Annotated in this window: 107 protein-coding genes (1 of these 107 cut by a window edge); 31 read left to right on the forward strand and 76 right to left on the reverse strand. The window is 32.6% G+C overall.

Annotated features, from left to right (window positions below; translation table 11 throughout):
* Positions 1-881, reverse strand: the 5' portion of a protein-coding gene (locus BUA98_RS05925) for a helix-turn-helix domain-containing protein (RefSeq protein WP_072970718.1). 1 nt of this gene lie to the left of the window's left edge; only the first 881 of its 882 coding nucleotides appear in the window; it begins with the start codon at positions 879-881; the stop codon is cut by the window's left edge — 2 of its three bases fall inside, at positions 1-2.
* A gap of 468 nt (positions 882-1349) precedes the next feature.
* On the opposite strand from BUA98_RS05925, the gene BUA98_RS05930 reads away from it, so the two are divergent.
* Positions 1350-2654 carry a M20/M25/M40 family metallo-hydrolase gene (locus tag BUA98_RS05930; protein WP_072970719.1) on the forward strand — a complete coding sequence of 435 codons (1305 nt, stop codon included), beginning with the start codon at positions 1350-1352 and terminating at the stop codon, positions 2652-2654.
* 307 nt (positions 2655-2961) lie between these two features.
* Here the strand turns inward: BUA98_RS05930 and BUA98_RS05935 are convergent, their stop codons facing one another.
* The 4 genes from BUA98_RS05935 to BUA98_RS05950 all read right to left on the reverse strand — a co-directional run bounded on the left by BUA98_RS05935 (position 2962) and on the right by BUA98_RS05950 (position 8152).
* Positions 2962-3891 (reverse strand): DUF2268 domain-containing putative Zn-dependent protease, encoded by a 930-nt coding sequence (locus BUA98_RS05935; RefSeq protein WP_072970720.1) that lies wholly within the window; start codon positions 3889-3891, stop codon positions 2962-2964.
* Between the two features lie 84 nt (positions 3892-3975).
* On the reverse strand, positions 3976-5172 hold the full coding sequence (locus BUA98_RS05940) for a hypothetical protein (RefSeq protein ID WP_072971745.1): 1197 nt from the start codon (positions 5170-5172) through the stop codon (positions 3976-3978).
* A 242-nt stretch (positions 5173-5414) separates the two neighbouring features.
* Complete coding sequence (locus tag BUA98_RS22150) at positions 5415-6206, reverse strand: TlpA family protein disulfide reductase (RefSeq protein WP_086065185.1); 792 nt, start codon at positions 6204-6206, stop codon at positions 5415-5417.
* A 209-nt stretch (positions 6207-6415) separates the two neighbouring features.
* On the reverse strand, positions 6416-8152 hold the full coding sequence (locus BUA98_RS05950; RefSeq protein WP_072970721.1) for an amidohydrolase family protein: 1737 nt from the start codon (positions 8150-8152) through the stop codon (positions 6416-6418).
* Positions 8153-8694: 542 nt separating this feature from the next.
* Between BUA98_RS05950 and BUA98_RS05955 the strand changes: the two genes are divergently transcribed.
* Together BUA98_RS05955 and BUA98_RS05960 are read left to right on the forward strand one after the other, a co-directional pair.
* Positions 8695-9678 (forward strand): type I glyceraldehyde-3-phosphate dehydrogenase, encoded by a 984-nt coding sequence (locus BUA98_RS05955; RefSeq protein ID WP_072970722.1) that lies wholly within the window; start codon positions 8695-8697, stop codon positions 9676-9678.
* Between the two features lie 38 nt (positions 9679-9716).
* On the forward strand, positions 9717-10331 hold the full coding sequence (locus tag BUA98_RS05960; protein ID WP_072970723.1) for a pyridoxamine 5'-phosphate oxidase family protein: 615 nt from the start codon (positions 9717-9719) through the stop codon (positions 10329-10331).
* Between the two features lie 184 nt (positions 10332-10515).
* On the opposite strand, the gene BUA98_RS05970 is transcribed toward BUA98_RS05960, so the two are convergent.
* Together BUA98_RS05970 and BUA98_RS05975 are read right to left on the reverse strand one after the other, a co-directional pair.
* On the reverse strand, positions 10516-10977 hold the full coding sequence (locus BUA98_RS05970) for an SRPBCC family protein (RefSeq protein ID WP_072970724.1): 462 nt from the start codon (positions 10975-10977) through the stop codon (positions 10516-10518).
* Positions 10978-10996: 19 nt separating this feature from the next.
* A complete protein-coding gene (locus BUA98_RS05975; protein WP_072970725.1) occupies positions 10997-11455 on the reverse strand; it encodes a GNAT family N-acetyltransferase in 459 nt (152 codons plus the stop codon).
* 142 nt (positions 11456-11597) lie between these two features.
* Between BUA98_RS05975 and BUA98_RS05980 the strand changes: the two genes are divergently transcribed.
* Together BUA98_RS05980 and BUA98_RS05985 are read left to right on the forward strand one after the other, a co-directional pair.
* Positions 11598-12041 (forward strand): PepSY-like domain-containing protein, encoded by a 444-nt coding sequence (locus BUA98_RS05980; RefSeq protein WP_072970726.1) that lies wholly within the window; start codon positions 11598-11600, stop codon positions 12039-12041.
* A gap of 284 nt (positions 12042-12325) precedes the next feature.
* Positions 12326-13774: a glycosyltransferase family 2 protein gene (locus BUA98_RS05985; RefSeq protein ID WP_072970727.1), complete on the forward strand. Its 1449-nt coding sequence runs from the start codon at positions 12326-12328 to the stop codon at positions 13772-13774.
* 58 nt (positions 13775-13832) lie between these two features.
* Here the strand turns inward: BUA98_RS05985 and BUA98_RS05990 are convergent, their stop codons facing one another.
* The 10 genes from BUA98_RS05990 to BUA98_RS06035 all read right to left on the reverse strand — a co-directional run bounded on the left by BUA98_RS05990 (position 13833) and on the right by BUA98_RS06035 (position 20574).
* A complete protein-coding gene (locus BUA98_RS05990; protein WP_072970728.1) occupies positions 13833-14264 on the reverse strand; it encodes a GNAT family N-acetyltransferase in 432 nt (143 codons plus the stop codon).
* Positions 14265-14411: 147 nt separating this feature from the next.
* Positions 14412-14783: a hypothetical protein gene (locus BUA98_RS05995; RefSeq protein ID WP_072970729.1), complete on the reverse strand. Its 372-nt coding sequence runs from the start codon at positions 14781-14783 to the stop codon at positions 14412-14414.
* Positions 14784-14920: 137 nt separating this feature from the next.
* Entirely contained in the window at positions 14921-15853 is a 933-nt protein-coding gene (locus BUA98_RS06000; RefSeq protein ID WP_072970730.1) for a transglutaminase-like domain-containing protein, read from the reverse strand.
* An 18-nt stretch (positions 15854-15871) separates the two neighbouring features.
* Positions 15872-16723, reverse strand: a complete 852-nt coding sequence (locus BUA98_RS06005; RefSeq protein ID WP_072970731.1) for a substrate-binding domain-containing protein — start codon at positions 16721-16723, stop codon at positions 15872-15874.
* A gap of 48 nt (positions 16724-16771) precedes the next feature.
* Positions 16772-17245: a DUF4265 domain-containing protein gene (locus BUA98_RS06010; protein ID WP_072970732.1), complete on the reverse strand. Its 474-nt coding sequence runs from the start codon at positions 17243-17245 to the stop codon at positions 16772-16774.
* A 102-nt stretch (positions 17246-17347) separates the two neighbouring features.
* Positions 17348-17740, reverse strand: coding sequence for a VOC family protein (locus BUA98_RS06015; protein ID WP_072970733.1), 393 nt, complete (start codon positions 17738-17740; stop codon positions 17348-17350).
* Between the two features lie 3 nt (positions 17741-17743).
* A complete protein-coding gene (locus BUA98_RS06020) occupies positions 17744-18184 on the reverse strand; it encodes a DinB family protein (protein WP_072970734.1) in 441 nt (146 codons plus the stop codon).
* 35 nt (positions 18185-18219) lie between these two features.
* Positions 18220-19089 carry a nucleoside phosphorylase gene (locus BUA98_RS06025; RefSeq protein WP_072970735.1) on the reverse strand — a complete coding sequence of 290 codons (870 nt, stop codon included), beginning with the start codon at positions 19087-19089 and terminating at the stop codon, positions 18220-18222.
* A 90-nt stretch (positions 19090-19179) separates the two neighbouring features.
* On the reverse strand, positions 19180-19512 hold the full coding sequence (locus BUA98_RS06030) for a translation initiation factor (RefSeq protein WP_056191272.1): 333 nt from the start codon (positions 19510-19512) through the stop codon (positions 19180-19182).
* Positions 19513-19623: 111 nt separating this feature from the next.
* On the reverse strand, positions 19624-20574 hold the full coding sequence (locus BUA98_RS06035) for an isopenicillin N synthase family dioxygenase (RefSeq protein ID WP_072970736.1): 951 nt from the start codon (positions 20572-20574) through the stop codon (positions 19624-19626).
* Between the two features lie 175 nt (positions 20575-20749).
* Here BUA98_RS06035 and BUA98_RS06040 point away from each other — a divergent pair, with 175 nt between their 5' ends.
* Positions 20750-22726, forward strand: coding sequence for an alpha-ketoacid dehydrogenase subunit alpha/beta (locus BUA98_RS06040; RefSeq protein ID WP_072970737.1), 1977 nt, complete (start codon positions 20750-20752; stop codon positions 22724-22726).
* 67 nt (positions 22727-22793) lie between these two features.
* Complete coding sequence (locus BUA98_RS06045; RefSeq protein ID WP_072970738.1) at positions 22794-24536, forward strand: DUF885 domain-containing protein; 1743 nt, start codon at positions 22794-22796, stop codon at positions 24534-24536.
* A 103-nt stretch (positions 24537-24639) separates the two neighbouring features.
* Here the strand turns inward: BUA98_RS06045 and BUA98_RS06050 are convergent, their stop codons facing one another.
* On the reverse strand, positions 24640-25122 hold the full coding sequence (locus BUA98_RS06050; RefSeq protein ID WP_072970739.1) for a hypothetical protein: 483 nt from the start codon (positions 25120-25122) through the stop codon (positions 24640-24642).
* A gap of 21 nt (positions 25123-25143) precedes the next feature.
* The gene (locus tag BUA98_RS06055; RefSeq protein WP_026985104.1) at positions 25144-25551 is read right to left on the reverse strand and encodes a hypothetical protein; all 408 of its coding nucleotides are present in this window, start codon (positions 25549-25551) and stop codon (positions 25144-25146) included.
* Positions 25552-25619: 68 nt separating this feature from the next.
* Here BUA98_RS06055 and BUA98_RS06060 point away from each other — a divergent pair, with 68 nt between their 5' ends.
* Both BUA98_RS06060 and BUA98_RS06065 read left to right on the forward strand, forming a co-directional pair.
* Entirely contained in the window at positions 25620-26003 is a 384-nt protein-coding gene (locus BUA98_RS06060) for an acyl-CoA thioesterase (RefSeq protein ID WP_072970740.1), read from the forward strand.
* Positions 26004-26058: 55 nt separating this feature from the next.
* The gene (locus BUA98_RS06065; RefSeq protein ID WP_072970741.1) at positions 26059-26487 is read left to right on the forward strand and encodes a hypothetical protein; all 429 of its coding nucleotides are present in this window, start codon (positions 26059-26061) and stop codon (positions 26485-26487) included.
* A gap of 187 nt (positions 26488-26674) precedes the next feature.
* On the opposite strand, the gene BUA98_RS06070 is transcribed toward BUA98_RS06065, so the two are convergent.
* Both BUA98_RS06070 and BUA98_RS06075 read right to left on the reverse strand, forming a co-directional pair.
* Positions 26675-27931 carry a mechanosensitive ion channel family protein gene (locus BUA98_RS06070; RefSeq protein WP_072970742.1) on the reverse strand — a complete coding sequence of 419 codons (1257 nt, stop codon included), beginning with the start codon at positions 27929-27931 and terminating at the stop codon, positions 26675-26677.
* Positions 27924-28211, reverse strand: coding sequence for a DUF3817 domain-containing protein (locus BUA98_RS06075; protein WP_072970743.1), 288 nt, complete (start codon positions 28209-28211; stop codon positions 27924-27926). Before BUA98_RS06075 ends, BUA98_RS06070 begins: the two co-directional genes overlap by 8 nt.
* 103 nt (positions 28212-28314) lie before the next feature.
* On the opposite strand from BUA98_RS06075, the gene BUA98_RS06080 reads away from it, so the two are divergent.
* The 5 genes from BUA98_RS06080 to BUA98_RS06100 all read left to right on the forward strand — a co-directional run bounded on the left by BUA98_RS06080 (position 28315) and on the right by BUA98_RS06100 (position 33929).
* Entirely contained in the window at positions 28315-28848 is a 534-nt protein-coding gene (locus BUA98_RS06080; protein ID WP_072970744.1) for a DUF6155 family protein, read from the forward strand.
* A gap of 108 nt (positions 28849-28956) precedes the next feature.
* Complete coding sequence (locus BUA98_RS06085) at positions 28957-30495, forward strand: DEAD/DEAH box helicase (protein WP_072970745.1); 1539 nt, start codon at positions 28957-28959, stop codon at positions 30493-30495.
* A 107-nt stretch (positions 30496-30602) separates the two neighbouring features.
* Positions 30603-31937: a DEAD/DEAH box helicase gene (locus BUA98_RS06090; RefSeq protein ID WP_072970746.1), complete on the forward strand. Its 1335-nt coding sequence runs from the start codon at positions 30603-30605 to the stop codon at positions 31935-31937.
* Positions 31938-32012: 75 nt separating this feature from the next.
* Positions 32013-32537 carry a GNAT family N-acetyltransferase gene (locus BUA98_RS06095; RefSeq protein ID WP_072970747.1) on the forward strand — a complete coding sequence of 175 codons (525 nt, stop codon included), beginning with the start codon at positions 32013-32015 and terminating at the stop codon, positions 32535-32537.
* A gap of 123 nt (positions 32538-32660) precedes the next feature.
* Positions 32661-33929, forward strand: a complete 1269-nt coding sequence (locus tag BUA98_RS06100; RefSeq protein WP_072970748.1) for an NAD(P)/FAD-dependent oxidoreductase — start codon at positions 32661-32663, stop codon at positions 33927-33929.
* A 111-nt stretch (positions 33930-34040) separates the two neighbouring features.
* Here BUA98_RS06100 and BUA98_RS06105 read toward each other — a convergent pair whose 3' ends face one another.
* A complete protein-coding gene (locus BUA98_RS06105) occupies positions 34041-35270 on the reverse strand; it encodes a multidrug effflux MFS transporter (RefSeq protein WP_072970749.1) in 1230 nt (409 codons plus the stop codon).
* A gap of 141 nt (positions 35271-35411) precedes the next feature.
* Here BUA98_RS06105 and BUA98_RS06110 point away from each other — a divergent pair, with 141 nt between their 5' ends.
* Positions 35412-35828: a hypothetical protein gene (locus tag BUA98_RS06110; protein WP_072970750.1), complete on the forward strand. Its 417-nt coding sequence runs from the start codon at positions 35412-35414 to the stop codon at positions 35826-35828.
* A gap of 94 nt (positions 35829-35922) precedes the next feature.
* Positions 35923-36300 carry a hypothetical protein gene (locus BUA98_RS06115; RefSeq protein WP_072970751.1) on the forward strand — a complete coding sequence of 126 codons (378 nt, stop codon included), beginning with the start codon at positions 35923-35925 and terminating at the stop codon, positions 36298-36300.
* A 729-nt stretch (positions 36301-37029) separates the two neighbouring features.
* On the opposite strand, the gene BUA98_RS06125 is transcribed toward BUA98_RS06115, so the two are convergent.
* The 10 genes from BUA98_RS06125 to BUA98_RS06165 all read right to left on the reverse strand — a co-directional run bounded on the left by BUA98_RS06125 (position 37030) and on the right by BUA98_RS06165 (position 42518).
* On the reverse strand, positions 37030-37524 hold the full coding sequence (locus BUA98_RS06125) for a hypothetical protein (RefSeq protein ID WP_072970753.1): 495 nt from the start codon (positions 37522-37524) through the stop codon (positions 37030-37032).
* A 16-nt stretch (positions 37525-37540) separates the two neighbouring features.
* Positions 37541-38083 (reverse strand): hypothetical protein, encoded by a 543-nt coding sequence (locus BUA98_RS06130; protein ID WP_139256993.1) that lies wholly within the window; start codon positions 38081-38083, stop codon positions 37541-37543.
* Between the two features lie 146 nt (positions 38084-38229).
* Positions 38230-38787: a hypothetical protein gene (locus tag BUA98_RS06135; RefSeq protein WP_072970755.1), complete on the reverse strand. Its 558-nt coding sequence runs from the start codon at positions 38785-38787 to the stop codon at positions 38230-38232.
* Entirely contained in the window at positions 38759-38938 is a 180-nt protein-coding gene (locus tag BUA98_RS06140) for a hypothetical protein (protein WP_072970756.1), read from the reverse strand. Before BUA98_RS06140 ends, BUA98_RS06135 begins: the two co-directional genes overlap by 29 nt.
* A gap of 124 nt (positions 38939-39062) precedes the next feature.
* Positions 39063-39281 carry a hypothetical protein gene (locus BUA98_RS06145; RefSeq protein ID WP_072970757.1) on the reverse strand — a complete coding sequence of 73 codons (219 nt, stop codon included), beginning with the start codon at positions 39279-39281 and terminating at the stop codon, positions 39063-39065.
* Positions 39282-39406: 125 nt separating this feature from the next.
* Positions 39407-39910, reverse strand: a complete 504-nt coding sequence (locus BUA98_RS06150; RefSeq protein WP_072970758.1) for a hypothetical protein — start codon at positions 39908-39910, stop codon at positions 39407-39409.
* Positions 39911-39913: 3 nt separating this feature from the next.
* Positions 39914-40636 (reverse strand): hypothetical protein, encoded by a 723-nt coding sequence (locus BUA98_RS06155; RefSeq protein WP_072970759.1) that lies wholly within the window; start codon positions 40634-40636, stop codon positions 39914-39916.
* A 120-nt stretch (positions 40637-40756) separates the two neighbouring features.
* Positions 40757-40921 carry a hypothetical protein gene (locus BUA98_RS22330; RefSeq protein WP_159433453.1) on the reverse strand — a complete coding sequence of 55 codons (165 nt, stop codon included), beginning with the start codon at positions 40919-40921 and terminating at the stop codon, positions 40757-40759.
* A gap of 128 nt (positions 40922-41049) precedes the next feature.
* The gene (locus tag BUA98_RS06160; RefSeq protein WP_072970760.1) at positions 41050-41391 is read right to left on the reverse strand and encodes a hypothetical protein; all 342 of its coding nucleotides are present in this window, start codon (positions 41389-41391) and stop codon (positions 41050-41052) included.
* On the reverse strand, positions 41379-42518 hold the full coding sequence (locus tag BUA98_RS06165) for a protein rep (protein ID WP_072970761.1): 1140 nt from the start codon (positions 42516-42518) through the stop codon (positions 41379-41381). Before BUA98_RS06165 ends, BUA98_RS06160 begins: the two co-directional genes overlap by 13 nt.
* Positions 42519-43021: 503 nt before the next feature.
* Between BUA98_RS06165 and BUA98_RS06170 the strand changes: the two genes are divergently transcribed.
* Both BUA98_RS06170 and BUA98_RS06175 read left to right on the forward strand, forming a co-directional pair.
* Positions 43022-44938, forward strand: a complete 1917-nt coding sequence (locus BUA98_RS06170; RefSeq protein ID WP_072970762.1) for a DUF294 nucleotidyltransferase-like domain-containing protein — start codon at positions 43022-43024, stop codon at positions 44936-44938.
* A 3-nt stretch (positions 44939-44941) separates the two neighbouring features.
* Positions 44942-45538, forward strand: a complete 597-nt coding sequence (locus BUA98_RS06175; protein WP_072970763.1) for a 3'-5' exonuclease — start codon at positions 44942-44944, stop codon at positions 45536-45538.
* A 63-nt stretch (positions 45539-45601) separates the two neighbouring features.
* Here the strand turns inward: BUA98_RS06175 and acs are convergent, their stop codons facing one another.
* The 7 genes from acs to BUA98_RS06210 form a co-directional block, all read right to left on the reverse strand.
* Entirely contained in the window at positions 45602-47512 is a 1911-nt protein-coding gene (gene acs / locus BUA98_RS06180; RefSeq protein WP_072971751.1) for an acetate--CoA ligase, read from the reverse strand.
* 499 nt (positions 47513-48011) lie between these two features.
* Positions 48012-49481 carry a ketol-acid reductoisomerase gene (gene ilvC / locus BUA98_RS06185; protein WP_072970764.1) on the reverse strand — a complete coding sequence of 490 codons (1470 nt, stop codon included), beginning with the start codon at positions 49479-49481 and terminating at the stop codon, positions 48012-48014.
* 42 nt (positions 49482-49523) lie between these two features.
* Positions 49524-50045, reverse strand: a complete 522-nt coding sequence (ilvN, locus tag BUA98_RS06190; protein WP_072970765.1) for an acetolactate synthase small subunit — start codon at positions 50043-50045, stop codon at positions 49524-49526.
* An 85-nt stretch (positions 50046-50130) separates the two neighbouring features.
* On the reverse strand, positions 50131-51819 hold the full coding sequence (gene ilvB, locus BUA98_RS06195) for a biosynthetic-type acetolactate synthase large subunit (protein WP_072971754.1): 1689 nt from the start codon (positions 51817-51819) through the stop codon (positions 50131-50133).
* Positions 51820-51991: 172 nt separating this feature from the next.
* On the reverse strand, positions 51992-53665 hold the full coding sequence (gene ilvD / locus BUA98_RS06200) for a dihydroxy-acid dehydratase (protein ID WP_072970766.1): 1674 nt from the start codon (positions 53663-53665) through the stop codon (positions 51992-51994).
* A gap of 269 nt (positions 53666-53934) precedes the next feature.
* Positions 53935-55053 (reverse strand): 3-isopropylmalate dehydrogenase, encoded by a 1119-nt coding sequence (gene leuB / locus BUA98_RS06205; RefSeq protein ID WP_072970767.1) that lies wholly within the window; start codon positions 55051-55053, stop codon positions 53935-53937.
* A gap of 67 nt (positions 55054-55120) precedes the next feature.
* Positions 55121-56296, reverse strand: coding sequence for a 2-isopropylmalate synthase (locus BUA98_RS06210; protein WP_072971757.1), 1176 nt, complete (start codon positions 56294-56296; stop codon positions 55121-55123).
* A 155-nt stretch (positions 56297-56451) separates the two neighbouring features.
* On the opposite strand from BUA98_RS06210, the gene BUA98_RS06215 reads away from it, so the two are divergent.
* Positions 56452-57996 carry a hypothetical protein gene (locus tag BUA98_RS06215; protein ID WP_072970768.1) on the forward strand — a complete coding sequence of 515 codons (1545 nt, stop codon included), beginning with the start codon at positions 56452-56454 and terminating at the stop codon, positions 57994-57996.
* A gap of 256 nt (positions 57997-58252) precedes the next feature.
* Here BUA98_RS06215 and BUA98_RS06220 read toward each other — a convergent pair whose 3' ends face one another.
* On the reverse strand, positions 58253-59908 hold the full coding sequence (locus BUA98_RS06220) for a M1 family metallopeptidase (protein WP_072970769.1): 1656 nt from the start codon (positions 59906-59908) through the stop codon (positions 58253-58255).
* A 167-nt stretch (positions 59909-60075) separates the two neighbouring features.
* Between BUA98_RS06220 and BUA98_RS06225 the strand changes: the two genes are divergently transcribed.
* Positions 60076-60774, forward strand: a complete 699-nt coding sequence (locus tag BUA98_RS06225; protein WP_072970770.1) for a carbohydrate-binding family 9-like protein — start codon at positions 60076-60078, stop codon at positions 60772-60774.
* An 80-nt stretch (positions 60775-60854) separates the two neighbouring features.
* Here BUA98_RS06225 and hisIE read toward each other — a convergent pair whose 3' ends face one another.
* From hisIE to BUA98_RS06275, 10 genes are all read right to left on the reverse strand, one after another.
* Positions 60855-61451, reverse strand: coding sequence for a bifunctional phosphoribosyl-AMP cyclohydrolase/phosphoribosyl-ATP diphosphatase HisIE (hisIE, locus tag BUA98_RS06230; RefSeq protein WP_072970771.1), 597 nt, complete (start codon positions 61449-61451; stop codon positions 60855-60857).
* 44 nt (positions 61452-61495) lie between these two features.
* Positions 61496-62251: an imidazole glycerol phosphate synthase subunit HisF gene (hisF, locus tag BUA98_RS06235; protein ID WP_072970772.1), complete on the reverse strand. Its 756-nt coding sequence runs from the start codon at positions 62249-62251 to the stop codon at positions 61496-61498.
* A gap of 115 nt (positions 62252-62366) precedes the next feature.
* Positions 62367-63092, reverse strand: coding sequence for a 1-(5-phosphoribosyl)-5-[(5-phosphoribosylamino)methylideneamino]imidazole-4-carboxamide isomerase (gene hisA, locus BUA98_RS06240; protein WP_072970773.1), 726 nt, complete (start codon positions 63090-63092; stop codon positions 62367-62369).
* Positions 63093-63147: 55 nt separating this feature from the next.
* Positions 63148-63729 carry an imidazole glycerol phosphate synthase subunit HisH gene (gene hisH, locus BUA98_RS06245; protein WP_072970774.1) on the reverse strand — a complete coding sequence of 194 codons (582 nt, stop codon included), beginning with the start codon at positions 63727-63729 and terminating at the stop codon, positions 63148-63150.
* A 102-nt stretch (positions 63730-63831) separates the two neighbouring features.
* Positions 63832-64968 (reverse strand): bifunctional histidinol-phosphatase/imidazoleglycerol-phosphate dehydratase HisB, encoded by a 1137-nt coding sequence (gene hisB / locus BUA98_RS06250; protein WP_072970775.1) that lies wholly within the window; start codon positions 64966-64968, stop codon positions 63832-63834.
* Between the two features lie 110 nt (positions 64969-65078).
* Positions 65079-66125, reverse strand: coding sequence for a histidinol-phosphate transaminase (gene hisC / locus BUA98_RS06255; RefSeq protein ID WP_208857975.1), 1047 nt, complete (start codon positions 66123-66125; stop codon positions 65079-65081).
* Positions 66126-66262: 137 nt separating this feature from the next.
* Positions 66263-67546, reverse strand: coding sequence for a histidinol dehydrogenase (gene hisD / locus BUA98_RS06260; RefSeq protein ID WP_072970777.1), 1284 nt, complete (start codon positions 67544-67546; stop codon positions 66263-66265).
* A gap of 217 nt (positions 67547-67763) precedes the next feature.
* The gene (hisG, locus tag BUA98_RS06265; protein WP_065450122.1) at positions 67764-68621 is read right to left on the reverse strand and encodes an ATP phosphoribosyltransferase; all 858 of its coding nucleotides are present in this window, start codon (positions 68619-68621) and stop codon (positions 67764-67766) included.
* A 330-nt stretch (positions 68622-68951) separates the two neighbouring features.
* Positions 68952-70331, reverse strand: coding sequence for a sensor histidine kinase (locus BUA98_RS06270; protein ID WP_072970778.1), 1380 nt, complete (start codon positions 70329-70331; stop codon positions 68952-68954).
* Positions 70332-70997 (reverse strand): response regulator transcription factor, encoded by a 666-nt coding sequence (locus BUA98_RS06275; protein ID WP_072970779.1) that lies wholly within the window; start codon positions 70995-70997, stop codon positions 70332-70334.
* A 209-nt stretch (positions 70998-71206) separates the two neighbouring features.
* Between BUA98_RS06275 and BUA98_RS06280 the strand changes: the two genes are divergently transcribed.
* Positions 71207-73297, forward strand: a complete 2091-nt coding sequence (locus BUA98_RS06280; RefSeq protein ID WP_072970780.1) for an alkaline phosphatase family protein — start codon at positions 71207-71209, stop codon at positions 73295-73297.
* 193 nt (positions 73298-73490) lie between these two features.
* Here the strand turns inward: BUA98_RS06280 and BUA98_RS06285 are convergent, their stop codons facing one another.
* The 20 genes from BUA98_RS06285 to BUA98_RS06380 all read right to left on the reverse strand — a co-directional run bounded on the left by BUA98_RS06285 (position 73491) and on the right by BUA98_RS06380 (position 98107).
* Positions 73491-74489, reverse strand: coding sequence for a zinc dependent phospholipase C family protein (locus BUA98_RS06285; RefSeq protein WP_072970781.1), 999 nt, complete (start codon positions 74487-74489; stop codon positions 73491-73493).
* Between the two features lie 151 nt (positions 74490-74640).
* Positions 74641-75618, reverse strand: coding sequence for a YeiH family protein (locus BUA98_RS06290; RefSeq protein WP_072970782.1), 978 nt, complete (start codon positions 75616-75618; stop codon positions 74641-74643).
* A 74-nt stretch (positions 75619-75692) separates the two neighbouring features.
* A complete protein-coding gene (locus BUA98_RS06295; protein WP_072971760.1) occupies positions 75693-76589 on the reverse strand; it encodes a LysR family transcriptional regulator in 897 nt (298 codons plus the stop codon).
* Positions 76590-76713: 124 nt separating this feature from the next.
* Positions 76714-78741: a hypothetical protein gene (locus BUA98_RS06300; RefSeq protein WP_072970783.1), complete on the reverse strand. Its 2028-nt coding sequence runs from the start codon at positions 78739-78741 to the stop codon at positions 76714-76716.
* 145 nt (positions 78742-78886) lie between these two features.
* A complete protein-coding gene (fabG, locus tag BUA98_RS06305; protein ID WP_072970784.1) occupies positions 78887-79633 on the reverse strand; it encodes a 3-oxoacyl-[acyl-carrier-protein] reductase in 747 nt (248 codons plus the stop codon).
* A 478-nt stretch (positions 79634-80111) separates the two neighbouring features.
* Positions 80112-81458 carry a DUF4302 domain-containing protein gene (locus BUA98_RS06310; protein ID WP_072970785.1) on the reverse strand — a complete coding sequence of 449 codons (1347 nt, stop codon included), beginning with the start codon at positions 81456-81458 and terminating at the stop codon, positions 80112-80114.
* Positions 81459-81468: 10 nt separating this feature from the next.
* Positions 81469-82329 carry a substrate import-associated zinc metallohydrolase lipoprotein gene (locus BUA98_RS06315; protein WP_072970786.1) on the reverse strand — a complete coding sequence of 287 codons (861 nt, stop codon included), beginning with the start codon at positions 82327-82329 and terminating at the stop codon, positions 81469-81471.
* Between the two features lie 17 nt (positions 82330-82346).
* Entirely contained in the window at positions 82347-83825 is a 1479-nt protein-coding gene (locus BUA98_RS06320; RefSeq protein WP_072970787.1) for a RagB/SusD family nutrient uptake outer membrane protein, read from the reverse strand.
* Positions 83826-83836: 11 nt separating this feature from the next.
* Positions 83837-87562, reverse strand: a complete 3726-nt coding sequence (locus BUA98_RS06325; RefSeq protein WP_072970788.1) for a SusC/RagA family TonB-linked outer membrane protein — start codon at positions 87560-87562, stop codon at positions 83837-83839.
* A 237-nt stretch (positions 87563-87799) separates the two neighbouring features.
* Positions 87800-88912, reverse strand: coding sequence for a FecR family protein (locus tag BUA98_RS06330; RefSeq protein ID WP_072970789.1), 1113 nt, complete (start codon positions 88910-88912; stop codon positions 87800-87802).
* Between the two features lie 89 nt (positions 88913-89001).
* Complete coding sequence (locus BUA98_RS06335) at positions 89002-89613, reverse strand: RNA polymerase sigma factor (RefSeq protein ID WP_072970790.1); 612 nt, start codon at positions 89611-89613, stop codon at positions 89002-89004.
* Positions 89614-89891: 278 nt separating this feature from the next.
* Positions 89892-90320 (reverse strand): hypothetical protein, encoded by a 429-nt coding sequence (locus BUA98_RS06340; protein WP_072970791.1) that lies wholly within the window; start codon positions 90318-90320, stop codon positions 89892-89894.
* Between the two features lie 142 nt (positions 90321-90462).
* Entirely contained in the window at positions 90463-91335 is an 873-nt protein-coding gene (gene sucD / locus BUA98_RS06345) for a succinate--CoA ligase subunit alpha (RefSeq protein ID WP_007808093.1), read from the reverse strand.
* Between the two features lie 84 nt (positions 91336-91419).
* Positions 91420-91782, reverse strand: coding sequence for a nuclear transport factor 2 family protein (locus BUA98_RS06350; RefSeq protein WP_072970792.1), 363 nt, complete (start codon positions 91780-91782; stop codon positions 91420-91422).
* 1 nt (position 91783) lies between these two features.
* Positions 91784-92713 (reverse strand): UDP-3-O-(3-hydroxymyristoyl)glucosamine N-acyltransferase, encoded by a 930-nt coding sequence (locus BUA98_RS06355; protein WP_072970793.1) that lies wholly within the window; start codon positions 92711-92713, stop codon positions 91784-91786.
* 136 nt (positions 92714-92849) lie between these two features.
* Positions 92850-93416 (reverse strand): elongation factor P, encoded by a 567-nt coding sequence (efp, locus tag BUA98_RS06360; RefSeq protein ID WP_072970794.1) that lies wholly within the window; start codon positions 93414-93416, stop codon positions 92850-92852.
* Positions 93417-93553: 137 nt separating this feature from the next.
* Positions 93554-94339, reverse strand: coding sequence for an acyl-ACP--UDP-N-acetylglucosamine O-acyltransferase (gene lpxA / locus BUA98_RS06365; protein ID WP_029270176.1), 786 nt, complete (start codon positions 94337-94339; stop codon positions 93554-93556).
* A 74-nt stretch (positions 94340-94413) separates the two neighbouring features.
* Positions 94414-95802 (reverse strand): bifunctional UDP-3-O-[3-hydroxymyristoyl] N-acetylglucosamine deacetylase/3-hydroxyacyl-ACP dehydratase, encoded by a 1389-nt coding sequence (locus BUA98_RS06370; RefSeq protein ID WP_072971763.1) that lies wholly within the window; start codon positions 95800-95802, stop codon positions 94414-94416.
* On the reverse strand, positions 95795-96838 hold the full coding sequence (lpxD, locus tag BUA98_RS06375) for a UDP-3-O-(3-hydroxymyristoyl)glucosamine N-acyltransferase (protein WP_072970795.1): 1044 nt from the start codon (positions 96836-96838) through the stop codon (positions 95795-95797). Before lpxD ends, BUA98_RS06370 begins: the two co-directional genes overlap by 8 nt.
* A gap of 39 nt (positions 96839-96877) precedes the next feature.
* Positions 96878-98107: an HD domain-containing protein gene (locus BUA98_RS06380; RefSeq protein WP_072970796.1), complete on the reverse strand. Its 1230-nt coding sequence runs from the start codon at positions 98105-98107 to the stop codon at positions 96878-96880.
* Between the two features lie 223 nt (positions 98108-98330).
* On the opposite strand from BUA98_RS06380, the gene porX reads away from it, so the two are divergent.
* The 5 genes from porX (at position 98331) to BUA98_RS06405 (ending at position 102654) form a co-directional block, all read left to right on the forward strand.
* Entirely contained in the window at positions 98331-99884 is a 1554-nt protein-coding gene (gene porX / locus BUA98_RS06385; RefSeq protein WP_072970797.1) for a T9SS response regulator signal transducer PorX, read from the forward strand.
* A gap of 80 nt (positions 99885-99964) precedes the next feature.
* Complete coding sequence (gene tsaE / locus BUA98_RS06390) at positions 99965-100372, forward strand: tRNA (adenosine(37)-N6)-threonylcarbamoyltransferase complex ATPase subunit type 1 TsaE (RefSeq protein ID WP_072970798.1); 408 nt, start codon at positions 99965-99967, stop codon at positions 100370-100372.
* A gap of 101 nt (positions 100373-100473) precedes the next feature.
* The gene (locus BUA98_RS06395) at positions 100474-100947 is read left to right on the forward strand and encodes a GNAT family N-acetyltransferase (RefSeq protein WP_072970799.1); all 474 of its coding nucleotides are present in this window, start codon (positions 100474-100476) and stop codon (positions 100945-100947) included.
* A gap of 84 nt (positions 100948-101031) precedes the next feature.
* The gene (locus BUA98_RS06400; protein WP_072970800.1) at positions 101032-102231 is read left to right on the forward strand and encodes an alanine dehydrogenase; all 1200 of its coding nucleotides are present in this window, start codon (positions 101032-101034) and stop codon (positions 102229-102231) included.
* Between the two features lie 36 nt (positions 102232-102267).
* Positions 102268-102654 carry a DUF4258 domain-containing protein gene (locus BUA98_RS06405; protein WP_072970801.1) on the forward strand — a complete coding sequence of 129 codons (387 nt, stop codon included), beginning with the start codon at positions 102268-102270 and terminating at the stop codon, positions 102652-102654.
* 119 nt (positions 102655-102773) lie between these two features.
* On the opposite strand, the gene ung is transcribed toward BUA98_RS06405, so the two are convergent.
* Entirely contained in the window at positions 102774-103442 is a 669-nt protein-coding gene (ung, locus tag BUA98_RS06410) for a uracil-DNA glycosylase (protein ID WP_072970802.1), read from the reverse strand.
* A 111-nt stretch (positions 103443-103553) separates the two neighbouring features.
* Here ung and BUA98_RS06415 point away from each other — a divergent pair, with 111 nt between their 5' ends.
* Positions 103554-105719, forward strand: coding sequence for an endonuclease MutS2 (locus tag BUA98_RS06415; protein WP_072970803.1), 2166 nt, complete (start codon positions 103554-103556; stop codon positions 105717-105719).
* A 224-nt stretch (positions 105720-105943) separates the two neighbouring features.
* Positions 105944-106357 (forward strand): thiol-disulfide oxidoreductase DCC family protein, encoded by a 414-nt coding sequence (locus BUA98_RS06420; protein ID WP_072971766.1) that lies wholly within the window; start codon positions 105944-105946, stop codon positions 106355-106357.
* 190 nt (positions 106358-106547) lie between these two features.
* Here the strand turns inward: BUA98_RS06420 and ettA are convergent, their stop codons facing one another.
* The 3 genes from ettA to holA all read right to left on the reverse strand — a co-directional run bounded on the left by ettA (position 106548) and on the right by holA (position 109551).
* A complete protein-coding gene (gene ettA, locus BUA98_RS06425) occupies positions 106548-108239 on the reverse strand; it encodes an energy-dependent translational throttle protein EttA (RefSeq protein WP_072970804.1) in 1692 nt (563 codons plus the stop codon).
* A gap of 57 nt (positions 108240-108296) precedes the next feature.
* Positions 108297-108479, reverse strand: a complete 183-nt coding sequence (locus tag BUA98_RS06430) for a CAL67264 family membrane protein (RefSeq protein WP_072970805.1) — start codon at positions 108477-108479, stop codon at positions 108297-108299.
* Positions 108480-108546: 67 nt separating this feature from the next.
* A complete protein-coding gene (gene holA, locus BUA98_RS06435) occupies positions 108547-109551 on the reverse strand; it encodes a DNA polymerase III subunit delta (protein ID WP_072970806.1) in 1005 nt (334 codons plus the stop codon).
* A 95-nt stretch (positions 109552-109646) separates the two neighbouring features.
* Here holA and BUA98_RS06440 point away from each other — a divergent pair, with 95 nt between their 5' ends.
* The 3 genes from BUA98_RS06440 to BUA98_RS06450 are packed head-to-tail and all read left to right on the forward strand — an operon-like array spanning position 109647 to position 112005.
* Positions 109647-110099 (forward strand): type I restriction enzyme HsdR N-terminal domain-containing protein, encoded by a 453-nt coding sequence (locus tag BUA98_RS06440; RefSeq protein WP_072970807.1) that lies wholly within the window; start codon positions 109647-109649, stop codon positions 110097-110099.
* Positions 110100-110117: 18 nt separating this feature from the next.
* Positions 110118-111137, forward strand: a complete 1020-nt coding sequence (locus tag BUA98_RS06445) for a glycosyltransferase family 2 protein (protein WP_072970808.1) — start codon at positions 110118-110120, stop codon at positions 111135-111137.
* A gap of 34 nt (positions 111138-111171) precedes the next feature.
* A complete protein-coding gene (locus BUA98_RS06450; protein ID WP_072970809.1) occupies positions 111172-112005 on the forward strand; it encodes an OmpA/MotB family protein in 834 nt (277 codons plus the stop codon).
* 189 nt (positions 112006-112194) lie between these two features.
* Here BUA98_RS06450 and BUA98_RS06455 read toward each other — a convergent pair whose 3' ends face one another.
* Positions 112195-112815, reverse strand: a complete 621-nt coding sequence (locus BUA98_RS06455; RefSeq protein ID WP_072970810.1) for an L-threonylcarbamoyladenylate synthase — start codon at positions 112813-112815, stop codon at positions 112195-112197.
* 139 nt (positions 112816-112954) lie between these two features.
* Positions 112955-115291 (reverse strand): ATP-dependent helicase, encoded by a 2337-nt coding sequence (locus tag BUA98_RS06460; RefSeq protein ID WP_072970811.1) that lies wholly within the window; start codon positions 115289-115291, stop codon positions 112955-112957.
* Between the last annotated feature and the right edge of the window lie 52 nt (positions 115292-115343).

Below are 115343 nucleotides of genomic sequence, written 5' to 3' on the forward strand. Positions count from 1 at the left end.
TACGAGGGCGTTTTATTATTGATTTGGACAAGTTGTAATCGGTATTCTTTTGGTGTGAGATTAACTTGTTTTTTGAAAAACTTTGAAAAATAATTGGGGTATTCAAAACCTAATTCATAAGCTACTTCTGCAGTTTTCATTTGAGGATTTTGTTCCAAAAGCTCTTTCGCTTTCCTGATAACAAATTCATGAATAGTTTCAAGTGTAGATTTTTTAGTAAAATGTTTTACAATATCACCCAAATAATTAGCGGTTAGTCCTAATTTATCAGCAAAATATTGAACATTCGGAATTTGAGAGACAGGTTGATTGTAATAATCAATTAAACTTTGTTGAAATTCGGATATGATGCGATTATATTGTTTTGGATCTGTTGAAAACTGTCTTTTGTAAAATGCTTCAACTAATGAAACCAAAACATTAACATAGGAAAGTAGAACGGCAAAATGTTTTTTATCGCTTTCGTAATATTTTATCATTAATTTAAAAACCAGATTAATCTCTTGTATTTCTTCTTCTGTCAAATATAATGCCTCGTGTTGTCCATAGTCCAAATAGGTTTTGAATAAAAAACGGTTTTCCTCAATTATTTTTTTGGAAAGCTGTAAATACATTCCAGTATATGTTGGTTCAACATCCCAGCCTGTAGTCAAAATTAACTCAGGACTATTGAAAAATACAGCATTAATTGGTTTCTCTGTAGGTGTAATTTTATTCTTAAAATTTATTTTGATTGAAATTCTGTAAAAATCAACCATTACAGCTTCTGATTTCAAAAGCATGTTTGGCGGGTCGTAGTATCCAACGTAAATGTCGTTGTCCAATGGTTTATTCAAACCAATGTAATCATTGTACGATTTGAAGTCTCTAAAAAATTTCATTAGTAGTGTGTTTTTTGATTCTGTGGAAAACTTCAGATCAATTGTTTGTAGACATTAAAATTGCAGTAATGAAAACAATTATTATGTCTTTATGCCAGAAATTAGATTCTGATTAGGCTAATATAAGAAATATCTTTGCGATAACTAGCTTATGGTCTCAAGGTAAGTACATGCTTAAATAAATTATTTTATCGAAATTTTATTCAAATCAGGCAAAAAATGATTCGTAAACAGGTTCTTAAGGACCACCAAAAAACTCCTTAACAAATTAAGGTGTTTTTTTTATGTCTGATTTTCTTAAGTTTTGCTAGCAAGAGCGGAACGCTTGTGCTAGCAGGGAACGTAATTATAATTTTTAATTTAGTAATGTCGTCAGTTTTTTTAATTAAAAACTTTTACTAGCGCTAAGTTTTGCAAGTAATTAATGTACTTTTGGTTTAACCAAAATGTTATTTATAAAAGTAAAATATGAAAAAAATTATTGTAAGTATGTTTGTTCTAAGTCAATGTTTTAATGTACATGGACAATCGATTGATAAAATTATTACGAACAAGGAAGTAACTCGTATAGAGAAAATACTTTCGGCTGATGATATGCAGGGTAGGAGAACTTTTACTCCCGGTATTGACAAAGCATCAGCCTTTATAGAATCAGAATTTGCAGCAATTGGTCTGCAAACTTTTAATGCGGCAACGAATTACAGACAAGAATTTTCGATGACTGCCTCTAGCGCCCTTTCTTCAAAAATTACTATTGATGGCAAAGAAATAAATAATAATCAAGTTGTAACATTCTCTTACCTTCCTCAAGTTTCTTTAACTGAAAAAAGCGATATTTCTATTGTAAAAATCAATAAAGGAGATAACATTGGCCAGAAATTTAATGAATATTATAAAAGTCCGAAAAATCTTTTGGTACTAGTTGATCCATCATTTGATAATGTTTTACCGAATATTCAACATATTGATCGTGTAAATGCTAATCCTGGAAACAATACAATTATGTTTGTTTTTGGTACTGTAGAAGCGACCGCTTTTTCTGTTGAACTAACGAATATAATTACCAAAAAAACATTGAATAATGTTGTTGGAATATTACCCGGAAAAACTAAGCCAAATGAATATGTGATTTTTTCAGGACATTATGATCATTTAGGAGTAGGCTCTCCTGAAGAAGGTGCTCCACATCCTGCAACAGATTCTATTTATAATGGTGCTAATGATGATGCCGCCGGAACAACAGCAGTAATTATGCTTGCGAAATATTTTAAAAAACAAAACAACAATGAGCGTACTATTATTTTTACCGCGTTTGTAGCTGAAGAAATAGGTGGTTATGGAGCCAAATATTTTTCTAAACAGCTTGCGCCAGAACAAGTAATTGCGATGTTTAATATTGAAATGATAGGAACAGAATCCAAATGGGGTAAAAACTCTGCTTACATTACAGGCTACGAAAAGTCGAATATGGGCCCCATTTTGCAAACTAATTTAACAGGAACAAATTTTACATTTTATTCAGATCCTTATCCCGACCAACAATTATTTTACCGCTCAGACAACGCTACGTTAGCCAAGCTTGGAGTTCCTGCTCATACCATTTCTACTTCAAAAATGGATAGTGAGCCAACGTACCACACAGCCGATGATGAATTTGAAACGTTAGATATTGATAACATGACCCAAATAATAAAATCAATTGCATTAAGTTCTTCTTCGATTATTAGTGGAAAAGATACACCAACAAGAGTAAATACTACTCAACTGAAATAATATAAGTAAATTAAAAAGATTCGAAAAAGCACTGAAAATGATTGGTTTTCAGTGCTTTTTTGTTTCTTGTCTTCATCTGATATTGGTTGACTATTTTCGTTTTATCTATATCAAAAATATTTAATTGCAGACCCAATATCAATCAGTTCAGAATATCAATCAGTTCAGAATATCAATCAGTTCAGAATATTTTAAGGCGCTTTTTAGAGTTTTCACATTGTAATTTTCTTCAAATCCTGTGAAAATTGGTTTGTAAATAGACTCGTAAGAACTACCAAGAAACTCCTTGAGAAATTAATGTGTGTTTTTATTTAAAAAATTCATCAAAACTTTCTTTTTTTGATTTTTGATACTTTTCAATATAGGCGTCTAAAAAACCGCTTTGCTTTAAAAATTGCATTGGATCTTTTATATTGATTATTTCGTCAATTGCTTTTTGTTTGTCTTTTTGTCTATTGAAATAAGCTTCTGTTATTTTATAACCCATCCAATATCCTAAATCATTTGGTCTGTCATCTTTTTTAGAAGTACCGTATAGCCAATCCTGGTAATCAGGATTTTTTAATCTCATTACAAATTCCTGACATAATTTGTCTTTGTTTTGTTCTCCATATTGATAAGAAAGCTGATTTATTGCATCTCCTGAAATAAGTTCTCCAATAAAGTCTGCACCTCCTTCAAGTAAACACCATTTTAATAACACATCTTTACCTTCTATCTTTTGCTGATAGTGGATAAGTTCATGTGCAATTAAACCTGAAATTCCATCTAAATTTGTAAGCTTTTCGGTTCCAATAATAATTCCTTCGGGGGCCGAAGTTCCGCCTGAATTAAATCTCCCATAAACAAAATAAATTGGAGGAAATTTTGCATTTGGATACCAATATTTTAAGGCACTATAAATAGCTCTGACTCTCTTTTCCTTAGAAGAAATATTGTCTAAAACATTTCTTGAAAGCTCATAATCTGCTTTTCTTTTCTTCACAACAGCAAAAAGAGAGTCGGCATTGATTATTCTGTTTTCAGTAAATCCTTTAATACCTGGAGAACCTTTTTGCATATATTCAACAAACGGATTTTGTTTTGATTTATCCATTTTGTCAAATGCATCCCAAAAATTCTTTGAATCTTTCGTTTCAAAAATGGCATCTAAGGGATTGTTTGAGAAATTACTTTGTCCAAGAATAAAATTAGAAAAAATAACAAAAAGTGTTGTAAAAACAAGGTTTAACTTCATGTTTTATAATTTATGCGTCAATACTATTTAGATGCAATTTAGTTTTTTTCAAATTATAATTGGGTTAAAATCAGTTTTTAGATATTAATTTTTGAAGCGTTTCGCATTTACAGCATTAAAAGAATAAGATATCATTAGATAACTCCATAATGCTAACTTATTTTCATCTTGTATTTTAGGTAAGTACTTCATTGAGTCTGTTGATTTATAAAATGAAAAGGCATAATTTATTTCTAATTGCTTAATTGGTATGTATTTTATTGAAAAATCATTTTCAAATCCGAGGAAATTTGACGCTGGTTCACCGAGATTGTTGATCAGGGGATATTGATTATAAAAAAGATGAAAGTCAGAACGTAACGATAATTTAGTATTTATTGGTATTGTAGTAAACAAATAAGGATTCACTAAGCCTTTTCCGCCAACATCAGTAGGGAAGCGTGTAAATACATTCATATTTCCATTAAATTTCCAGGTCACACCATATAAAACATCAAAATCTCCAGATTCGTTTGTAGCTAGTGAAGAACGGCTTCCACTAATTATTTCAGCACCCAGTCGCCAGATTGATTTTTGAAGCGTTAATCGAATTTCGGGCTGAAGATAGTAAGCAAACAATTTTTGACCTTTCGGATTTTTACCGAATTGTAAATAGGAATTAAGTGTATAATACCATTGCTTTCTTTTAAACTCAATCCTTCCGCCAGTAGTTGCACGGGTATACATTTCGTCTGAAGTTGTACTTTTTAAAAAATCAACAATATTCATTGAATTAAAAGAAAAATACTTATCAGAATTATAATGAAAATTATTCATTAACAAGTATTTGTAACGATTTGAAGCAACTGGAGAATAAAAAGTTTCAAATTCGTCATTATAATTGCGAGTAAACAAAAAGAAAAAATCATTGGAGATATGATTCGAATATTTCATAAACCTTATTCCTTCGTGTGATCTGCCTTGTTGCGCCCATGGTGCATCAGAGAAGAGTCTGCCATTATCCAATAAAATACTTTGCCTTCCTAATCTGAAGTTGAACGATTTAAATTTCGTTTCAAAAAACAACTGATAAAAATTAATGCTTCCTACTTTAGAAGCTTTATTATTTTGATCCCAAAGATGAATTTCCTGCAAATCAGATTTAATCAACCAATTTTCTCTTGCATAATGCATTGAAATCCTGTTTCTCTGTGTAATATAGAAATAAGGATCAATCGAATCATTTGGTGCAAGTATATAATTTGAAGTGAATTCGGCTCTGGGTCTAATTTCTATATCCATTAAGAACTGCCTTGATAAACTATCTTTCTGTTGAGCATTAAGTTGAAGTATAACAAAAAAAAGCAATAGATGATTTATTTTTATTAGCGTTTTTATTGCCATAATTCTTTTATTCTATAGATTTAGTATATAAATACAATATTAGTCAAATTTATTTCTTTTACTATTTGTGATCCAAAAAAAACTCCAATTAAAAATTGGAGTTTTTTGTATTTAGATTTCAAAATATTAGCTTAAGATATTTATTTAGCCAGCAATTTTCTTATTTCAGCTGCTATATTATCCAAATTACCCGGAGCATTCCCGGTTGCTACAAATTTAATAACTCCATTTTTATCAATTAAAAAGTTTTTAGGAATAGAAGCTTTTGCATAGTCATTCCATATTTTTCTATCTGTATCAACGCCATAATTAAAATCAATTCCGTCTTTTCTTAATTTAGTAACTTTATTCAATACTTTTTCTTGCGTTTCTCCACTAGAGATTGCTAAAAACACAAAATTATCATTTTTAAATGGCTCGATAATTTTTGATGGAATATCGTAAAATTCCATTAAGCAAGGTGCACACCAAGTTGCCCAGAAATTCACCAAAACAACTTTTCCCTTTAAATCAGAAAGTTTAATTTCTTTACCATCTACCAGTTTTAAGGTAAAATCTTTTGCATTATCATTTACGTTTAATATATATTCTTTATCTTCCGTTTTAACTACGGTTTTATTCTCTACAGGTTGGGAACTCATTTTTTTCTCATTTTCTGTTTTTTCCTGTTCCGTATACATTCCAATAAGAATTATGAATTCTTTTTCTCCAATTTTATCTCCAAACTTACTGGCTAACTCATTTCTTTTCTCTTCTGAAACTCCTTTGGTCATTGATTTAACATAACCATCTGCGCCATATTTTTCAACTGTTTCCATTGAAACAATCTCATTATTTGCTATAATTACATATTCAGGTTTTTTGACATCTTTATTTTGCCCGTAAAAGGACTGAGAAATTATTATAAGAGCCAAAAGAAATAGTTTTTTCATGTTTAGTTGGTTTTGAGATAGTTGTTTTTATTATGATAGCTTTACTTTTTGGTGAATATAGGAATTATCTTTATTAAAAATATCCTAAAAATTTCCCAATAAATGGGTTTCTTACGAATAAAAAAACTCCATTATTTCTAATGAAGTTTTACTAACCAAATATTATTTTACAATTTCTCTGTTTTATTTTAAGGATGCCCCCATTTATATTAATCAACGAAATAAACCTTTTTAATCTTATTGTTTTCAATATGATAAATAGCAACCGCTTCTACGATTTCTTTTCCAAATTGTACACGTTCTTTGTCTATTACAATATTACCCTGAACAATTCGGCCCAATAATTCGCAATGTAAATTAGGAACCTTTTCAAACATTGCTGCGTAATTTTTTCGCATTTGAGCTTTTCCTTTACCCGTTAATTTATCAGGATAAGTGTAAATTTCAACATCTTCTGCATAAGGTTCTAAAAAAGCTTCTATATTTCTCAAATTGTAAGCATTTAACTGTCTTTGCACCAATGCAAGCGGAGTTTCTTCGATAATAGATTCTGGGTTAAAAACGACTCCATTATTAATAACACGATCTATTTTAGATAAGTTTTCAATAGTATCGACAGGATTGGCATCCAGTAATATCAAGTTTGCTTTTTTTCCAACAGAGACGGTTCCAAATTCGTTTTCTTTGTTTAAAATTTTTGCACCGTTAATGGTTGAAGCCTGAATGATTTTCCAATTACTCATACCGCTTTTTTGCATCGCTATCACTTCGTTTAAATAAGAAGATGCATGCAAAGTACCAATGTTTCCGGCATCTGTCCCCGTAGCAATTAAAACTCCGGCATCAGATAGTTTTTTAAGATTCTCTGAACTGATTGTATTAACTTTTGTCATTCTTGCTACTTCTTTTTCAGAATTCATATGCGCTTTGTACTTATTAACAAGTACAGTATCTGATAAATGTCTAAGATCTAAAAGTGTCCCTAACTGAAAAGGATCTGCAGTTTGTAATTCATGATCACTTATTTTTAATTTTTGGCCTAAAGTATTTTCGTAGCCATTAAAAACTTCCAAAGTAGGGCAGAGTATCGTTTTATTCTTTTTTAGTAATTGTACAAAATCGTCTTTTACAATTTCATCATCTACGCTATGTACGAGAAAATCACAACCATTTTCTACAGCTAATTGTGCCGTAATTCTTTCTGTGGCATGGACAGCTACTTTTAAATTGTTTCTGTGAGCTTCGTCAATAATAGATTTAATAATAGGCAAATTTTTTCTGGCACTCGCTTCAGTTTCTAAACCATCTGCACCTACAATGTACCAAATTTTAATAAAATCAGGGTGATAAGGCAATTGTTCCTGAACCATTTTTATTCCATCATCAACAGTTTTTACTAAGCTAAACGGTGCTTCATCTTTGAGATTTTCATATGCTTTAGGCTCATAGGTTGTCAATAATGGCCCTGTCATATAGATACTCGGTACATTATCCTTATTTTTGAATGCTTCTCTCTGCTTTAAATAACTGTATGATGCGCCAACATCAATTACATTAGTAATACCATTTTGAAGATATCTTTTTAGCTTATCTTCCATGGTCTGATGTGCCAATTTCATTTCTTTTTCGTAGGGAACTTCGCTTCTTAGATTTATCACATCTGGGCGTGTGTATAGACCGCCATTCTGGAAAAAATGTACGTGAGCATCAGTTAATCCCGGAAGCAAATATTTGCCTTTTCCGTCAATTACTACCGCATCCTCAGGAATTTTTACTTTCCCCGATTGAATTTTAGAAATTAAATCCCTAGTAATCAACACTGTTTGGTTAGGGACTAGTTTCTGTTTTTCAACATCAGCTATCGTTACATTGGTTATGTAGGTCTGAGCAAAAAGGGGATAAGCGAAAACTAAAAATAGGACGGTAAAAAGTAATTTGTTTCTCATGATGGCCTTTGTTAATTATTCTATTGATTATTTATCTGATTCAAATACAACCAATTTAAACTGATATTGTGACTATTAGACGTAACGAATATAAGAAATATCTTTATTATTAATAATTAATTCAATTGTGCCATATTAATCTATAAATTGGCTAAATTTTTCTCTGAACTAATCTGGAGAAATCCCTTATTTCGCCACAAATACCAGATTTTTATTTCCAGTATTGATTTCTCTTAATAATAAAAATTGATGTGATATTCCTTTATAAATCACGTCCTAATCTGTAGTAGTTATGAGATGTAAGCATAATTATTAAGCTGCCTTTTTCAATTTGCAGAATTTAATTATTTCATAATAAAAACTCACTACTTTATTGATTATTAATGTTGTATATTTATTAATTCCCATTTAGGATTAAAAAGAGTTGATATTTTTTTTCATGCTTAAGGAAAAATAGCCAACTCTTCGGGAAAATCTGTCTAACCCCAGCGACAGAAATAAATGGAACTTTGTAATATCTTATATAATTAAAATCAAACAACATGAAAAAAATAGCAATTAATGGTTTTGGCAGAATTGGAAGATCATCACTAAAAATAATTTTGGATACGCCAGATTTAGAAGTGGTAGGAATTAATGATTTAATGACAATTGAAAATGCAGTTTACTTATTAAAGTACGATAGCATCTACGGCAAGTACAATAAGAAAGTAAGTTTTGAAGGCGATTTTATATTGATAGATGATCACAAAATAAGATATACAGCAATAAAAGATCCTGCAGAACTACCATGGAAAGAGTTGCAAGTAGATGTTGTAATAGAAAGTACAGGATTCTTTACCAATAAGGCAGATGCTGAAAAACATTTAACTGCAGGATCTAAATTTGTTGTCATATCAGGGCCAACGAAAGATACACCAACAGTTGTTCATGGCGTAAATACCGAAGATGGCAAAGTGGCTGTGTTTTCATGTGCCAGCTGTACCACGAATAATATCAGTCCAATTATTGAAATTTTAGGACGTAGAATAGGCATTAAAAAAGCAATTTTAAATACCACTCATGCTTATACAGCATCTCAAACATTGGTTGATGCTCCGTCTAAAAGAGAGCCAAGAATGGGGAGAACAGCAGGAATCAACTTAGCGCCAGCTGCAACTGGTGCTGCAATAGCAACAACAAAAGCTTTACCTCAATACTTGGGTAAATTTGATGGTGTTGCTGTAAGAGTTCCTGTTCCTGTTGGTTCAATATCTGACATCACTTTTGTAACAGAGAAACCAACTACAGTCGAAGAAATTAATTCCGTTTTAATCGAAGAATCAAAAACGGATCGCTATCATAAAGTAGTTGCTGTAACTGATGAACCGCTGGTTTCTACAGATATTATCAAAAGTCCTTTTGCTGCCACTGTCGATTTAGAAATGACAAGAGTAGTAGATGGCGATTTAGTGAAAGTAATGGCCTGGTATGATAATGAATGGGGCTTTACCAACCAAATGATTAGACAGATTCAGGAATTATAATATTCTAAAGTAAAGTAGAAAAATCTAAAGCATTCGTTATGAACTACGCACAATTAGCCTTTACAGATAATATTAAAAAAATTCAGGAAGAAGCAGGAAGCAGAAATTCTTATGACCGAATGGAGAAAATGTCGGTTGTAGATGGATTGACAGATAATGAGATTAGATTCATTGGTGATAGGGATAGCTTTTATATGGCCAGCTTTGGAGAAAATGAATATCCGTATATTCAGCATCGCGGCGGACCAGCCGGGTTTATTAAAGTCATTGACAACAAAACAATTGGTATTGTTGATTTTGCCGGCAACAGACAATATATATCGACAGGGAATATTTCTAAAAATGAAAACGTAGCACTTATTATGGTTTCATATCCACAAAGAGCCCGTCTAAAACTTTATGCACATGCAAAAATTGTTGAATTAAAAGATAATGAATCCTTATACAATTCTTTAAAACCGGAAGATTATAAGTTCCGTCCTGAAAGAATGATGATTTTTGAAATTCAGGCTTATGACTGGAATTGTCCTCAGCATATCACGCCACGTTATTCAACAGAAGAAATTGAAGAAGCATTATTACCTCAAAAAAAATACATTAGTGATCTGGAAAACAAGGTAAAAGAACTTGAATTGAAATTATTAGATAAATAAAAAACAAAAAAAATATTCGTCTTTTAGAAGAATTTTCTCTGTTGCTCTTTTTGAAATTAAATCAAGTTGCTGCTGGTTTAAGTTCCCAAATTGCAGTATATATTCTATAAACTGTTTCATACTGCAAGTTAGTCAGAGTTGTTTTTTTTATTTTTTGCCATTTGGCAAAAAATGAAGGATGATTTTATAATATCATTTTACTCAATTCGACTTCAAGGCGATCAAAATTTTCTTCATTTTTGTCTACAACATATGGTCTTAGTTTGGCACATTCTTCAGCGGTTTCAAAAACCATTCTGAAAACGATTTTTGTTTTCTCGTTAGCTACTTTTTCAAATGTTGCTACTATATTGAACAAAGGTTTAGAAATTCGAATCCATGCGATTTCTGTAGGTTTTTCAATTTTTACAAACTCACATTCATTTTGAAAATTTCCTTGCTCAGGAGCATGCATTACAAATTTCCATCTGCCGCCTGGTCTAAGGTCAAATTCTTCAAATGTGTTGGTAAATCCTTTTGGTCCCCACCATTTTTTTAAATGATCTGGATTTGTCCAGGCTTCAAAAACAAGTTCCTGAGAAAAGTTTACAATTCTGGAACTTATAATTTCGCAGTCGGGGGTTGTTGGAAAAGTTACGGTTGCCATTTTTGTTTCCTTTAAATTATTATTCCGATTTAATATTTAATTCCATTATAGGCATAAATCTGTCTTTAATAGAAGTTTCAATTTGTCCCGTCTTTACAAAACCTAGTTTAGCATAAAATAGTTCTGCGTTGGGTTCGGAATTAAGGATTATTTTATTAACGCTTGTTTTATTCATTTCTAATAAAAAGTGTCTCATTAAAATTTTTCCAAGCCCTTTGCCAATATATTCCGGTAATACAAATAAATTATCGAGTTTCACCGTTTTTTCATCCTCAAAAAGAAAAGAGTAATAGCCTGCAAGTTTGTTTTCCAGAGTCAATTTATAAACGGCATTTGCATCAATATAAGCCGGAGTTACGGTTAAAAATTGTGTCCAATTTTCAATCTGTTCTTCAGAATATCCCCAATAAGCCTTTGATTTTTTGGTGATTTCTGTTAAAATTTGATGATCGTCGCTTATTGCTTTTTCTATAGTCATTCTATCTTTTGAAGTTGTTATTTAAAGGAATAAAAATAGATAAAAATGAGCTTCTTAAAAAATTAAAGCTTTCTTAAATTAATTTGAATGTATTTTTAGTTGTTGTAAATTAGCTATATACGATAAATAAAATATAGAAATCATGAAGACGAAAATCATAATAGCCGTTTTATTACTAGGTTTTGTAATATCGGCGAAAGCGCAGAAAAAAATTGAAACAACTGAATTGCCTAAACCGGCACAGGAATTTCTTGAAAAACATTTCAGTTATACTACTGTAGAAGTTGCTAAAAAAGATGCTGAACACGGAGAAAAAGGATATGAAGTCAAACTAAAAGATGGTACTGAAGTTGAATTCTGGAAAGACGGATCATATCGTGAAGTCGATGGTGATGATAAACCAATTCCAACCGAATTTATTCCGGCTTCTGTCAAAGATTATGTGGCAAAAAATTATCCAAATGAAAAAATAACACATATTGATTATGGACACAAAGATCTCGATGTTGATTTAACCAATGACATTGACCTTGAATTTACCAAAGAAGGTAAAATTCTAAAAGATAAAAATAATAACGTCCAGTAATTCTTTTTTTAAAATACGAAGCCTCCAAAATCAAGAGATTTGGAGGCTTTTTTTTTGAATCTTTAGTATAAACTTTTCACAAGTGTGTAATCTTTACACAACGCAATTCTAGCTTAATTTTCCTAAAACACTCATTGTCAATTTAAAATGATAATGGCATAAGGCTTGTAAAATGGGATATAGTCAATTCTTTGAATAAATAGATTTTATCATTTTTTGACACTAAATAACATTCAAAAGGAATGCCAATTTATAAAAGCCATTAAGAAACAGCAATTGCCATTATGAAAAGCGAAACAATTATTCAGGAACAATTTTACACTTCAAGCAAAAGTGAACTACCATTAAACAGCTCAATCTTTAATATAAACAATCAATATTCTCATAAAGATTTTAAGAAAAACGTAAATCCATTAAGTTTTATTGTACTACTGGGCACATTTGCATTAATGCTTGCGGGCTCTTTTATAGTTTATAAATTACAATCAGACTTTGATCAATTTCATATTGACAGAATAAATTCTGCCTGGGGTCTGCCTTTTTTAATTTTAACAGGAGCCTTGTTTTTCTTTCAGACAGGTTCATTTCTATATAATTTATACCTATATTTTAAATACAAACCAATTGAATCCGTTACTGATGAATTGTTGCCAACCTGTACTGTAATTGTACCGGCATATAACGAAGGAAAATTAGTATGGGACACTTTATTAAGTCTTGCAAATAGTGATTTTCCAGAACAAAAACTACAGTTGTTAGCCATCGATGATGGAAGTAAAGATGATACCTGGTACTGGATGCAACAAGCCAAATTAAAATTAGGAGATCGTTTGGAGATTTACCAACAGCCGGAAAACAAAGGAAAACGCCATGCTTTATACCGTGGATTTGAACTTGGTACAGGAGAAATTTTTGTAACTGTTGACAGTGATTCAATTGTTAAGAAAGATACTTTAAGAAATCTTGTTAGTCCATTTGTTGTTGATAAAAAATGTGGTGCAGTTGCAGGAAATGTTCACGTTCTAAACAATAAAAAAGCTTTATTGCCAAAAATGCTAAATGTGAGTTTTGTAATGAGTTTCGAGTTCATGCGTTCTGCAGAGAGTATGTTAGGTTCAGTGCTTTGTACTCCCGGTGCAGCAGCAGCTTATAGACGTGATGCAGTTCTTAATTGTCTACCGGAATGGATTGATCAGACTTTTATGGGACAGCCATCAGACATTGGTGAAGACCGCGCTATGACCAATATGATTTTAAAACAAGGATTGCACGTTTTATTCCAAAGAAATGCAGTTGTACTTACGAATGTTCCTGAAGAATATGTTGGTTTGTACAAAATGTTTATCAGATGGGGAAGAAGCAATGTACGTGAGAATATCATGATGGCTCAATATGTTTTCAAGGATTTTAGAAAAGAATCTAAATTTGGTGCCCGTCTTTTATTTTTAAATCAATCATTAAAGATTGTTATGGCTTATCCGTTCCTATTATTTATGTTATTTTTTATTGCAATACACCCAATATTATTCTTTAGCTCTACACTTTTAAGTATTTTGATAGTTTCGAGTTTCTCGGTATTATTCTATGCAAAAAGATATAGTTTATCTGAAGCTTTCTGGGCGTATTCATACAGCATTTTCTATACTTTCAGTTTGTTCTGGATTACGCCGTATGCTATTGCAACAGCCAACAAGAGAGGCTGGTTGACCCGAGGTTTATCTGAAGTAAAATAAACTCAATAATAAAATTTAAAAAGCCCTAAGAACTCAAATAGTTCTTAGGGCTTTTCTTTTAGTCTTTTTCATGAAGCGTAAACAGAAAATAATCGCCATGATCAGAAATACCTTTCTCTGTCACAACAAAGCCTTTCTTTTTATAAAATTCAACGGCCCTGGTATTCTTTTCAAGACATTTTAATGTAATTGGATTTTTCATTACCAGGATCGCTTCTTCAAGCAATTTGGATCCAATTTTATGTTGCTGATATTCTTCGTCAATATAAAAATGATGAATAAAATTTCCCGGAAGCCATAACGAAATAAATCCGACTACCTTACTGTCAAAAAGAGCAACTAGAACAAACTCAGCTTGAGTTTCATGATCAAAATCAGTAAGATTATAATTTTGAGTATCCAGCCAATAAAATGTTTTTTGGCGTACTTCCAGAAATATTCTTTGTAAATCAGCAATGTGATTTTTATTTTTTTCTACAATCTGAAGCATCTTTTTGTTTAAAAGGGAAAACTCAAATTTAAGATAAAATGTCTGGTTTTTAAACAAAAAAACTCCCAATAACTAGTTTATTAGGAGTTGTTGTATTTTGTGGTATGTTATTCTTTTATTTTAAATTGCTGAAAAATGAATTCGTACTTAAATTTTCTTAAGTGTAATTTTTACTTCTTTTAATTTTAATATCAGCTCATCATCAGTAATAGTGCTTTCGCTTGGAAACGGTGTACCAGTTTCGTCTTTAATAATTAAACTTTTCCCTTTTTTTGTTAAGGCATAGGTACCATTTGTAATTGGCTGTAATAAGAATCCCGTTACATGCCCGTCTTCTGTGAAAGTTAGATTTCCAGAGGTTAAAATAACATGTTTTGCTGAATCCGTAAGTGCTACGTGATTACTTTCAACAGCTGTTATTTTCCAGGAATTTACCAATTTATTTCTTTTGTTGTGGCATGAAATCATTAATAAGGTCAACAATGTAATTCCGAGGATAAATAATTTAGATTTTTTCATGGTTTTGAGATTAAAAATTAAACATGAAAAGTTACAAAAAAAATATATTCGTTTTATATTTTTCTAGGAAAATATCTAATAATTAGACTTTTACTACTCTAAGATGTACTTTTTAAATTTCTTTTTAAGGCTAAAAACTAGTTCAATGTAAGAGCCCCTAAAATCTCTTCATATAAAAATGGCCCACCGGGATAAGTAGCGGTATAGTCGAGATTCATCCATACCTGACCACGATCATCAATATGATAATGAATTCTTTTGCCATAACTTTCTTTTACAAAAAGCACGTTTTTGATAAGATAATTGACTTTTTCCAAATCAATTAAAGAACCAATCAAAATTTCAGGATAAATGTGTCCTTTTGTGTGTATAAGTCTAGGCGTTCCTCCAATAGAACGCACTGCAGCGGCCATTAAGATAGAATGGTCGTCGCAATCTCCTGAAAAATATTCCAACGATTCACTGGCAGTCGCAATATAATCCCCTTCCTTTGGGTCATTTACATAATTCCAACGACTATTGATCTCTTTAAAGACAGCAAAACACTGAACTATGGTTCTGTAGTCTGAATATCCTTTAACGTTTTTAAAATGCTTAGTTGTAGCCATGATAGCAAAATTTCGAACTTTCGGATTTTGATATTCTATGGCATTTATAATTTTCGATTTATTTGGAAAAGGAAGCAGTTTTGCCGCAATAATATCTTGTGGAAATGGATTATCAGACATGGTATAAATCATCGAATTGTAGTCTTCAGAAATTTCATTGAAACCATAATTTCCAATAACAGTCCCGTAAAACAAAACCAACAAATACAAAGCAATACATAGAATAATAATCGTTCGCAGCAACATTAAAGAAAAAAATATAGCCGCGAAAACGATTATAAAAATAAAAACACGATCTAAATTGAATGCCCATTTCAGATCGATTAAATTTTGATGCAGAATGATGAAAACCGGAATGGTAATTAAAAGACTCAACAGCATAATAATAATCCTATCCCAGGGTGATTTCACCTGTAATTTGGATTTTAATAGCGGAAAGTCGATTTTAGGGAATTTCATCATAAGAATTAAAAGCAGTTTTTACAGCGCTTTTACCGTTTCAACAAAAGTACTTTTTTTATCAATAATTCCCAGATCAAATAATTGATTTTGAATTTTATCAAATGCTTTTTCGCTTAAATGTTTTTGAGACCATTTTGTCAGTTTTAACCATTCCTGAATATCTTCAACTTTTTGATTGAAGAGATCAGCCAGAGTTTTGTCAATATCCGGAATCTGTGCAAAATCGTGCGTTGTTTTATTGATTATTTCAAGAATTTTCTCCACGATTTTTGGATTCTTTTTCAAAAACTCATCGCGAACAGTAATCACAAATGATGGCCATGGAGTAGGGCAGTCGCCAACACGTCTAAAAATTCCCTGATCAACAAGTGGTTTCGTCATAAAACGTTCCCACATAAAATAATCGGCAGTACCGTTTGTCAAAGCTTCAACAGCGCCATCAATGGTGTTTATAATTTCAAATTGCAGATCATCTGATTCCCAGCCTTGGTCATGTGCATTAACGTAAGCCATTAATTGCGAACCTGAGCCTAATCTCGAAATTGCTACTTTTTTATCTTTAAGGTCTTTAACCGATTGAAAATCTGATTTTGCAGCAACGTGAATTCCCCAAATTAGAGGAGATTGTACATAAATCTGAACAATTTTACTTGGATTTCCTGCAACAATATCTTTTACAATTCCTTCTGTTAAAATAACGGCAATATCCGCTTCACCATCACGCAACATCTGACACATTTTACCTGTACCTTCAGGGATATTCTTCCATTGTAAATCAATATTTTCTGCTTCAAATTCGCCATTTTCAATGCATAGTTGCCATGGCAAATTGAAGTGTTCGGGAACACCTACAATTTTTACAGTTTTCATTAGTTTAAGTTTAAGTTAAGTTGTTTGGTATGCGTATTTTAAGTTTGTTTAGTTTTTTAGTAAGTCTGCTCTGTGTTTTTCTGAAATGTAAGGCTCCGCAAATTCTATAATTTCCTGCGCTTCGTATTCTTTTAGGATATTTTTCACAATCAAATAGTCAATATCTCTTGCTATTTCGACAGCCATAAAGGTATCGTTCAGGCTTTCTGATAAACAATTAATAACCTTTAATTTTTCTCTGATAACTTCTTTATCAAAGTCCTTTTCTAAAATTAAAATCTGAACAATTGAATTTCCTGAATGTTCAATGGTTTCCAGATAAATGTAATTCTTTTCATTTTCATCGTATTCAGCATAAAAAAGATCTGCTGTTGCGATTGAGGCACCAAAAAACGGAATATTATCTAATCTGAAAAATCCCTTCTCCAAATTAATAATTTCCGCCCACATGGTTTCCGAAACTGTTTCTCCTAAAAAATCGCTGTAATATTTAAATAAAATTTTTTTATGTGTGTCTGCCATTATGTTAGTTATACTTTTTTTAAGCTCATCTCTCTAAATATTTTCGAGTGATGTTTATAATTATCTAATTTTCAAATTGACTAATTATCTAATTAATTTTGTCTAATTAATTTCATCAATAATTGCCTTCAACGGTGAGATAACAATTCGATATCCGTCAGGATCCTGAAACATTTTGCCATTTTCATTCCAAAACGGGTTAATTGCAGCTATTATTGAAATAGAATTGCGTATAAGCTTATTTTCTAATTCATTATAATCTAAAATTGTTTTCGGATAAAGCACAATTACATCTTCTTCATCAAAAGTATGTTTTGCTTTTGAGTTAGATTGTGTAAATTCAAAATGCCAGTCCAAACCCGATTTTCCAATAAAAACACCATCGTAATTATTGTGATTCTGAAAACCTCCTAATCGTTCAAAACCGAGAATATCAACATAAAATTTTTCAATTCTCTCTAAATCATTCGTATGTCGGGCAACTCTTAAAAACATAATTTAGGATCTAATTTGATTAATATGATGTTCCAAATGTGCTACGTAATCTGTCATTAGAAATCTTAAATCAATAACAGATTCATCGCTTAGGATAATTTTATAATCTAAAGCTTCTTCATCAACAGATTTCATAATTCTGATGATTTGCTTGTTTAACGAAAGCCACAATTCGTTTAATTCGTTAATATCTTTTGTCTGATACTGATTTATATTGACTAAATCGATCTGATTGTAAGGTCTGTGACGATAAGGTTTTGCCGCATAATTTATTTCTGTAAAACGAACTAAATTATGAACTGCAGAATCAATTAAATGCCCCAAAACTTCTTTCTTAGACCACTTTCCAGGTTTTCTTTCTTCTAATATAACGGAATCAATTGTTGGGAAATATTCTGAATTTTCACTCAACAATTGATCAAATTTAAGAATAGCGTTTTGCATTAATTATCTAATTTTCTAATTGACCAATTTTCTAATTACTTCTGAGCCAACTTATTCAATGTATACGCAATAAGCGCATCTACAGCTTTGTATGGATCTTCGCTAAAAGTTCCGGAAGCACGATTGGCAATAATAGCATTTAAAGATAGTGCATTATGACCTAAAAGTGCAGAAAGTCCGTAAATAGCAGCTGTTTCCATTTCTAAATTGGTAATTCTTTGATCGTCAAAATTAAAATTATCCATTTTATTGTTCAATTCCTCATCCTGAATATTTAAACGCAATACGCGGCCTTGGGGACCATAAAATCCACCGGCAGTCGCTGTAATTCCTTTAAACATTTTATCTGATTCAATAATTTTTTCTAATGCTTCAGAACATGGAATAGCATAAGGTCTTCCTTTGCGGATATCCCAATTGGTATGCATAATAAAAGCATCTTCCAATGCATCTTGCGAAACATCATCAATTAAATAGGAGCGAAGCATATTATCTAGCCCAAGTCCGAATTTTGACATTACAAAACTATCTACAGGAATATCAGCGTGTAAAGAACCTGAAGTTCCAATTCTGATGATATTCAAAGAAGTCAAGTTCTCTTTTGGCTGACGTGTTTCTAAATCGATGTTCACTAAAGCATCTAATTCATTCAAAACAATATCAATATTGTCAGGACCAATTCCAGTAGACATTACAGAAATTCGTTTTCCTTTATAAGTTCCGGTTTGAGTTTTAAACTCTCTTTTTTGTGTTGAAAATTCAATGGTATCAAAAAACTGAGTAATTTTTTCAACTCTATTTTGATCTCCCACAAAAATTATATCGTTTGCAATATGCTCAGGACGAAGGTTTAAGTGGTAAACACTTCCGTCTGGATTTAGTATTAATTCTGATTGTTTTATCATTTTTTTTGAGGTGCTAAGATTCTGAGTGGCTAAGGTTCTAAGGTTTTCTAACTTCACGAACAACTTGAAACTTGAAACTAAAAAACATTTTTACCCTCCAACTCTTTTTGTTTTAAAGCCTTTTTCTTTTAATATGGCCATGATTTTGTCACGATAATCTCCCTGAATGATGATGGAATCATCTTTAAAAGTTCCGCCAACACTTAGTTTGGTTTTAATTTCTTTCGCCAGAATCTTAAAATCTTCATCAGATCCTTCGTAACCTTCAATTATTGTGGTTGCTTTTCCTTTTCTCTTTTCAAATTTGCAGATCATAGGTTCTTTCTGAACATACAGCACATGCTCTTGTTCCTGGATTTCTTCAGGCTCATTTGATTCGACGTGATCAGGAAATAAATTTTTTAATTGATCTTGTAAGTCCATAAATTTTTTATTCTAAAAAAATAAATTCCAATAAATATAGTTCATAAAAATCAAATTCCAAACTCCAAGTTGAATTGGAATTTGGAATTTTAATATTGAAATTTAATAAGTTTATTTTTTAATTAAACCTAAATCTACTAAACGTTCGTATAAATAATCTCCCGCTGTTATATCTTCAAATTTCTTTGGGTTTTCTGCACCAATACAATTTTCTAAACAATCTAAACGCATATCACTTACAGGATGCATAAAAAACGGTACAGAAAAACGAGATGTTCCCCATAATTCTCTCGGTGGATTTACAACCTGGTGAATCGTTGATTTTAGTTTGTTATTGGTATGTCTTGATAACATATCTCCAACATTAATTACTAATTCGTCATCTGCTGCGATCGCGTCAATCCATTCTCCATCATGGTTTTGTACCTGAAGTCCTTTCCCCTGCGCACCCATTAAAAGTGTAATCAGGTTAATATCACCGTGAGCAGCTGCGCGAATCGCATTTTCTGGTTCAGAAGTGATTGGAGGATAATGAATTGGTCTTAAAATTGAGTTTCCATCTTTAGCATATTGATCAAAATAAAACTCGTCTAAACCTAAATGCAACGCTAAAGCTCTCAATACGTAAACACCTGTTTTTTCAAGCATTTGGTACGCATCTTTACCAACAACATTAAAACGTGGTAATTCTTTTACTTCAACATTTTCAGGGTATTCTGAAGCATATTTTGAATCTTTGTCAACATACTGACCAAAATGCCAAAATTCTTTCAAATCTCCCTCTTTGCGGCCTTTAGCATGCTCTTTTCCAAAAGATACATAACCTCTTTGTCCGCCAATACCGGGAATTTCATAATTATGCTTAGTTTCTACTGGCAAAGCGAAAAATTTTCTAATTTCGCTATAAAGCTCGTCTACTAACTGGTCGTCAAGAAAATGACCTTTTAGGGCTACGAAGCCAATGTTTTCAAATGCACTGCCGATTTCATTTACAAATTTTTGTTTACGTTTCGGGTCGTCCGAAAGGAAATCACGTAAGTCTACACTAGGAATGTTTTGCATACTTTACATTTTTATTTTAAGAAGAAAGGTGTCATAAAACCTTTCAATAACAAAGGTAGAGAATATTTTAGAATTGAATTTTAAAAGTTATATTAAAATAAAAAATATATAACAAAAACAAATAAAATTGTTATATATTTCTATATTTGAAAGACTAAAAAAACGAACCCAAATTATGATCTTTTACAGACAAGACCTTACCGACGCAAAATTATTGGAATTATATAAAAAGCTTCTTAAACCCCGTTTGATCGAAGAAAAGATGTTAATCCTTATTCGCCAGGGAAAAGTGTCTAAATGGTTTTCCGGAATAGGACAGGAAGCAATTGCGGTGGGAGTGACGTCTGTTTTGGATGAGTCCGAATATGTTTTACCAATGCACCGGAATTTAGGCGTTTTCACTACACGAGATATTCCTTTAAACCGCTTATTTTCTCAATGGCAGGGTAAGGCAGATGGTTTTACAAAAGGAAGGGATCGCAGTTTTCACTTTGGAACTCAGGAATATAAAATCATAGGAATGATTTCGCATTTGGGTCCGCAATTAGGAGTCGCAGACGGGATTGCATTAGCCAATAAACTTCAAAACAATAAAAAAATAACTGCCGTCTTTACAGGTGAAGGCGCTACGAGTGAAGGAGATTTTCACGAAGCGCTAAATATTGCTGCAGTATGGAAATTACCAGTTATGTTTATTATAGAAAATAATGGTTACGGGCTTTCAACACCAACAAACGAACAATATCAATGCACAAACCTTGCTGATAAAGGAATTGGCTATGGCATGGAGAGTCATATTATTGATGGAAATAATATTCTGGAAGTCTATAACAAACTTTCAGAATTAAAAGAACAAATGCAAAATGATCCGCATCCGGTTTTATTAGAATTTAAAACTTTTAGAATGCGTGGACACGAAGAAGCAAGCGGTACCAAATATGTTCCTCAGGACTTGATGGACGAATGGGCTGTAAAAGATCCGGTGACAAATTACCGCGATTATTTGACTAAAATTGGTGTTTTAACAGCTGAGTTTGATGAGCAGCTTCATGAGGAAATCAAAAAGGAAATTGATGAAAATTTAGCCATTTCAAATGCTGAACCCGAAATTATCCCAACTTATAGCGGAGAATTAGATGATGTTTATAAATCCTTTATTTATGAGGAAGTTAATCCATCTTCAGAAATCAAAAATATTCGGTTTATTGACGCAATACGAAATAGTTTGGAGCAATCCATGCAAAAGCACAAGAACCTGATTATTATGGGTCAGGATATTGCCGAATATGGTGGTGCTTTTAAAATTACAGATGGCTTTGTTGAGTTTTTTGGAAAAGACAGAGTTCGCAATACGCCAATTTGTGAAAGTGCCATAGTTTCTGCGGGAATGGGATTATCAATTAATGGTTACAAAGCAATAGTAGAAATGCAGTTTGCTGATTTTGTTTCAACAGGATTTAATCCGATCGTGAATTTACTGGCAAAATCACATTACCGTTGGGGCGAAAAAGCCGACGTTGTGGTTCGTATGCCATGTGGAGGCGGTACTCAGGCGGGACCTTTTCATTCTCAGACAAACGAAGCCTGGTTCACCAAAACTCCAGGTTTGAAGGTAGTTTATCCGGCTTTTCCTTACGATGCAAAAGGTTTGTTGAATAGTTCAATAAATGATCCTAATCCGGTTTTATTTTTTGAACATAAGCAATTATACAGAAGCGTGTATCAAGATGTTCCAACAGATTATTACACCATTCCATTAGGAAAAGCAGCAGTTTTAAAAGAAGGAAATAACGTAACTATCATTGCTTTTGGAGCTCCTGTTCACTGGGCGTTAGAAACTTTAGAAAAAAATCCTGAAATCGATGCTGATTTAATAGACTTAAGAACACTTCAGCCTTTAGATACCGAAACTATTTATGCCTCAGTAAGAAAGACCGGAAAAGTTATTATTTATCAGGAAGACACTATGTTTGGTGGAATTGCCAGCGATATTTCAGCTCTAATTATGGAGGAATGCTTTGAATATCTGGATGCTCCGGTAAAAAGAGTCGCCAGTTTAGATTCTCCAATTCCGTTTACAAAAGCACTAGAAGATCAATTCTTACCTAAAAACCGTTTTGAAGCCGTTTTATTCGATTTATTGAAATATTAAGTACAAAAAGTATATTGCGGAAGGATGAACTTTTTTTCTATCTTTAAAGCACAAAATAAATTAACTTATGAAAAAACTGTTTGTTTCAATTTTTGCCATTTCATTACTTTTTTCCTGTAATAAAAGCACTAAAATCACTACAGATAAAGCTTTAGACCAAAAATTTGATAAGTACAAAGATAGATTTGTTCTCGATTTATGGAAAATAAATCCCGGTTGGGCTTCGGGCGTTGGTTATCATAAATTAGACAGCGTTTTGGTTGTTCCTGATGCCAATGAAACAAAAGTACAACTCGATTTTGCCAATGCCCAGTTGGACTCCTTAAAAAAATACGATATTGAAAGTTTGTCTGACAACAATAAAACTGACTTTCAAATGATTAAAAATCAACTAGAGGCTTCAATCTTTAGTATTAAAGAATTAAAATCATCTGAGTGGAATCCTTCTGAATACAATGTTTGTGGCGCTTTCGCAGAAATTTTAAACGGAAACTATGATTCATTAGAAGTTCGTTTGCGTGCTTTTAATATTAAAATGAATGCTATTCCGGCTTATTACGAAGCTGCCAAAAAAAATATTAAAAACCCAACAATTGAACATACAGAACTTGCCATTGCACAAAACATTGGAGGTTCTACAGTTTTTGAAGCTGATTTAAACGATGCGCTTGCAAAAAGCAAATTGAGTGCTGCTGAGAAAAAAGAAATGCAGGAAAAGGCAAAAGTTTCAATAAAAGCGATTAAAGATTATGCAGAATGGCTGCAAAATCTACCAAATAAGACACCTCGTTCTTTTAGATTGGGTTCTGATTTGTATGCTAAAAAATTCAATTTTGACATTCAGTCTAGTTATACTGCTGACGAAATTTATAAAATTGCTGTTGATCATAAAAATGACTTGCACGATAAAATGTTTGTTTTGGCTGATAAACTTTGGGGGAAATATAAAGGAAACGCGCCAAAACCAGCTGACAAACTGGATTTAATCAAACAGGTAATTGATAAAATTTCGTTGCAACATACAAGTCCTGAGAAATTTCAATCAGAAATTGAAAAGCAGATTCCAGAATTAACAGCATACGTTAAAGCCAAAGATTTATTATACATAGATCCATCAAAACCGTTGGTTGTTCGTAAAGAACCAGCTTATATGGCAGGTGTTGCCGGTGCTTCAATTTCGGCGCCAGGACCTTATGATAAAAATGCCAATACCTATTACAACGTAGGAAGCATGTCGGGTTGGACGGCTGAAAATGCTGAAAGTTATTTACGTGAATACAACGATTATATCCTTCAAATTTTAAACATTCACGAAGCCATTCCGGGGCATTATACGCAACTAGTCTATAGTAATCAATCACCAAGTATCATAAAATCTATTTTAGGAAATGGTGCAATGGTAGAAGGCTGGGCCGTTTATGCTGAAAAAATGATGCTGGAGAGCGGTTACAAAAATTCTGATGAAATGTGGTTGATGTATTACAAATGGAATTTAAGAACAACCTGCAATACCATATTGGACAACAGTGTTCACACAAAAGACATGTCTAAGGAAGAAGCTATGATTCTACTTACCAGAGAAGCTTTTCAGCAACAAGCAGAAGCAGAAGGGAAGTGGAAGCGCGTAACATTATCTCAAGTACAATTGTGTTCTTATTTTACAGGATATACAGAGATTTACAACCTGAGAGAAGAGCTTAAGAAAAAAGAAGGAGATAAATTTAATTTGAAGCAATTTCATGAAAAATTCCTAAGTTTTGGAAGTGCTCCGGTAAAATATATTAAAGAATTGATGTTGTCTAAAGAATAAATCTTTCTAAGATAATTTAATTAAAAAGGTTTGATGAGATTGTAATCTCGTCAAACCTTTTTTTAATTATTAAATATTACAAATCAATGTATTAGTTTTTTTTTTAACCAAGATATCTTTTTAAAACATTTCGCTCTGATAAAGCTTCTTTCCACATTTCTATCTTATAAAAATCAGCTGGATTTTCAGAATAAGCAGCTTTTAAATTATTTGAATAAACACGAACTCGATAAACTCCTTTTTCTATCTCTGTTTCTAATTCAATTTCATTAAAAGGGCAATCTACAATCTGAAGAAAACCAGATTCAATTTTTATACTTGCCTCACACACATGATCAAAATCATCAAAATCTAAAATAGTACTTTTGGATTTTAATATTTCAAGTTCACATTTTACAATTCCTTCTCTATTTTCGATTGATATACCTAAAACTCCTTCTTCAATTGCAATTTTATCTACAAAAGCTTGGCTTGACCAAAAATCTTCTGAACCAGTATCTCCAGTTGAATCTTTATCATTTAAATAAAATTGTCCATAATCAGTTGTGAAATTTAAATCAAATTTCACGTTTGCAATTATTTTCATTATTCATTATATAAAAGAAGATTAATTCGAATTCGATTCCAATTCAAACAATTGCACCTGACTTTTCAATCGGTCAATCAATAAATTCATCATTCTTTTGTTTAAACTTGAAGAGTTTTGAATGTAAGTTTCATATTCTTCAATTGTAAAAAGTGCCATCACAATTCCTTTTAAAGAATTTCTGAATTTAATATCTTTCTGAATGGAGTTTTCTATTACCTGAAGCTTCTTTTCGACAGTGTACGAATAGAAATCGGCTTTGTTTTTATTTACATAGTTGATAAACACCGCAATAAACAAATCATTTTGCAGTTTTAAAATAGGCCTAATCGTCTGATTTTGAAACAACTCATCTGCTGAAGATTGAGCACTTACAGTTCCTAAAGTTTCGCCTCTGAATTCTCTTAAAAAAGTGTCTCTATCTGCCATGTTTTTTCTTTAAATTTAGAAAAAATTCCAATACAAAAAATCTATTTTTATTCATATAAATTAAAATTATGCGATTTCATACCAGAAAGTGGGTCAAGCCCGAAGATTTAAATCCAAACGGAACTTTATTTGGCGGAAAATTATTGGCATGGATTGATGAAGAACTGGCATTATACACCATTATTCAGTTAGAAAACACCAGAGTCGTTACCAAATACATGTCGGAAATCAATTTTAAAAGCTCTGCACGCCAAGGTGATATTGTAGAAATTGGAATTGACGTTGTTAAATTCGGAAATACATCACTAGTTTTAAAATGTGCCGTAAGAAACATGATGACACGTGAAATCATCATTACAATTGATCACACAACAATGGTTAATTTAGATGAAGATGGAAAACCTAAAGCACACGGAAAAACCCAAATCGAATTTGTAAAAGATCGTTTGTAGTTTTTCACTATATAAGTGATATAAGTTCATTTTAACTAAGTTTAAAACACACCTAATGCTTAAAAATTTTATAATCGTTTCTCTATTGTCTGCATTTTTATTTTCCTGTAATTCTAAAGAAGAAAAAGATAAATACAATCGTGTTTTGTATCGTGCCGTGAATGGAAAAGACACTGCAATTTTAGATATCAATATCAACGATAAAAGATTTTATGGACGTTATGAAATACTATATCATAAAATCGGAAAAGATTCAGGCGATGTAAGAGGGGATATGCATGGAGACACACTTAGAGGTGATTTTCATTTTATCTCTAACGGAGGAAGCTGGAAAAGAATTCCAATCGCTTTATTACAAAAGGATGATAAACTGATTCTGGGAAAAGGTGTAATTGGAACTTATTTCAATCTTCCGCTTTTTCTTCCAGAAGTTCCTATTGAATACAATAATTCAGAGTTTGTTTTTGAAAAGATGGAGAAATAAAGTTTCAAGTTTTCTTTGTTTGCTTCGCCAATTCGGCTAAAGCCTCGTGTCACGTTTCAAGTTATAGGAATGTACTTAACCGCAAAGTTCGCAAAGGTTTTTTCGCAAGGTTCGCAAGTGTTAACTTTGCGTTCATAGCGTAAATCCTTGCGAACTTTGCGGTTAAGCTATGTTCAAACCAAAAAAGTTAATCTAATCTTCCAATTTTTGAAGGCAACTCGAATATTTCTAAATCAAAATATTCCACAGAAGCCATTACATGGTCAAAAATATCGGCCATGATATATTCGTAGTTCGCCCAGCGTTTATCGCTTGAAAAAGCATAAATTTCTAAAGGAACGCCGTGTTCTGTAGATTGCAGTTGACGACACATGATATGCATATTTTTATTCAATCCGGGATGATCAATTAAATACTGCATAATATATTTTCGGAACAAACCTAAATTAGTCATGTTGCGACCATTCAACGACAAGGTTTTATCAATACCATTAATTGCGTTATATTTTTCAATCTCAGCCTGTCTGGTTACGATATAAGAAGAAATAAGCTGCACTTTTTTCATCTGATTTAAATCTTCATTTGTCAAGAAACGAATACTGCTGCTTTTGATTAGAACATGTCTTTTAATACGTCTTCCATCAGATTTTTGCATACCACGCCAGTTCTGAAAAGAATCTGAACTCAAGGCATACGTTGGAATCGTGGTAATCGTATTATCAAAATTTCGAACTTTTACAGTTGTTAGATTGATTTCGATTACATCTCCATCGGCACCAAATTTATCCATGGTAATCCAGTCGCCAATACGGACCATGTCGTTAATAGCAACCTGAACACTGGAAACAAACCCTAAAATTGTATCTCGGAAAATCAAGATGATAATTGCCGAAAGTGTCCCTAAAATAGTAAGTAATTCCCCTTTTTTGATTCCGAACAAAGTCGAAATAATCATCGCAACTCCAAAAATCCAAAGCACAATCATAATAACCTGAACGAAACTGTCGATCGGTTTGTCGCTGTATTCCGGTTTTTGTTTTAGATAATCGCGTAAGGCATTAAAAATTGTTCTAATGATCCATAAACTGATCAAAACAATATAAATACCCACTATTTTTCCAAAAAGAGTTTCCCAATATTCGTAGCGATCCAAGATAATTGGTACAGCCTTATAGATAAAGAAAAACGGAATTAAATATGCCGTGTATTTTGTGGTTTTATTGTGAATTAAATAATCATCAAACTTTGTTTTGGTTTTTTGAGCAAAAATGGCGGTCAAAGTCACTAAAACAAATTTTGCAACATAATAAATGGCATAAGCCAATGCCACCATAATGATAATATTAAAGACAAGGCTGATATAAGACGCAAAGTTGCGACTCATTCCCCAATCTCTAAAAAGCGGATATAAAAAGTTAAATATTTTATCCAAAGGCTTATGCATTATTTTCTAAATATTTTTTCTCGATGTAGAAAGTTCCAAACGGAATAAGAGAGGCTATCAAAATAATTCCAAATGTTTTTAAATCCCAGTTTTGAGATTTTTTCAATAAAAAAGCCAAAATAATATAACCAATAAACAATACACCGTGCGTCATTCCTAACGGACGTAATAAGGTATGGTAAAGTTCAGGGTTGTTGGTTTTAATAAAAAGCATGTTTGCGAATAAAACTAAATAGGAGATTCCTTCTAAAATTGCAGTAACTTTGAAAATCTTGAGCATGTATTTATTTTTTGAAATTATACAAGCAAAATTAAGTATTATGGTTGGTTTTTGTGGCATGAAAACAGAAACTAATTTATTTTTGTATTCTTAAACTTTGATAATGAGTAAGCGCGATTTAAAAAAATATTTAACCGAATTAAACAAGGAACAACTGGAAGAACAAATTATTGAATTATATGAGAAATTTGTTCCGGTAAAAACCTTTTATGATTTTGTTTTCAACCCAAAAGAAGACAAACTTTTACAGGAAAGTAAAACAAAAATTTCTCATGAATATTTTCCAATCAAAAAACCAAATGCCAAATGGCGCCCAAAAGCAAAAATGCGTCGTTCTGTTGCTCAGAAAATGATCAAACATTTTATTGTTTTAGGAGTTGATCCTTTTATTGTTGCCGATTTGATGTTGTATAATATTGAAATTGCGCAAACGTTTTCTTTAGGAAATTTTGTAAAGCAGGAATTGTTTTACAAAAGTATGTTTAATTCTTTCGAACAGGCTGTTAATTTTATAATCTCTAATGGAATTCTATCTGAATTTAAAACAAGGATTTTAGAAATTCAACAGCAAACTATTCAACAAAAATGGAAAAACAAGTATGATTTTGAGGCAATTTTGGACAAAATCGACTTATAAAAAGACTTCTCATAAAAAATCTTATTTAAAAAAATCATTTATTTTACGTTAAAATAAGATGAATAACTGTTTTTTAGGTGTATTTTTGCAAAAATCCAAAAATAAACAATGTCTCAAAACACTTTAGAAATAGAAAGAGAAGAGAAAAAAGAACTTTATGCATACCAAAAAGGCGATATTGATGCCATTTTTGAACGTTTAGATAATGCTCCAGCTCAACATCATTTATTGTATCAATTACCTACAGGTGGTGGAAAAACAGTAATTTTTTCCGAAATCGTTCGTCGTTATTTAGCTAATAACGATAAAAAAGTGGTTGTTCTAACACACCGTATCGAACTTTGTAAGCAAACTTCAAAAATGCTTAAAGGTTTTGGCGTTAGCAACAAAATAATCAATAGTAAAGTAAAAGAATTACCTGATCAAAACGATTATTCTTGTTTTGTGGCGATGGTTGAGACTTTAAAAAACCGTATCAATGACGAGAAATTACATCTTGATAACATTGGTTTGGTGATTATTGACGAGGCACATTACAACTCATTTAGAAAATTATTAAACTCATTCAAAAATGCTTTTATTCTTGGAGTAACAGCAACACCTTTGAGTTCGAATATAAAATTACCAATGCATCAGAGTTATGATGAGCTTATTGTGGGTGACACCATCAGTTCATTGATCGACAAAGGTTTCCTTGCTCGTGCTACAACTTACAGCTATGACGTCGGTTTGACTTCATTAAAAGTAGGTATCAACGGAGATTATACTGTAAAATCATCTGATGATTTGTATACCAATACAATCATGCAGGAGAAACTTTTGCATGCTTATACAGAGCGTTCTTTAGGTAAAAAAACTTTGATTTTCAATAACGGTATCCATACTTCTTTATATGTGTATGAAACGTTTAGAGAAGCTGGTTACGATATCAGACACCTTGATAACACAAGTAGTTCTGAAGAACGTAAAGATATTTTGGCCTGGTTCAAAAAAACTCCGGATGCCATTTTAACATCTGTTGGAATTTTGACTACCGGTTTTGATGAGCCAACTGTTGAGACTATTATCTTAAACAGAGCAACAAAATCATTAACTTTATACTATCAGATGATTGGTCGTGGATCTCGTAAATTACCGGGTAAAGACGAGTTTACGGTTATCGATTTAGGTAACAATGCCGCACGTTTTGGTTTATGGAGTGAGCCGGTAAACTGGCAGCATATCTTTAAATCACCTGAGTTTTATTTAGAAAATCTACGTGATGATACTGAAATTGAATTGTATTTCAAATACAGTATGCCGCCAGAATTAAGAGCTAAATTCAGTAAAACTGCTGATGTTACTTTTGATGTTGATGAAGAACATAAACTAATCATCAAACAAAATTTACGTTCTAAAGTAGTACTAGACAAATCGTTAGAACAACATGCTTCAATGTGTGTGGATAATACGGAGACTTTGCAGGAAGCAAAATCATTAGGAAAAGAACTTGATGACGATATCGAATGCCGTATTAAACGTTATGCAAAATGTTTAAGTCAATGTAGTAAAAACTACCGTGAATGGCTGGTTGAAGACTATAAAAAGAATATGACCTTATTGATCGGTAAAAAATACCGTGAAAAAATCATGAACGAACCGGATTGATCTGGAAGAGGTTAAAAAAGTTTCAGGTTTCAAGTTTCAAGTTTGTTGGAATCTGCATTTAACTTGAAACCTGAAACTTGAAACAAAAAATAAACAAAAAATAAAACATGTCTAAACAATTCTCAGCATTAGGAGTTTCAGCACCAATTTTAAAAGCGTTAAGCGAATTGAACATTGTTGAACCAACAGAAATTCAACAAAAAACAATTCCGTTACTTTTAGCTGAAAGTCATGATGTTGTAGGTTTGGCCAAAACAGGAACCGGAAAAACAGCTGCGTTTGGATTGCCGTTATTGCAGTTAATTAATACTGAAGTTCCTACTGTTCAGGCTGTAATTTTGGTACCAACCAGAGAACTTGGACAACAAATCTTTAGAAATTTAGAAGATTTTGGAAAACATATTCCGAATATCTCTATAGCTTCAACTTGTGGTGGAATCCCAATAAAACCACAAATTGAACGTCTAACACAGCCAACACAAATTGTTGTAGCTACACCGGGGCGTTTAATCGACCTAATTCAACGTAAAGCAATTGATTTAAAACAAACTGAATATTTAGTTCTGGATGAAGCCGATGAAATGGTTTCGATCCTAAAAGAAAGTTTGGACGAAATTGTTGCTGAACTTCCTAAAAAACACCGCACTTTATTGTTTTCTGCAACTTTGCCGGGAACAATCAAGCAACTGATTCAGAATTACTTAAATAAAAATGTAGTTCAGGTTAGTGCCAACATGGAAACTGTTGGGAATCAGGGAATCGATCACGAATATATTGTAGTTGACCCTATTGAGAAATTAGATGTTTTAATGCATTTTCTGAATTCAAAAGAAGGAGAACGCGGAATCATCTTCTGTAAAACCAAAGCTGCAGTAAATAAATTGGCCAAAAATCTGGCAATAAACCGTTTTTCTTCAGGAGCATTGCACGGAAGTTTATCTCAAGGAATTCGTGACAGAATTATGGAGCAATTCCGTGAAGGTCATATCAATATTTTAGTAGCTACTGATTTGGCAGCTAGAGGGATCGACGTAAAAGAAATTTCTTATGTTGTCAATTACCATTTGCCCGATACTTATGAAACTTACGTTCACAGAAGCGGAAGAACAGCAAGGGCAGGAGCAAAAGGACTTTCATTAACTGTTTTACAAGAGGAAGAAGTAATTGAAATTCCGGAATTTGAAAAAGAATTAGGAATTAAATTTACTAAATTCCAAAAACCATCTGTTATCAGTTTAGAAGAAAACAATACGCTTTTATGGGCAAAACAAATCTTCAAAACAAAGCCTAATCACGACATTTCAGCTGATTTAAAAACAAAAGTAAAAACTGTTTTTCATCATCTTACTAAAGATGAATTAATAGAGAAACTAATGGCTAATTATGTTTTGCAAAACAAAGTTGAAGTAGCCGAAAAACCTGTTAAAAAATTCAAAAAGTAACAATTACGTTTACTGTTTTTCCTTATTTATATTATAATTTTATGGAGTAATAACACTCTGTAAAAAGCAAATACAATGGCAGATATTGAAGTAAAAAGAATAACAATAAATGAGCTTGCTCAATTGCAAGAAATTGGCAGACAAACTTTTCAAGAAACTTTTTCGGACTCAAATTCTGAGAAAAATATGAAAAGTTATTTGGAAAACGGATTTTCATCTGAAAAACTAACTTCAGAACTTAATAATAAAGATTCAGAGTTTTATTTTGCAACTCTTGAAGATACCGTAATTGGTTATCTAAAAGTAAACTTCGGAGATTCTCAAACCGAATTAAAAGACAGTAAAGCCCTTGAAATTGAACGAATCTATGTTTCAAAAGAATTTCATGGTAAAAAAGTAGGACAATTACTTTACGACAAAGCAATAGAGGTTGCCAGACAAAAAAACACTGAATATGTGTGGTTGGGTGTTTGGGAAGAAAATTTGCGAGCACTAAGTTTTTATAGAAAGAATGGTTTTGTTGAATTTGACAAACACATTTTTAAATTAGGAAATGACGAGCAAACAGACATCATGATGAAACTTAAATTGGCAAATTAATTCTACGAGAATTTGAAAGAAAACTCAAAATAGGGTTTTATATGTAGAATTATAATGTTAAATTTATAGAACTGCTAAAACAGCATAGTTTTATTCATGAATCCTACTTAATAGACAACATATATGAAGATAGTCATTATAGGAGGTGGTTTTGCCGGAATCAATCTTGCAAAAGAACTTGTAAACCATCCTCAAATACAAGTAACACTTGTAGACAAAAACAATTATAACTTTTTCCCACCACTAATATATCAGGTTGCTACCGCTTTTCTTGAACCATCAAGTATAAGTTATCCTTTCAGAAAATTTTTTGCAGGCAAAAAAAATCTGCAATTCCGTTTGGGAGAATTACTTTCTGTTGTTCCTGAAGAGAACAAAATAATTCTCAGTAATGGAGAATTAACCTATGATCATCTGGTTTTTGCCACTGGAGCCGAAACAAGTTATTTTGGGATGGAAAACGTGATGAAAAACGCTATTCCGATGAAAACCTTAAATGATGCCATCGAAATGCGTAATGCATTACTTAAAAATCTCGAGAAAGCAGCTATCTGTAAGGATATCAGAAAACGTCGTAAATTATTAACGATTGTCGTTGCCGGAGGAGGACCGACAGGAGTAGAGGTTTCTGGAATGTTTGCAGAAATGCGTAAGAACATTTTATTAAAAGAGTATCCGGAATTAGAAACTTCTGCGAGTAATGTTTATTTGGTCGATGGGGGAGACGCACTACTCTCTCCTATGAGTAAAGCGTCTCAAAAAGATACTTTAGAAGCGCTTACAAAATTAGGCGTTGTAGTTAAATTACATACTCGTGTTACTGATTACATAGACGATACTGTATTTTTTGAAAACGGAGAAACCATCAAAACCAAAAATTTAATTTGGGCCGCAGGAGTTTCCGCTAAACTTTTTGACGGAATTCCGAAAGAAAGTTATGGTCGTGGAAGGCGTATGGCAACTGATCAATATAATAAAGTAAACGGTTTTCAGAATATTTATGCTATTGGTGATACTGCTATTTTGGCCGGAGATACCAAATTTCCTGATGGACACCCACAAGTTGCTCAGGTTGCTATTCAACAAGGATTAAATTTAGCAAAAAACTTTAAAGCACTGGTTCAAAATAAACCTTTAAAACCATTCGCATACAAAGACAAAGGCTCAATGGCAATTATAGGAAAAAATCAAGCTGTTGTAGACCTTCCTAGTCCAAAATGGCATTTTAAAGGCTTTATCGCATGGGTAATCTGGTTATTTATCCATTTAATTTCTTTGATTACGTATAGAAACAGACTAAATACTTTTTGGAATTGGATGGTTGCGTATTTCGCAAGAGATCAATCTCTTAGAATGATTATCAGACCTGATAAAAAGCAACAACTCGAATAACAAAATTCCAATTAGAAAATTCCAAATTCCAAGCTAAATTAAAAGCTAAAATCTATTTGATTTTGGCTTTTAATATTTTACCACTTTGGTAAGAATTGGATTTTATTATTTCTAATGCCCAACAACAATATCATCTTCATTAGAAACTTCAATTTTTTCTATAATAAACCTTTTTCCAATATTCAGAACAACAAGCGCAATCAAAGTCGTTACCGTCATAATAAGAACCATTGGAGCCACGGAATCTTTAACAAAAACGCCGACAGCAAAAGAAGCTAACGCTCCCAAACCTAATTGAATTGCACCCATTAAAGCTGAAGCACTTCCGGCATTTTTAGCAAAAGGAGCCATTGTAAGTCCAGCAGTATTTGGATTTGAGATTCCCAAACAACCTAAAAATAGAAATAGCATTGCAATAGTTTCGTACAGTCCCAAAAGATTATTCACTGAAAGCAGTAAAAAAATAATACTGATTACGGATTGCGAGATCAAAGCTGCCAAAATCATTTGTTCACTAGAAAATTTCTTTAATAAAAGAGAATTCAACTGGCTTGAACCAATAAAACTCACAGACATAAAGGCAAAAATCCATCCGTATGTCTTAGCATCAACATGATAAATATCCATAAAAACTATAGGAGAGGCCGCTACATAAGTAAACAGTCCAGAAAAAGCAATCGAACCCGTAAACGCATAGGTGTAAAACTGAGGCTCTTTTAGCACTTTCATAAAATTAGAAATAATTGGTTTCGGCTTTAATGAAATTGAGGTATCTGGCTTATAAGAATTTGTCAAACCAACTTGTGAGGCAATCAAAATAGCAATTCCCATACACATTAATATAAAGAACACAATATGCCAGCCAAAGTCTTCTGTTACATAACCACCAATTGTTGGCGCCAACATTGGCGAAAGTCCAAGAACCAGCATAAGTAAAGAAAATACTTTCGGAATATCTTTTACAGGAAACAAATCACGAACCATTGCCACTGAAGCTACAGTTGCAGCACAGCTTCCAATAGCCTGGATAAAACGTAAAAAGATAAAAGTATCAATATTATTAACATATATGCAGCCTAAAGAAGCTAGAATATAGACCATTAAACCAATAAACAAGGGCTTTTTTCTTCCAAAACGATCCAATAAAGGCCCGTAAAGTAATTGTCCCGCGGAAATTCCAATAAAATAACTTGACAAACTCATTGAAACTTTAGCTACAGTAGTGTTTAAATCCTTAGCTATGCCTGAGAAACCAGGTAAATACATATCGATAGAAAAAGGTCCAAGAGCAGTTAAAGAACCTAAAATAAGTATAAGTTGAATGTATTTTTTTGTTGTCATTTTCCTAAAAAATTGCTTTTTAATTTAAAATATCAATTAATATTTACTATCTTGTTAAATATAATAACCTTTTTACACAAAAAGTGGTTATTATGTAAGTTTTCGAAAATGTTTTGAAACTTTAACTATAAAATTTAAATTATGAAAAAATTCACTTTACTATTAGCGCTTATTTTTACAACAATTTCATTTGCGCAAACAATCACTTCAAAACAAGAAGATGCAAATGTAGAACAATACGCATTGCTTACAAAAGTAAATCAGTATTATCCGGACATTACTTTAAACAAAACAATTACTAATTTTTATGCTGATGGAAAAATAATTGATTCTCAACAGCAATTTGATCTGAAAGGGACAAAATTTTCAAGTTATAAAATTGGTATCGAGCCAGGTAATAAAAAATTATTATTCGAATACATTTCTGATGAAACTGGAAAAGTTTTTGGTGATGTTCAGCTTTTCAAAGGAAATGTACTGAGAACAACATTTTCAGATAAAAACAATGAAATTGAAGTTTCGTTAAACGGTAAATCAGTTTATTTGAAGAAACTTTAATTAGTTTTAAATCATAAAGAAAAAGCATCCGTCAACGGATGCTTTTTTAATTTATATTTGGTCCATTACAATAAAACATCAAAATGTTCGCAAAATGAAGAAAATTATTCTTTTATTTTTATTTATTTCCTTTTCAACTTATGCTCAAACTAGCAGATTTACAGGAACATGGAGCACTGAAAATTGTACAAATTGTAGCAAAGAATATATTTTGACATTGAATATCGCACAATCAAATGGTAAAATATTTGGGACGGCTGAAATTACAAGCAGTAATGAAAAATTTGTTACCGGTGTCATGGAAGTTACGGGACATGTTTCTACACATGGCGAAAAAGCTCAAATTAACATTAAAGGAAAGGATGGTTCTACAAATGCTGTTTTATTTGTGAGTGAAGGACTATTACAATTTAATAAACGTGGTGGTGCAGATTTGGTTCCGAAAGAAACATTTTTAGCGAAGATAAATTAGTAGAACTTGAAGAAAGCCATAATAATGGTTAATAGATACTAGTTTAATGTTTTTAAGCATATCACTTTTGAACTATAATTTATAGTATGGAGTGTAGAACTCGATTTTTTTTGTATATTTGTCATAGATTTTTATCAATGAGAGCCGAGCTGTTCCACCAGCGTTTGAGGCTCTTTTTTTATTTTATATAATGAACTAAATATTTTTTTGTATATTAGTACTGTTTCATGGAAAGGGCTAACTGTACTATTTTTTTAGTCGTTAGCTCTTTTTTAGTTTACCAACCTTGCTTTATTCGTCCTCTAATTGTAAAATTTGGTTTTGAGTCGATGAAATCGCCATTTTTATAATAGCACAAGACCGCCCGAGAGCGTCTAACATATACCAAAATATAATCCCATTGAATAGCCTGTTTTGCAAGCCATTGTGTAAAAATATATGGTGAGTGTACAAATTCTTGAAAAAGTCTTTTCTCGCTATTCAGATAAACAGTAACTGAATAGTCGTTTTTATTTTTAAACTCTGACATCTTAATTAAGGGTAAGAGATAAAAAAAAAATAGCAGAATAAAAAAAAGACAGTACCGACAAAGCAGTACTATCTTTTGTATAGTGTGTTAATTGTATCATGTAGATTGATTTTTATCTCTGAGAGAGGTATTCCACTACCTATAATCTCCCGTTGAAGTTTTGCCAAATATACATATATTTTTTAATTTAAGTGTTAAAATTATTCAGGTCTAGTGTATTCAATTACATTAGAATAGATATTTAATACTTTATCATGAAGCCTAAACCATGTTTTTGCTCTATAATTATCATTTATAGCAGTATTTATTAAATCAGCTTCATAGACTGTAAATGTTACATTATCAACACTTTCCTCAACATCTACAATAGTAGGATAATTCCAATTTATTGAAGCAAAAGTAACGGAATCAAGTATTAAAGGCGTTCCATCTATAGGGCACAAACGAATTAAATAAGAGTTTTGCTTCCTGTAATCACCATCTTTAATCAATGCGACATCGTTAAACTCAGACATCATTAAAAGCCTTTCAAAATCAGTAAAATCAATACATTTATGAGGCTCTTTAATAAAATTGATATCTTTTCTTAAGTTACAAAAAACTAAATCCTCAGGAATAAGAACGGGTACATCTAAAGAATCGGTTTTAATTGCTCCTAGCTGTAAATTTCTATTTAAATAATATAATGTGTACATAAAGTTTTTTATTTGATTAGAGCCAAGAATAACCCTGAGATTTATAAAATTTCGATAGTTTTTGTAAGTCGGTAGGACTTAAATATTTAATCAAATCATTCTTTAAATTCTTTGATTTAGTGGCGGTTTTATAATACATTTCCTCTAATATTGGAAAAGTTCCGGTAAACTTTTTAAGTTCCTTAATTGCGCCTTGTTCGTCCTCAGTCCACGCCCTGACATTGTATAAATCAATTTTACCACCTAGTAAAACATGATTATCATCTACATTAGTCCCAAAAGCATAAGCGATTTTTTTTGCTGAAGCTTCAATTTCATCAATTCTTTTAGATGATACATTTGGATAAGCTTTTTTAATTTCTTTTACTTTCTCCTTTGTAATCACAGGATCAGCCTTTGCATTTTGATTTGCGTTTTCTGTCTGTTTTGCTTCAAGATTAGTATCTTTTACGATGTTAATCGCTCCTTTAATGTATTTATACACATAAGGAAAAACAAGAAAAAGAACTATTAAAAAAATCCCATACTTTTTTAAGAATGGGATTATTTTAGTATCCAAGAAGCTAGGTTTTTTTCTAGCGTTTCTCATTGTTTTGTTTGATTTTAGTGTAAATAAAATATGTTGCCAAAAGTCCTGCAACGATCAGGATTGCTTTTGTGTTTTCCTGCCAAAATAATTTTAATTTTTCCATTTTGTTTTATGAGTTAAATTGTTATGGTTACGTATGAATAAAAAAAAAGACTGATTGTGATTAAAACAGGGATAATGTACTGTTTTGCTAGTGCTAATTTATCAATGGTTACTTTTAGTGTAGATGTTGAAACATCGCCCAGCATTGTAATAGCTTTTATAATATCAGAATCAGTCAATTCTGTGTGTGCTTTGCCTAATTCTACTTTAAGAATCGCACGTACCAATTTGAGAAGAAAGGCGGAATTAATTTCCGTAAGCCTTTGAGTAGGAGCAACGCCCAATGTTCTAGCAACAGAATTAATATAAGCATTTGTATCATTCTCATTTGGTGGCGCATATTCTGTAATTAAAAGTTTGACAGTGTTTTTACCTTTGTTAATGTCATTGATTAAGTCTTTTAACATCGCTCTTAATCCGAAATAGACATTTTCAAATTGTTCAAATTGTTTATCAGGATTTTTTGCATGTGGGATTTTACCTTGCCACGCTATATTTGTCCTAATTAAATTGCCAGGATTATTATTTTCTAATCCTCTTACTTTATGATTGTTCAGAAACGATTTCGCCATCTTTTTTATCGATTTTAGGGGTTTCGTTTTCCTGATTCAATTTTGAAAATTCGTCATGTGCATATTGGATTACCTTCACAGCAACCGCAATCATAGCACCATATTTTACAACAACTTTTAAAATATTAGTAATAGTCGAAATACCTTTCATTATAATTCATTTTTTTGTCGTTCAATCTCTTTGCGCTCTCTGCGCTCTTTGATTTTTTCAATAACTACCTCTGCAATTTCATGAATTATCAGAGGTAATAATTTTAGTAGTCCTCTAAAAAACATTACATTGAACCTGCTGTAGGTCGTTTTTTAACTAACGTTACTTTTACCCAATACTCAACACCTTCTTTTGATGCTGGAGAAGGCTCAATTTTATACAATTTACCGCCTAATTCAATGTAGCCTTGTGAAAATCCGCTACCTTTTTTGTCTTTACAACCGATTAATTGATAAGGATTTCCAAATCTATCAGTACTAATTCTAGCTCCTTGCTGTGCCATTTTCTTTAATTTTTTAAAATATTTGTTTTACAATTGCGATTAAATCGCCTAATTTTTTTAAGAGAAGTATTACCGTATCTATCAGGAAAATCAATCCGTAAATTCGATAATACTTCATTTTAAATTTATCTTCTTCGTTGTAGGGCACGTCTTCTAGGGTTTTTGTCGTCGTTGTGCTTCTTAATCAAATAAATTGCACCCACGATACTTAAACCAATTAAAATATGCTTCCAATGTTTCAGAAACCACGCTTTAATAGTAGAATCTGCAACCTCTGCGCCTACAGTACCAAGACCGTCTTTTATACCCGAGGAAGTTCCTGCATATGCACCCTCAGTAATACCTTTAGCAAACATCTGAGAACCTGCATTAGCAATCGCCCCAACTTGCTGACCTGCATACTGTAAAGTTTGAAGTCTTAACTGCTCAGCATCATAGGCCGCCTGTGCATTATTTTGCGCTTGCGCCTGTTTTTTTGCTTCGTGGGAAGCTTGCAAACCTTCCGAAATGTTCTGAACAGTACCACCAACGAAAGGAATTGCACCCATTATAGGAGTAGCAACTTTTACAAGGTTTTTGAACGAAACATTTTTCTTTATGGCTTTACCAATATTTTTAAAAAATCCCATATTTTACAAGTGGTTTCTAAGAATCAGGTTAATAACAGTACCCTGAGATTTTCTTATGTTAATATTTCTGACCGCCAATAATGGCAATTGAATTTTATTTGCAAAAGAACTTGCTACAGTACCATCTGTTTTTACATAGGCAACAGGGTCAATTGACTTGCTCATAGATTCCAATTCATACAAATCATACTTAACTACCTGACCATTTGCAAATGTGTAATTTACCTCTTCGATATCGTCGTCTTTATCCAAAACAAGAATATCGTAACCTTCCACATTAAAATCTTTATTTGTGTCGTCAGAACCCATACTTTTGTGTTCAAAAGAATAAATTTCTGTACTTGTCTGAGGCTCCTCAATTCCATTAATCGCATAAGTTTCGCCAGCAACTAAACCTTTCATTTCTACTTTAATAACATCTTTTTCGAACAAGTGAATTGAACCCTCGTTACAAATTTCACAGACAGCAACTAAATCATAATTTCTAACCGCATCACTTGTGATAGCATCAGAACCGTAAGTAGTAGCCAAAACAAAATCTTTTAAAGACATAGTCCCTTTTGTAATTTCGAAATTCGAACCGTTTGCACGTTCAACCTCGACACGGATTGTCTCAGTGGTTAACTCAGAATAAGCCCTTGATGTGGCTAAAATCAAAGTTGAAATACTTTTGGTTAACAAAATCATTCCTGTTTCAGTTACACCTGTACCTTTATAAATTTTCATATTCTATTTGATTAGGTCGGTTTCTATCCGACAATTATTAATTTTTACATTACAAATTTGAATATAAAAAAACCCTACAATTTTGACTTGCAGGGTTTTGAAAGATTTTGATGGTTTTTGCTAGTTTTTGGCACTAATTTTGAAATATTGGTTTATATGATCTAAACAAACTATCTTTATTTGATATTCTTGTTTAACATCTTTTAAATATCTCTCAGCAGTGGAAATACTAACACCCATTGATACAGCCAATTGTTTGGCACTAATTACTTTTAATTTTTCCATAGGTTAGAAGGTTTTGGGTTTTTGATAGGAGGGGAGTGCAATCCCCTCTTTTTTAAAAATTTACAATTACTGTTATAACAATTACAACAACTACAAATACGACAGCGTTAATTTTTTGATTTTTCATATTAAAAAAAAGTTAGTTGGTTAAATTCAATATTCAGTTTGTTTGCTCGTTTATTCCTTGTGTGTAAATCTCTGTTCTTTTCGGCTGGCGATAACTTTGATAAATCCTCATAATACGTATGTGGTTTAGAAGTCCAACACGCTACATTTTTTTCGTTTATGTCTACATTTTGAGAGAACCTTACGCAAAAACCGTTGTTTATATTTGAACTTGGTTCTTTGTGATAATTAAGTTCACAGTTCCCACAAGAACCGCATAATAGACTTGGTAATTCAGGCTTTTTTCCAATTGGTTTACAGCCTGTAAATACATCTTGAAAACTTGGTTTATTTAAACTTTCCATGTGCTTAAAATTTTTGGTTTATAAAAATCAGGAGGTAATTCACAGTAACCGAACGTTAAAATCGGTACATCGTCTTTATCAATTTCAACATCTAAACCGTTGAAATCTCTGAAATACTTTAAAAGATTATAAACACCTTCTAAATTGTTTTCTTTATATTTTATCAGTACTAACGGTTGCAAATCATTTTTACAAATGAGTTTCCAGATCGGGAGCGAAACTTTAAGTAAAACCTCTTCAATAGTTACATTATTTACTATTTCTTCGTCAGTTTTGTCAAACTCTTCCATAAATTCAGCGTATTCCTTACGTAGCGAGTTAGAAATATTTACAAAGTGTTTTCCTTGAGTTTGTTCTACATAACAGCTATATACACCGTAAAGCCTGTGTTTTTCCATGTAGTCAGCATAATCACCCGAAGCAATTTTAGCCAATGCAGTAAAAGGGGTTAAGCCTTTAGTACTTTTAATTTGTCCTTTAGTCATTTCTGATGTGATATCGTATTTAGCCAAGTAATTGGACACGTCAGAGTTTAATATTTGTTGATTTTGACCACCTAATGTACCGTCGTTATCTTTGTATTTAAACCATCGAGAAATGAAATCCTTTTGAAATTTTTCTATTTTTTTTCCATCTGAGTGATTGTAAAAAAACAGAATGTGCAAATGTGGATGCCATCCATTTTCAAAACTGTAAGTAATTTCTAGAGTTTTTACCTGACCCATGAAACCTAAATCAATTTTACTTCGTGAGAAAAATCTTTGATTTTGAAAACTTCTATAATTATTTGAAATTTTTTCAAGTGATTTTTTTAGTGTATCAAACTTTGAGTGCCTAACTGTGAGTGTTAGAAATCCAATCGAAAGGTTTTTCGATTGGTGAGCACCGATTAAACCGCTCAAAAGTTCCTTTTTGTTTTCTGATATTTTGAGCGCACACACAGGACAACGCCAATAACCGCCACAATTAGCAACGCCATTAAAAAACAATCCGCCTTTATCATTCTTGCAGAGCCTTACAGGCTGATTGCTATTAGCGTTTACAGAATAGCCACAAAATTGAATTCTCGGCTTTCTTTTTTCTTTGGTTTCTTTCAATGTGTAATTCTGTTTTGCAATATTTCTCATTCTGTGAAGTAACGTTTTATACACACTCGAGATATCCTCAGGATGATTAATGTGGCGTACCAAATCCGTATTATTATCAAGGCGCTGCGCTTGTGGGTAACGCTCAGAGTTAAGATACTGATTATCAAATATTTGTGCTAGTTCTTTTGAACTATAATTTATATTATGTAAAATAGAATATTTTAAAACTTACTTCTATTTACCGTATTATCCTTATTTTAAATCATTTTCACCACCGTCCAGCTTAATCAGAAATCGATAAATAAAAAAATCAAATGCATTAATTTTTCATGAGTTTTAATAATACCTTGTTTTTAAAATATTTACATCAAAACGAAAGTTAAATAATAAAGAATTTAACCAATAAAAAATCATTTTAAAGCTTCAAAAACCATAAATTTTAACATTTCTTTAAAATAATTAGATTCTGCTAAAGATGCTTTCATTGTAAGACTTTATTTTATTATTTTTACATTCGATACTTTAAAAAAATTATCAAACGTATGAATACAATTGCTGAGCATATTGCAGATTTTTTAAAAGAATACCCGCCATTTGATAATTTGACTTTTCAGGAATTATCTGATATTGCAACCAATATCCGAGTGATTAATTTAGAAAAGCATTCCGTATTGTTTCAAAACAATGACGTACTTCATGATAGTTTTTATGTTGTGGCATCTGGTGTCATAAATTTAACTACAATTGCAGATGCTGAAGAAACAATTATCAATAAGTGTCATGAAGGAGATATTTTTGGACTAAGACCTTTTTTTGCCAAAAATAACTACATGATGACTGCGAAAGCACGTGAAGAAAGTATTATATATGCTATTCCAATCGCTGTTTTCAGACCATTTGTGGCCAATAATTCTGATGTTTTAAACTTTTTACTAGAAAGTTTTGCTGTAAATTCAAGACACACAAAAGACAGTGTAAATTCAAATGGAAAGTTAATTTCTGACACTTCATTTTATGTTGATCAGCAATCAGAAATGCAGTATATTCAATCTCTTACCTATAACAATTCGCCTTTAACAACTGAATCAAATCACGTTGTAAAAGATGTGGCTATTTTAATGACGGAAGCAATGGTTGATAATATCATTGTTTGCGAAAAAAACAAACCGATTGGTATTGTTACTGCAGCAGATTTATCATCAAAAATTGCAACAGGCCGATATCCTATTACCGAAACGATTGATAAAATCATGTCTTCTCCTGTAGTTACCGTAATTGAAAACGTTTCACTTGCTGAAGCTCAATTATTAATGCTTAAACACAATGTAACCCATTTGTGCGTTACAAAAGATGGCACCAATAAATCTGCAGTTAAAGGAATTATCTCTGAACACGATTTAATTGTGGCTCAAGCTAGTAACCCTGGCGTTTTAATCAAAGAAATTAAACGCTCTCAACTGCCTAAAGACTTAAAACAAATACGTGATCGTTTGTCTGATTTGATTCAGAATTCGATTCAAAAAAATATTCCAATTTCACATATCAGTAATATTGCCAGTGAAATTAATCTGGCTATTATTAAACGCGCTGTTGAATTATCAATTTTAGACTTAGGCTCACCTCCTGCCCGATTTGCATGGTTAAGTATTGGTAGTCAAGGTCGTAAAGAACAACTTTTACTGACTGATCAGGATAGTATTTTAATTTTTGAAGACGTCACTCCTGATAAATACAGAGAGACAAAAGATTATTTTTTAAGACTGGCAAAAAGAGCTACAGCTATATTAGAAAAAGTTGGTTATGAGTATTGTCCAAATGGACACATGGGAAGCAATATGCTATGGTGTAAGTCATTGACAGACTGGACAAAACAATACAACAGCTGGATGAATACTCCAGGTGAAAACAGCAATGATTTGAGTAGTATTTTCTTTGATTACGAAATTGTTTTTGGAGAGCCAAAAATTGAAGAAGTAATTGAAAATGTTATTTTCAAAAATGCTGTAAATAACACTTTATTCTTTGACTTTTTAGGAAACGATGCATTAAAGAGAAATTCTCCTTTAAGCTTTTTCAAAAAATTCATAGTTGAAGAAGAAGGTCCGAATAAAACTAAATTTGATATTAAAACCCGTGCATTAATGCCTTTGATTGATGGAGCGCGTTTATTAATTTTGAATGCAAACATTAAAGGGATAAAAAATACCTATTTAAGATTTAAACAGTTAGCGATAACTGACTCTAAAAATGCAGAGATATATTTAAGTTGTGCTGAAGCTTTTTTAACTTTATCTAAATTTAGAACTGTTGAAGGATTGAAAAACGATGATTCAGGACAATACATCAATCTTAGAGAAATGTCTAAAACAGATAAGGAAAAATTGAAAAATGCTTTGACACCAATGAAAGATCTTGAGGAATTAATTAAGAGTAAATTTCAACTTACCCAATTCTCATAATATATGCTAGACTGGCTGAAAAATATTAATAAAGAGTATCCGGATTTCTGGAAAGACTATTTAACAAAATTTGAGACAAAACCCAACCGATTTGTAGTTTTGTCAACTGAAACTTCAGGATTAAATCCCAATAAAGATGTGATTTTATCCTTGGGAGCATTTTCAGTTGTTGATGACAGTATAGTAATCAAAGATAATTTTGAATCTGTTTTGCTTCAATATAAATTCTTGCATGACAATGGGCTTTCAAATGAATTTATCATTGAAAGTAAAATGATAAAAATGCCAGAGCCTGATGCAATGGAAGCTTTTATTAACTTTCTGGGAAATGCAATTTTAGTTGGTCATCACATTAATTTTGATATCGAAATGCTAAATTCGGCTTTAGAACGTCTGGATTGTGGCAGAATAAAAAATGAAGCATTAGATGTTGATGTTATGTACCGAAAACTTATGGATGTAAATGACAAACAGTTTTCGCTGGATGATTTATGCGAAATTTATAAAATTCCAAAAAGTGATAGAAATTCTTCTTCTGAAGATGCGTACAGAATTGCCCTTTTGTTTTTGAAACTTAAATCGAGATTGGGAATCAAATAAAATTAAATCATAAAAAATGCCCCTTAAAACTAAGAGGCATTTTTATTTTAATCTATTTCAAAATTAAGAAATTCTTTCTTTCATAATTTCTTCAACAATTTCAGGGTTCAATAATGTTGAAGTATCTCCAAAATTAGAAAAATCCCCTTCTGCTATCTTACGTAAAATTCTACGCATGATTTTTCCAGATCGTGTTTTTGGCAAACCAGATACAAACTGAATTTTATCTAATTTTGCAATTGGCCCAATGTGGTCCGCAATATATTGATTAATCTCTTTAACCAGGTTTTCTTTATTTCTAACTTCTCCAGTTTCTTTTAAGATTACATAGCCATACAATGCATTTCCTTTAATATCATGAGGGAAACCAACAATTGCAGATTCTGCAACAGCCTGATGTTCGTTAATAGCATCTTCAATAGGAGCTGTTCCTAAATTGTGTCCTGAAACAATTACAACATCATCTACTCTACCGGTAATTCTGTAATAACCAACTTCATCTCTAAGCGCACCGTCTCCTGTAAAATATTTTCCAGGGAAAGAAGAAAAATAAGTGTCTTTGTAACGTTGGTGATCTCCCCAAATAGTTCTGGCGATTCCAGGCCATGGGAATTTAATACATAAACTTCCAACCACTTGGTTTCCTTCAATCTCATTACGTTTTTCATCCATTAAAACGGGTTGAATTCCTGGTAATGGCAAAGTAGCATAGGTAGGTTTTGTTGGCGTTACGAAAGCAATAGGAGAAATCATGATTCCACCAGTTTCGGTTTGCCACCATGTATCCACCACCGGGCATCTTTTATCTCCAACGTGGTCATTAAACCAGTGCCATGCCTCTTCGTTAATTGGCTCTCCAACAGAACCAATAACTTTTAACGATTTTAGAGGATATTTTTGAATATAATCTAAACTCTCTTTTGCTAATGAACGAATTGCTGTTGGTGCTGTATAAAATTGTGTGATTTTGTGTTTTTCGATGATATCCCAAAAACGGCTAAAATCCGGATAAGATGGAACTCCTTCAAAAATAACAGTTGTTCCTCCATTTAATAATGGTCCGTATAAAATATAAGAGTGACCTGTAATCCAGCCAATATCTGCAGTACACCAGAAAATATCATTTTCTTCATGACTGAAAACATTTTTAAAAGTATAGGCTGTATAAACCATATATCCCGCGGTAGTATGAACCATTCCTTTTGGTTTTCCTGTTGAACCAGAAGTATACAAGATAAACAAAGGATCTTCAGCATCCATAATTTCAGCAACGCTGTTATCCAAAGCTGCGTCTAATAAAGGCTGTAACCATTGATCACGACCTTCTTTCATTTTAATTTCAGTCTGAGTTCTTTTAACCACTAAAACTTTAGAAACTGAAGGACAAGAATCTAATGCTTCATCAACAATTCCTTTAAGATCAATAGTTTTATTTCCTCTATAACCACCGTCAGATGTGATTACCATTTTACATTCACAATCATTGATTCTGGCAGAAACTGCAGAAGCAGAAAATCCTGCAAAAATCACAGAATGAATAGCTCCTATTCTGGCACAAGCCAAAACAGCAACAGCCAATTCAGGAATCATTGGCAAATAAATACAAACTCTGTCTCCTTTACGAACTCCTTGCTCACGCAAAACATTCGCCATTTTTGACACTCTTTCGTAAAGTTCGTTATATGTTATATGTAAAGCTTCTTCAGAAGGATCATTCGGTTCAAAGATAATAGCCGTTTTTTCGCCTCTTTTGCTTAAATGTCTATCGATACAGTTTTTTGTAATATTAACTTTAGCTTCAGTAAACCATTTTACTTCAGCATCAGCCATATTAAAATCAACCACTTTTTCCCATTGTTGATACCAAGTAAAATTTTCTTCAGCTATTTTTCCCCAGAATTTCCTTGGTTCTCTTATTGACTTATTGTAATGTTTAAAATATTGTTCTAAATTTTCAATTTTATAATAACTCATATGTTTTTGGAATTTTTTTATAAATGTATTAAATATCAGCGTATTCTTAAAATTATTTAATTCATAAATTTTGGCAAAAAAAAACACATATTAAAAAAAATATTACCTTTTAATATTTATAATTTAAAATTTTAGTTTTTTGCATCAAAATACCTATCGTAAAAAAGGCATGATAAATAAATACCATGCCTTTTTAATTTTAACAATTTCAATAACAATTAATTTTTTGTAATTCTGTATTACAATCCGCAATTCTATTTTGAAAATAGCAGCAGCTTTATTAATTAAAATAGAAATCTCTACAAGTATATTTATCACTAAACATACCCCATTATACGGGATTACCTCACTTAACTCACTTGCTCACAGAAGTTAAGTGAATGCAATATTGCATCTATATCCTTTTTCTTAATAAGTGCTTACTAATTCAAAATATTACATAAAACAGAGATACAGTGCAAATCCCATCACAGTCGAATGTGTGGTAATTCCCAATTTATTATCCAATTTTTTTCATTGCAGTCATAGACGCTCTCAACCATGCCCCTACTTCTTCGATAGGATGTTGACGAATTTCTTTGTTTACTGCGATTAAAATAGCATTATCTACTCCATTTGAAGTCGAGAATGGTTTTCCAATTATATTTGTTTCCACTGTTTTCATGAATTCAGTCAATAATGGTTTACAAGCGTGATCGAATAAATAACATCCGTACTCAGCAGTATCCGAAATAACGCGGTTCATTTCAAACAATTTCTTTCTTGCAATTGTGTTAGCAATCAATGGTAATTCGTGTAATGACTCATAATAAGCTGACTCTTCAATGATTCCGGCTTCTGTCATAGTTTCGAAAGCTAATTCTACACCTGCTTTAACCATTGCGATCATTAAAACTCCATTATCAAAATATTCTTGTTCAGAAATTGGAGCTTCTTGTGGTGCTGTTTTCTCAAAATTAGTTTCACCTGTAGCAGCTCTCCATTTCAATAAATTCACATCATCATTAGCCCAGTCGATCATCATAGTTCTTGAGAATTCTCCAGAAATAATATCATCCTGGTGTTTTTGGAATAAAGGACGCATAATGTCTTTTAATTCTTCAGCAAGTTCGTAAGCTTCTATTTTTGCAGGATTAGATAAACGATCCATCATGTTTGTAATACCACCATGTTTCAACGCTTCAGTAATAGTTTCCCATCCGTACTGAATTAATTTTGAAGCATATGCAGCATCAATTCCTTTTTCAACCATTTTATCAAAACATAAAATAGATCCAGTTTGCAATAATCCACAAAGGATAGTTTGCTCACCCATTAAATCTGATTTTACTTCAGCTACAAATGATGATTTCAAAACTCCTGCTTTGTGACCTCCAGTTGCTACAGCGTAAGCTTTTGCCTGATCTAAACCTGCACCATTTGGATCATTTTCAGGGTGAACAGCGATAAGTGTTGGTACACCAAATCCTCTTTTATACTCTTCACGAACCTCAGAACCAGGACATTTTGGAGCACACATAATTACGGTGATATCTTTACGAATCTGCATTCCTTCTTCAACGATGTTAAATCCGTGAGAGTATGCTAAAGTCGAACCTTCTTTCATTAATGGCATAATAGCAGTAACTACAGCAGTATGTTGTTTATCCGGAGTTAAATTACAAACTAAGTCTGCAGTTGGAATTAATTCTTCATATGTACCTACTTTAAAACCGTTTTCAGTAGCATTTTTGTAAGAAGCTCTTTTTTCAGCGATTGCATCTGCACGTAATGCATAAGAAATGTCTAAACCAGAATCTCTCATGTTTAAACCTTGATTCAAACCTTGTGCACCACAACCTACAATAACAACTTTTTTCCCTGCCAATGCTGCGATTCCGTCTGCAAATTCAGATTGCTCCATAAATTCACAAACTCCTAATTGTTCTAATTGTAATCTAAGTGGTAATGTGTTGAAATAATTTGCCATTTTCTTTAATAATATTTAATGATATGTAATTTATAATTGATACTAGTTAAGTGCTTCTAATAAGGAAGAAATTTCCATTTTTTCTTTAGAAACTGATATTCTGCCCGAACGAACAAATTGCATAATACCGTAAGGTTTGAATTTTGCATATAATTCTTCAATTTCAGAACGTCTTCCTGATTTTGAAATCACAAAGAAATCACGTGAAACCGTCACAATTGTTGACTGACTTTCCTTGATGATATTCTGAATCTGTTTTTCATCAAACAACAAACTTGACTGTATTTTAAACAAAGCATTTTCTAAGAAAATCGTTTCTTCATCTGTGTGATAAAATGCTTTGATAACCTCAATTTGTTTTTCAATTTGTCCAACGATATTCTGAACCCATTTCTCTGTTGTATTTACTACAATGATAAATCTGGAAACATTCTCTATTTCTGATTCTGAAACGTTTAGACTTAATATGTTAATGTGACGCTTTAAGAATATTCCAGATATCCTGTTCAACAATCCGACATTATTTTCTGAATATACCGATATGGTAAATGTTTTATCTTCCATTTTGTTTTTAGTTTTTTTTTGTTTCAGGTTTCAGGTTTCACGTTGCTGAGAACCTGAAACCTGAAACTTGAAACATGAAACTTTTTTAGCTTAATCTAATTTCTGAAACACATGCTCCTGTCGGGATCATTGGAAAAACATTATTCTCCTTTTCTACCATAACTTCCAAGAAATAAGAATCTTTTGAAGCCATCATTTCAGCTACAGCAGCATCTAGATCTTCGCGTTGTGTTACTTTTTTAGATTTGATATGATATCCTTCTGCAATTGCGACAAAATTTGGATTAATCATTTTTGTTGAAGCATATCGATTGTCAAAAAACAATTCCTGCCATTGACGCACCATTCCTAAAAACTCATTATTTAAAATCACGATTTTTACAGGTACTTGTGTCTGAAAAATAGTTCCTAATTCCTGAATCGTCATCTGGAATCCACCATCACCAATGATAGCTACAACTTCACGATCTGGTCTTCCCATCTTAGCTCCAATAGCCGCTGGTAAAGCAAATCCCATTGTTCCTAATCCTCCAGAAGTAATATTACTTTTAGTTGAATTAAATTTTGCATATCGGCAGGCAAACATTTGGTGCTGACCAACATCAGAAACGATAATTGCATCACCTTTTGAATGTTTATTAATCATTTCCATGGTTTCTCCCATTGAAATACCTTTACCGTTTGTTGGGTTTAGTTCTTCTTTTATAACAGACGCAAATTCAATTGCTGCAAATTCCTTGAATTCATTGTGCCATGATTCGTGAGAGTTTTTCTCTATTAAAGGCAATAACGCAGTCAAAGCTTCTTTTACATCTCCTAAAACCGCTACTTCTGTTTTTACGTTTTTATCAACTTCAGCCGGATCAATTTCAAAGTGAATTACTTTTGCCTGCTTAGCATAAGTAGCTAATTTTCCAGTAACACGGTCATCAAAACGCATTCCCAATGCGATTAAAACATCACATTCGTTAGTCAACATATTTGGCCCATAATTTCCATGCATTCCTAACATTCCAACGTTTAACGGATGATCTGTTGGTAATGCGGAAAGACCTAAAATAGTCCAACCTGCAGGAATTCCGGATTTCTCAATAAAAGCTTTCAATTGTTCTTCGGCCTGACCCAAAATAATTCCCTGACCGAAAACGATAAAAGGTTTTTTAGCACTATTGATCAAAGCCGCAGCTTCTGCCACTTTATCTAATTTTAATTTCGGAACCGGAACATAACTTCTAATTGAAGTACATTTTTCATAACTAAAATCAAACTCATCAAACTGAGCATTTTTAGTAATATCAATCAATACAGGCCCTGGACGTCCGGAACGCGCAATATAGAATGCTTTTGCAATGATTTCAGGAATTTGAGAAGCTTCAGTAATCTGAAAATTCCACTTGGTTACCGGAGTTGATATTCCGATAATATCTGTTTCCTGAAAAGCATCAGACCCCAATAAATGTCTTCCAACCTGTCCTGTAATACAAACCATTGGAGTTGAATCAATTTGAGCATCTGCAATTCCAGTAACTAAATTGGTTGCTCCCGGACCTGAAGTAGCAATTGCTACTCCAACTTTTCCTGTAGCTCTGGCGTATCCCTGAGCTGCGTGTGTTGCACCTTGTTCGTGACGCACTAAAACGTGGTGTAATTGGTCCTGAAATTTATATAATTCGTCATAAACTGGCATTATGGCTCCTCCCGGATATCCGTAAACCAAGTCTACTCCTTCTGCTAATAAACATCTTATAACGGCTTCTGCCCCTGATATTTTCATAGTATATTTTGTTTTATCAATGTCAATTTCAAAAATCAATTTCAAAAATCAATGGCAATGTCAAAAATCAATTTCAATGATAAATTCTAAATTGATTTTTTGTTTTTTTTTGCTATTTGATTTTTGAAATTGATTTTTGAAATTGTCATTGATTTTTGATATTGTTATTTAATTAGTTATCGGTTACACATCCTGTTGAAGCGCTTGAAACCGATCTGGCATATTTAAGTAAAACTCCTTTTGTAACTTTTAATGGCGGTTGTACCCAAGCCGCTTTTCTAGCTGCAAATTCTTCGTCAGAAATTTTCAGGTCGATTGTATTTTTTACCGCATCGATAGCAATTAAATCACCATCTTTTACAAGTGCAATACCACCACCATCATAAGCCTCTGGTGTAATATGTCCTACGACAAAGCCATGTGAACCTCCAGAGAACCTGCCGTCTGTAATAAGAGCGCAGCTGCTTCCTAATCCGGCTCCAATAATAGCAGATGTAGGCTTCAGCATTTCAGGCATCCCCGGACCACCTTTTGGTCCACAATACCTGATGACGACTACATTACCTGGTTTTATTTTTCCGGCTTCAAGACCTGGAATTACTTCAAATTCACCTTCAAATACAACAGCTGGACCTTCAAAATATTCTCCTTCTTTTCCGCTGATTTTTGCAACAGCTCCTTCAGAAGCAAGATTTCCGTATAAAACCTGAATGTTTCCTGTTGGTTTTAACGCTTTTTGAATTTCATGAATAACTTGTTGTCCGTCTTGTAAATCCGGAGTCGAAGCTAAATTTTCAGCTACTGTTTTTCCTGTTACCGTCAAACAATCTCCATGAATCAGTCCTACTTTCAATAAATATTTCATTACTGAAGGAATTCCTCCCGCTTCATGAATATCTTCCATCATGTATTTACCACTTGGCTTCATGTCAGCCAATACTGGTGTTCTGTCATTAATAGCCTGAAAATCATCCAGTGTAATTTTGATATCAACAGCGTGAGCCATTGCGATTAAGTGCATAACTGCATTTGTAGACCCTCCTAAAACAGCTACAATTGTAATAGCGTTTTCAAAAGCCTTACGAGTCATAATATCTCTTGGCTTAATATCTTTTTCTAATAATATTTTGATTGCTTCTCCAGCAGCCAGACATTCGTCTCTTTTTTCCTGACTTAATGCAGGATTTGAAGAACTGTATGGCAAACTCATTCCTAATGCTTCAATTGCTGAAGACATTGTATTTGCAGTATACATTCCGCCACAAGCGCCAGCACCCGGGCATGCATTTTGAATAACTCCTTTAAAATCTTCAGGAGTAATTTCGTTTTTAACCTTTTTTCCTAATGCTTCAAAAGCAGAAACAATATTTAAAGATTCTCCTTTCCATTTTCCTGAGTGAATCGATCCTCCGTAAACCATCATCGCTGGGCGGTTTAATCTTCCCATTGCAATTAACGCTCCAGGCATATTTTTATCACAACCAGGAATGGCAATTACACCATCATACCATTGTGCTCCCACAACAGTTTCAATAGAATCGGCGATTACATCACGAGAAACCAATGAAAAACGCATTCCTTCAGTTCCGTTTGAAATTCCGTCACTAACACCAATAGTATTAAAAATAAGTCCGACCAGATTTGCGTCCCAAACACCTTTTTTAACATCTTTTGCTAAATCATTCAGGTGCATGTTGCAAGTGTTACCATCGTAACCCATGCTCACAATACCTACTTGTGCTTTTTTCAAATCTTCTTCAGTTAAACCAATACCGTACAACATCGCTTGCGCCGCAGGTTGTGTTTGATCTTGAGTGATGGTTTTGCTGTACTTATTTAATTCCATTATGTATTAATTTATTTTAATTTTTATTCAAAAAAAAACCTTCCAGTATTTGGAAGGTTTATAATATAGTTTTTCAATTATATTTATACCATTCCCGATGCAGATGTGAAAATCACATTGACAACAACGACAGAAGTAATAATAATTGAGATTTGCATCTTGTTATTTTTTTAGTGTGACAAAAGTATAAAAACTTAAGGGACTAAAAAAATAAAATCTCAACATTTTAGATACTTCTTGTTATTTCTTTCAATTTTTAACAAAAAATATTAAACAATTGTCGATTGTCCGATATGAACGTTGTCATTATTAAAATATAGCAAATCGTCTTTGCTAAAAATAAAATTAGAAACAAACTCTCCCACTTCATTTGTACCGAATTTTGAATCTGCTTTTAAATCAACAGTAACAACCTTAAATTCAATTGCTTTTTCAACAGCCTGATAAATCACATTTGCCTCTTTAAACAAACCAAAATGTTCCAGCAACATCGCTGCTGATAAAATTGAAGCAATTGGGTTGGCAATATTTTTTCCTTTTGCCTGTGGATATGAACCGTGAATTGGCTCAAACAAAGCATTCTTTTCTCCTAAAGATGCCGAAGCCAATAAACCAATAGAACCTGTAATAACACTTGCTTCATCTGATAAAATATCTCCAAATAAATTCTCTGTCAAAATCACGTCAAATTGTTTTGGATTTAAGATGATTTGCATCGCCGCGTTATCCACAAATAAAAAGTCTAAAGCCACATCTGGATAACTTTCGCCCACTTTCTGAACTACTTTTCTCCATAATCTTGAGGTTTCCAAAACATTTGCTTTATCAACCATAGTCAGCTTTTTACGACGATTTTGTGCCGATTTAAAAGCCAAATGTGCTATTCTTGTGATTTCTTCTTCTGAATATTCGCATAAATCTGAAGCATGTGTGCCTTCTTCATTTAATGTTTTAGCTCCAAAATAAGCTCCACCTGTTAATTCTCTGAAAATAGTAAAATCTGCACCTTCGATAATTTCTCTTTTTAAAGGAGAAGCATCAATTAATGATTTATAAGGTTTTATTGGACGAATGTTTGCGAACAATCCTAATTCTTTTCTCAATTTCAATAATCCCTGCTCCGGACGAACTTTTGCATTTGGATTATTATCATATTTAGGATCACCGATTGCGCCAAATAAAACAGCATCAGTATTCAGGCAAAGATTAAGCGTTTGTTCAGGCAGCGGATTTCCTGTTTTGTCAATGGCAATCGCCCCCATGAGCGCTTCTTCAAAAACAAATTCATGATTGTACACTTCGCCAATAGCGTACAACGCTTTTTTGGCTTGTAAAATTACTTCCGGTCCAATTCCGTCTCCTGGTAAAACTGCTATTTTCAAATTCATAACGTCTCGTTCTTTATGATTTAAATCTTTATTTTTATATTTCTTGTTTGTTCTATTTTCTTTTCAACTAGCTTCTAACTAATTCGTCCTGAATCTTAGCAGCTTCAATAATCTGATGAATATCTGCATCTAAAACTTCTTTTTTAATATCAGCAAATTTCAAAAACTCAATGTAAACAATATCCAATTGCACTTTTGTAAGCTCGTAACCTACTTTTTTAGCACGGTAAGCCAAAGCAGCTCTTCCGCTTCTTGCTGTCAAAATAATTGATGATTCATTTACACCCACATCAAGCGGATCCATGATCTCGTAAGTTGCTCTGTTTTTGATCACACCATCCTGGTGAATTCCAGAACTGTGCGCAAAAGCATTTGCTCCTACAATAGCCTTATTTGGCTGCACAATCATTCCCATGCTTTCAGAAACTAAACGGCTCATCTCGTTTAATTCTCTTGTATTAATGTTTGTATCTAAGTTTAGGTAAGGGTGTTGTTTGAAAATCATTACCACTTCTTCAAGTGCAGTATTTCCAGCTCTTTCACCAATACCATTAATAGTACATTCTATTTGTCTAGCTCCATTAATCGCACCTGCAATAGAGTTTGCAGTTGCCATTCCTAAATCATTATGACAGTGACATGAAAGAATTACGTTTTCGATTCCTTTTACGTTTTCTCTTAAATATTTAATTTTTGCTCCGTATTCTTCTGGCAAACAATATCCTGTTGTATCAGGAATATTTAATACAGTTGCTCCGGATTTAATTACTTCTTCGCAAACTTGTGCTAAAAATGCGTTATCAGTTCTACCAGCATCCTCTGCATAAAATTCAACATCTTCTACATATGATTTAGCGTGAGATACTGCATATTTTGCTCTAGCAATAATATCTTCTCTGGTAGTACTTAATTTATGGAGTATATGAGATTCAGATGTTCCGATTCCAGTGTGGATTCTAGGTCTTTTAGCATGTTTTAGGGCAGCTGCAGCAACATCAATATCGTTTTTTACAGCTCTTGTCAGTCCGCAGACGGTTGCATTTTCTACAATTTTACAAATCTCAGAGACCGATAAAAAATCGCCCGGACTTGACACAGGAAAACCTGCTTCGATAACGTCAACTCCCATTTTGTCAAGTCGTTCTGCGATAACTAATTTTTGCTTAGTATCTAACTTACATCCTGGAACCTGTTCACCATCGCGCAAAGTGGTGTCAAAAATTTGAACTTTCTCTCTATTCATATTCATTTATTTAATGTAATTTCACATCTTGATAACAAATATATATTGTACTTACGCAGTATGAAATTCATTTTAATGAAATTATACTGTTCATAACACAATTTATAACGAGTTAAATATTTAATAATCAATAAGTTACATTATTATATTTTACAATGGCTAACCATCAAAAAGATTTCTTATTTGTTCTGATAAAATCGCTTTCCAAATCCGAAAAAAGACAATTTAAAATTTTTGCAAGCCGATTGGAGACAAGTTCTAATACTAAATTCATTGAATTATTCAATATTTTAGATAAGTCCGAAACCTACGACGAAAAGCTGATTTTAAAGAGCGGAATCATTAAAAAAGTACAGCTATCTAACTTAAAATCATATTTATACAAGCAAATTTTAGTTAGTATTCGCTTGAATATTCCCAGCCAGAATATTCGTTATCAACTACGTGAGCAAATAGATTTTGCTGTTATTCTTTATAATAAAGGATTGTATAAACAGAGTTTAAAGATTCTTGACAAGACCAAAATCCTTGCTTTAGAAAATGATGAAAAATATATGGCGTATGAAATTGTAGAATTCGAAAAATTGATCGAATCACAATATATTACGCGAAGTATTCAGGGCCGTGCCGACGAATTAGTAGTTCAGGCAAAAGAATTAAATTATAGAAATACAATCTCCAGCAAATTATCGAATTTATCACTTCAATTGTACGGAATCATGTTAAAAACAGGTTACGTAAAAAGTGATGAAGAATATAAGTATATAGATGATTATTTCAACAGACATATTTCAAAATTAGACGAAAGTAAGTTCGGTTTTCGTGAGAAATATTGGTTTTACAATGCCAATTTATGGCGCAGTTTCTTAGTTCAGGACTTTTTGGCAAGTTACAAATATGCCTATAAATGGGTAACCTTGTTCTATGACAATCCAAATATGATTTATCTGAATCCGGTGTTTTTCTTAAAAGGAAACCATTACTTTTTGGAGTCGTTATATATGCTGAAGTACCAGTCAAATTTCAAGAAATACTTAACTTTATTAGAAGAAACGATTGCAGACCCGAAATTTCCTGTAAACGATAACATTGCATCACTATCATTTCTATATGTTTATAACAATAAACTGAATCTACACATATTGGAAGGTACTTTTGCTGAAAGCGAATATTTGATTCCGGAGATTTTAGAGAAAATAAAAATTCACAGTGAGCATCTTGATGAACATCATGAGATGTTATTTTACTATAAAATTGCTTCGATCTATTTTGGAAATGAAAAATACAATGAATGTATTTTTTATTTAGATAAAATCATAAATAACAAAAACTTATCGATGCGCGAAGATCTAATGTGTTTTGCGAGACTTTTATCGTTGATTGCACATTATGAATTAGGAAAAGATTATTATTTAGAAAATCATCTTAAAAGCACTTACAAGTTTTTATTGAAAATGAACGACTTGCATGAAGTTCAAAAGGAAATCATTAAATTCTTAAAAAACCTGAATAACTTTTATCCAACAGATATTAAAAAAGAATTTATTAAAATGCGTGCACGTTTTATTGAATTAGAGAAAAATACCTATGAAAAAAGAGCTTTCCTTTATTTAGATATTATCTCATGGCTGGAAAGCAAAATTGAAAACCGCAAAATTGCTGATATTATAAAAGAAAAGGCGAAATTAAGTAGTCGATAGAAATTTAAATTCCAATTTTTTAAATTCCAAATTCCAATAAAAAAGGGTGAAAGATTAATCTTTCACCCTTTTTTGTCATTTCGACGAAGGAGAAATCCCCACAAGTAACTCGACAAAGATTGGCGAATGACTATAAGGAGCTTCTTGCGAGGATTTCTCCTTCGTCGAAATGACAAGATTGCCTATAAAAATAAACCCGACAGGTTTTAAAAACTGTCGGGTTTAAGAAAACTCCAGTAATTGGAATTTAAAACAACTACTCCACAATATTAGAACTCGTTACATAAAAGTTCTTATCAACTTCTACAGTTCTGTTTTCATTTGTAGTTTTTACTGATTGCCATTCTGTTGTTGGTTTCAACCAGGTTTCTACACCGTTTATTTTTACTTTTACCGGCATATCAAATTTTGCAACACAATTGGTCCAATGATATCCTAAAGTTCCATTTTTGAACATATATTCAAAAACCGGAATTTGAGTTGTGGTTAAATACTGAGCAAAAACTCTATTGAAATTAATTCCAGACTGTGTATTGATGTAATCTTCAATTTCCTTAGAAGTAACAGTTTTATGGTAAAAAGTGCTATTTAAACCTCTCAAAATCGATTTCCATTTTGCATCGTCATTGATAACCTGACGAATTGTATGCAGCATGTTTGCTCCCTTCGGATACATATCACCTGATCCTTCGTTATTTACATCATAGTGCCCAATAATTGGTGTATCATTTTGAATATTTTTTCTGCATCCAATAACATATTCAGCTCCCGCTTCTTTTCCGTAATAATACTCTACAAAAAGGCTTTCAGAATAGTTCGTGAAACTTTCGTGAATCCACATGTCTGCGATATCCTTATAGGTAATATTGTTTGCAAACCATTCGTGTCCCGATTCGTGAATAATAATAAAGTCAAATTTTAATCCCCAGCCTGTTCCGCTTAAATCTCTTCCTAAATAACCGTTTTTATATTGGTTTCCATATGTTACAGAACTTTGGTGTTCCATACCTAGATAAGGCACTTCAACTAATTTATAGCTGTCTTCATAAAATGGATAAGGTCCAAACCAGTTTTCAAACGCTTTAAGCATCTTTGGAGCATCTTTAAACTGCTCTTTCGCTAAAGCTAAATTATCTCTTAAAACATAGTAATTACAGTCTAAATCACCTTTTTCTCCTTTATACACTTCAGAAAAATTAACGTAATCTCCGATATTGATATTTACACCATAGTTATTAATTGGATTCGAAACATACCAATTAAAAGTTTTTGTACCGTCTTTTTCTTTTTTAACACTTTTTAATCTTCCGTTAGATACTTCTGTTAAATCTCCCGGAACATTCACACTGATCAGCATATTTTCAACTTCATCGTACATATGATCTTTGTTTGGCCACCAAACGCTGGCACCTAAACCCTGGCAAGATGTAGCAACAAAATCTTTTCCGTTTTTGTCTTTTTTCCATGAGAATCCACCATCCCAAGGCGCTCGCACAGCTTCTTTAGGTTTTCCTCCAAAAGAAATTACAATTTCTTTTGTATCTCCTACTTTTTGTTTTGTAGTTAATTGAATAAAAAAAGCATTTCCATCTCTTTGAAATTTCAATTCTTTTCCATCTTGCGTCACTTTGTAAATTTGCATTGGTTCCTGCAAATCAATCTGCATTTTATTGTTTTCCGCTAAAACAGTATATTTTACTGTATTTGAACCAGAAATTGTTTTTTCAGCCGGATTTACTTTTACATCAAGATGATAATATTTTAAATCCCACCAGACTCTCTCTTTTGTAATGCTTCCGCGTAAAGAATCCTGATGTGTAAAAACAGTCTCAGACTTATTCAGAAGCCCTTGTGCATTGGCATTAAAACCAATCAAAAAGGCAATTAACACGCCTCCAAAGTAATTTTTCATAAATTAGAAATTTGAAATAAATAGGGTACTTATATGAACTTAATCGTCAACAAAAGTAAACATTAGAATCAATTTTCTAATAATTTTATAATTTCTATTCGGATAATTTAATGTTAAAATTCAATATTCTTCTCTACTTTAGCAAATTAAAATCCACATCTTACTTTATGAAATGTATTAAAATTGTTACTTTTTTGTTTTTGATGTGTTCGATAACAGTTTCCTCTCAAAATATTCCTGTGTATAAAACAATTGACAAAATAGTAATTGATGGAAATTTATCAGATTGGAAAACACCTTTTATTGGGCCATTAGTTATTCATAATTCAGGAAATAAGGCAATTCAAAATACAATGGTTTCACTTTCGTGGAATGATGATAATCTATTTATAGCCTATAATTCAGTCGATTCTAAAATTATTGGATCAAATCAGCAAAAAGATTCCCCTATTTTCAATACAGATGACTTAGTAGAGATTTTTGTTGATGCCGATGGCGATGGACGAAATTATGTCGAGATTGGAGTAAATGCTTTTTCAACCAATTACGATATGCTTTTAAAATGTATTTCTACTGATTGTGGTGGCTGGAAAACATCAATGGCTTTTGACATTGAAGGCCTTGAAGCAGTAAGTAAAATAACAACTGAAGGTTTTTCTACAGAAATAAAAATTCCGTTTTCAAGCTTAGAAAAGATTCAAAATGGTAATTTTAAAAGACCTATACCAGGAACAAAATGGAAAGGAAATACTTTTAGAATTGATTACGGTAACACAACAGAATATCTTGCATTACAGTCTTATAAAAGTATGAAATTTGGTTTTCATCAACCGCAGGAATTTGCTATATTTGAGTTTGTGGAGTAGTTATTGGTTTAATTTGTTTCAGGTTTCAAGTTATCGCGCATAACTTGAAACCTGAAACCTGAAACTTGAAACAAAATCTTTTACTTCTGGCGTTTCTTCAAAACATCCACAACATCATTCAATTGAAAGCCTTTTGCCTGTAACAAAATCAAATAATGAAATAATAAATCGGCACTTTCACTAAGAAACAAATCATCGTTATCATCTTTTGCTTCGATAACTACTTCTACAGCTTCTTCACCTACTTTCTGAGCAATTTTATTGATTCCTTTTTCGAATAAAGAAGCCACATAACTCTTTTCAGAATCAGCATTTTCTCTACGAGTTGCAATGGTTTTTTCTAAGCTTGAAATAAAACCATAATTTTCTTTGTTCTCTTCTTGCCAGCAAGTATCAGCGCCTGTATGACAAGTTGGCCCAACAGGTTTTGCCTGGATTAAAAGTGTATCGCCATCACAGTCATTTTTAATATCTACCAGTTCTAAGAAATTACCACTCTCCTCGCCTTTTGTCCAAAGTCTTTGTTTCGAACGGCTGAAAAAAGTTACTTTCTTAGTTTCTATAGTTTTTTGAATTGATTCTTCATTCATATAACCCAGCATCAAAACATTTTTTGTTTCTGAATCCTGAATTATTGCCGGAATCAATCCGTGTGAGCTTTTGATATCTATGTTCATATTTTTAGTCTAAAGTTGTAAAGTCGAAAGTCTTAAAGTCGAAACTAAATTCGAACTTCTATATTATTATTTCTTAATTCGTGTTTCAAAGCTTTTATCTCAATCTCTTTAAAGTGAAAAACACTTGCTGCCAATGCTGCATCAGCCTTCCCTACTTTAAATGAATCTACAAAATGCTGCATATTTCCTGCTCCGCCCGAAGCAATAATCGGAATATTGATTAATTCTGATAATTTCGCCAAAGCTTCGTTTGCAAAACCATTTTTGGTTCCGTCATTATCCATTGATGTGAATAAGATTTCTCCGGCACCACGTTCTGCAACTTCTACCGCCCAATCGAATAAATTTAATTCTGTCGGAACTTTTCCACCAACTAAATGCACAATCCATTGTCCCTCAATTTGCTTGGCATCGATGGCAACGACAACGCATTGGCTTCCAAATTTCTGAGCCAAATCATTAATCAACTGCGGATTTTTTACTGCCGATGAATTTATCGAAACTTTGTCAGCGCCATTATTCAGCAGAATTTCAACATCTTCAACAGATGAAATTCCACCACCAACCGTAAACGGAATATTGATTTTCTCCGCCACACTTCTCACCATATTAACCAACGTTTTACGACGTTCTTCGGTAGCCGAAATATCCAGGAAAACCAATTCATCAGCACCTTCAGCCGAATAAATTTCTGCCAATTCTACAGGATCACCCGCATCACGCAAGTCAACAAAGTTAACGCCTTTTACGGTTCGTCCGTTTTTTATATCCAAACAGGGGATGATTCTTTTTGCTAACATTTTTTTTAATGTGTCAATTTTTTAATATGCCAATTAGAAAATTTGATAATTAGATAATTTAAACGCAACGCCAAAAATTATCTAATTTTCTAATTGGCACATTATCTAATTATTCTTATTTTCTAATTATAAAATTCTCCAGTTGTTTTAGCGAAATTCTACCCTCGTAAATCGCTTTTCCAATGATTGTTCCTTCGCAACCCAATTCAGCTAATTTTGGTAATTCATCAAATGTTGAAATTCCGCCGGAAGCGATTAGTTTTATTCCATGCGCTTCTTTTAAGATTTTATCGTACAAATCAAAACTTGGCCCTTCCAACATTCCGTCTTTTGCAATATCTGTACAAATAACATACTGAATTCCTTTGGTTTGATATGTCTGGATAAACGGAATCAAATCTTCATCAGAATCTTCTAACCACCCTGAAACTGCTATTTTTTCATCTTTAGCATCAGCTCCTAAAATAATTTTCTCTGAACCATATTTAGAAATCCATTTTTCAAAAATAGCTCTGTTTTTCACGGCAATACTTCCGCCAGTAATCTGACTTGCTCCGCTTTCGAAAGCAATTTTTAAATCTTCATCTGATTTTAAACCGCCACCAAAATCAATTTGCAGACTTGTTTGTGTTGCAATTTGTTCTAAAATTTTATAATTGACGATTTTACTCGATTTTGCGCCGTCTAAATCTACTAAATGCAAATATTCTATTCCGTGCGCTTCAAAGGATTTAGCTACTTCAAGCGGGTTTTCATTGTAAATTATCTTAGTATCGTAATCACCTTTTGACAAACGAACACATTTTCCGTCAATGATATCTATGGCTGGTATTATTCTCATTTATTTAAGTCTTAAAGTTGGAAAGTCTAAAGTCATAAAGTCTTTAAATCTTTCTTTATATTTTTAAAAAATTCTCAAGTATTTTTTCTCCGACAGCTCCACTTTTTTCGGGATGAAACTGCGTTCCGTAAAAATTATCTTTTTGTAAAGCAGATGCGTATTCTAATTCATAATTGGTTGTGGCAATTGCTTCAATACAATTTGGAGCATAAAAACTATGCACCAAATACATAAATTCATTTTCAGAAATCCCTTTAAACAAATCCGATTTTAAATCATAAATCTGATTCCATCCCATTTGTGGCACTTTTACTTTTGATGTAAACTTAATTACATCAACATCAAAAATTCCCAAACCTTTGGTATCGCCTTCTTCAGATGATTTACACATCAATTGCATTCCCAAACAAATTCCTAAAACAGGCTGTTTCAAATTTGGAATCAAATTATCCAAACCACTTTCCTTTAGTTTTTTCATTGCCGAACTTGCCTCGCCAACGCCAGGAAAAATCACTTTATCAGCTTGTTGAATTTCTTCAGGGTCATTACTTAGAACAGCTTTAAAACCAAGTCTTTCAATAGCAAACATAATGCTCTGAATATTTCCTGCTCCGTAATTTATAATTACTATTTTCATTTATTTAAGTCTTAAAGTCCAAAGTCTAAAGTCTTAAAGTCACTTTTTGATATCCATAATTTTGAAATCTTTTGACTTTATGACTTTCCACTTTTGACTTAATTACAGCATTCCTTTCGTCGAAGGCAAAATCATTTTCTCTGTATCTCTTTTCACCGCTACTTTTATTGCTTTCGCGAAAGCTTTAAAAATCGCTTCAATTTTGTGGTGTTCATTGGTTCCTTCTGCTTTTATGTTGATGTTGGCTTTGGCACCGTCAGAGAAGGATTTAAAGAAATGATAAAACATTTCTGTGGGCATTTTACCTACCATTTCACGTTTGAATTCGGTTTCCCAAACTAGCCAGTTTCTGCCGCCAAAATCAATGGCAACTTGCGCTAAACAATCATCCATTGGAAGACAGAATCCGTAACGTTCGATTCCTAATTTATTTCCTAGTGCTTTTGCGAAAACTTCTCCTAAAGCGATCGCTGTATCTTCAATCGTGTGGTGCTCATCTACTTCTAAATCACCTTTTACAAGGATTTCTAAGTCCATTTGGCCGTGACGAGAAATTTGATCTAACATATGATCAAAAAAAGCAATTCCGGTATCGATCTTACTCTTCCCTGTTCCATCTAAATTTACATTAATAAAAATATCCGTCTCATGAGTCTTACGGATAATTGAAGCAGAACGTGCTTCCAATTTCAAAAACTCATAAATTTCCTTCCAACTCATCGTTTGAAGAATAATAGTTTCGTCTAATTCTTCGCGTTTTGATGAAATTTCATTGCTTCCAATTCCATCATTATCACTAATAAAGATTGCTTTTGCTCCAAGGTTTTTTGCCAATTCAACATCAGTCAAGCGATCTCCCAAAACAAAAGAATTAGCCAAATCATACTCCGGATTATTCAAATATTTCGTCAACATTCCCGTTCTTGGCTTGCGTGTTGGGGCATTATCTTCCGGAAAAGATCTGTCAACAAAAATTTCATCAAACAAAACTCCTTCATTTTCAAAAGCTTTTAGAATAAAATTTTGTGTTGGCCAAAACGTATCTTCCGGAAAACTATCTGTTCCCAATCCATCCTGATTCGTAACCATCGCTAATTCGTAATCTAATTCATTGGCAATTTTAGCCAAATATTGAAAAGCTTTCGGATAAAATTCTACTTTCTCCAAAGCATCTAACTGGTAATTTTCAGGTTCTAAAACAATCGTTCCATCACGATCGATAAAAAGTACTTTTTTCATGTTTTTATTTTTTGAGAATAAAGAAATAAAGAGTACAGAAAATAGACTTTTAATTCTATCCAAAAAGCTCTTTCAATTTTTTCTTTCTTCTTTGCTCTATAATCTTTCTTCTATTTTAATAACTTCAATTCCTTAATCAAAACTGCATTTTCTTCTGGAATACCAATTGTAAAACGCAGGCAGTTTTCGCATAAAGACTGAGTTGTTCTGTTACGAATTACAATTCTTTTTGCAATTAATTCATCGTATCTTTTGTTAGCATCGTCTACTTTTACCAGAACGAAATTAGCTTCTGTAGGATAAACTTTCTCAACAAAAGACACTTCTAGTAAAACTTTAAGTAACTCTTCTCTTTGTTCAATTATAGAGGCTATTTCCTGTTTTATTTTATCAGAATCTTTTAAACGTTCAATCGCCCTTTGCTGCGTTAATTCGTTTACGTTATATGGAGGTTTTATTTTATTTAAAACTGAAATTACAGCCTCGGAAGCATAACAAATTCCCAAACGAATTCCAGCTAAACCATATGCTTTTGAAAGCGTTTGTGTAATCACCAGATTTGGATATTCATCCATTTCTGTCAACCAGCTTTCTTTATCTGAAAAGTCAATATAAGCTTCATCAATGACAACCAGGCCTTTAAAATTTTGAAGTAATTTCACTACGCTTTCATCCGAAAAAGAATTCCCGGTTGGGTTATTTGGTGAACATAAAAAGATGATTTTTGTGTTTTCGTCAACAGCTTCCAAAATTTTCTCTACTTGCGGCTGAAAATCTGTCGAAAGCAAAACTTCTCTATTTTCTACCGCATTAATATTCGCTAAAACACTGTACATTCCATATGTTGGCGGTAACGAAATAATATTATCAATTTTTGGCTCGCAAAAAGCTCTAAAAAGAAGATCTAAAACTTCATCACTTCCGTTTCCCAATAAAATCTGACTTGATCCCACATTATTATTTTTCGCCAAAATCGCTTTTACCGAACTTTGTTGTGGATCCGGATAGCGATTTACACCATTCTGAAACGGATTTTCATTAGCATCCAAAAAAATCATTTCGGCTGTATCAAAATCTTCAAACTCATCTCGTGCTGATGAGTATGGTTTTAATATTTTTACGTTTTCACGTGTTATTGTATTTATATCGAATTCCATTGTTTTAATTTTTAAAGAGAAGAAAGAATCAAGAAGAAAGAAAATAGACTCAATCTATTTCATAATTATTTCTCTTTTCTCTTAATTTTTCCTCTATACTTTTTAATCTTGCTTCTTGCCTCTTTGTTCTATTTTCTTTACTCTATACTCTTCAATCTCAAAGTCACAGCATTTTTATGCGCTTGTAAACCTTCGGCTTCTGCCATAACTTCAATAGCTCTTCCAATGTTTTGAATTCCGATTTTAGATATTTTCTGGAATGTCATTGATTTCATAAAACTATCCAGATTTACTCCACTGTAATTCTTTGCATATCCATTTGTAGGTAAGGTATGATTTGTTCCTGAAGCATAATCTCCGGCACTTTCTGGTGTATAATTCCCAATAAAAACTGAACCTGCATTTACAATTCCGTTGCAATAAAAATCATCAAATTCTGAACAGATTATAAAGTGTTCCGGTCCATATTCATTGATTAAATCTAAAGCAATCTGATCATTTTCTACATAAATTAATTTCGAATTTTCAATTGCTTTTTTAGCTATTGCTTTTCTTGGCAGTTCTTCAATTTGAGTCTGAATTTCAATTTCAACAGCCTCAATCAATCGTAGGGAAGTTGAAACTAAAATCACCTGACTATCTGTTCCGTGTTCTGCCTGCGATAATAAATCAGAAGCTACAAATGCCGGAATTGCTGTATCATCAGCTACAATCAACAATTCTGAAGGTCCGGCCGGCATATCAATCGCTACTCCAAATTGAGTTGCCAATTGTTTTGCAACTGTTACAAATTGATTTCCGGGTCCGAAAATTTTATACACTTTTGGAATTGATTTCGTCCCAAAAGTCATACCGGCAATCGCCTGGATCCCTCCTACTTTTAATATTTTAGTAACACCACATAAATTGGCTGCATATAAAATCGCTGGATTAATTTTTCCCGTTTTATCCGGTGGAGAACACAAAACAATTTCTTTGCAACCTGCAATTTCTGCCGGAACAGCCAACATTAAAACTGTTGAAAATAAAGGCGCAGTTCCACCAGGGATATACAGACCAATTTTTTGAATCGGTCTTTTTTCCTGCCAGCAATTTACTCCTTCAATGGTTTCAATTTCAATTCTGTCGGTCTTTTGAGCTGTGTGGAATTTCAAAATATTAGCTTTCGCCAATTGAATCGAATCTTTCAATTCATCAGAAATCAAACTTATTGCTTCTTCAATTTCTTCGGTTGTAACTTCGTAATTATCTAAATTAATTCCGTCGAAAATAGAAGTGTATTTAGCAACGGCTTCATCACCTTTTTTCTGTACTTCTTTAAAAATTTCTTTAACCGTAACTTCGATATCATCGATCGTTTTGGTTGGTCTTTTTAATATTTCTGACCAGGTATCTGGTTTTGGATTGTCTATCTTATTCATAATTGTTATTAATTTATAAATTCCAATTTTTTAAAATCCCATATTCCAATGCTTTGTATTTTTTTAACCGCAAAGAGCGCAAGGTTTTTTTAGTATTCTTACTTTTAAAAACGTTAATTAAGTTCGCAAAGCTGTTGTCGAAGTTTGGGATTTGGAATTTTTATATTGGAATTTCATTTCAATTGGAATTTGGAATTTAAAAAATTGGAATTTCCTTCTAAAGAACCATTTTCTCAATAGGGCAAACTAAAATTCCCTCGGCTCCGGCTTCTTTTAATTTATCAATTACGTCCCAAAAAGTATCTTTATCAATCACAGAGTGAACACTGCTCCAGCCTTCTTGTGCTAATGGCAAAACAGTTAAACTTCTTAAAACTGGTAGAATTTTTCCGATTTCATCAATTTTATCGTTTGGAACGTTCATTAAAATATATTTTGAATTTCTCGCTCTTAAAACTGATTGGATTCTGAATTTAAGCGTATCAATGTGTTTCTGAATTTCTGGGGAAACTTTCGGAGAAACCGCTAAAACTGCTTCGCTTTTCAGGATTACTTCAACTTCTCTTAAATTATTTTTGAATAAAGTGCTTCCACTTGAAACGATATCTACGATAGCATCGGCAAGACCAATGTTCGGCGCAATTTCTACAGAACCTGAAATTTGGTGAATATCAACTGTTAATCCGAAAGAATTAAAATATTCGTTAACAGTGTTTGGGTAAGATGTTGCAATTCGTAAACCTGCTAAATCTTGAATAGAATTGTATTCGAAAGTTTTAGGAACAGCCACTGAAACCTTGCATTTTGAGAATCCAAGTTTTTGAATCACCTCAATATGTTTTCCTTTTTCGACTAATAAATTATCACCCACAATGGCTAAATCTACAACTCCATCAATTAAATATTGAGGAATATCTGAATTTCTAAGGTATAAAACTTCTAAAGGAAAATTGGAAGCTTCGGCTTTTAACTGATCGTTTCCGTTGTTGATTGAAATACCGCAATCTTTTAAGATTTGAATGCTGTCTTCATTTAAACGACCTGATTTTTGAATTGCAATTTTTAAAGTACTCATTTTTTAGTTGTTTGCTGATTAATAGTTTGAGTACAAAGAATTGGAATTAAAAAAACCCGCTTGATGTACTCAAACGGGTTTTAAAATATGATGATTTACATGCATACCATTAACACATCGCCTGAGAGCAATAATGAAAATGATGATGATGTAATTGATTTGAAATCATTGTTTGGTTTGTTTTATAATTCTTTGATTCGGATGCAAATATACTAGTTAATTTCATAAAAAAGCAATTTTTAATTTAACTTAACGATAGTTTATTGTTAAAAAATATTTCAGATACCTTTTTTATTACATTTTTTCAATTTACTATAACGTTTTCATTTTTTAATTGAAACCCAAAATTACGGTGGTTCCTACTTCTATTTCACTCTCAATTTTAAATTGAATATCTAGTAATTCTGTTGTTCTTTTTACAATCGACAAACCTAATCCAGTTCCTTTAATTTCAGGGTGATCGGTAGAATTAGATCTAAAAAATGGATTTAAAATTGCTTCCAAATCTCCTTTTGCAATTCCGATTCCTTTATCAGTTATTTGACAAATTGTTTTTTCGTTTTGCTTCGAAAGTAAAATCAAAACTTCTCCATTATTTTTGCTGTATTTAATTGCATTCGAAATAATATTCCTCATAATGGTTATCACCAAAAAATTATCAGATTGAATATAAAAAGCCTGTTTAGCATCAAATTTTACATTAAGATTCTTACTACTTATTTTTGCCGAGTTTAATGTCAGAACATCCAAAATTACGGAGTTTAAATAAACAGATTCGGTATTTATATTTTGCTTTTGATTCTCGAAACGTGCCATCAAAAGAAGCTGATCTACGAGCATATTTAAATGATCAACTTCATTTATACAATAGTTTATCTTTTCTTCATACTCACTATTATCGCGAGGTTTACGAATTAAAACTTCAAGTGTTCCTTTAATAACTGTTAATGGTGTTCTTAATTCATGTGAAGCATCAGACGTAAATTGTTTTTCGCGTTCGATAGCATCTTCTATTCGGTTTAATAAACTGTTAATGGTCGTTGCAAGTATATACAATTCATCTTGTGTTTTGGGCAAAGGTATTCGCGTTTTCAGATTATCCTTTGTAATAATTTTTGAAGTATTTATGATTGCATTTATTGGTTTTATACTTCTTCCGGCAAAGAATCGGGCAATAAAAAACAGCACCAATAAGATTACCAAAAAAGAGAGACACATTATATCAAACAAATTACTTAAAACCATCGTAGAATCTGCAAGCGACATTGCTACAATAATATACCCAATTTGTTTCTTTTTTACATGAAGCGGAACCTGAATCTGTCTTATCGCATGATCACCCATCTTAGTGTCAAACAACTCATAATCTCCTACAGAATCATTAAATTCAAGTGTTTGTGTTTTTAGATTAGGCGCTTTTTCAATAATCTGTTTATTCAAGTCCAAAAACTCCACAAAAACCGGATTTACATCTACAGTATTATGTTCCCGCTCACTCCATTCTTCCTCATCAATTAAAATAACTTTATCACCGACAACCTTAATTTCTGCTAAATGATTCTTAATTTCAGTTTTTAAATTTTCATCAATATGACTATAAGCTGTGTGTTTTACAATAGAATAAATCAACGAAAAAACCACTAAAATCAACAAACCGGTTGTGATAATATAGTTTAAGGCAATTCTGTTTTTAAAGGAAATTTGTACCATCTATATGTCGTTTGCGATATAACCTATACCACGTATTGTTTTTATATAATCTTCTTCAATTTTTAAATTGAGTTTTTTTCTAATAGCGTTCATAAATACATCAATAACTCCGGTGTCATATTCAAAATTGATTTCCCAAACGTCTTTTAGTATTTGATTTCGGGTACAAACCTTTCCTTTATGTTGAATTAAATAAGTTAACAATTCGAATTCCCTTTGCGTCAAAGCCACTTCTTCCTCATTTTTCAAGACAATATGCCTTGACAAATCGATTTTAATGGTTCCTAAAGTTAGCGTCTCGGTTCCTTTTCTGTTTCTAAAATGAACTTTTATGCGCTCTACCAATTCTTCAAAACTAAATGGCTTTTTGATGTAATCATTTGCGCCGGCTTTCAAACCCTCAATGGTTTCCTGAACCGTATCTTTTGCAGTCAGAAAAATAATCGGTGTCTTCTGGTCTTTAATCCTGATAGCTTTACATAAATCTAATCCATTGATTTTAGGCAACATCCAATCTAATAAAATTAAATCAAATTGTTGATTATGAATCAATTCAAAACCTTTAGAACCATCACTCGCAGTAGTAACTTCATATCCTTCTTCCTGCAGCCCTTGTTGTAAAAACTGAACAATTCCTATCTCATCTTCTACTATTAAAATATGCATTTGTTCTTTTTTATTAAAATTATATTCTTCGCCTTTAATTTAATCAATCAAAGGTAAAAATTTAAATTTTTGGAAATGACTAAAAATCATTTCAATACCACCAAAACTTATTCATCTTAAGCGAATATTAAGTTAATTCTAACAAAGGTAAAAGCTGAACTTAATCCCGAATTAATGAACCGGAATTAATTTTGTAAAAAAATAATTTCATGACTTTTTACAAAAAACTTTCTCCTTTATACAATCTTGCACTGTTCTATTTTATAATAAGTTTTCTATTGCGAATTGTTCTCTTTTTTCATCCAATTACACAAAGCTCTTTCACCATTCTTCAGAGTCTGAAAATTTTTAGTTTAGGGCTTATTTCAGATTTTTTCGTATTTATTATAGCTAGTGCTTTTTTGTGGTTTTATTTAATTTTTATTTCAAATTCAAAATACAATAAGCCTTACGGCTATATTATTCTGGGGCTGTTTGTTGCCTTATTTTTATATGTAGCATCCGGAAAAAGTGTTTTTGACGAATATGGCGGTGCATTGCCCGGAATTATTTTAATTTTCGTCGGAATCAAAACAACACTTTTTGCTCTTTTTCTTTTCCTTCCAAAATGGAGAAATAAAATCAGATTTTGGTTGTTTGCTTTTGTTATCTTTTTATACATTTTATTAATTCTTCAAAATGGCTTAAGTGAATATTTCTTTTGGAATGAATTTGGGGTGAAGTATAATTTTATTGCCGTAAATTATTTGATCTATACTAACGAAGTTATTGGAAACATAATACAGTCTTACCCTGTAATTCCTTTGTTTTCAGCTTTATTTGCATTAACCGGAATTTCAACTTATTTTATTTTAAGAAACTCTAAAAACTTCATTCTGGATATTCCGTCCTTTAAAGAAAAAATTAAACTCTCAGGGTTTTATATTGGATTATTTTTGATCTCATTAATTGCTATTCCAACCTTAGCAAAAACAGAAAATTCTAAGAATGTCTTTGTTAATGAATTACAGGCAAATGGATTATATAAATTTTACCTGGCTTTTCAAAATAACAAATTAGATTACTTTAAATTTTACAAAACACTTCCAAACAAAGAAGCGTATGCACTTCTGAAACGACAATTTCCTACTAGTACTGGAAAAAATACTGAAAGAACCATAACTAGTGATTCACTTGAAAATCATAAAAATGTTGTTTTAATTACGATAGAAAGTCTGAGTGCTGAATTCATGAAGTGTTATGGAAACGAACAAAATATCACGCCTTTCTTAGACAGTTTAGCTAAAGAAAGCCTTCAGTTCACCAATTTATACGCTGCAGGAAACAGAACTGTTCGTGGTTTAGAAGCTGTGACTTTGTGTTTGCCTCCAACGGCTGGAGAGAGTGTGGTAAAAAGAGAAGATAACAAAAACAAATTCTCAACTGGAGCACTCTTTAAACAAAGGGGATACGATGTGAGATTCATGTACGGTGGAGATGCTTTTTTTGATAATATGCAGGATTTTTATTCTGGAAACGATTATCAGATTGTAGACAAATCAAGCTTTAATCCTGATGAAATCACATTTTCGAATGTTTGGGGTGTTTGTGATGAAGACATGTATAACAAGGCTATAAAAGTAATGAATACTGAAGCCAAGGAAAACAAACCTTTCTTTAATCATATCATGACGGTTAGCAATCACAGACCTTTTACCTATCCTAATAATAAAATTGATATTCCCGGTGACATAAAATCGCGAGATGGTGGCGTAAAATATACCGATTATGCATTGAGGAAATTCTTTGAGATGGCTAGTAAACAGCCATGGTTTAAAAACACGGTATTCGTCATTGTTGCTGATCATTGTGCTTCGAGTGCCGGAAAAACACAACTTCCGCTGGACAAATACAGAATTCCGGCTTTTATCTACAATCCAACTGGTAAATCAACAAAATGCAATAAATTAATGTCTCAAATAGATTTAATGCCGACACTTTTTGGATTATTACATTTTAATTATCAAAGTAAGTTTTTTGGTCAGGATGTTTTAAAAGCGGATTATAAACCCAGAGCTTTCATTGCTACTTATCAGGATTTAGGCTTGATAAGAGATAATGTCTTGACGATTTTATCCCCAAAACAAACCGCTAGACAATTTAAATTAAAATTGAATCCAAAACCAGGAGTCGCTCCGGAGTACCAAATTCATTATGATGAAATTCCGTTGCAAAAAGAAAGAACTGATCTGACCAATGAAACTATCTCTTTTTATCAGACCGCTTCAGATATGCTGAAGAAGAAGAAATATCAGAAGTAGTATTTTTAAATTCCAATTTGAAAAATTCCAAATTCCAATTTAACCGCAAAGTTCGCAAGGGTTTTACGCAAAAGTTTACTACGATTGACAAAAATAAAGCCTCAAATTCAATAAGAATTTGAGGCTTTATTTTGAGTTAATGTTCCTCATTTCAACTTGAAACCTGAAACAAAAAAAACTTGAAACAAAATTTTTAATCATTTTGATTCTGCATTCCAAAAAGATCTCCCTTTTGATACAATTCCAGATCATCTTTTAAAGCTTGATTATTTCTTTGCGTCACTGCTGATGAATCTAAATCGCTTAAGTCAGGTTTTCCCGCATTTACCCACGCAGTGTACCAAAAACTAGCTGTTGCTGCAATGGCTTTTCTCATTTGGCTTTCGACCATTCCGTTCAATTCTTTATGTAGTTTTTTAGCATAATCTTCAGAGAAAACAGAAGTATTGTACTTGCTTTTCAAAACTTTTCCATCAGTATCCATCTTGAAAACCTGATTTTCAGGTGTTGCAGTTCTTAGTTTTTTATCTATGTCTAATAACGGTTGAGCTAAACTATGTGTATCATTAATCATATCCCAAACTGCCTTATGAACATCTCCATAATATTGTGCCTGTGGAACATTTAATTTATAATTCCTGGCAAACAATTCAGGTAATCTGCTTTCCCAAAGTGAATGAATTCCTTTTTGATCGCTCAATTGTCCATCATGATTTGCAGAAGTATGCAATGGCATATGAGCATCACCAATATAATGTCCTAAATCAGCAGCAAGAAATAAAATCTCTGCTCTGTTTTTATCTTTAAAAGCCTTTGTTAATTTAGCCATCATATCTTCAATGTACCAAGGTAAAATTCCGTTATCATTTAGGAATTTTGCATTGTATTTTTTCTTTGCTTCTTCCATGGTTTGTGGCAGGCTATCAGCAGAGCCAAAGTTTTCCATATCAAAATAATGCCTCGGATTTTCGTCTTTATAATTCAGTGCATATTTACGAATATCCGGAACAGAAGCTTCCTGCGTAATAAAGTCAATATGATTGTAGAAGAATATTTGTACTGGACGAGGTAAAGCCATTACTGCTGCTTTATTAATACGCTCGTGACCAACGATTCCCCATGATAAGGTCAAAAATCCAATTCCTAACGCAAGAAAAGCAATTAGTCCTGGTTTCATTTTAATGTTTTTCATTTTTTAAATTTGTTTGAGGGGGCAAATTTATCTCATTTAAAGGAAATTCAAAAGGAAACCAACTAAGAATGTATTAATTTAATTTTTTTCAGGTTTTTAAAGATATAATTGCAATAAAATCATTTTTGCAATTATTCATAAATTAATTGTATTAACTAAAATACAAAATTGCCACCAAACTTAAAGTTGCAATAAATATCCAAAGAAAAACTCCTTGCAGCAAAGGCTTTACTCCTACTGATTTTAAAGTATTTACATTTAGAGTTGCCCCAATTAAAAACAAAGTTATGGTTAAACCAACTTTAGCAATACTCACAATATATGGAGCAAAAAGCGCCGTTTCTGGCACGTATGTATTAAAAAGCATTGCCAGAATAAACAAACCTATAAAATATGGAACCCTTATTTTTGTTCCGACGCTTCCGGGTTGATTTTTAAAAAGTACTGCTGTTCCAAGCGAAATGGGAATAATCCACAAAGCTCTGGCTAATTTTACCGTTGTTGCGACCTGTAAGGCCTCAGCCCCATATTTGTTGGCAGCACCAACTACCGAACTGGTATCGTGAATTGCAATAGCACACCACAAACCAAAATCTTTCTGAGATAAATTAAGTTGATGCCCAATAAACGGAAAAATAAATAAAGCGATAGAATTCAGAATAAAAATAATACCCAAAGCAATTGAAGTCTGATTTTCACGTGATTTTATTACCGGAGAAATTGCTGCAATAGCACTTCCTCCACAAATTGCTGTTCCGCACGATATTAAATGTGATGTTTTTTTATCCGTTTTAAGCCATTTACCTAAAAGGGTTCCGAAAATCAAAGTGCTAAAAATTGAAAAAACAGTTAATAAAAAGCCCTCTTTTCCAGCTGAAATAGCTGATAGAGCATTCATTCCAAAACCTAAACCTACCACTGAGAATTGTAATAAAAAAGTAATCGCTGTCTGATTGAATGCAGCAAATGGATTCCCGAAAATATTTACAACCAAAACACCCAATAGTAAAGCAATTGGAGGAGAAATAATAGAGAACAAACACAAACCAATTACCAAGGCAAAAACTGCCTGCTGGAAATAAAGATTAACTGCGAATAAATAAGTTTCGGAATGTTGTTTTGTTTTCAAAATAGGCTACTTGATAATTATTATACAAAGGTCTGCTATATAAATTGAAAACACCAATCGTAAAATGCAATTGACTATAACTTTAAATTATAGTAGGATGAAATGTTTTGTATGAACAACTCCGATAACGGATCTGATTTTCCAAGTAAAGTAATAATATAAAAATATCTTTCGATAGCAAGATTCTCTACATCTAACACAATTAACTCATTATTTTTAAGTTCCTTATCTACTGCATGTATTGACATAAAAGCAAAACAATCTGAGTTTAGTAAATATGATTTTATACTTTCAGTACTTCCTAATTGCATTTCGATCTGCAAATCAGTAAATTTTACATTTAATTGTTTTAGAGCATATTCTATAACTTCAAGTGTTCCAGAACCCCTTTCGCGCGTTATGAATTTCATTGCTTTTAGATCTTCCAATGAAATTTCATTCTGTTTAACCAAAGGATTTTTGGTACTACAAACCAAAACCAATTCGTCTTTTAAAAACGGAATGTATTTAATAGACTGATTCTTCGACTGTCCTTCAACAATTCCAATTTCTATTTCTTTATTGATTAAAGCATTTTCTATTTGTTCTGTATTTCCATTTAGCAGATTAACCTTGATATCTTGCTGCTTCTGATGGAATCGTGCCAAAACGGGAGAAATAATATATTGAGAAATGGTAGTACTTGACCCTAATCGCAGCAATCCCTGGCGTTCGTTGATAAATGAACTCATTTCAAAATCGATTTCCCTGTAAATTTCAAAAATGTTTTTGGTATGTTTTAAAAGAATTTCTCCTGCGGGAGTCAAAGCGATTTTTGAACCATTTCGTTCAAAAAGTTTGGTTTTATAGGTTTCCTCGAGTTCCTGAATGTGTTTTGAAACTGCAGGCTGGGAAATGTATAATTCCGTTGCCGCCTTAGTAAAATTTAAGCGGAGTGCAACGGTGTAGAATACTTTTAGCCTGAAATCCATAGTATTTGTTCTTTTTGTTTGCTTCGCCAATTCGGCTAGAGCCTCGTGTCATGTTTAAAATTTCAGGTTAAGCACAAACTACAAAACCTTTGAACCTATGAGCCTTTGCTTCTTTGTACCTCTTTTAAAGCAATCCATTATACTTTCTAACAAACCATTCCGTAGTCAATAAAGCTGCAATTAAAATTAATAACCAAACCCAATCAATTAACGGAGTTTTGGTCGAAATATTTTTCTCGATCGACTTGTATTCTTTATTTTCTAAAAGTGCATTAATTAAATCATCGGCCTGATTTTCGAAAAAAGCTTTTCCGTTGGTTTGTAAGGCCAATTGTTTCAACTTTAAAACATCAGGATTTACAAATTGCTTTTCGATATCGAAATCCAGAATTTCAAAATGGCTTGAATAAGATGTGTTTGAGTTTAATTCTTTTACAGAAAAATTATATTTTCCGGCTGTTAAACCGTCGAGATTCACAGAGAACGAATTATTTCCTTTTAACAAATCGTAATTTTTGCTTTGTTTTGTTTCGGCGTTTGTAACTGTAATAGTAAGTCTTGCCTTTTCATCAAACTCATAATTTTTGTTGAAGTATTGCGCGTTAATTGCAATTGCTTCTCCTGAATTATAAAAGCTTTCATGTGTTACCACTAATGACTTCTTAGAAGTTGATGAAGCCAAGTATTGAATAATTTTGTCTGTAAAAACATCATATTTCTCAAAAGACTGATTATCAATATGACTTTGTAAACGCCACTTCCAACTATTTTCTCCTAATAAAAAAGCTGTTCTTTTTCCCTGATTTTCGGCGAAAGCCAATAAAGGTGCATTTGTAGCAACGTTTCTAATTTTTGAAGAAAGCAAAACAGAGACATTTCCATTTGTTGAAATTGTTCCGAATAAATTCTGTAACGGTGGAAAATTTTCAAAACCAAAATCTTCAATGGCAAACAAATTAAACTGAGATTGAAATTCGGATAAATAATCTTCCCTTTGTCCACTCATTTTAAAAACCAAATTGTTCTGTTGTTGGTTTAAAAAATTAAAATCGGTATTGTTTCCTGTGATGATAAAAGTATTTCTTCCCGCTAATTTGTTATTATCGAATATAGCTTTGAAAGCTGTTGTTGGCTGATACAAAACCAGAACAGTAGCGTCTTGTAATTGATTAATATCATTTGGCTTAACCAAAATCACTTTACGTTGTGCATTAACTTCAATTGAACGTTTTAAAGATGCAATATCTGGGTGATTTATAGCAGAAACAATAGCAATAGTTGATTTCTGATCAATTACTTCAACGGCAAAATTCTTGATGTTATTGTAGCTGTTTTTCTCTTTTGCGTTGGATGAAATGGTTGCCTTAAAAATTTGCAATCCCACTTTATCTGCAGGTAAAAGTAAATTTACGGTAGCTGTTTTTTTAGAAGGAGAAAAAGAAACTTTCTCTTTTGCAACAACTGAATTTCCTTGTGAAATTGTAAAATCTGCCGTTGTAGCTTTGTCTCCGGCATATTGAAGAAAAACTTCAACAGGAAATTTATTTTTATGAAATGCGTATTTATTTACGTTAAGCTGATTGATTTTTAAATCAAAAAAAGTAGTTGTATCTCCTACAACCAAAGGATAAACTTTATTGGCAGGATCAAAACGATATACATAATCGTTTCCTGTAGTCTGATTTCCATCTGTAATTACAACCGTTGGAAAAATCAGATTTTTATTGATGCTTTTTAAATTCTTGGCGACTTCATCAAGATTGGTTTGCTTTCCTTTGAAATCAAATTTATCTGAAGGTTTAAAATCGGCATCAAATTGATAAGACTGAATTTCAAATTTTTCCTGAAGCGCAGGATTTGAAACTATTTTTTGATATAATTCAGCAACTTTTTTATCTGATTTTAAAGCTGTTATCGAACTCGAATTATCAACTGCAATTGCCAGAGGCGTTTTGGTGATTTCAAGTGAATTTTTAGAAACGATCGGATTTATTAATAAAACCAACAATCCAAAAATAGCCAGAAAACGTAAAAAAGCCAAAAACACAATCACATTGGATTTGTTTTTGGCTTTAAAATAATATTGAAAATACGACAAACCACCCGCTATTACTAAAGAAAGCAATAATAATAGAATCGTATTTGTAGTCATATTTATTTAGTATTCAGTATCAGTTTACAGTAATCAGATTTAAAAAGTCATCATATGAGACTATTCGGTTCCAGTTTCATTCGAGAATAAAATAAAAACTGATTACTAAAACCTTAGAATCTTAGCAACTTAGAACCTTAGCTTCTTAGGTAAGCATTCCTCCACAAACATTAAGTACTTGTCCTGTAACATAAGCACTCATATCTGAAGCTAAGAAAAGACATGCATTTGCAACATCTTCAGTAGTTCCTCCACGTTTCAATGGAATTCCGTCTCTCCATCCTTTTACCACATCTTCAGGTAATTTTGCAGTCATCTCCGTTTCAATAAAGCCCGGAGCAATTGCATTACAACGAATATTACGAGAACCTAACTCCAAAGCAACAGATTTTGTAAAACCAATTGCACCTGCTTTAGACGCTGCATAATTTGTTTGACCAGCATTTCCTGAAACTCCAACTACTGAACTAATATTAATAATAGAACCTGCACGTTGTTTTAAGAAAGTCTTTTGAATCGCTTTAGTCATATTAAATACTGACTTTAAGTTCACATCAATAACCTGATCAAAATCAGCCTCTGACATACGCATCAATAAATTATCTTTTGTAATTCCGGCGTTGTTAATTAAGATGTCAACTGTTCCGAAATCAGCCAAAACAGCATCAACAAAAGTTTGCGCTTCATTAAAATCGGCCGCATTCGATTGGTATCCTTTTGCTTTAACTCCTAAAGCATTTAATTCAGCTTCTAATGCCTCTGCAGAAGCAGCAGATGAACTATATGTAAAAGCAACATTTGCTCCATGCTTAGCAAAAACTTCAGCAATTCCTTTTCCAATTCCACGACTAGCGCCCGTTATAATGGCAACTTTTCCTTCTAGTAATTTCATATTCAAAATTAATTTTAATATTTATTTGTAGCTATTCCTGCTATGAATGACTTGCCAAATATATGATAATTCCCTTTTTAAAAAAATAACAATCGCAATAACCTATCAACATTACATTTTACATATTTAAAAACTCGTATCCCTATTTATCTCAAAACTTACTAAAAATGGCAGTCTCAATAAATAAAACCACAAACAATATATGCCCTACATTACTCCCCAAGTCAATAAAAATAAGCTTTTCGCCAGTAAAAATCGATAATGATAAAACTGAACATCTTAAGTACAATTAACTTTTATATAAAAAGAAAACATATGTAAGATATTATTATTTTCTTCGTATTCCTATTTTATTCATCATTGATTTCTATCGCAATTTCGTCGGTAAAATACATATTACTCTTTACTGAAATAAAAAAAGCAGCTCAAAAATTGAGCTGCCCTTCCTCCAAAAATTAAAATCAAAACTAAAAAATTCTTAATTAAGCTTCCATGTCGTCATTCTAAATGGACTTGACGCACTAGTGAAGGTATAAACCGGTTCAGAATAAACTAATCTGAAATTTTCTTTTTTCACATAAATCCCCTCCGGATCCATCAAATATTTATCAAAACTTGCAAGGATTGCGGGTGTTGCCACCGTTGTATTTCCGTTCCATGATTTATGTTTAAGGACCATCTTTTTACCTGCTTCATCTTCTTCAACAGTAACAAAATGCTGTAATGGTGCTCTTCTCACAAAACTGTAATAAATAAAGGTTCCAATCCTGCTATTACTATAGATTTCAATCGTTGAAATACTTTGCCCCTCTGGTAAGGCTGCATTAATTTTTTCTATTTCTGCATAAAATAATGGGGAATTAGTAGGTGCTTCTACAGTGTAATCATCTATAAAGAATCCAAACCAGCCTAATGGTTGCCCGGGAAGTAATAATTTATAATCATCAGTAAGAGCCAAAGGCTTGTCTGTGTATTTTATAACAGCACTGACACCATTTGTACCAGTTGCTGTAAAGCTCCCATCCGTATCACTATAAGTAAAATTGGTTAATTTTTGTCCGCCAACTTCAACGGCAGGACTTACTACAATTCCGGTTGGAGTATATCCAACTCCCATATTATAACTTACAGAATACCCCGTTTCAATAGAATTTGATTCAGCAAAACGAGTTGCCGCCGTAAATGAGAAATCAAATTTATGGATAGCTGTACCATCATTAGTTTCAAGCAGTCTAAAAAGTGGTCTGTCTTCTCCACCTATAACATTTTGCTCCATTATAAGATTTTCTGACAGATCTGTCCAATCTTCGGCTGTTGCTTTTACAAAACGTAATTCTCGATTGTTTCTATTTGTTTTAAAAACAATATCTCCATTTTCTTGTCCATAATACAAAAACTGAAAATCTCCCAAATATCCTTCTGCTTCGAGCGAAGGAATTGGATAACTATTGGAGTCTGATAAAAGGTGAATTCTGTTTTTAGTGGTAAAAACGACACTAACAGTACTACCTAACTGAATTTCGTATTCACTTTTATAAGTCTTAGTATCACTATCAAAATCTGAAGCCATTTGAACAGTTCCGTCTTTGGCAAACTTAAATAAATGCGTATATCCGCCTAAAACCGTGTTATCTGTAAAATAAACGGCTTTCCATCCAAATTCTGAAGAAAGCAATAAGTCATTTAATTCTCCTTTTTGAGCATTTAAACGCTCTGTCGGCGTTTGGTCAAACTTTTGTTCAGCATCTGTATTATCATTACAGCTGCTCAAATGCAGAACTAAAAGTGCTGCAAATAAATACTTATATAGGTGTTTTATTTTCATAATAGTTCTTTTAATTATTTATTACAGCTGTTGTGTTTTTTTCGGCCTCATCTCTTAAAGCATAGAAATCCATATTGAAAGCTTCCTTGAAATACTTTACCACGATGGCTTCTTTTGCTTTTAACGCAGCAAGAGCTGTCGGACTTTGAATACCCGCTAAAAACGCAGCATATTCCGCTTTAGAATAGATTAGGATCATCGAAGCGGTTTCTGCAAAATCTTCATTGATATTTGACCTTGCATAACTCGTGATAAATCCAAGTTCATTTGATTCCGGTATTGCATAATTATACCAATCTGCCGTATAACCTCCTGGCGTCAGGAGTTTCCATGCTTTTTCATCAAATGGTTTATTCTGATTTAAAATATGAATGTACTCGTGCTGAATTGTATGTATAAACTCAGACACATTTGCACGATTTGATTGATCGATATAATCAGTTTCAAACAAGGTAACTCGCTGTCCGCCTTCGGCCAAACCTAAAGTTCTGGTACCTACACTATTTAAATTTACCCCTCCTACCAAAACAATCTCTCTTGGTGCTATTTTTTTCACGAAATCCGGACCTCCAATTGTTGCATAACTTTTAAGCCATATTGTCTGTACAATTTCGAGTGCAGGCTTTACTTTATTAATTGTTGGAGGAAATAAATAACGACTATTATCAACGGTATTTTGATTCCATTTATACTGAACATTAATATTATATGGATTTAAATAATTAGTTGTTATCCAATTATCCAAGCTTGTTTTTACCGGCTGTGTATAATTTAATTGACTTTCTTTCAGTTGATCATCTCCAGCACATGAAATTAGAGCCATCGAAACTATTGCTAAAACCGCAATTTTATTATATTTTAATAATTTCATAATTTTAAATTTTAAGATTATCTAGGATTTAATTCTACTCCTGTATTCGATGCATGAAGTGGAATTTGCAACGCTCTACGATTATCATCCTTTACTAATATATTAACAGGTTTGTTTGACGTTTCATGTTTAACCACAATGTTAAAACGCTTTATATCAAACCATCTCAATCCTTCATGTATAAAATCTCTTCTTCTTGTTTCTGCAATTGCTTTTACATAAGAGGTTTGTACAGGTGTCATTGTATAAAATGGTGTGTATTCGTCTGGAACAACTGGGAATTTCGCTACTACTCTTGCCTCAGTCAACTTATCTGTTGTACTGTCGTATGTTGGTGTTCTGGTTGCTAAAAAGTACTCTAATTCCTCATTTACCAGATCTATTTGACCTTTCATAACGTGAGCTTCTATTCTGTTTAAGAAAAACTCATCGTTACTAAGCAAAACTTCGGCAACATAGGGATCTCCAATTCCAGCAGTTACATTTGAATATTTAAAATACTCATAAAACTTTGGAAGAAATAAGGTAATACTACCATTTGACGAATAAAAGTTATAATAATAAGCTTTTCCAAAAAGGTTTGTAGTTCCTCCAAAAATTTCCGGGCGACCTATACCTGAGAGATTAAAACGGTTTAAAGAATACACTCTGCTCACAATTGAATTTGCAGAAACAATCAACAAATTTGTTTCAACATTGCTGCTTCCATATTTTAATTGCTGATCTTCTACACCTATAGATTCATAAGTAGAAAAATCCCTTAGTTTACCTTCTGGTCTTGCCCCTAAATCATCTGACAATTCAATAACTCTGTCCCAGTCTCCTTTTACTAAATAGAATCTACTCGCAAAAGCTTTTGATGCATTTACATTAAAATGAAATCTTGGCTCTTTGTAATCATTTGTAACATATTTTAAACCTTCTTCGATGTCTTTTTCAATAAAATCAAAAACTTCGGCAACAGTATTTCTTTTGTATTTAGTCAATAATTCCGTTTCTGGTTTTGTCACATACGGAATCCCTAAATCTGATGCAGCAGTATCTGGATTGTAACGCTTAGACCAAAGTGAAACCAACATAAAATGAGAATAAGCCCTTGCGATCAGTGCTTCTCCTTTTTGCGGATTAAGACTTGTTGGATTTCCTAATTCTTCGATGGCCTGCAAAGCTTTGTTGGCATGGGCGATTGCTTTATAGCATGCATCCCAATAGTAAGCCTGTGTATCAATATTTGTCGTTTCTGTCTGAATCAGCCAGTTATAATTCTGCTCGTTATTTGCCAATGTTTCAGGCATTCCACTATCAAAAACGTTATCAGACATTGTTTCGGCAATTTCAAAATAACTCATTTGAGGATAAGCTTCCACTAATAATTCTGATATTTTTGCAGGCGTATCAATTTCAGTTCTGTTATCTGGTTTTTCAGATAGGAAATCATCACAGCTTGAAATACATATAAGTATTAAAAGGGATAATGTTATTTTTAAGTTTTTCATGATTTTGACTATTATAATGAAAGGTTTAAAGTAAATGTGTATTGAGATGTTACTGGTAAAGCAACTCCTCCAGAATTACGAAACTCAGGATCCTGACCATTTAATCTTTTATCAGAATAAAGTAACCATGGATTAACCGCAGATCCTTTTAAAGTAAACGTACTTACTCCAATTTTTCTCTTGAAATCACTAGGAAATTCCCAACTCAATGATATATTTTTTAATCGGACAAAATCACCATCTGCAATACGTACATCTGAATAATTGTATGTATTGTATGCTTTTGCAAGGTTACGTGCCCCATCATAATTAGCATTCAGACGTTTGTCAGCGATAACTGGAACATTTGTAAAATTTTCATCTCCAGGATTGATCCAGCGGTTTGTAAAATCTTTAGTAAATACAGTTAAATCATCATAAGTACTATCGTAAATTGGATTCAAGCGAACTTTGTTTCCTCCTGACCCAACAAAAAACACATATAAGGACCAGTTTTTGTAGGTAAATGTATTAGCTAAACCAATCGATTTATTAGGTTCTATTGATCCTTCATATTTTAAATATTTTGTAACATTTAAATTGTCCTGAAAATTGGCTTCTGTAATATTATTTTCAGCTCCATCCTGCAAAATAAAGGTCGGAAGGCCTTGGTTGTTTAGACCTGTAAATTGGTATGAATACAATGAATTTCTCGGGTGTCCAACTGTATTTCCTCCATTCGCATCAATTAAATCAAATGCCGTTGGTGTATTTTCCAGTCTTGTAATTTCTTGGTTATAAACTGAAAAATTAAGTGTTGTAGACCATTTAAAATCTTTATTATCAAAGTTTTTAGTTGTAAATGCAACCTCTAAACCTTTAGTTTCCATATCAGCATTATTTCCTTGTCTTATTCTTTGTCCGCCAATTCCGGAAGTAATTACATAATCCACTAAGTCAAATGCTTTACGGCTATAAACATCAGTAGTAAACTGAACTCTGTTATTAAACATTCCAAGATCAACACCGATGTTAGTTTCGAATTGTTTTTCCCAAGTTAAATTTGAATTTTGTAATTCATCGATTCTAATTCCTGTTTCTCTGTCATCAAGATTAAAACGATCCGTTACAGCACTTTTGTAGATTGCCAAAGAATTTGTTGCAGGCCCCGCTGTAGCAGTTAAACCATACGAAGCTCTTAATGCTAAAGTGTTTACTGATTCAACATTTTTCATGAATTTTTCTTCAGCAACATTCCATTTTCCACTAAAAGTATACGTTGGAAGCCATCTTGATGAATCACTATTTCCTTGTCTGTTTGATCCGTCATAACGCCCTGTAACAGATGCCGTATAACGACGATCGTAAGTGTAACCTACTTTCCCAAAGAAACCAACTGTTCTTTCTTTTTCTTCATTGAAACCATAATATGAATCTCCTCCATTGATTATTTTTTCAATTATTCTTGGGTCTGTAAATGCTGTTAATCCTCTGTCGTATTGTAAACCTGCCGCGGTAAAATTATCGCTAGATCGGTCTACCACTCTCATCTCAGTTCCAAACAAACCTTCTACTTCATGTTTATCACTGAATGTATTTCTGTAATTAACACTATTCCTTAAGTTATAAGATGTCATGTCGTTAGTGAATTTCCTCAAGAAACCACCATTTGGTAAAACAGAAACTTTTGGAGCATTTAAATCGTTAGGATCCTGATATAAAAAGATATTATCATTTCTAACAAGAGTATTCACTCCATCTTCACCATCTGGTGTTCCGGCTTTGTAAGCTCCAACAACGTTTGAACCTTCTAATATTTTATGCTCACGGCTTGTATTTGCGTAACGCGCTGAACCTGTTAAATTATAAGTTAAGTGTGGTGATATTTTGTAATCTAAATCCAATTGAAAACGGATATCTTTTACCTCAATTTCCATATAATTGTTGGCCAATTCGTTTACAATATTCATTTTTGCCCAGTTATTTCTGTAGTATTCCAGATTACCATTTTCGTCATAAGGACGTAAGGTTCTGCTCGTATTTAATACATAGTTGAATGGGTTGATATCAAAATCACGTGTTACTTTACCAAAAACGACATCTTTCTCACTTTCATAACTTCCCGGCGCACCCTGATCGCGAATAGAAGCTAATGTAGATAAGGTAATATTCAATTTATCGTTTACATAAAATGTCCCTTTGATGTTACTTGAAATTTGTTTTACATCATCTGCAATCGTCCATCCCGGATCTGTATAGTAGCCTAATGAGGCATAAAATGTGTTGTTTTTTCCTCCACCAGAGAAACTTAAAGAGTGGTTTTGTGTAATGGATGGTCTAAATAAAACATCGAACCAATCTGTATTAGCCATTTCATATTTTCTTAGAAAATTATTACGGCTAACAGGGTCATTATTCACTAAATAATTTCCTGTCGTAGGGTTATATGTGTTTATTGCTCTTCCTAAAATGTTATATGCTCCACCATATCTCCCATTTACTGTTGAAGGCAAATCAAGATAACCTTTGGCTTCCATCTCCTTAAAAATACTCATAGACTCCTGAGAATTTAAAATATCATATTGGCTGTAGTTTGGAACTGTTCGAACCGTTTGTTCTAAACCATATGATATTTTTAAAGGCGAATCTCTACGACCTTGCTTTGTTGTTACAACTACAACTCCGTTTAATGATCTTGAACCATAAATTGAGGTTGCAGATGCATCTTTAAGAATTTCAATACTTTGAATATCATTTGCATTTAAACCCGCTACTGATGAACTCAATAGTGTTTCTGAATTTCCAGAGGCTAAATCTGCGAATGACATATTAATAATATCTTCCTGAACTACACCATCAATTACCCATAAAGGCTTTGTGTCTCCAAAAATAGAAGAAGATCCACGAACCGTGATTTTAGGTGCCGTACCAAAAGTTCCTGTTACGTTTTGTACTGTAACCCCAGCTGCTTTACCTTCAATCATTCGGCTAACATCAACAACCCCATCAACTTTCAATTCAGTTCCTGAGATTTTACTTATTGCTCCTGTAAAAGTTCTTTTTGAAGTTTTCTCATAACCTGTAGTCACAACAACTTCCTTCAAATTTTGACCAAGTTCAGTTAAAACGATTGTTGGATTTGTATTTGAAATTCCAACTTCTTTAGTTTCCATTCCAACATAAGAAATGACGATTACAGTACTATTGGCTGGCATTTCAATAGAAAAGTTTCCATCAAAATCAGTCAAAACTGCAATTTTGGTTCCTTTAGCCATAACTGTTGCCCCAGGTAAAGGACTTCCGGTTGCATCGGTAACTTTTCCTTTAATCGTCGGTCCAGCAAATATTTCAAATAGTGAATCATGATTAGTTGCATTTGAAAGTGGATCTGAAATCGCATTTTTTTGCAAAATAATCTGATTACTAACTTCTGAGTAAGTAATATTAAATGGTACTAAAATTCGGTTAAGAATACTAGACAAAGTTTCTTCATTTGCCTGAATACTAACCTTTTGATTTAATTGCGGCAATCTTGAATTATAAGAAAATTTTACATGTGCGGATTTTTCTATTTTAGATAATGCATTGTCTAAAGTTAAATTTGCAACTGTAATTGTGACTTTTGTATCTAGTTTTCTTTGCCCATTTACACTGTTTGCCATTGTAACACTTGAAAACACAAGTGCTAAGACAAACTGAAATAGCGTTATTTTCATGATTCGATGGAGTAATCGTTGTTTAACAACTGGTTTTTTCATAATTTTGGTTTGTTTTGATTAATACTGTTCGCGTGTATTTTAAGAAACGTACTGAATTGCTCTTTACAGAGAGGAATTCAATTTTATAAGTGTCGATAATGTTACAGCATTTCGGCACTTTTTTTATGCATACTGTTTTTACATAGGCATTAAATATTAGTTTGGTTTTGGTTGATTTTTAATTCTTTATTTTGGCTTTATTAGCATTTCATTGTAGTTACAGCTACATGGATTATGCTAGTTACAACCTTCTGATGTTATGGTTATTTGGTTACCATTCATTTCGAAATTGGTATTAGTACCAATACTTTTACAGATAATTTTTAATTTTTCTGTTAATGGCTGATCACTTAGCGAAGTGGTAAGATGACAATCTTTTAATTTACTCTTCGGATAATCAATGTCAACTAAATATGCCTGCTCGATTGTCTCGAAAATTTGGGAAACAGGTATATCGGTAAATTCAAAACTTAATTGCTCAATATTACCAACACTACGAACTAACTCCTCGTCTTCAGTAATATTTGTTATTTTATTGAATTTTAAATCACTACGTAAAAATCGAAGCGCCTGATTAGGAAGTAATACTACTTCCTCCTGGTCTGATTTTCCTACCAGATCATTTGATCTAACCTTCACTTTACCGGTGCGAACAAGAACTTCAACATCAGGCTGATCAGAATAAGCTTTTACTCGAAAACTAGTTCCAACTACCTTCGTAACGATCTCGTTTGCATAAACATAAAAAGGCTTTGTTGGATTTTTACTAATTTCAAAGAAACCTTCCCCGGATAAATAAACCTTTCTTTCGTTTCCGGTAAAGATTTTAGGGTAACTTAATTTACTATTGGGTTGTAACAAAACGGAACTACCATCAGATAATGTAATAATTTGAGATTTACTTGAATTATTAGTCTGTTCAACTAAACCTTCACTATTTTCATCAATCAATTCTTTATAAGTAACAATATTATCTTTGCTGAAATGACTTTTATAAAACCACACTGACATTAAACAAAAGAATATACTTGCAGCAATTCCACTAAGAAGATATTTCCTATAGAAATTATCTCGTGAATTTTCAATAAAATTGATTTGATTTTCTTTTTCTTCAATTTTCAGCCAGGTCGTTTGTAATGCCTTCTGAATATCAGAAGTAGATAAATTTGATTCTGGTACTTTCATTGCCAATAACAAGTGTCTGGCATCTTCAACCAACTTTGCCCGGCTACGACTTTCTAATGTCCATTCTTCCCATCCATCTTCGTCAATTTTTGACAAAATCCATGACTGGAATGATTCATCAGACAAAAAATCTTCTATTTCGGTATATGTATTACGTTTTTGCATCTAAAAATGAGGTTACAAAAACATAGAGGACGCAACTCTTATTACATACTCACCAAATTGTGATTTTTTTTCTTTTTTTTGAAATAAAATTAAAAACTGCTTGAAGATAGTAGCAGAAATAAAGAGAAAGCCCCCTTCCATTCCTTGCGAAGACTAAGTAAACCACGGTGTAACAAGTTACTAGCAGATTGATAATTAACATCCAGCATTTCCGCAATTTGTTCAACAGTTAAACCTTGATTATATCTAAGATATAGGGCTTCTTTTTGGCGAGAAGGCAATTCGTTTAATAATTTATTTAAATGAATGACTTTTTCTTTCGTTGCATAATCATCATCAATAAGTTCGTGTTCAACAGAAAACTCTAATAAAAAGGCAATAGAATCTGTACTTGTTGTTTTACGAAAAATATGATCCCTCTCAAACAAACGAGCAATCCTCTTTCTTACACTGGATAACAAATAAGCTTTTACCACAACAGAACCTTGTAATGAAGCACGGTACACCCAAATATCTGTAAATACGTCCTGAACACAGTCCTGAACTTTTTCTTCATAAGGAGAAAGTGAATTACCATAACGCACCAAATCTGCATAATATCTTTCAAACAACATAGAAAATGATTTTTCATCACCTTCTTTAAGATTATTCCAAAGTGTAATATCGTCAAAACTAGTGAATGGTAAGACAGTGGTTTTCATGGTTAAATTGGGCTGGTATTCTTAAAAAAAATCAGTTAATGAGATGAATATATTTTTTTAACATTATCCTTTCATTTTGTGTGATAAATATAGAAAAGCAAATATTTAAATCCCAATTTTTTCACATAAAAGAAACACTTTCTTAATGTTAAAAAAATGACATGCTAACTGATTAAGCCTACACCAAACCAATTTAAAGATTATTTTTTTAACCTAAAAACAAAAAAAGCCTTGCTAATCTAACAAGGCTTTACTAAATTATATTTGAGAATTAACTTTTAGAAAGCTACATTCCATCTTGGTAATTTCGCATTTTCATCTAAGAAATTTTGCAAAACCTGACCTTCAACTGCAGTTGGAATTGCTTTTACATCTGCATTAAACGTCTCATACCATACAACCTCTAAAGTATCAATACCTTCCAATTTCATTTGTGCTGGCCATGAATATTTTCTTCCCGTTTTAGCAAATTGATGACCGTTTACAATTTTATCATATAAGCCACCGTTTTTGCTTTTTAAAGTACCGTCATTTTGAACAGTTCCTGTAGAACCAACCATTATCAATTCTTTTGCATCACCTTCAATAGCGTAAACAACAAAAATCCCTGCACTTCCTTCAGGAGCGTTACAAACTTGTTCTAAACTATCTTCGATTGTAAAAGTAAAACTGTTGCTTACTTTAAATTTTTTTAATTCTTTACTCATCTTTCTTATTTTTAAGCTCCTAAGATTCTAAGAATCTGAGTTACTAAGTTTAATTATATTTCCAATTATTTTAAAAATATAAAAAAGTCTCAACACAATATTGAGACTTTTTTTTGGAATTTTTTATTTTGAATACTGGCGATTATCCAAGTACTTCTTTTACTTTTTTACCAATTTCAGCTGGTGAATCAACAACGTGAATTCCGTTGTCTCTCATAATTTGTTTTTTAGCAGCAGCTGTATCGTCAGAACCACCAACAATAGCACCTGCGTGACCCATTGTTCTACCAGCAGGAGCAGTTTCTCCAGCAATAAAACCAACAACTGGTTTACGGTTACCATCAGCTCTAACCCATTTAGCAGCATCAGCTTCTAATTGACCTCCAATTTCACCAATCATGATGATAATTTCAGTTTCTGGATCATTCATTAATAATTCTACTGCTTCTTTAGTAGTAGTTCCAATAATTGGATCTCCACCAATTCCAATAGCTGTAGTAATTCCTAAACCTTGTTTTACAACCTGATCAGCAGCTTCGTAAGTCAAAGTTCCTGATTTAGAAACGATACCAACTGTTCCCTTTTTGAAAACGAAACCTGGCATAATACCAACTTTAGCTTCTCCCGGAGTAATAACACCTGGACAGTTTGGTCCAATTAATCTAGAATTTCTTTCTTTAACATAATTATTTGCTTTAATCATATCTGCTACAGGAATTCCTTCTGTAATAGCAATAATTACTTTAATTCCAGCATCAGCAGCTTCCATAATTGCATCAGCAGCAAAAGCTGGTGGTACAAAAATGATAGATGTATCAGCTCCAGCTTGATCAACAGCATCTTTTACTGTGTTAAAAACCGGACGATCTAAATGGCTAGTTCCTCCTTTACCCGGAGTTACACCACCAACAACATTAGTACCGTACTCAATCATTTGAGAAGCGTGGAAAGTTCCTTCGCTTCCTGTAAATCCTTGAACAATTATTTTGGAATCTTTATTAACTAAAACACTCATGATATATATTTTATGTAGTTTTTAAAATTGTGATGCAAAAGTAAGGTTTTGTAATGTATTTTAATCTTTTTGTCTTCAAAAAAATTAAGAAAATTGACTCATTTGATAACCACGATACAATTTATCATCCTTAATTTGCCAAATTGTAGAAAAATGGGCTAATAACATCTCTTCTCTTGGGTTTTCAATCGTTTTCACAAAATGAGAATAACGTATTGAAACCAAGTCATCTTCGGCAATAATATGACTAATTCTGACCTTAGAACGCACGTAAGCTCGACTAAGTTCGTTGGCCATACTAATCATAGAATCATAATTCATCTGAATCAATCCTTTACTGCTATTCCACTCCACAACAATATCCGGATGTAGATAAGTTTTCATGATTTCACTATCAATTAAGGCATCCGACTTATAAAATTTTTGAACAAATTCTTTTATAGACATATTACTTCAATTTATTTAGAATTTCAGGAATCTTTTTGATATTGGCTAATTGTTTTAACTTTTCTCTTGATTCTTCGATTGGTGTACCAAAATAGGATTTTCCACCTTCAACCGATTTAGTAACTCCGGTTTGCCCCATAATAACAGCCTTCGCTCCTATCGTGATACCGCTGGTTGTCCCAACCTGTCCCCAAAGCGTAACTTCATCTTCAATAATAACACAACCTGCAATACCGGTTTGTGAAGCTATTAAGCATTTTTTACCGATAACAGTATCATGTCCAACATGAACCTGATTGTCAATTTTTGTTCCTTCACCAATTGTTGTATCTCCCGTAACACCTTTGTCAATCGTACAAAGCGCACCAATACCAACATTATCTTCAATAACAACCCGTCCTCCTGAAATTAATTGGTCAAAACCGTCTGGGCGCTTTTTATAATAAAAAGCATCCGCTCCTAAAATTGTTCCTGCATGAATGATAACATTATCTCCAATTACAGTATGATCGTAAATTGAAACATTTGAATGAATGAGGCAGTTTTTACCAATTTTGACATGATTACCAATAAAGCTATTAGGCTGAATTAATGTCCCTGCTCCAATTTCTGCAGAAGCTGAAATAGCCACATTTGCAAATTGAAAAGGTTTGAAGTGTTTGGTTAGCGTATTGAAATCTCTGAAAGGATCATCAGAAATTAAAAGGGCTTTACCTTCCGGGCAATCTACTTTTTTATTAATTAAAACAATAGTGGCTGCCGATTGTAAAGCTTTGTCATAATATTTAGGATGGTCAACAAAAACGATATCTCCAGGCTCAACAACATGTATTTCGTTCATGCCTAAAACTGGGAAGTTTTGGTCACCGATAAATTCGCAATTAAGCAAATTTGCAATTTCTTGTAAAGAATGACTCTTTGGAAATTTCATATATTTTAATTAGAAAATTTGTCAATTAGAGAATGTGTCAATTAGAAAATGTGTCAATTAGAAAATAAAAATTATTCAATTTCTGCGTAAGCATCAATTTTCTAATTGACTCATTGACAAATTATCTAATTAAAAATTACTCTTTTACACGCTCCATGTAATTTCCTGAAGCAGTATCAATTTTAATTTTATCACCTTCATTGATGAATAACGGAACGTTTACTGTTGCTCCAGTTTCTACCGTAGCAGATTTTGTAGCATTTGTTGCTGTATTTCCTTTTACCCCCGGCTCTGCATAAGTAACTTCAAGAATTACAGAAGATGGCATGTCTACAGACAAAGGTAAATCAGTTTCAGTATTTACCTGAACCATTACACTTGTACCTTCTTTTAACAATCCCGGAGCATCCAGAATGTTTTTATTCAAAGAAATTTGCTCAAAAGATTCTGTGTTCATAAAATGAAATTCATCTCCTTCAGCATATAGAAACTGGTAATTATGCGTCTCTACACGCACATCGTCAATTTTATGTCCTGCAGAAAATGTATTATCTAATACTCTTCCTGTAGTTAAACTTCTCAATTTTGTTCTTACGAAAGCTGGACCTTTCCCCGGTTTTACGTGAAGAAATTCAACGATTTTATAAATGTCGTGATTGAATTTAATACACAATCCGTTTCTAATATCTGATGTAGATGCCATTTTTTTTAATTTTAGATTTTAGAATGTAGATTTTTGATTCTAAACGGAATCAAAAATCTACATTTTATTGTTTTATATTTTATTTGAGCTTTAATGATGGAGTAAGAAATCTAAAATCAGAAATCTAAACTCTAAAATTAATAATTTCCTGAATAACCTTTCATAATTCCTCTCGATGAATTTCTGATAAAATCTAAAATTTCATCTCTCTCAGGAGTAGCTTCCATTTCTGCTTCAATAATACTTAAAGCCTGAGTGGTATTGTAATTCTTTTGATATAAAATTCGGTAAATTTCCTGAATTTCTCTAATTTTTTCTGTGCTAAAGCCTCTTCTTCGTAAACCAACAGAATTGATTCCAACATAAGATAACGGCTCTTTAGCGGCTTTTGTATATGGCGGAACATCTTTTCTTACCAAAGATCCTCCAGAAATCATAGCATGATCTCCAATGTGGATAAATTGGTGAATCGCTGCCAAACCTCCAATTACAGCATGGTTTCCAACAACCACGTGACCTGCCAATGCAACTCCGTTTACAATAATTGCATTGTTTCCAATTTCGCAATCATGCGCAATGTGAGCATAAGCCATTACTAAACAGTTGTTTCCAAGAATAGTCTGTCCAGATGCTACTGTACCTCTATTGATCGTAACACACTCTCTAATTGTGCAGTTATCTCCAATAATAGCCAAAGAATCTTCTCCGCCAAATTTTAAATCTTGTGGCACTGCAGAGATTACGGCTCCTGGAAAAATATTGCAATTTTTACCAATTCGCGCGCCTTCCATAATGGTCACATTTGAACCAATCCAGGTACCATCACCAATAACAACATTATTGTGAATTGTTGTAAAAGGCTCGATTACAACGTTTTTAGCGATTTTAGCGCCAGGATGAACATATGCTAATGGTTGATTCATCTGTATGTTTTATATTTTAAATTAAAATAGTCTAATTTGGGCAACAAACGTAAACAATAATTTTCATTAAAGTATTATTGTTTTTTTACAATTTGAGCCATTAATTCTGCCTCGGTAACTAATTTACCGTTTGCGTATGCATTTGCCTGCATATGACAGATTCCTCTTCTGATTGGAGAAATCAATTCGCATTTGAAAATTAAGGTATCACCAGGCAATACTTTGTGTTTGAATTTAACATTATCTATTTTCATAAAATAAGTCAAATAGTTTTCAGGATCCGGAACGGTACTTAATACCAAAATTCCACCTGTTTGTGCCATAGCTTCCACAATTAAAACTCCCGGCATTACCGGAGCTTCAGGAAAGTGGCCAACGAAGAAATTTTCATTCATTGTAACATTCTTCAAACCTACAACATGTCTGTCTGACATTTCTATAATTCTGTCAATCAATAAAAACGGTGGTCTATGTGGCAACATAGCCATGATTTTATGAATATCCATTAAAGGCTCTTTGTTCAAATCATAAACCGGCACATGATTTCTTTGCTCAATTTTGATGATTTTCCCAATCTTTTTAGCAAACTGTGTATTTACGTAGTGTCCTGGTTTGTTTGCGATAATTTTCCCTTGAATTCTTACACCAATTAAAGCTAAATCTCCAACAACGTCTAATAATTTATGACGCGCAGCTTCGTTTGGATAATGTAAAGTAAGATTATCTAAAACACCATTCGGTTTTACAGAAATTTTATCTTTACCAAACGCTTTCTTTAAATTTTCCATTGTAGAATCAGAAATCTCTTTATCTACATAAACAATGGCATTATTCAAATCTCCACCTTTAATTAAACCATGCTCTAATAAAGACTCTAATTCATGTAAAAAACTAAAAGTTCTTGAATTAGCAATTTCATCTTTAAAATCAGCTATGCTTTTCATAGTTGCATTCTGTGTACCTAAAACTTTAGTCCCAAAATCAACCATAGCAGTAACCTGATAATCATCGCTTGGCATAACCAGAATTTCACTTCCTGTAGCTTCATCTGTAAAAGAAATTACTTCTTTTACAACATAAACGTTACGTTTAGCGTCTTGTTCTTCAATTCCGGCTTTTTCTATTGCTTCAACAAAATATTTCGAAGAACCATCCATAATTGGAAGTTCTGAAGCGTTTAATTCTATGATAACATTATCCAAATCACACCCAACTAATGCAGCTAGTACATGCTCAGGAGTTTGAATTTTTACACCTAATTTCTCTAAATTGGTACCTCTTTGTGTATTAACAACATAATTAGCATCAGCTTCAATCACTGGCTGACCTTGCAAATCTACTCTTACAAAAGTGAAACCATTATTAATTGGAGCTGGTTTAAAAGTCATTGTAACTTCTTTTCCAGTATGTAATCCAACTCCTGTTAGTGAAATTTCATTTTTGATGGTCTTCTGTTTAACCATTATTTCCATTTTTTGGGTTTATTATTTGTTTTTTTAATTCATCCAGTTCGGACACAATTTTAGGTAAATTTTTAAAATGGACATATGATTTATTAAAATCAGTATATCCAAGTGATGGCGTTCCCTGCAATATCTCATCATCTTTGATGTTTCTTGCTACTCCTGACTGAGCCTGAAGCCTAACATTATTTCCTATAATTAAGTGTCCTGCGATACCAACTTGCCCGCCAATCATACAGTTTTCGCCAATTTTTGTAGAACCTGCAACGCCTGATTGAGCAGCAATTACGGTATTCTTACCAATTTCTACATTATGGGCAATCTGAATTTGATTGTCTAATTTAACTCCTTTTCTTATAATGGTAGAACCAAGAGTAGCTCTGTCTATTGTAGTATTCGCGCCAATATCTACGTTATCTTCTATAATTACATTACCAATCTGCGGAACTTTACTATATACTCCCTCTTCATCTGGTACAAAACCAAAGCCATCAGCACCAATTATAGTTCCCGAATGAATGGTGCAATTATTTCCGATAATGGTTTCTGAATATATCTTAGCCCCGGCAAAAATATATACATTGTCGCCAATAATAACATTATCGCCAATAAAACTGTTCGGATAAATTTTCACATTATTACCTAAAACTACATTTTGTCCTATATAACTAAAGCTTCCTAAATATAAATTTTCTCCATATTTAGTTCCTTCAGACATAAAAGATTGTGCTTCTATTCCATTTTTATTCAGTTTAACTTGATTGTAAAACTGCAAAAGTTTAGAAAAAGACGCATAAGCATCTTCAACTTTAATCAAGGTTGTAGTAATTTCCTGTTCCGGTATAAAGCTATCATTAACAATTGTTACTGAAGCCTTAGTAGTATATATGTAGTTGATGTATTTGGGATTAGCCAAAAAGGTAAGCGATCCTTCCTCGCCTTCTTCTATTTTAGATAACCGAGAAACTTCTGCGTTAGGATCCCCAACAACTTCTCCTTCTAAAATTCCCGCTATTTGTTCTGCTGTAAATTTCATTGCGACAAAAATATAAAAAATAGATTTTAAATGTTAATTTTAGATAAGTTGTTTTGGAAAACAGATGTAATATTTTGTCACCAATTTAGATAACGATTTCAAATTCAACTGATCAGACGCTTCTACAACGTCTTCAATAGTTTTATCTTTTTTCAAAATTCGTATCGGTTCAGCCTCTTTGCTGTAAGCCTGGTTTTTAATTTTTCCTCTAAAAATAAAATATCCGGCATCAACAGCCGAAATATGATGCTCTTCTGCAAACTCTTCTTTCATGGATTGCGACTCTTCCATAGGAATCTTTTCTGCACTCAACTTTATCTTCAGTAAATCCCTGTTTATGATCATTTTACTTAAAGTAGAAAGTATAAAATCATCATATTTTTGCCAGGCTTTTAAAGCACTTATAATATCAAAATCATCCAATTGAGAAAATAAATCCAGCTTTTCAGCATCAAAATCTTCCAGGGCAACTTTGTTTTTCATAAAAAACAAAAGTGGTTCACTGCAAGGCAACGAATTTCCTTTTAAAGTTAGTTCTTTGGCTCTTTTCAATACTTTCATCAAAATTAACTCAGCCACTAAACTCGTTTTATGCAAGTAGGCCTGCCAATACATCAATCTTCTGGAAAGAAGGAATTTTTCTACTGAATAAATTCCTTTTTCTTCAATAACCAAAACGCCGTCAACAACATTCATCATCTGAATCAATCGCTCAGAATTGACATTTCCTTCAGCAACTCCGGTATAAAAACTATCACGTTTTAAATAATCCATTCTATCCATGTCTAATTGACTTGAAATCAACTGTAACATGAACTTTCTGTGATACTCGCCTTTAAAAACCTGAATTGCCAAACTCAATTTCCCGTCAAACTCTTCATTTAACTGGTTCATAAACAATAGCGAAATTGCCTCATGATTCACATCTTCAACAATACTTTTTTCCATAGCATGAGAAAATGGCCCGTGACCAATATCATGCAATAAAATAGCAATTAATAAGGCACATTCTTCATCATTTGAAATGGCAACTCCTTTAAAACGAAGTGTTTCAACAGCTTTCTGCATTAAATGCATACATCCTAAAGCATGATGAAAACGGGTATGATTAGCACCCGGATAAACCAAATACGACAATCCCATCTGTGATATACGGCGTAAACGCTGAAAATATGGGTGTTGAATTAAATCGTAAATAAGTTCGTTCGGGATTGAAATAAACCCATAAATGGGATCATTAAATATTTTTAACTTGTTGATCTGAGTCACTATTTAGTTCTTTTTTGGTCAACAAATATAAGTAAATAACTATAAACAACTTTCGGTTTTTCACTTAAAAATCAACAATAATTTATACTGATTTCCAAAGTAATACCGTAATTAAAAAAAGATTTTAAACTAAAAACAGCATTCATTATTCTGAATTTTATACTATTTTTAATACTTTTTAAGTTCTATACTTCTAAATTGCATTAAAAATTAAAATACGTTTATGGACAAGATAAAAATACTTTGGGTCGACGATGAAATCGATCTTTTAAAACCACATATATTATTTCTGGAGAAAAAAAACTACGCTGTAACTACCTGCAACAATGGATTAGACGCTATTGCTTTGTTTGAAGAAGACAATTTCGATATTGTTTTTTTGGATGAAAATATGCCCGGAATGAGCGGTTTGGAAACACTTTCAGAAATGAAAGAAAAAAAATCGGCCATTCCGATGATTATGATTACCAAAAGTGAAGAAGAATATATAATGGAAGAAGCCATTGGTTCTAAGATCGCTGATTACCTGATTAAACCCGTAAATCCGAATCAGATTTTATTAAGTTTGAAGAAAAATCTGGATCATTCGAGATTAATTTCAGAGAAAACTACTTTAGATTATCAAAAAGAATTCCGCAAAATCTCCATGGAATTAGCAATGGTTAATTCTTTTGAAGATTGGGTTGAATTGTATAAAAAATTGATTTTCTGGGAATTAGAATTAGAGAATATCAACGATCAGGGAATGATTGAAATCCTTGAATCTCAAAAAGTGGAAGCCAATTCACAATTCGGAAAATATATTGAAAGAAATTACGAAGACTGGTTTGCACCAAAAGCAGATAAACCAATTCAATCTCACAATTTATTTAAAGAATTAGTTGTTCCTGAACTTAAAAAGAAAGACAAGCCTATTTTATTCGTAGTTATTGATAACTTACGTTACGATCAATGGAAATCCTTTGAAACTGTAGTTTCTAACTATTATAAACTAGAAAAAGAAGTTCCCTATTTTTCTATTCTTCCAACGGCAACACAATATGCAAGAAATGCAATTTTCTCTGGTTTATTACCGATAGAAATGGAAAAACAGTTTCCGCAATATTGGAAAAACGATGTTGAAGACGGTGGAAAAAACCTTTACGAAGCCGAATTTCTTTCCGCTCAATTAAAACGTTTAGGATTAAACATTAAAGAAGATTATTTTAAAATCACCAATTACGCAGGTGGTAAAAAATTAGCAGAAAATTTCAAAGCTTTAAAAGGCAATGATTTAGTAACGGTTGTTTACAATTTTGTCGACATGCTATCGCACGCTAAAACCGAAATGGAAGTGGTAAAAGAACTTGCTTCTGACGATAAAGCGTATCGTTCTTTGACTTTAAGCTGGTTTAAAAACTCTCCGCTTTTAGAAATTATTCAACAGGCACAACTTTTAGGCTTTAAATTAATTTTAACCACAGATCACGGTACAATTAATGTAAAAAATCCTTCGAAAGTGGTTGGGGATAAAAATACAAGCTTAAATTTGCGTTATAAAACCGGCCGTAGTTTAACTTACGAGCAAAAGGATGTGTACGTTGTAAAAGAGCCAAAAGACATTGGTCTACCAGCCATAAATATGAGTAGTTCTTTTATTTTTGCTAAAAATGACTATTTTTTAGCTTATGTAAACAACTACAACCATTATGTAAGTTATTACAGAAATACGTATCAGCATGGCGGAATTTCATTAGAAGAAATGATAATCCCGTTTTTGGTTTTTAACCCTAAATAAAAAAAGTTTTCAGTCGCAGTTTTCAGTTTTCAACTGAGACTAAAAACCGCGACTGAGACTATTATAAAAATAAATACAAAATGAATATCGTTTTTTCATTAGATCAAATTCAGGAAGTAGCGGAGCAAATTATAGCTTCAAATCCAAAAAAAATTATTCTTTTCAACGGAGAAATGGGCGTTGGAAAAACTACTTTAATTAAGCAATTATGTAAAAGTCTGGGCGTTCAGGACGCGACAAGTAGCCCAACCTTTTCTTTAGTTAATGAATATTATACTTCTAACAATCAAATCGTTTATCATTTTGATTTTTACAGATTAAACAAGGAAACCGAAGCGCTTGATATGGGCGTTGATGATTATTTGTATTCTGGAAATTGGTGTTTTATTGAATGGTCTGAAAAAATCGCAAGTCTAATTCCGGAAGAACATTCTACAGTTACAATAGATCTGTTGGCAGATGGAAAAAGAAACTTAGAGCTAGTTTAAAATTCCACAGAGATTCACGGAGAATCACAAAAACTATTTTAAAAAAACTTTGTGAACCTTTGCAAAAAACTTCGTGTACCTCTGTGTAACAACATATTATTATGAATACCAAAAATACAGTAGAAATAATCCCCTACTCACCAGATTTAAAAGAACACATCAAAACCTTAAACAAAGAATGGCTTCAAAAGTATTTTAGAGTTGAAGATAAAGATGAATTAGTACTTTCAAATCCACAAGAAGAAATTATAGACAAAGGCGGAATGATTTTCTACGCGAAATATAATGAGGAAATTCTGGGAACAGTGTCTCTAATGAAACTTGACGACAACACTTTCGAATTGAGTAAAATGGCTGTTTCGGACAAAGCACAAGGTCTCGGAATTGGAAATAAACTATTGATTCACAGTATCGCTGTTGCAGAAGAAAACAATATTAAAAAATTGCTTTTATATTCGAACAGAATTTTACTGCCTGCTCTTCATTTATATGAAAAATTTGGTTTTATTGAAGTGCCATTGGGTGACGTCAGTTACGAAAGAGCCGACATAAAAATGGAAAAAACAATCTCTTAATATTGACTTTTAGTATTAGCAGAATATTTACACTAATTTTAAAACTTTTTACGTAATTTGTACTCTTAATTATTCGCATAACCCATGTCAATTACTTTAACTCCATTTACGAAACAACAATTGTTGCCACAAGAAGAAAAACTTGAAGTGGGCCGATTTAAAAGAGAGCTTTTCATAGGAATACCTAAAGAAACGAGTTATCAGGAACGTCGTATTTGCCTAACGCCGGACGCAGTAAATTCACTTACCTATGAAGGACATCGTGTAATGATTGAATCTGGTGCCGGAGAAAGTTCTAGTTATTCTGACAAGGAATATAGTGATGCGGGTGCAGAAGTAACAAAAGATACCAAAAAGGTTTTTGGCTGTCCGATGTTGCTTAAAGTAGAACCACCAACTTTGGCTGAAATTAAAATGATTAATCCGGAAACGATTATTATTTCAGCTATACAATTAAAGACAAAAAAGAAAGAATACTTTGAAGCTTTAGCTCAAAAAAAGATAACTGCATTAGCCTTTGAATATATTAAAGATGAAGATGGTTCATATCCAGCCGTAAAATCTTTAAGCGAAATTGCCGGAACAGCATCTATACTTATTGCTGCCGAATTAATGATTACAGATGAATTTGGAAAAGGATTATTATTCGGAAATATTACCGGTGTCCCTCCTACTGAAGTTGTGATTTTAGGTGCCGGAACTGTTGGCGAATTTGCAGCTAAAACAGCAATCGGACTTGGTGCAAATGTGAAGGTTTTCGACAATTCAATTACCAAATTACGTCGTCTACAGAATAATTTGAATCAAAGAATTTTCACTTCTACTGTTCAGCAAAAAGCTTTACTTAAAGCATTAAGACGTTGTGATGTAGCTATTGGCGCTATGCGTGGAAAAGAACGCTGCCCGATTGTAGTAACAGAAACGATGGTGGAACACATGAAAAAAGGTGCCGTAATTGTTGATGTTAGTATAGATACTGGAGGTTGCTTCGAAACCTCAGAAGTTACTACCCATGAAAAACCGACTTTCATAAAAAGCAATGTTTTACACTATTGCGTACCAAATATCCCATCAAGATATTCCAAAACCGCCTCATTATCAATCAGTAACATATTAACTCCATACCTACTTCAAATAGCAGACGACGGTGGTTTAGAAAGCTCTATCAGATGTAATAAAGGTCTAAAAAACGGAGTTTATTTATACCACGGAATCCTAACAAATAAAGCAATTGGCGATTGGTTCGATTTGCCAGATAACGATATTAATTTACTTGTATTTTAAAGGAACTTTACCTTACCTTTGCAAAAAATTTATTTCATGAAGTTCGTACATCGTTTTGCTTATTATTTGATTGGTTTGATTATGGGATGCTTTTTTGTAGCCCTTGTTTTTAGTGGAAAAGATACGCGTTGTAACTACTTCCCGAATGCCAGAGTTTTAAATAATTTGCGTACAAAACCTTTTCAATATTCAGATAAGGCAATTCAGACTTTGAACGAAAAATGGGTTGATACTGCAGATATCAAAAACACATTAACCTACGGAGATGTTGATTTTGATCAAAGTAATGTTGACTTTAAAAAAGGAAAATTATACATCATTGAAGGTAAAACGGTAAAAAATCAAGAAATTATTCTGAAAGTAGTTAACTACGAAAAGAAAGCCGTTTTAGAGGAGATTGTTAAAAAACCTACTGAAAAATAGTAAAGTTTTTGTCATTTCGAGGAACGAGAAATCACACACGAAACTCGACAAAGATTGGCGATATTCTACACGGAATTACTAATGTGATTTCTCCTTCGTCGAAAGGACAAGATTGTGTACTACCACTCAATTTCCTTAAGCCTTTTTGATTTCAGAAAAGCATTTGTTTTACTAAAATGTTTGTTACCAAACCATTTTCCCTGATTCGCACTCATTGGAGACGGATGTCCCGATTCTAAAACATAATGTTTAGATCGGTCAATTTTTAATCCTTTTTTTTGAGCAAAACTCCCCCATAATAAGAAAACAACATTTTCTTTTTTATCTGAAATAGCCTGAATAACAGCGTCTGTAAAAAGATTCCATTTTAAATGTTTATGACTATTTGGACTATCTTTTCGAACGGTCAAAGAAGCGTTTAAAAGTAAAACGCCCTGATCTGCCCAGTTTTCTAAATTTCCAGAAGTAGGCATAAAAACAGAATCCAAATCAGAATTTATTTCCCTGAAAATATTACGCAGAGAAGGCGGGATTTTTACATTGTCATTTACTGAAAAACTTAATCCATTGGCTTCTCCAACTCCATGATAAGGATCCTGGCCAATAATAACCACTTTTACATCTTTGAAAGAACAATGATTAAAAGCAGAAAAAATTAAATCTAAAGGCGGATAACAAATATGATGTTTACAATCTTCTTCTAAAGAAGCAAGCAATTCTTTAAAATACGGTTTTGCAATTTCATCTACTAAAACATCTTGCCATTCCGGAGAAAGATTAATTTTCATATTATTAAATTTATTTACAAATTTCGCAAAGTTTTTTTCAAAGTACTAATTAATAGTACTATTTCGTTTTAAAACTTTGTAACTTTGAACCATTACAACTTACGATATATAATGATATCCATTACCGAAAAAACATTACAAGATTTACAATTTCCAACAGTGCTCGAAACCATTTCGGCTGGCTGTAACACAGATATTGGAAAAGAAAAAGCTTTACAAATAACACCATTTAGAGATAAAGAAACTTTGATCCAGGCTTTGATGCAAACATCAGAATATGTTTCTTCTTTTCAAAATAACAACGCCATTCCGAATCACGGATTTGACGCCATAACACACGAAATCAAATTCCTGGCTATTGAAGATAGTTTCCTGGAAGTAGGAAGTTTTAGAAAAATTGCCACACTTTCGTCAACATCAAATTTCTTGCTGAATTTCCTGAAGAAATTTGACGATTATTATCCAAATCTAAATGCAAGAGCATCCCGAGTTGAATATACCAAAGATATTGTTACACTAATTGACGCCATTGTAGACAAATACGGAGAAATAAAAGATAATGCCTCTCCAGCCCTTTTGAGTATTCGTCAGAATATGAATATTGTTCGAGGAAAAGTAAATCAAAGTTTTGGAGTTGCACTTTCTCATAATAATAGTCTTGGTTATCTGGACGATATTAAAGAAAGTTTTGTACAAAACCGTAGAGTATTAGCGGTTTTAGCAATGTATCGTCGTAAAGTAAAAGGTTCTATTTTAGGAAGTTCTAAAACCGGAAGTATTGCTTATATTGAACCGGAAGCTACTTTACAATATTCGAGAGAACTAGCAAATCTTGAATATGAGGAAAAGGAAGAAATTACAAGAATTCTAAAACAATTATCCAATCAGATTCGTCCGTACTTACCTTTGTTAATTGAGTATCAGGAATTTTTAAGTGATATTGATGTTGTTGCCGGAAAAGCAAAGTATGCCAATAGAATCAACGGAATATTACCAACCATTACAGAAGAAAGAAGATTATTCTTTCGAGAAGCGTATCATCCTATTTTGTATTTGAATAACAAGCAAAAAAACGAAATTACGCATCCGCAAACTATTGAATTAAAGCAAGATAATCGAATCATTGTAATTTCTGGACCAAATGCCGGTGGAAAAACAATTTCGCTTAAAACGGTTGGTTTATTACAATTGATGTTACAATCAGGAATGTTGATTCCGGTTCACGAGCGAAGTGAAACTTTCTTATTTGACCGAATTTTGACGGACATTGGAGATAATCAATCTATTGAAAATCATTTAAGTACTTACAGTTATCGTTTAAAAAACATGAATTACTTCCTAAAGAAGTGCAACAAGAAAACCATGTTTTTAATTGATGAATTTGGTACAGGTTCTGATCCGGAATTAGGAGGTGCTTTAGCAGAAATTTTCCTGGAAGAATTTTACCATCGTGAAGCTTTCGGAATTATCACAACGCATTATTCCAATTTGAAAATTCTCGCAAACGAGTTGCCTTTTGCAACAAATGCAAATATGATGTTTGATGAGAAATCATTAGAACCAATGTACAAATTAGCTCTTGGTCAGGCCGGAAGTTCGTTTACTTTTGAGGTTGCCTTAAAAAATGGTATTCCGTTTGGACTGATTAATCGTGCGAAAAAGAAAATTGAAGTTGGAAAAGTCCGTTTTGATAAAACAATTGCAACACTTCAAAAAGAGCGTTCCAAATTGGAAAAGACTTCTATTAATTTAAAAGAAGAAGAAACCCGCGCACGCGAGGAAAGTAAAAAGATGGAAAACATCAATGTAAAAATTAAGCAAAAATTGGAAAGCTATCAGGAATTATATGACAGCAACCAAAAAACGATTTACATTGGCCAGAAAATTGAAGACATTTCAGAGAAATATTTCAATAATAAAAACAAAAAAGAACTTATTGGAGAATTTTTAAAAATCATAGAAATTGAAAATTCAAAACGTAAAAAAGCAACTCCAAAAGAAGCTAAAGCCATAATCGAAAAGAAGAAAGAAGTGATTGCCGAAGTTTCTGTTCAGGTTGAAGAAATCAGAAAAGAGAAAAAAGAGAAGAAACTTAAACCTGTGACCGAAAAACCAAAACCGATTTTAAAAGTGGGTGACCGAGTAAGAATGTTAGACGGAAGATCTGTTGGAAGTATCGATTCAATAGAAAAAAATAAAGCAACTGTAAATTACGGAATCTTTACTTCAAAAGTAAGTTTAGATGAATTGGAATTTGTTGAGGCGGGGAAGAAATAGTTTTTAGTCTTCAGTCGCAGTTTTCGGATCTGAAATTATGATGAAAAATCATCAAAATTAAAATAAAGCGATTAAAGCGAATGTTTTCAAAAAAGCGAGAATGAAGATCGGAAATTTTTAATAAGCTTTTAAAATAAATTTATGTGAGTCAATTTTGATTTAGTAAACTTATTAAAATGAAATTCGTAATAGATAAAACAAATAGCACAAAACCATTGAAATTCATGCCCGATTTTCCACCAAATAAAAAAATCATCCTCTTCGACGGTGTTTGCAATTTATGCAACAATGCAGTTCAGTTTATCATCAAAAATGATAAAAAAGATATTTTTCGTTTTGTTGCTTTACAATCAGAATTGGGAAATGAAATTTGCAAATACATTGGAGTGGATCAAAATAAAATTGATAGTATAATTTTATATAATCCTGGAGTTGCCTATTATTATAAATCTTCAGCAGCATTAGAAATTGCTGAAGACTTAGGAGGAATTTATAGCCTGATTTCAGTTTTAAAAATATTTCCTGAAAAACTTCGAAATTACGTTTACGATCATATTGCGAAAAATCGTTACAAATGGTATGGCAAAAAAGAAAGTTGCATGATCCCTACTCCGGAATTGAAAGCAAAGTTTTTATAGTAAAAGCTCTTTTGAAAATGAGTGCCCTAGCCCTGATAGAAGCGGCATCCTTTTATGGTGGGGTTCACCATAAAAGATACAGCGGATAGCAGGAAATAGCTCCTGAAAATTCTAATTATAAAAAAAATCCCAAATTCAAATCTATTACAATTTGAAATTTGGGATTTTTTAATTTGAAATTTAACTGGATTTATCTAATTAACTTTCTGTATTTCAAACGTTTTGGAGTTAAATCACCACCTAAACGTTTCTTTTTATTTTCTTCGTATTCAGAAAAACCTCCTTCGAAATAGTAAACCTCAGAATCTCCTTCAAAAGCCAGAATGTGCGTACAAATTCTGTCTAAGAACCATCTGTCGTGCGAAATAATTACAGCACAACCTGCAAAATTCTCTAAACCTTCTTCAAGGGCACGAAGTGTATTTACATCCAAATCATTCGTAGGCTCATCTAATAAAAGAACGTTTCCTTCTTCTTTCAATGTCATTGCTAAGTGTAAACGGTTACGCTCACCACCTGAAAGCATTGAAACTTTTTTGTTTTGCTCACCACCACCAAAATTAAAACGTGACAAATAAGCTCTTGAGTTCACTTGCTTTCCTCCCATCATAATCAATTCCTGACCGTCAGCAAAATTTTCCCAGATTGATTTATTTGGATCGATGTTAGAGTGAGACTGATCTACGTACGCGATTTTTACAGTTTCTCCAACTGAAAATTCTCCGCTATCTGTAGCTTGCTCGCCCATAATCATTTTGAAAATAGTTGATTTACCTGCACCGTTTGGTCCGATAATCCCAACAATTCCCGCTTGTGGCAAAGTAAAATTTAAATTATCATACAACAATTTATCTCCAAATGCTTTTGCAACATTTTTAGCTTCAATAACATTTGTTCCTAAACGTGGACCGTTCGGGATATAGATTTCCAGATTTTCATCCAGTTGTTTTTGATCTTCGTTTAATAATTTGTCGTAATTCTGTAAACGTGCTTTTTGCTTCGTTTGACGACCTTTAGCTCCCTGACGAACCCAGTCCAACTCACGCTCTAAAGTTTTTCTACGTTTAGACGCTACTTTTTCTTCTTGTGCCATACGACTAGATTTTTGATCTAACCAGGAAGAGTAATTCCCTTTCCATGGAATACCTTCTCCTCTGTCCAGTTCCAAAATCCAACCTGCAACATTATCAAGGAAGTATCTATCGTGCGTTACCGCAATTACAGTTCCGGAATATTGCGCTAAGTGTTGCTCTAACCAAAGTACCGACTCAGCGTCTAAGTGGTTAGTAGGCTCATCCAGTAACAATACATCAGGCTGTTGCAACAACAAACGACATAAAGCCACACGACGACGCTCTCCTCCTGAAAGGTTTTTGATTGGCGTATCTCCTTCCGGAGTACGTAACGCATCCATTGCGATTTCTAGTTTTGTGTCGATTTCCCAAGCACCAAGAGCATCAATTTTATCCTGTAAAGCTGCCTGACGATCCATCAACTTATCCATTTTATCAGGATCGGAATAGTTTTCTTCAAGACCGAATAAATCATTAATTTGGTTGTATTCTTCTAAAACTGCCATTGTTTCCGCAGCTCCTTCACGAACAATTTCGATAACTGTTTTAGAATCATCAAGGATTGGTTCCTGCTCTAAATAACCAACGGTATAACCGGGTTGAAAAACAACATCTCCCTGATAATTTTTATCTACACCGGCAATAATTTTTAAAAGAGAAGATTTCCCAGAACCATTTAAACCTAAAATACCAATTTTAGCTCCGTAAAAGAAACTCAAATAAATGTTTTTAAGTACTGGTTTGTCTGCTCCCTGATAGGTTTTACTCAATTTTTGCATTGAGAAAATTACTTTCTTATCGTCTGACATTTTTTATGTTTTTTATTTTAATTATTTACTTCTTTATTTATCTAAAATATATTGCAATTAAACTCTTCCTTTCAACGCATTAAAAACCCATGCATTAGCTAAGAAACCAACTCCAACAGCACCAAATCCCCAGCCTGAAACATCACTATATCTAAATACTCCAAGACCTATAAGTAAGAATCCCATAAGTACCATTATAAAAGTAGCCCAACCTAAAACGGTATTTTTATTCATTCCCATAATTGTAATAATTATTTTTTTGTTGTGATTTATTTTTAGAAGTGCAAATATCGTGAATTTTAGTGGCTTAATTAAATATTTTATACAGCATTTCTTTTAGCAGATCCGACTGCGGTAAAGCATTTGCACCAACTCCTTTACTTTTAACATCTACATCACGTAAAGCACCAACAATCTGACTCACTTTTCGCATTGGATAATTTTTAAGAGCTAAATCATATTCCTTTAAAAAATAAGGATTTACACCAATTGCAGATGCCACATTTTTTGGATTTTTATCTTTCAATCCGTGGTACTTTAAAAGCTGCACAAAAAATCCAAAAACCAATCCGGTGGTCATTACTAATGGATATTCTTTAGGATTATGAGCGAAATTTTCTGCTATTTTATAAGCTTTTAACTGATTGCGCTCTCCGATTGCTTTTCGAAGTTCGAATACATTATAATCTTTACTAAAACCAATATTTTCCTCAATATGCTGTGGAGTGATCATGGTTCCCTGAGGTAAAATAATCTGTAGTTTTTCTAATTCATTATTTATTTTACTCAAATCAGTACCTAAAAACTCAACCAACATTGCATTCGCTTTTGGGTCGATTGTATATTTTTTTCCGGCAAGAATTCGTTTTATCCAGTCTCCTACCTGGTTCTCATATAACTTTTTACTCTCGTAAACGATTCCGTTTTGTGCTAGTAATTTGGTGACTTTTTTACGCTTATCAAGTGTTTTATACTTGTAGCAAAAAACCAAAACCGTTGTTTCCATTGGATTGTTCACATACGATTCGATTTTATCAATCGTTCTGGATAAGTCCTGAGCTTCTTTTACAATAACAACCTGACGATCAGCCATCATAGGATAGCGCTTGGCCGTTGAAACAATATCTTCGACAGAAACATCTCTTCCATATAAAACTGTTTGATTGAATCCTTTTTCTTCTTCAGAAAGAACATTCTGCTCAATATACTCCGATAATTTATCAATATAATAAGGCTCTTCACCCATCAAAAAATAAATCGGTTTTATATTTCCCGCTTTAATATCATTAACAATTTTTACAACTTCGTCCATTCAAATCTTTTGTTTCAGGTCCCAAGTTTCAGGTTGGTTTCAATAACTTGAAACTTTAAACTTGAAACCTGAAACTATTTTAATATTTTTGCTTTATGCAGCGATTAAATTTTCCACTCTATCCTTTCCGATTCAAAAATAGCGAAAATAAAGTGTCTATTTTTGATGAAATCAGAAAAAAATTTATCATTCTTACCCCGGAAGAATGGGTTCGCCAACATGTTGTTCATTATTTAATGACTGAGAAAAAATATCCTAAATCATTAATAAACGTAGAGAAAGTTTTAACAGTCAATGGTTTACGAAAACGATATGATGTAGTGGTATTCAATTCTGACGGCTCTATACATATATTAGTAGAATGCAAAGCACCGGAAGTAAAAATATCGCAAGCAACTTTTGATCAAATTGCACGTTACAATATGACAATGCAGGCACGGTTTTTGAAAGTCACAAACGGTCTGAATCATTTTTATTGTCAGATGGATTTTGAAAACGAAAAATATGAGTTCTTAAAATCACTACCCGATTACAAAGAAATTTATTAAATTATAACATTAATACTTTTGGATAAAATAGCAGTTGTCATTTTAAATTGGAACGGAATAAGATTGCTTGAGCAATTTTTACCCTCAGTTATTCAATTTTCACCACAAGCTACTATATACGTAGCCGATAATGCTTCGTCAGACGCTTCTGTAAATTTCGTAAGACAAAATTTCCCAACCATAAAAATCATCCAAAACAATGGTAATCATGGTTTTGCCAAAGGCTATAATGACGCTTTAAAAGAGGTAGATGCCGAAATATACGCTTTAGTTAATTCAGATATTGAAGTAACCGAAAATTGGTTACAACCCATAATTGAAACTTTTGACAACGAAAAGCAAACTGCTATAATTCAGCCTAAAATTCTTGATTTTAAAAACAAGGAATATTTTGAATATGCTGGTGCTGCTGGTGGATTTATAGATAAATATGGTTTCCCATTTTGTCGTGGACGTATTTTTGACACAGTTGAAAAAGATAACGGACAATATGATGATACTATTGAATTGTTCTGGGCTTCAGGCGCCTGTTTCTTTATCAGAAAAGAAGTATATGATGAGTTGAAAGGCTTTGATGAAACTTTCTTTGCACACCAGGAAGAAATTGATTTATGCTGGCGTGCTGCAAACGAAGGGCACATTATTAAATACAACTCAAGATCAGTCGTATATCATGTTGGTGGTGCAACATTACAGCAAGGAAATCCGAAAAAGACATTTTTAAATTTCCGAAATTCATTGCTAATGCTGGTTAAAAACCTACCAAAAAAAGGATTGTTTTTTAGAATTTTCTTCCGAATGATTTTAGATGGAATTGCCGCTATCCGTTTTCTTACACAAGGAAAGTTCAGTCATACTTTTGCAATTTTAAAAGCACATTTTTCTTTTTATTGCATATCTTTAAAGTATCTTCGAGAAAGAAAAGATTTTCAAATACAGCAATACTATACCGTAAAAAGTATCGTTTACTTATATTACATAAAGAAATTGGTTGTTTTTAAAGAAATCTTTAACAGTAATCAAAATATTAAAAACTAAATTTGTAATCAACGTTTAATTAAATATAATACCTATGAGAAAAATAGTTATCGCACTAACAGTATTAACGGCCTTAACTTCTTGTGTATCGAAAAAGCAATACGCAGCATTAGAAGCTAAGAACAAAGAAACTCAAGATTTATTAAACTCTTGCACAGTTAAATTAAATACTTGTTTAGAAGAAAAAGCAGGATTGGCAGCTACAGCTGAAAGTTATAAAGCACATAATCAAGATTTGATCAACAGTTCTAAAGATTTAACTGTATTAACTACTAAAGGAGCTGAAAACCTTGAGAAATCTTTAGAGAGCTTAAAAGAAAAAGATTTAAAAATCTCAAGACTTCAGGATGCTTTAACTAAAAAAGACAGTGTGACTTTAGCATTAGTTACAAGTTTAAAAGGAGCTGTTGGAATCAACGATCCGGATATCGAAATCAATGTTGAAAAAGGAGTTGTATTTATTTCTATCGCAGATAAATTATTATTCAAAAGTGGTAGCTACGAAGTAAGTGATAAAGCAAAATCTGTTTTAGCAAAAGTTGCAAAAGTAGTTAACGACAAACCAGATTTCGAATGTATGGTTGAAGGTCACACTGATGATGTACCATACAAAAGCAACGGTATAATTCTAGACAACTGGGATTTAAGTGTTAAACGTTCGACTTCTATTGTACGTGTATTAACAAACGACCTTGGTGTTAACCCTGCAAAATTGATTGCTGCTGGTAGAAGTTCATATGTGCCTTTAGTTGCAAATGACAGCCCAGAAAACAAAGCACGTAACAGAAGAACTCGTATCGTTGTTATGCCAAAAATAGATCAATTCTACGATATGATTGAAAAAGAAATGAAAAAACAAGCTAAATAATTTAGCGTTTTACATACTCTAAAAACTAAAAAGCAGGTCAATCGACCTGCTTTTTTGTATTCTTAATTCTTCTATTTAAACAATTAAATGCAAATCAAGAATAACATTATTTTTAATTAACTAACTAAATTTTAACTAATAATAAAATTACTTAATAATTTTAAATTATTACGCAATTTCAGTATTTATTTACAAAATATCAATATCCCCTTTTCCTTCCCTTACAATTACTGGCTCGTGCTCAGATAAATCGATAATTGTAGATCCTACATTGTCACCATAACCTCCGTCAATTACCATATCAACAAGATTTTGCCACTTCTCAAAAATTAATTCAGGATCTGTTGTATATTCAATTACATCATCTTCATCACGAATAGAGGTTGAAACTACTGGATTTCCTAATTGACGAACAATTTCCAAAATAATATTATTATCCGGAACACGAATCCCGACCGTTGTCTTCTTTTTGAACTCTTTTGGTAAATTATTATTTCCCGGTAAAATAAACGTATAAGGTCCTGGTAGCGCTCTTTTTAAAATTTTAAAAGTCGAAGTATCAATTTGTCTCACATAATCAGATAAATTGCTTAGATCGTGACAAATAAAAGAAAAATTTGCTTTCTCTAACTTCACCCCTTTTATCTTTGCGATTTTTTCTAAAGCACGTGAATTGGTAATATCACAACCTAAACCGTAAACAGTATCTGTTGGATAAATTACCAAACCTCCGTTCTGAAGTACTTTTACCACTTTTGCGATTGCAGCTTCACTTGGTTTATCAGGGTATATTTTTATAAATTCGGCCATTTAAAATTTTGTTTAAAGTTTAATTTTGTTTCATGTTTCAAGTTTAAAATTCGAGTAAAATTTAATCCTAAAATTAGAAAAGATTTACACAAAGCCAGGCAAACTTGAAACCTGAAACTTTGAAACTTGAAACTTTCTTTTAACCTATTATGTCAAGTTTAGCAAATCGTAGTAACAGCTTTTTAATTCCACCTACTTCAAATTTAATTTCAGCCTTTTTATCAGGACCAAAACCTTCTAAGTTAACCACTTCACCTTTTCCAAAACGTTCGTGCATTACAACGTTCCCTATCGTTAACTTACTATCAAATAAATTGGGAGCAGTTGAATTTGGATTATTGGCTGCTACAGGTTTCAACTTTCTAATATTCAAATCTGGTTTAGGCTCATTATCCGTAACATGTTTTGGCGGTGTACCTCCAATTGGTTTTGCTAATCTTAGTTTCGATTTATCCACATCACCAAAAATATCACTATCAATCGTTGATTTATAACGATAATTGCTTTCTGCAGGTGTTAAATATTCTAAATATTGCGGATCAATTTCTTCAATAAAACGAGATGGTTCACTATCTGTCAATTTCCCCCAACGGTAACGTGATTGTGCATACGTCAAGTACGCCTGATGCTCTGCACGAGTTAAAGCTACGTAAAATAATCGACGTTCTTCTTCCAATTCACTTCTAGTACTCATACTCATAGCACTCGGAAACAAATCTTCTTCCATTCCCACTACAAAAACATGCGGAAATTCAAGACCTTTTGCTAAGTGAATCGTCATCAAAGCCACACGATCTTCATCAGAGGTGTCTTTATCCAAATCAGTTGCAAGTGCCACATCTTCCATAAATTCAGAAAGTGCTCCTCTTGCTCCGTCGATTTCTCTTTGCCCTTCCGTAAAATCTTTTATACCGTTTAAAAGTTCTTCGATATTCTGAATTTTTGCCATTCCTTCCGGCGTAGCATCTTTTTTCAATTCCTGAACTAATCCTGTTTTTTTAGCAACGTGATCAGTTAGATAAAAAGCATCCTGATTTTGATCGATAACCTGAAAACTCTGAATCATCGTCACAAAGTCTTTCAGTTTATTTTTTGTTCCGGTATTCAGTTTTAAATCGATTTTATCAATGTTTACCATCACTTCCCAAATCGAACGCTTGTAATGATTGGCCGCAATAGTTAATTTTTCAACAGTTGTATCTCCAATTCCACGTGCCGGATAATTAATAACACGAATTAAAGCTTCTTCATCTTTTGGGTTAATTACCAAACGTAAATAGCACAAAACATCTTTAATTTCTTTACGTTGATAGAACGATAATCCACCATAAATTCGGTACGGTATATCGCGTTTTCTTAATGCATCCTCCATCGCACGCGACTGAGCATTCGTACGATACAAAATTGCAAAAGCCCCGTTATGAAGCTGATTTTGCATTTTCTGTTCAAAAATGGTACTGGCTACAAAACGTCCTTCCTCTGCATCTGTCAAACTACGATGCACTTTAATTTTTGCACCAAAATCATTCGCCGTCCAAACAACCTTATCCAATTTGGTTTTATTATGCTCCATTACCGTGTTTGCCGCCTCCACAATATTTCGGGTCGAACGGTAATTTTGCTCCAGACGAAACATTACAACACCTTCATAATCCTTCTGAAAATTCAAGATATTATTAATGTTCGCTCCACGAAACGCATAAATACTCTGCGCATCATCACCAACTACACAAATATTCTGAAATTTATCTGATAAAGCCCTAACAATCAAATATTGAGAGTGATTTGTATCCTGGTACTCATCAACCAAAATATAACGAAAACGATTCTGGTATTTCGCTAAAACTTCTGGAAAGCGAGTTAATAACTCATTGGTTTTCAATAATAAATCATCAAAATCCATGGCGCCTGCTTTAAAACAGCGATCAACATATTGCTGATAAATCTCACCTAACCTTGGTCTTTTTGCCATTGCATCGGCTTCAACCAATTCTGGATTATTGAAATACGCTTTTACTGTAATTAAGCTGTTTTTATAGCTCGAAATACGGCCTAAAATCTGCTTTGGTTTATAAATATCACGATCCAGCTGCATTTCCTTAATAATCGAAGAAATAAGTCTGGCCGAATCTTGTGAATCGTAAATTGTAAAATTTGAAGGGTAACCTAAATGATCTGACTCTGAACGCAGGATACGGGCGAAAATCGAGTGAAAAGTTCCCATCCACAGGTTCTTAGCTTCAGTTGCTCCCACAATATCCGAAATCCTATGTTTCATTTCACGGGCCGCTTTATTTGTAAAAGTAAGCGACAAAATGTTGAATGCATCAACACCTTGTGCCATCAAATAAGCAATTCTAATAGTTAAAACACGGGTTTTTCCAGATCCTGCACCAGCAATAATAATCATTGGCCCATCTTTCTTTAAAACGGGTTGTCGTTGTGCTTCGTTGAGCTGGTCAATATATTTTTGCATGAAATTTTTCTCCTTTGATGCAAAAATAGCAATTAAAGATGTAAAAAGAAAG

Origin of the sequence: Flavobacterium saccharophilum (assembly GCF_900142735.1) — a bacterium.
In the GTDB taxonomy this organism is placed as follows: domain Bacteria; phylum Bacteroidota; class Bacteroidia; order Flavobacteriales; family Flavobacteriaceae; genus Flavobacterium; species Flavobacterium saccharophilum.

Bases quoted from the DNA above. Each gene is read 5' to 3' on its own strand.
- BUA98_RS06420 (WP_072971766.1), top strand. From the start codon at position 105,944: ATGCCCGATTTTCCACCAAATAAAAAAATCATCCTCTTCGACGGTGTT.
- BUA98_RS06060 (WP_072970740.1), top strand. From the start codon at position 25,620: ATGCGATTTCATACCAGAAAGTGGGTCAAGCCCGAAGATTTAAATCCA.
- BUA98_RS06405 (WP_072970801.1), top strand. From the start codon at position 102,268: ATGAAGTTCGTACATCGTTTTGCTTATTATTTGATTGGTTTGATTATG.
- BUA98_RS06280 (WP_072970780.1), top strand. From the start codon at position 71,207: ATGACTTTTTACAAAAAACTTTCTCCTTTATACAATCTTGCACTGTTC.
- BUA98_RS06165 (WP_072970761.1), bottom strand. From the start codon at position 42,518: ATGAGAAATATTGCAAAACAGAATTACACATTGAAAGAAACCAAAGAA.
- BUA98_RS06460 (WP_072970811.1), bottom strand. From the start codon at position 115,291: ATGCAAAAATATATTGACCAGCTCAACGAAGCACAACGACAACCCGTT.
- porX (WP_072970797.1), top strand. From the start codon at position 98,331: ATGGACAAGATAAAAATACTTTGGGTCGACGATGAAATCGATCTTTTA.
- BUA98_RS06000 (WP_072970730.1), bottom strand. From the start codon at position 15,853: ATGATGAAATTCCCTAAAATCGACTTTCCGCTATTAAAATCCAAATTA.
- BUA98_RS06315 (WP_072970786.1), bottom strand. From the start codon at position 82,329: ATGAAATTATTAAAATATAATAAAATTGCGGTTTTAGCAATAGTTTCG.
- BUA98_RS06215 (WP_072970768.1), top strand. From the start codon at position 56,452: ATGGCTAACCATCAAAAAGATTTCTTATTTGTTCTGATAAAATCGCTT.
- BUA98_RS06055 (WP_026985104.1), bottom strand. From the start codon at position 25,551: ATGGCAGATAGAGACACTTTTTTAAGAGAATTCAGAGGCGAAACTTTA.
- BUA98_RS06110 (WP_072970750.1), top strand. From the start codon at position 35,412: ATGAAAAAATTCACTTTACTATTAGCGCTTATTTTTACAACAATTTCA.
- BUA98_RS06030 (WP_056191272.1), bottom strand. From the start codon at position 19,512: ATGGACTTACAAGATCAATTAAAAAATTTATTTCCTGATCACGTCGAA.
- leuB (WP_072970767.1), bottom strand. From the start codon at position 55,053: ATGAATTTGAAAATAGCAGTTTTACCAGGAGACGGAATTGGACCGGAA.
- BUA98_RS05940 (WP_072971745.1), bottom strand. From the start codon at position 5,172: ATGGATATAGAAATTAGACCCAGAGCCGAATTCACTTCAAATTATATA.
- hisIE (WP_072970771.1), bottom strand. From the start codon at position 61,451: ATGAACATAGATATCAAAAGCTCACACGGATTGATTCCGGCAATAATT.
- BUA98_RS06175 (WP_072970763.1), top strand. From the start codon at position 44,942: ATGCTAGACTGGCTGAAAAATATTAATAAAGAGTATCCGGATTTCTGG.
- BUA98_RS05950 (WP_072970721.1), bottom strand. From the start codon at position 8,152: ATGAGAAACAAATTACTTTTTACCGTCCTATTTTTAGTTTTCGCTTAT.
- BUA98_RS06300 (WP_072970783.1), bottom strand. From the start codon at position 78,741: ATGACTACAAATACGATTCTATTATTATTGCTTTCTTTAGTAATAGCG.
- fabG (WP_072970784.1), bottom strand. From the start codon at position 79,633: ATGAAATTACTAGAAGGAAAAGTTGCCATTATAACGGGCGCTAGTCGT.
- BUA98_RS06370 (WP_072971763.1), bottom strand. From the start codon at position 95,802: ATGGTTAAACAGAAGACCATCAAAAATGAAATTTCACTAACAGGAGTT.
- BUA98_RS06275 (WP_072970779.1), bottom strand. From the start codon at position 70,997: ATGCATATTTTAATAGTAGAAGATGAGATAGGAATTGTTCAGTTTTTA.
- BUA98_RS06020 (WP_072970734.1), bottom strand. From the start codon at position 18,184: ATGCAAAACGCTATTCTTAAATTTGATCAATTGTTGAGTGAAAATTCA.
- BUA98_RS06160 (WP_072970760.1), bottom strand. From the start codon at position 41,391: ATGGAAAGTTTAAATAAACCAAGTTTTCAAGATGTATTTACAGGCTGT.
- BUA98_RS05975 (WP_072970725.1), bottom strand. From the start codon at position 11,455: ATGACTATAGAAAAAGCAATAAGCGACGATCATCAAATTTTAACAGAA.
- acs (WP_072971751.1), bottom strand. From the start codon at position 47,512: ATGAGTTATTATAAAATTGAAAATTTAGAACAATATTTTAAACATTAC.
- BUA98_RS06310 (WP_072970785.1), bottom strand. From the start codon at position 81,458: ATGAAAATAAAACACCTATATAAGTATTTATTTGCAGCACTTTTAGTT.
- BUA98_RS05955 (WP_072970722.1), top strand. From the start codon at position 8,695: ATGAAAAAAATAGCAATTAATGGTTTTGGCAGAATTGGAAGATCATCA.
- BUA98_RS06125 (WP_072970753.1), bottom strand. From the start codon at position 37,524: ATGTACACATTATATTATTTAAATAGAAATTTACAGCTAGGAGCAATT.
- BUA98_RS06065 (WP_072970741.1), top strand. From the start codon at position 26,059: ATGCTTAAAAATTTTATAATCGTTTCTCTATTGTCTGCATTTTTATTT.
- BUA98_RS06145 (WP_072970757.1), bottom strand. From the start codon at position 39,281: ATGGCACAGCAAGGAGCTAGAATTAGTACTGATAGATTTGGAAATCCT.
- BUA98_RS06450 (WP_072970809.1), top strand. From the start codon at position 111,172: ATGAGAAAAATAGTTATCGCACTAACAGTATTAACGGCCTTAACTTCT.
- BUA98_RS05980 (WP_072970726.1), top strand. From the start codon at position 11,598: ATGAAGACGAAAATCATAATAGCCGTTTTATTACTAGGTTTTGTAATA.
- BUA98_RS06035 (WP_072970736.1), bottom strand. From the start codon at position 20,574: ATGCAAAACATTCCTAGTGTAGACTTACGTGATTTCCTTTCGGACGAC.
- BUA98_RS06340 (WP_072970791.1), bottom strand. From the start codon at position 90,320: ATGAGTAAAGAATTAAAAAAATTTAAAGTAAGCAACAGTTTTACTTTT.
- BUA98_RS06400 (WP_072970800.1), top strand. From the start codon at position 101,032: ATGTCAATTACTTTAACTCCATTTACGAAACAACAATTGTTGCCACAA.
- ettA (WP_072970804.1), bottom strand. From the start codon at position 108,239: ATGTCAGACGATAAGAAAGTAATTTTCTCAATGCAAAAATTGAGTAAA.
- BUA98_RS06220 (WP_072970769.1), bottom strand. From the start codon at position 59,908: ATGAAAAATTACTTTGGAGGCGTGTTAATTGCCTTTTTGATTGGTTTT.
- hisD (WP_072970777.1), bottom strand. From the start codon at position 67,546: ATGAATAAGATAGACAATCCAAAACCAGATACCTGGTCAGAAATATTA.
- BUA98_RS06455 (WP_072970810.1), bottom strand. From the start codon at position 112,815: ATGGCCGAATTTATAAAAATATACCCTGATAAACCAAGTGAAGCTGCA.
- BUA98_RS06270 (WP_072970778.1), bottom strand. From the start codon at position 70,331: ATGGTACAAATTTCCTTTAAAAACAGAATTGCCTTAAACTATATTATC.
- BUA98_RS06440 (WP_072970807.1), top strand. From the start codon at position 109,647: ATGCAGCGATTAAATTTTCCACTCTATCCTTTCCGATTCAAAAATAGC.
- BUA98_RS06015 (WP_072970733.1), bottom strand. From the start codon at position 17,740: ATGTTTTTAAGAGTTGCCCGACATACGAATGATTTAGAGAGAATTGAA.
- BUA98_RS06010 (WP_072970732.1), bottom strand. From the start codon at position 17,245: ATGGCAGACACACATAAAAAAATTTTATTTAAATATTACAGCGATTTT.
- BUA98_RS06095 (WP_072970747.1), top strand. From the start codon at position 32,013: ATGGCAGATATTGAAGTAAAAAGAATAACAATAAATGAGCTTGCTCAA.
- BUA98_RS06105 (WP_072970749.1), bottom strand. From the start codon at position 35,270: ATGACAACAAAAAAATACATTCAACTTATACTTATTTTAGGTTCTTTA.
- hisB (WP_072970775.1), bottom strand. From the start codon at position 64,968: ATGAAAAAAGTACTTTTTATCGATCGTGATGGAACGATTGTTTTAGAA.
- BUA98_RS22150 (WP_086065185.1), bottom strand. From the start codon at position 6,206: ATGAAAAAACTATTTCTTTTGGCTCTTATAATAATTTCTCAGTCCTTT.
- BUA98_RS06285 (WP_072970781.1), bottom strand. From the start codon at position 74,489: ATGAAAAACATTAAAATGAAACCAGGACTAATTGCTTTTCTTGCGTTA.
- BUA98_RS06080 (WP_072970744.1), top strand. From the start codon at position 28,315: ATGAGTAAGCGCGATTTAAAAAAATATTTAACCGAATTAAACAAGGAA.
- BUA98_RS06225 (WP_072970770.1), top strand. From the start codon at position 60,076: ATGAAATGTATTAAAATTGTTACTTTTTTGTTTTTGATGTGTTCGATA.
- BUA98_RS05995 (WP_072970729.1), bottom strand. From the start codon at position 14,783: ATGAAAAAATCTAAATTATTTATCCTCGGAATTACATTGTTGACCTTA.
- hisF (WP_072970772.1), bottom strand. From the start codon at position 62,251: ATGTTAGCAAAAAGAATCATCCCCTGTTTGGATATAAAAAACGGACGA.
- ilvD (WP_072970766.1), bottom strand. From the start codon at position 53,665: ATGGAATTAAATAAGTACAGCAAAACCATCACTCAAGATCAAACACAA.
- BUA98_RS06335 (WP_072970790.1), bottom strand. From the start codon at position 89,613: ATGAAAACCACTGTCTTACCATTCACTAGTTTTGACGATATTACACTT.
- BUA98_RS06050 (WP_072970739.1), bottom strand. From the start codon at position 25,122: ATGAAAATAATTGCAAACGTGAAATTTGATTTAAATTTCACAACTGAT.
- BUA98_RS06025 (WP_072970735.1), bottom strand. From the start codon at position 19,089: ATGATAAAACAATCAGAATTAATACTAAATCCAGACGGAAGTGTTTAC.
- BUA98_RS06320 (WP_072970787.1), bottom strand. From the start codon at position 83,825: ATGAAAAACTTAAAAATAACATTATCCCTTTTAATACTTATATGTATT.
- BUA98_RS22330 (WP_159433453.1), bottom strand. From the start codon at position 40,921: ATGGAAAAATTAAAAGTAATTAGTGCCAAACAATTGGCTGTATCAATG.
- BUA98_RS05935 (WP_072970720.1), bottom strand. From the start codon at position 3,891: ATGAAGTTAAACCTTGTTTTTACAACACTTTTTGTTATTTTTTCTAAT.
- BUA98_RS06210 (WP_072971757.1), bottom strand. From the start codon at position 56,296: ATGAATAGAGAGAAAGTTCAAATTTTTGACACCACTTTGCGCGATGGT.
- ilvB (WP_072971754.1), bottom strand. From the start codon at position 51,819: ATGAAAATATCAGGGGCAGAAGCCGTTATAAGATGTTTATTAGCAGAA.
- hisC (WP_208857975.1), bottom strand. From the start codon at position 66,125: ATGGAATTCGATATAAATACAATAACACGTGAAAACGTAAAAATATTA.
- BUA98_RS06140 (WP_072970756.1), bottom strand. From the start codon at position 38,938: ATGAAAGGTATTTCGACTATTACTAATATTTTAAAAGTTGTTGTAAAA.
- efp (WP_072970794.1), bottom strand. From the start codon at position 93,416: ATGGCATCTACATCAGATATTAGAAACGGATTGTGTATTAAATTCAAT.
- BUA98_RS06045 (WP_072970738.1), top strand. From the start codon at position 22,794: ATGAAAAAACTGTTTGTTTCAATTTTTGCCATTTCATTACTTTTTTCC.
- BUA98_RS06075 (WP_072970743.1), bottom strand. From the start codon at position 28,211: ATGCTCAAGATTTTCAAAGTTACTGCAATTTTAGAAGGAATCTCCTAT.
- BUA98_RS06415 (WP_072970803.1), top strand. From the start codon at position 103,554: ATGATATCCATTACCGAAAAAACATTACAAGATTTACAATTTCCAACA.
- sucD (WP_007808093.1), bottom strand. From the start codon at position 91,335: ATGAGTGTTTTAGTTAATAAAGATTCCAAAATAATTGTTCAAGGATTT.
- hisG (WP_065450122.1), bottom strand. From the start codon at position 68,621: ATGAGTACTTTAAAAATTGCAATTCAAAAATCAGGTCGTTTAAATGAA.
- BUA98_RS06395 (WP_072970799.1), top strand. From the start codon at position 100,474: ATGAATACCAAAAATACAGTAGAAATAATCCCCTACTCACCAGATTTA.
- ilvN (WP_072970765.1), bottom strand. From the start codon at position 50,045: ATGGAAGATAAAACATTTACCATATCGGTATATTCAGAAAATAATGTC.
- hisH (WP_072970774.1), bottom strand. From the start codon at position 63,729: ATGAAAATAGTAATTATAAATTACGGAGCAGGAAATATTCAGAGCATT.
- BUA98_RS06090 (WP_072970746.1), top strand. From the start codon at position 30,603: ATGTCTAAACAATTCTCAGCATTAGGAGTTTCAGCACCAATTTTAAAA.
- BUA98_RS05930 (WP_072970719.1), top strand. From the start codon at position 1,350: ATGAAAAAAATTATTGTAAGTATGTTTGTTCTAAGTCAATGTTTTAAT.
- BUA98_RS05990 (WP_072970728.1), bottom strand. From the start codon at position 14,264: ATGCTTCAGATTGTAGAAAAAAATAAAAATCACATTGCTGATTTACAA.
- BUA98_RS06170 (WP_072970762.1), top strand. From the start codon at position 43,022: ATGAATACAATTGCTGAGCATATTGCAGATTTTTTAAAAGAATACCCG.
- BUA98_RS06100 (WP_072970748.1), top strand. From the start codon at position 32,661: ATGAAGATAGTCATTATAGGAGGTGGTTTTGCCGGAATCAATCTTGCA.
- BUA98_RS06155 (WP_072970759.1), bottom strand. From the start codon at position 40,636: ATGAAAATTTATAAAGGTACAGGTGTAACTGAAACAGGAATGATTTTG.
- BUA98_RS06355 (WP_072970793.1), bottom strand. From the start codon at position 92,713: ATGAAATTTCCAAAGAGTCATTCTTTACAAGAAATTGCAAATTTGCTT.
- ung (WP_072970802.1), bottom strand. From the start codon at position 103,442: ATGAAAATTAATCTTTCTCCGGAATGGCAAGATGTTTTAGTAGATGAA.
- BUA98_RS06295 (WP_072971760.1), bottom strand. From the start codon at position 76,589: ATGGATTTCAGGCTAAAAGTATTCTACACCGTTGCACTCCGCTTAAAT.
- BUA98_RS06005 (WP_072970731.1), bottom strand. From the start codon at position 16,723: ATGAAAACTGTAAAAATTGTAGGTGTTCCCGAACACTTCAATTTGCCA.
- BUA98_RS06150 (WP_072970758.1), bottom strand. From the start codon at position 39,910: ATGGGATTTTTTAAAAATATTGGTAAAGCCATAAAGAAAAATGTTTCG.
- BUA98_RS06430 (WP_072970805.1), bottom strand. From the start codon at position 108,479: ATGGGAATGAATAAAAATACCGTTTTAGGTTGGGCTACTTTTATAATG.
- lpxD (WP_072970795.1), bottom strand. From the start codon at position 96,838: ATGAAATTTACAGCAGAACAAATAGCGGGAATTTTAGAAGGAGAAGTT.
- ilvC (WP_072970764.1), bottom strand. From the start codon at position 49,481: ATGGCAAATTATTTCAACACATTACCACTTAGATTACAATTAGAACAA.
- BUA98_RS06325 (WP_072970788.1), bottom strand. From the start codon at position 87,562: ATGAAAAAACCAGTTGTTAAACAACGATTACTCCATCGAATCATGAAA.
- BUA98_RS06350 (WP_072970792.1), bottom strand. From the start codon at position 91,782: ATGTCTATAAAAGAATTTGTTCAAAAATTTTATAAGTCGGATGCCTTA.
- BUA98_RS05970 (WP_072970724.1), bottom strand. From the start codon at position 10,977: ATGGCAACCGTAACTTTTCCAACAACCCCCGACTGCGAAATTATAAGT.
- tsaE (WP_072970798.1), top strand. From the start codon at position 99,965: ATGAATATCGTTTTTTCATTAGATCAAATTCAGGAAGTAGCGGAGCAA.
- BUA98_RS05985 (WP_072970727.1), top strand. From the start codon at position 12,326: ATGAAAAGCGAAACAATTATTCAGGAACAATTTTACACTTCAAGCAAA.
- BUA98_RS06040 (WP_072970737.1), top strand. From the start codon at position 20,750: ATGATCTTTTACAGACAAGACCTTACCGACGCAAAATTATTGGAATTA.
- holA (WP_072970806.1), bottom strand. From the start codon at position 109,551: ATGGACGAAGTTGTAAAAATTGTTAATGATATTAAAGCGGGAAATATA.
- BUA98_RS05960 (WP_072970723.1), top strand. From the start codon at position 9,717: ATGAACTACGCACAATTAGCCTTTACAGATAATATTAAAAAAATTCAG.
- hisA (WP_072970773.1), bottom strand. From the start codon at position 63,092: ATGAGAATAATACCAGCCATAGATATCATTGACGGAAAATGTGTTCGT.
- lpxA (WP_029270176.1), bottom strand. From the start codon at position 94,339: ATGAATCAACCATTAGCATATGTTCATCCTGGCGCTAAAATCGCTAAA.
- BUA98_RS06135 (WP_072970755.1), bottom strand. From the start codon at position 38,787: ATGGCGAAATCGTTTCTGAACAATCATAAAGTAAGAGGATTAGAAAAT.
- BUA98_RS06070 (WP_072970742.1), bottom strand. From the start codon at position 27,931: ATGCATAAGCCTTTGGATAAAATATTTAACTTTTTATATCCGCTTTTT.
- BUA98_RS06330 (WP_072970789.1), bottom strand. From the start codon at position 88,912: ATGCAAAAACGTAATACATATACCGAAATAGAAGATTTTTTGTCTGAT.
- BUA98_RS06115 (WP_072970751.1), top strand. From the start codon at position 35,923: ATGAAGAAAATTATTCTTTTATTTTTATTTATTTCCTTTTCAACTTAT.
- BUA98_RS06085 (WP_072970745.1), top strand. From the start codon at position 28,957: ATGTCTCAAAACACTTTAGAAATAGAAAGAGAAGAGAAAAAAGAACTT.